At 57.7% G+C, this 115343-nt stretch carries 82 protein-coding genes and 1 tRNA gene (2 of these 83 running past the window's edge); 41 read left to right on the top strand and 42 right to left on the bottom strand.

Annotated features, from left to right (window positions below):
- Positions 1 to 438: the 5' portion of a DUF6377 domain-containing protein gene (locus tag NQ559_RS08285; RefSeq protein WP_018696205.1), read on the bottom strand. 1227 nt of this gene lie to the left of the window's left edge; only the first 438 of its 1665 coding nucleotides appear in the window; it begins with the start codon at positions 436 to 438; its stop codon lies beyond the left edge, outside the window.
- 334 nt (positions 439 to 772) lie between these two features.
- On the opposite strand from NQ559_RS08285, the gene NQ559_RS08280 reads away from it, so the two are divergent.
- Positions 773 to 1585 (top strand): carbohydrate kinase family protein, encoded by an 813-nt coding sequence (locus tag NQ559_RS08280; protein WP_373873329.1) that lies wholly within the window; start codon positions 773 to 775, stop codon positions 1583 to 1585.
- Positions 1586 to 1626: 41 nt separating this feature from the next.
- Here NQ559_RS08280 and NQ559_RS08275 read toward each other — a convergent pair whose 3' ends face one another.
- From NQ559_RS08275 to NQ559_RS08260, 4 genes are all read right to left on the bottom strand, one after another.
- The gene (locus NQ559_RS08275; protein WP_026318428.1) at positions 1627 to 3822 is read right to left on the bottom strand and encodes a cytochrome c biogenesis protein CcsA; all 2196 of its coding nucleotides are present in this window, start codon (positions 3820 to 3822) and stop codon (positions 1627 to 1629) included.
- Positions 3823 to 3908: 86 nt separating this feature from the next.
- Entirely contained in the window at positions 3909 to 5498 is a 1590-nt protein-coding gene (locus NQ559_RS08270; RefSeq protein ID WP_018696208.1) for a di-heme oxidoredictase family protein, read from the bottom strand.
- Positions 5499 to 5510: 12 nt separating this feature from the next.
- Positions 5511 to 6680 carry an imelysin family protein gene (locus NQ559_RS08265; protein WP_018696209.1) on the bottom strand — a complete coding sequence of 390 codons (1170 nt, stop codon included), beginning with the start codon at positions 6678 to 6680 and terminating at the stop codon, positions 5511 to 5513.
- Positions 6681 to 6698: 18 nt separating this feature from the next.
- Positions 6699 to 8162, bottom strand: a complete 1464-nt coding sequence (locus tag NQ559_RS08260; protein WP_026318429.1) for a hypothetical protein — start codon at positions 8160 to 8162, stop codon at positions 6699 to 6701.
- A gap of 309 nt (positions 8163 to 8471) precedes the next feature.
- Between NQ559_RS08260 and NQ559_RS08255 the strand changes: the two genes are divergently transcribed.
- The 3 genes from NQ559_RS08255 to NQ559_RS08245 are packed head-to-tail and all read left to right on the top strand — an operon-like array spanning position 8472 to position 13916.
- On the top strand, positions 8472 to 9551 hold the full coding sequence (locus tag NQ559_RS08255) for an efflux RND transporter periplasmic adaptor subunit (RefSeq protein WP_018696211.1): 1080 nt from the start codon (positions 8472 to 8474) through the stop codon (positions 9549 to 9551).
- A 12-nt stretch (positions 9552 to 9563) separates the two neighbouring features.
- On the top strand, positions 9564 to 12593 hold the full coding sequence (locus NQ559_RS08250; protein WP_018696212.1) for an efflux RND transporter permease subunit: 3030 nt from the start codon (positions 9564 to 9566) through the stop codon (positions 12591 to 12593).
- Between the two features lie 9 nt (positions 12594 to 12602).
- The gene (locus tag NQ559_RS08245; RefSeq protein ID WP_018696213.1) at positions 12603 to 13916 is read left to right on the top strand and encodes a TolC family protein; all 1314 of its coding nucleotides are present in this window, start codon (positions 12603 to 12605) and stop codon (positions 13914 to 13916) included.
- Positions 13917 to 14159: 243 nt separating this feature from the next.
- On the opposite strand, the gene NQ559_RS08240 is transcribed toward NQ559_RS08245, so the two are convergent.
- Positions 14160 to 16199 (bottom strand): DUF6259 domain-containing protein, encoded by a 2040-nt coding sequence (locus NQ559_RS08240; RefSeq protein WP_026318430.1) that lies wholly within the window; start codon positions 16197 to 16199, stop codon positions 14160 to 14162.
- Positions 16200 to 17211: 1012 nt separating this feature from the next.
- Here NQ559_RS08240 and NQ559_RS08235 point away from each other — a divergent pair.
- The 8 genes from NQ559_RS08235 (at position 17212) to NQ559_RS08200 (ending at position 31954) form a co-directional block, all read left to right on the top strand.
- Positions 17212 to 20190, top strand: a complete 2979-nt coding sequence (locus NQ559_RS08235; protein WP_052011091.1) for a SusC/RagA family TonB-linked outer membrane protein — start codon at positions 17212 to 17214, stop codon at positions 20188 to 20190.
- A gap of 13 nt (positions 20191 to 20203) precedes the next feature.
- Positions 20204 to 22141: a RagB/SusD family nutrient uptake outer membrane protein gene (locus NQ559_RS08230; RefSeq protein WP_018696216.1), complete on the top strand. Its 1938-nt coding sequence runs from the start codon at positions 20204 to 20206 to the stop codon at positions 22139 to 22141.
- A 15-nt stretch (positions 22142 to 22156) separates the two neighbouring features.
- The gene (locus tag NQ559_RS08225) at positions 22157 to 23566 is read left to right on the top strand and encodes a BT_3987 domain-containing protein (protein ID WP_162608911.1); all 1410 of its coding nucleotides are present in this window, start codon (positions 22157 to 22159) and stop codon (positions 23564 to 23566) included.
- 93 nt (positions 23567 to 23659) lie between these two features.
- Positions 23660 to 24859: a DUF4855 domain-containing protein gene (locus tag NQ559_RS08220; protein WP_018696218.1), complete on the top strand. Its 1200-nt coding sequence runs from the start codon at positions 23660 to 23662 to the stop codon at positions 24857 to 24859.
- Between the two features lie 67 nt (positions 24860 to 24926).
- Positions 24927 to 26135 (top strand): DUF4855 domain-containing protein, encoded by a 1209-nt coding sequence (locus tag NQ559_RS08215; RefSeq protein WP_154654033.1) that lies wholly within the window; start codon positions 24927 to 24929, stop codon positions 26133 to 26135.
- A 16-nt stretch (positions 26136 to 26151) separates the two neighbouring features.
- Complete coding sequence (locus NQ559_RS08210) at positions 26152 to 27645, top strand: DUF4855 domain-containing protein (RefSeq protein ID WP_018696220.1); 1494 nt, start codon at positions 26152 to 26154, stop codon at positions 27643 to 27645.
- 21 nt (positions 27646 to 27666) lie between these two features.
- Complete coding sequence (locus NQ559_RS08205; RefSeq protein WP_018696221.1) at positions 27667 to 30627, top strand: DUF4855 domain-containing protein; 2961 nt, start codon at positions 27667 to 27669, stop codon at positions 30625 to 30627.
- 85 nt (positions 30628 to 30712) lie between these two features.
- Positions 30713 to 31954 (top strand): hypothetical protein, encoded by a 1242-nt coding sequence (locus NQ559_RS08200; protein ID WP_026318432.1) that lies wholly within the window; start codon positions 30713 to 30715, stop codon positions 31952 to 31954.
- A gap of 109 nt (positions 31955 to 32063) precedes the next feature.
- Here NQ559_RS08200 and NQ559_RS08195 read toward each other — a convergent pair whose 3' ends face one another.
- From NQ559_RS08195 to NQ559_RS08140, 12 genes are all read right to left on the bottom strand, one after another.
- Positions 32064 to 32753 (bottom strand): GDSL-type esterase/lipase family protein, encoded by a 690-nt coding sequence (locus NQ559_RS08195; RefSeq protein ID WP_018696223.1) that lies wholly within the window; start codon positions 32751 to 32753, stop codon positions 32064 to 32066.
- A gap of 11 nt (positions 32754 to 32764) precedes the next feature.
- Positions 32765 to 33850 carry an SGNH/GDSL hydrolase family protein gene (locus NQ559_RS08190; RefSeq protein ID WP_018696224.1) on the bottom strand — a complete coding sequence of 362 codons (1086 nt, stop codon included), beginning with the start codon at positions 33848 to 33850 and terminating at the stop codon, positions 32765 to 32767.
- A gap of 9 nt (positions 33851 to 33859) precedes the next feature.
- Entirely contained in the window at positions 33860 to 34528 is a 669-nt protein-coding gene (locus NQ559_RS08185; RefSeq protein WP_018696225.1) for a GDSL-type esterase/lipase family protein, read from the bottom strand.
- Between the two features lie 6 nt (positions 34529 to 34534).
- Positions 34535 to 36340: an FAD-dependent oxidoreductase gene (locus NQ559_RS08180; RefSeq protein ID WP_018696226.1), complete on the bottom strand. Its 1806-nt coding sequence runs from the start codon at positions 36338 to 36340 to the stop codon at positions 34535 to 34537.
- A gap of 78 nt (positions 36341 to 36418) precedes the next feature.
- A complete protein-coding gene (locus NQ559_RS08175) occupies positions 36419 to 37585 on the bottom strand; it encodes a n-acyl-d-glucosamine 2-epimerase (protein WP_018696227.1) in 1167 nt (388 codons plus the stop codon).
- A 91-nt stretch (positions 37586 to 37676) separates the two neighbouring features.
- Positions 37677 to 39077, bottom strand: coding sequence for a sugar porter family MFS transporter (locus NQ559_RS08170; protein ID WP_018696228.1), 1401 nt, complete (start codon positions 39075 to 39077; stop codon positions 37677 to 37679).
- Positions 39078 to 39080: 3 nt separating this feature from the next.
- Positions 39081 to 40190 carry a DUF4434 domain-containing protein gene (locus NQ559_RS08165; protein WP_026318433.1) on the bottom strand — a complete coding sequence of 370 codons (1110 nt, stop codon included), beginning with the start codon at positions 40188 to 40190 and terminating at the stop codon, positions 39081 to 39083.
- A 218-nt stretch (positions 40191 to 40408) separates the two neighbouring features.
- Entirely contained in the window at positions 40409 to 41617 is a 1209-nt protein-coding gene (locus NQ559_RS08160) for an ROK family protein (protein ID WP_018696230.1), read from the bottom strand.
- Between the two features lie 269 nt (positions 41618 to 41886).
- Positions 41887 to 43602 (bottom strand): ATP-binding protein, encoded by a 1716-nt coding sequence (locus tag NQ559_RS08155; protein ID WP_018696231.1) that lies wholly within the window; start codon positions 43600 to 43602, stop codon positions 41887 to 41889.
- 76 nt (positions 43603 to 43678) lie between these two features.
- On the bottom strand, positions 43679 to 45019 hold the full coding sequence (locus NQ559_RS08150; protein ID WP_018696232.1) for a sigma-54-dependent transcriptional regulator: 1341 nt from the start codon (positions 45017 to 45019) through the stop codon (positions 43679 to 43681).
- A 117-nt stretch (positions 45020 to 45136) separates the two neighbouring features.
- On the bottom strand, positions 45137 to 47191 hold the full coding sequence (locus NQ559_RS08145; RefSeq protein ID WP_018696233.1) for an LruC domain-containing protein: 2055 nt from the start codon (positions 47189 to 47191) through the stop codon (positions 45137 to 45139).
- Between the two features lie 268 nt (positions 47192 to 47459).
- Entirely contained in the window at positions 47460 to 48326 is an 867-nt protein-coding gene (locus NQ559_RS08140; protein WP_018696234.1) for a helix-turn-helix domain-containing protein, read from the bottom strand.
- 216 nt (positions 48327 to 48542) lie between these two features.
- On the opposite strand from NQ559_RS08140, the gene NQ559_RS08135 reads away from it, so the two are divergent.
- Genes NQ559_RS08135 through NQ559_RS08120 form a run of 4 tightly spaced genes read left to right on the top strand, consistent with a single transcriptional unit; the run spans position 48543 to position 51350 of the window.
- Positions 48543 to 49217 (top strand): FadR/GntR family transcriptional regulator, encoded by a 675-nt coding sequence (locus tag NQ559_RS08135; RefSeq protein ID WP_018696235.1) that lies wholly within the window; start codon positions 48543 to 48545, stop codon positions 49215 to 49217.
- Between the two features lie 9 nt (positions 49218 to 49226).
- Positions 49227 to 50459, top strand: coding sequence for an MFS transporter (locus NQ559_RS08130; protein ID WP_018696236.1), 1233 nt, complete (start codon positions 49227 to 49229; stop codon positions 50457 to 50459).
- An 11-nt stretch (positions 50460 to 50470) separates the two neighbouring features.
- Positions 50471 to 50824 (top strand): antibiotic biosynthesis monooxygenase family protein, encoded by a 354-nt coding sequence (locus NQ559_RS08125; protein WP_026318435.1) that lies wholly within the window; start codon positions 50471 to 50473, stop codon positions 50822 to 50824.
- Positions 50825 to 50828: 4 nt separating this feature from the next.
- Positions 50829 to 51350, top strand: a complete 522-nt coding sequence (locus NQ559_RS08120; protein ID WP_018696238.1) for a methylated-DNA--[protein]-cysteine S-methyltransferase — start codon at positions 50829 to 50831, stop codon at positions 51348 to 51350.
- Between the two features lie 270 nt (positions 51351 to 51620).
- Here NQ559_RS08120 and NQ559_RS08115 read toward each other — a convergent pair whose 3' ends face one another.
- Complete coding sequence (locus tag NQ559_RS08115) at positions 51621 to 52586, bottom strand: hypothetical protein (RefSeq protein ID WP_018696239.1); 966 nt, start codon at positions 52584 to 52586, stop codon at positions 51621 to 51623.
- A gap of 726 nt (positions 52587 to 53312) precedes the next feature.
- On the opposite strand from NQ559_RS08115, the gene NQ559_RS08110 reads away from it, so the two are divergent.
- Complete coding sequence (locus NQ559_RS08110; protein WP_018696240.1) at positions 53313 to 54197, top strand: HEPN domain-containing protein; 885 nt, start codon at positions 53313 to 53315, stop codon at positions 54195 to 54197.
- Between the two features lie 94 nt (positions 54198 to 54291).
- Here NQ559_RS08110 and NQ559_RS08105 read toward each other — a convergent pair whose 3' ends face one another.
- Complete coding sequence (locus tag NQ559_RS08105; RefSeq protein ID WP_154654034.1) at positions 54292 to 56130, bottom strand: NACHT domain-containing protein; 1839 nt, start codon at positions 56128 to 56130, stop codon at positions 54292 to 54294.
- Between the two features lie 943 nt (positions 56131 to 57073).
- Here NQ559_RS08105 and NQ559_RS08100 point away from each other — a divergent pair.
- The 3 genes from NQ559_RS08100 (at position 57074) to NQ559_RS08090 (ending at position 58412) form a co-directional block, all read left to right on the top strand.
- On the top strand, positions 57074 to 57241 hold the full coding sequence (locus NQ559_RS08100; RefSeq protein ID WP_083923863.1) for a helix-turn-helix domain-containing protein: 168 nt from the start codon (positions 57074 to 57076) through the stop codon (positions 57239 to 57241).
- A 1-nt stretch (position 57242) separates the two neighbouring features.
- The gene (locus tag NQ559_RS08095; protein WP_018696242.1) at positions 57243 to 57548 is read left to right on the top strand and encodes a helix-turn-helix domain-containing protein; all 306 of its coding nucleotides are present in this window, start codon (positions 57243 to 57245) and stop codon (positions 57546 to 57548) included.
- A 150-nt stretch (positions 57549 to 57698) separates the two neighbouring features.
- Positions 57699 to 58412 (top strand): hypothetical protein, encoded by a 714-nt coding sequence (locus tag NQ559_RS08090; RefSeq protein ID WP_018696243.1) that lies wholly within the window; start codon positions 57699 to 57701, stop codon positions 58410 to 58412.
- On the opposite strand, the gene NQ559_RS08085 is transcribed toward NQ559_RS08090, so the two are convergent.
- The 4 genes from NQ559_RS08085 to NQ559_RS08070 all read right to left on the bottom strand — a co-directional run bounded on the left by NQ559_RS08085 (position 58409) and on the right by NQ559_RS08070 (position 62789).
- On the bottom strand, positions 58409 to 59623 hold the full coding sequence (locus NQ559_RS08085; RefSeq protein ID WP_018696244.1) for a site-specific integrase: 1215 nt from the start codon (positions 59621 to 59623) through the stop codon (positions 58409 to 58411). The two genes, NQ559_RS08090 and NQ559_RS08085, sit on opposite strands and share 4 nt — an antisense overlap.
- A 251-nt stretch (positions 59624 to 59874) precedes the next feature.
- Positions 59875 to 59947, bottom strand: a tRNA-Gly gene (locus tag NQ559_RS08080).
- Positions 59948 to 60171: 224 nt separating this feature from the next.
- Positions 60172 to 61443 carry an aminotransferase class I/II-fold pyridoxal phosphate-dependent enzyme gene (locus NQ559_RS08075; protein ID WP_026318436.1) on the bottom strand — a complete coding sequence of 424 codons (1272 nt, stop codon included), beginning with the start codon at positions 61441 to 61443 and terminating at the stop codon, positions 60172 to 60174.
- A gap of 182 nt (positions 61444 to 61625) precedes the next feature.
- The gene (locus NQ559_RS08070; RefSeq protein ID WP_018696246.1) at positions 61626 to 62789 is read right to left on the bottom strand and encodes a dicarboxylate/amino acid:cation symporter; all 1164 of its coding nucleotides are present in this window, start codon (positions 62787 to 62789) and stop codon (positions 61626 to 61628) included.
- Between the two features lie 131 nt (positions 62790 to 62920).
- Between NQ559_RS08070 and NQ559_RS08065 the strand changes: the two genes are divergently transcribed.
- The 3 genes from NQ559_RS08065 to NQ559_RS08055 are packed head-to-tail and all read left to right on the top strand — an operon-like array spanning position 62921 to position 65240.
- The gene (locus NQ559_RS08065) at positions 62921 to 63694 is read left to right on the top strand and encodes a radical SAM protein (RefSeq protein ID WP_018696247.1); all 774 of its coding nucleotides are present in this window, start codon (positions 62921 to 62923) and stop codon (positions 63692 to 63694) included.
- A gap of 13 nt (positions 63695 to 63707) precedes the next feature.
- On the top strand, positions 63708 to 64475 hold the full coding sequence (locus tag NQ559_RS08060) for an immunoglobulin-like domain-containing protein (protein WP_018696248.1): 768 nt from the start codon (positions 63708 to 63710) through the stop codon (positions 64473 to 64475).
- Between the two features lie 9 nt (positions 64476 to 64484).
- A complete protein-coding gene (locus NQ559_RS08055; protein ID WP_026318437.1) occupies positions 64485 to 65240 on the top strand; it encodes a YaaA family protein in 756 nt (251 codons plus the stop codon).
- Positions 65241 to 65281: 41 nt separating this feature from the next.
- Here the strand turns inward: NQ559_RS08055 and NQ559_RS08050 are convergent, their stop codons facing one another.
- The gene (locus NQ559_RS08050; RefSeq protein WP_244061905.1) at positions 65282 to 65806 is read right to left on the bottom strand and encodes a lipocalin family protein; all 525 of its coding nucleotides are present in this window, start codon (positions 65804 to 65806) and stop codon (positions 65282 to 65284) included.
- A 75-nt stretch (positions 65807 to 65881) separates the two neighbouring features.
- A complete protein-coding gene (gene dxs / locus NQ559_RS08045) occupies positions 65882 to 67762 on the bottom strand; it encodes a 1-deoxy-D-xylulose-5-phosphate synthase (RefSeq protein ID WP_026318438.1) in 1881 nt (626 codons plus the stop codon).
- 290 nt (positions 67763 to 68052) lie between these two features.
- On the opposite strand from dxs, the gene pyrH reads away from it, so the two are divergent.
- The 4 genes from pyrH (at position 68053) to NQ559_RS08025 (ending at position 70624) form a co-directional block, all read left to right on the top strand.
- Positions 68053 to 68760, top strand: a complete 708-nt coding sequence (pyrH, locus tag NQ559_RS08040; protein ID WP_018696252.1) for a UMP kinase — start codon at positions 68053 to 68055, stop codon at positions 68758 to 68760.
- A gap of 4 nt (positions 68761 to 68764) precedes the next feature.
- Complete coding sequence (locus NQ559_RS08035) at positions 68765 to 69331, top strand: peroxiredoxin family protein (protein ID WP_018696253.1); 567 nt, start codon at positions 68765 to 68767, stop codon at positions 69329 to 69331.
- Position 69332: 1 nt separating this feature from the next.
- Positions 69333 to 69890, top strand: a complete 558-nt coding sequence (gene frr / locus NQ559_RS08030) for a ribosome recycling factor (RefSeq protein WP_018696254.1) — start codon at positions 69333 to 69335, stop codon at positions 69888 to 69890.
- An 86-nt stretch (positions 69891 to 69976) separates the two neighbouring features.
- Entirely contained in the window at positions 69977 to 70624 is a 648-nt protein-coding gene (locus NQ559_RS08025) for a DUF3575 domain-containing protein (RefSeq protein ID WP_018696255.1), read from the top strand.
- Positions 70625 to 70974: 350 nt separating this feature from the next.
- Here the strand turns inward: NQ559_RS08025 and pckA are convergent, their stop codons facing one another.
- Positions 70975 to 72582, bottom strand: coding sequence for a phosphoenolpyruvate carboxykinase (ATP) (gene pckA, locus NQ559_RS08020; protein ID WP_018696256.1), 1608 nt, complete (start codon positions 72580 to 72582; stop codon positions 70975 to 70977).
- 559 nt (positions 72583 to 73141) lie between these two features.
- Between pckA and NQ559_RS08015 the strand changes: the two genes are divergently transcribed.
- The 6 genes from NQ559_RS08015 to NQ559_RS07990 all read left to right on the top strand — a co-directional run bounded on the left by NQ559_RS08015 (position 73142) and on the right by NQ559_RS07990 (position 84124).
- Positions 73142 to 73696, top strand: coding sequence for a hypothetical protein (locus tag NQ559_RS08015; RefSeq protein WP_018696257.1), 555 nt, complete (start codon positions 73142 to 73144; stop codon positions 73694 to 73696).
- 3 nt (positions 73697 to 73699) lie between these two features.
- Positions 73700 to 74812 carry a radical SAM family heme chaperone HemW gene (hemW, locus tag NQ559_RS08010; protein WP_018696258.1) on the top strand — a complete coding sequence of 371 codons (1113 nt, stop codon included), beginning with the start codon at positions 73700 to 73702 and terminating at the stop codon, positions 74810 to 74812.
- A 154-nt stretch (positions 74813 to 74966) separates the two neighbouring features.
- The gene (gene glgP, locus NQ559_RS08005; RefSeq protein ID WP_018696259.1) at positions 74967 to 79217 is read left to right on the top strand and encodes an alpha-glucan family phosphorylase; all 4251 of its coding nucleotides are present in this window, start codon (positions 74967 to 74969) and stop codon (positions 79215 to 79217) included.
- A gap of 109 nt (positions 79218 to 79326) precedes the next feature.
- Positions 79327 to 81450, top strand: a complete 2124-nt coding sequence (locus tag NQ559_RS08000) for a glycogen debranching enzyme N-terminal domain-containing protein (protein ID WP_051087694.1) — start codon at positions 79327 to 79329, stop codon at positions 81448 to 81450.
- Between the two features lie 133 nt (positions 81451 to 81583).
- A complete protein-coding gene (locus tag NQ559_RS07995) occupies positions 81584 to 82897 on the top strand; it encodes a glycosyltransferase family 4 protein (RefSeq protein ID WP_022333955.1) in 1314 nt (437 codons plus the stop codon).
- A 12-nt stretch (positions 82898 to 82909) separates the two neighbouring features.
- Positions 82910 to 84124, top strand: coding sequence for a glycoside hydrolase family 57 protein (locus NQ559_RS07990; protein ID WP_018696262.1), 1215 nt, complete (start codon positions 82910 to 82912; stop codon positions 84122 to 84124).
- A gap of 510 nt (positions 84125 to 84634) precedes the next feature.
- Here the strand turns inward: NQ559_RS07990 and NQ559_RS07985 are convergent.
- The 5 genes from NQ559_RS07985 to NQ559_RS07965 form a co-directional block, all read right to left on the bottom strand.
- Positions 84635 to 87712 carry a hypothetical protein gene (locus NQ559_RS07985; RefSeq protein ID WP_018696263.1) on the bottom strand — a complete coding sequence of 1026 codons (3078 nt, stop codon included), beginning with the start codon at positions 87710 to 87712 and terminating at the stop codon, positions 84635 to 84637.
- 90 nt (positions 87713 to 87802) lie between these two features.
- Positions 87803 to 89257, bottom strand: a complete 1455-nt coding sequence (locus NQ559_RS07980; protein WP_018696264.1) for a site-specific integrase — start codon at positions 89255 to 89257, stop codon at positions 87803 to 87805.
- 182 nt (positions 89258 to 89439) lie between these two features.
- A complete protein-coding gene (locus tag NQ559_RS07975) occupies positions 89440 to 90363 on the bottom strand; it encodes a helix-turn-helix domain-containing protein (RefSeq protein WP_018696265.1) in 924 nt (307 codons plus the stop codon).
- Between the two features lie 107 nt (positions 90364 to 90470).
- The gene (locus NQ559_RS07970; RefSeq protein ID WP_018696266.1) at positions 90471 to 91343 is read right to left on the bottom strand and encodes a diacylglycerol/lipid kinase family protein; all 873 of its coding nucleotides are present in this window, start codon (positions 91341 to 91343) and stop codon (positions 90471 to 90473) included.
- Between the two features lie 7 nt (positions 91344 to 91350).
- Complete coding sequence (locus NQ559_RS07965; protein WP_018696267.1) at positions 91351 to 92361, bottom strand: FAD:protein FMN transferase; 1011 nt, start codon at positions 92359 to 92361, stop codon at positions 91351 to 91353.
- A gap of 192 nt (positions 92362 to 92553) precedes the next feature.
- Here NQ559_RS07965 and rpsO point away from each other — a divergent pair, with 192 nt between their 5' ends.
- From rpsO to deoC, 4 genes are all read left to right on the top strand, one after another.
- Positions 92554 to 92826: a 30S ribosomal protein S15 gene (gene rpsO / locus NQ559_RS07960; RefSeq protein WP_018696268.1), complete on the top strand. Its 273-nt coding sequence runs from the start codon at positions 92554 to 92556 to the stop codon at positions 92824 to 92826.
- A 95-nt stretch (positions 92827 to 92921) separates the two neighbouring features.
- On the top strand, positions 92922 to 95156 hold the full coding sequence (gene pnp, locus NQ559_RS07955; RefSeq protein ID WP_018696269.1) for a polyribonucleotide nucleotidyltransferase: 2235 nt from the start codon (positions 92922 to 92924) through the stop codon (positions 95154 to 95156).
- A gap of 213 nt (positions 95157 to 95369) precedes the next feature.
- Entirely contained in the window at positions 95370 to 97091 is a 1722-nt protein-coding gene (locus tag NQ559_RS07950; protein ID WP_018696270.1) for a hypothetical protein, read from the top strand.
- A 142-nt stretch (positions 97092 to 97233) separates the two neighbouring features.
- Entirely contained in the window at positions 97234 to 98112 is an 879-nt protein-coding gene (deoC, locus tag NQ559_RS07945) for a deoxyribose-phosphate aldolase (RefSeq protein WP_018696271.1), read from the top strand.
- A gap of 688 nt (positions 98113 to 98800) precedes the next feature.
- Here the strand turns inward: deoC and NQ559_RS07940 are convergent.
- From NQ559_RS07940 to NQ559_RS07930, 3 genes are read right to left on the bottom strand one after another with little or no spacing between them, the layout of a single operon-like run.
- Positions 98801 to 99025 carry a hypothetical protein gene (locus tag NQ559_RS07940; protein ID WP_018696272.1) on the bottom strand — a complete coding sequence of 75 codons (225 nt, stop codon included), beginning with the start codon at positions 99023 to 99025 and terminating at the stop codon, positions 98801 to 98803.
- Positions 99018 to 100655: a S41 family peptidase gene (locus NQ559_RS07935; protein WP_018696273.1), complete on the bottom strand. Its 1638-nt coding sequence runs from the start codon at positions 100653 to 100655 to the stop codon at positions 99018 to 99020. The genes NQ559_RS07940 and NQ559_RS07935 overlap by 8 nt, the downstream gene beginning before the upstream one ends.
- A gap of 30 nt (positions 100656 to 100685) precedes the next feature.
- Positions 100686 to 101864, bottom strand: a complete 1179-nt coding sequence (locus NQ559_RS07930; RefSeq protein WP_018696274.1) for a DUF3078 domain-containing protein — start codon at positions 101862 to 101864, stop codon at positions 100686 to 100688.
- Between the two features lie 95 nt (positions 101865 to 101959).
- On the opposite strand from NQ559_RS07930, the gene nfo reads away from it, so the two are divergent.
- Positions 101960 to 102805 (top strand): deoxyribonuclease IV, encoded by an 846-nt coding sequence (gene nfo / locus NQ559_RS07925; RefSeq protein WP_026318439.1) that lies wholly within the window; start codon positions 101960 to 101962, stop codon positions 102803 to 102805.
- A 191-nt stretch (positions 102806 to 102996) separates the two neighbouring features.
- On the opposite strand, the gene NQ559_RS07920 is transcribed toward nfo, so the two are convergent.
- The 5 genes from NQ559_RS07920 to relB all read right to left on the bottom strand — a co-directional run bounded on the left by NQ559_RS07920 (position 102997) and on the right by relB (position 106638).
- Positions 102997 to 104199 (bottom strand): aspartate aminotransferase family protein, encoded by a 1203-nt coding sequence (locus NQ559_RS07920; RefSeq protein WP_018696276.1) that lies wholly within the window; start codon positions 104197 to 104199, stop codon positions 102997 to 102999.
- Positions 104196 to 104885 carry a TrmH family RNA methyltransferase gene (locus NQ559_RS07915; RefSeq protein ID WP_018696277.1) on the bottom strand — a complete coding sequence of 230 codons (690 nt, stop codon included), beginning with the start codon at positions 104883 to 104885 and terminating at the stop codon, positions 104196 to 104198. Before NQ559_RS07915 ends, NQ559_RS07920 begins: the two co-directional genes overlap by 4 nt.
- The gene (gene rsgA / locus NQ559_RS07910; RefSeq protein WP_018696278.1) at positions 104866 to 105786 is read right to left on the bottom strand and encodes a ribosome small subunit-dependent GTPase A; all 921 of its coding nucleotides are present in this window, start codon (positions 105784 to 105786) and stop codon (positions 104866 to 104868) included. The genes NQ559_RS07915 and rsgA overlap by 20 nt, the downstream gene beginning before the upstream one ends.
- Positions 105787 to 105789: 3 nt before the next feature.
- A complete protein-coding gene (locus tag NQ559_RS07905; protein ID WP_018696279.1) occupies positions 105790 to 106302 on the bottom strand; it encodes a CvpA family protein in 513 nt (170 codons plus the stop codon).
- Positions 106303 to 106419: 117 nt separating this feature from the next.
- The gene (gene relB / locus NQ559_RS07900) at positions 106420 to 106638 is read right to left on the bottom strand and encodes a type II toxin-antitoxin system RelB family anti-toxin (protein ID WP_022332585.1); all 219 of its coding nucleotides are present in this window, start codon (positions 106636 to 106638) and stop codon (positions 106420 to 106422) included.
- A gap of 291 nt (positions 106639 to 106929) precedes the next feature.
- Here relB and NQ559_RS07895 point away from each other — a divergent pair, with 291 nt between their 5' ends.
- Positions 106930 to 110643 (top strand): coiled-coil domain-containing protein, encoded by a 3714-nt coding sequence (locus tag NQ559_RS07895; RefSeq protein ID WP_026318440.1) that lies wholly within the window; start codon positions 106930 to 106932, stop codon positions 110641 to 110643.
- A gap of 506 nt (positions 110644 to 111149) precedes the next feature.
- Complete coding sequence (locus NQ559_RS07890; RefSeq protein ID WP_026318441.1) at positions 111150 to 113180, top strand: glycoside hydrolase family 2 protein; 2031 nt, start codon at positions 111150 to 111152, stop codon at positions 113178 to 113180.
- On the opposite strand, the gene NQ559_RS07885 is transcribed toward NQ559_RS07890, so the two are convergent.
- Both NQ559_RS07885 and ispG read right to left on the bottom strand, forming a co-directional pair.
- Positions 113104 to 113706, bottom strand: coding sequence for a WbqC family protein (locus tag NQ559_RS07885; RefSeq protein WP_018696283.1), 603 nt, complete (start codon positions 113704 to 113706; stop codon positions 113104 to 113106). The two genes, NQ559_RS07890 and NQ559_RS07885, sit on opposite strands and share 77 nt — an antisense overlap.
- Entirely contained in the window at positions 113703 to 115184 is a 1482-nt protein-coding gene (ispG, locus tag NQ559_RS07880) for a (E)-4-hydroxy-3-methylbut-2-enyl-diphosphate synthase (protein WP_026318442.1), read from the bottom strand. Before ispG ends, NQ559_RS07885 begins: the two co-directional genes overlap by 4 nt.
- 101 nt (positions 115185 to 115285) lie before the next feature.
- Between ispG and NQ559_RS07875 the strand changes: the two genes are divergently transcribed.
- A protein-coding gene (locus NQ559_RS07875; protein WP_018696285.1) for a radical SAM-associated putative lipoprotein crosses the window boundary here: on the top strand, positions 115286 to 115343 show its start. It continues 392 nt past the right edge of the window; 58 of the gene's 450 nt are visible here — the first part of the coding sequence; it begins with the start codon at positions 115286 to 115288; its stop codon lies beyond the right edge, outside the window.

Below are 115343 nucleotides of genomic sequence, written 5' to 3'. Positions count from 1 at the left end.
ACCGGCAGTGTCTATCCTGCGGAAAAGTTCTTCGGCAAGCCCCAGCTGCCCGCGGCCCAGCCAGACGTCGATGTCGGCAAGCAGGGCGATGCGGCGGATATCCCCCGACCCGGCAGAGGCGGCCAGCCGGTAAAGGCGGTCGACGTAATAAGCCGCCGAATCGAGCTGGTAGGTCACGTAATTCTGCGACACGGCGAACAGGCGCCACGCCCGGTCGCCGGCGTTGCGGGCACGCGCCACCTCCCGGCGCAGGCTGTCGTTCTGCGCCTGCCGCCACTGCTGGTAACGATCCTTGCGGGAAAGTTCCGCATCCAGCCGTTCCAGCGCCGCTTCGGTCTGAAGCGAGTATTTCGGGTGCCGCGTACATCCTGCGAGGAAAATGCACGCCAGAAGCACCCACAGGAAGCCGGATCGGGCGGGAAGGGTTCGCAGCATCATGGTTTCGGGTTTTGTGTCAGACAAAAATAAGACAAAAGCCGTTCAATACAAACTTTCCGGGTATAATTCGTCCGCCCCGCCATGGGTAAGCGCCCCGGCACGACAGGCCCGATGCCACGAAAATTACGGCCAAATGCCTCGCCCCATGCAGAAAAACACCGCACAAGCGGAAAAATATCGAGCAAAACCGTTAACTTCGCAGCAAACGCAAACGACCATGAATACCGAAGCAAACCGAAAGACAGAGTGGGTCGTCGGAATCGGCGAAGCACTCTGGGACATACTGCCCGAAGGGCGGAAGATCGGCGGCGCCCCCGCGAACTTCGCCTACCACATGTCGCAGTTCGGGCTGCGCAGCTGCGCGGTCAGCGCCGTCGGCGACGACGAGGCGGGACGCGAACTCCGCAACCAGCTCCGCGAAAAAGGGGTGGGACATATGCTGGAAACGGTGCCGTTCCCGACCGGGACGGTCGAAGTCACGCTCGACGGGGCGGGCATCCCCAGCTACGAGATCCGGCAGGGCGTAGCCTGGGACAACATCCCGTTCACCCCGCAGATCGAGGAGCTCGCCCGGCACACCCGTGCAGCCTGCTTCGGGTCGCTGGCACAGCGCAGCCCCGTATCGCACCGCACGATCGGGCGTTTCCTGGAAACGATGCCCGACGGCGAGGGACAATACAAGGTCTTCGACATCAACCTGCGGCAGCACTTCTACACGCAGCAGGTGGTCGAAGAGTCGCTGCGAAAGTGCAACATCCTGAAGATAAACGACGAGGAGCTGGCCGTGGTCGGCAGCATGTTCGGCATGGAGGGGATGCAGCCCGGGGAGCAGTGCCGCACGCTGCTCGACAGGTACGGGTTGCGGATCGTAATCCTCACCTGCGGTGCCGCCGGGAGTTCGGTATTCGCCCCCGACACCCGGTCATATATCCCCACGCCGCGGGTCGAAGTGGCCGACACGGTCGGCGCAGGGGACTCGTTCACGGCATCGTTCCTGGCCGCCCTGCTCTCGGGGCTCGGCATCGGGGAAGCACACAGGCTGGCCGTGGATGTCGCGGCCCACGTCTGCTCGCAGCACGGCGCCATGCCCCGTCTGCCGGAACGGTTTACCGCTCGGCTGCGCAATGACGGCCCCGCCATACGATAGGGACGCACGGAAGGGGCATCCCGCCCCGGGCCGCCGCTCCCCTATCCGGCATAACTGTGCATGCCGCCCAACAGGAAATTGACCCCGAAATAGGTGACCAGCACCGAGAGGAACGCCGCGATGCAGAACCAATGGAAGAACAACGGCCGGCGGAACCACGGCAGGGATCCGGCATGCAGGGGCAGCGCATAAACCAGCAACGTGACGAGCGCCCACACCTCCTTGGGATCCCAGCCCCAGTAGCGTCCCCACGACACATTGGCCCAGACGGCACCGACGAAGATACCGGCGGCGAGGCAGAAGACGGCCGGATAGAGCATCAGCCAGCTGACGGCCTGCAACTGCGCGGCCACCCCGCGGGCGCGGCGGTGCAGGACGACCCCTGCCACGCCGCCGAACATGACGAACGCCAGCAACGCATAGGCCACCATGACCAGCATCACATGGATGCAGAGCAGCGGCGAGTCGAGAACCGGCATCAGCTGCGTGATCTGAGGGTTCGACTCCCCCATCATCGAAACCATCAGCGACAGCCCGGCGACCAGGTAACCGAAAGGCAGCAGGAACAGGAAGCGGCGGGCGAAGAGCAGCGTGAGCAGCAGCGTACACCATGCCATGAAGCGCATCGTTTCATAGCCGTTCGAAACAGGCCAGTGGCCGCTGACATAGCCCCGCAGCGCCAGCATCAGCGTAAGATACAGTCCTCCGGCGGCAACGCCCGCAAGGAGCCAGCCCCGGGTTTTCGCCCCGAAAGCCCGCCCGCGCACCATCCGGCGGCAGGCTTCGAGGAATCCTCCGATCCCGATCAGGATGAATGCCGCGGCGAGCGGCAGCGACCAATCGAGCCTGTTATAGAGTTTTTCGGCACGGAAACGCAGCCCGGAAGGCATATGCGCCCCGCCCTCCTTCTGCTGGTAGTTGCGGATCTTGCGCAACACCCCTGCGACCCCCGCCCAATCCCGTTTTACGACCAGTTCGCTGACGTAGTTCATCGCCCGGCCGATAAAGAGCGCCTGCCCGTAAGGCAGCTCCCGCGGCAGGTCGTCGACCTGCGACGCCCAGCGCAGCAGGCTGTCCGAAGGGTCGGTATAGGGAAAAATCCGCAGCATACTGCCCGTGCAGACCATCCCGATGATGTTGAATTTCTCATCGGCCTCGCCCGCCGGACGCCCGGCAGCCCCTTCGAGCCGGTATTCGTTGACCCGGTTGCGGAAATCCGACAGCCGCGCATAACGCCCGCCGACCTCCAGCAGGCGGCGTGCCCCGGCACTCCTGATGCGGATCATCGGTTCGCGTTTCCAGTCGTCGTAATAGAACAGCCAGCCGGAAAGCACCTGCTCGGGCGTAAGTCCCCGGTAGCGGCTCTTCCCGCAGAGTTTCACCGTAAAATCCTTAGCCAGGGTCTGCAACGGACAGATACGGTCGTTGTAGTAGACATACAGGTCGCCCAATTCCGCGGCGACCTCGCGCGGAAGCGTCTGCGGCAAGGTGTCAGCCGCCCGGGCACCCTGTACGGCCGCCGTACAGAGGACAAGGCACAGCGCCGCCTTGCGGAGCGCAGGGCTGCGCAACAACCGCCTGACCCCCCCGCGCCTGTCGCACAGGAACGCCAGCATGGAAACGAGCAGCAGCCCGTACCCGGCATAGGTGATGCCGATGCCCCACGGATCATACGAAACGGAGAGGGTCGTACCCCGTCCGTCCTCGTCATAGGCGGACTGGTAAAACCGGTAATTCCGGAAAACCAGGATGCGGTTCATGCCGACTTCACCGTGCAGCGACCCGTCGTCGGCCGTCAGGGTGAGAAGGCTGACGAAATCCATCGGCGCACGGGTGCCGGCATAATACTCGATGCGGAAATCGTCCAGCCGGGCCCGGAAGGGCAGTATTTGCTCCGAACCGTCACGGCCGGCGAATGCGGTCGCCCCGGGATCGCCCGTGCGCAGGTGCAACGTCCCCTGCCGGCCGAAGAGCCATGTCACGGAAGCCCCCGCGAGGATGACCGCGAAAGAGAGGTGCAGCAACAGGACGGCGGGCCTGCGCCACAATTTCCGGCGGAACAGGCAGGCCAGCGCCACGAGGGTGAGGGCACCCCAAAGCGCGGCGAACCAGCCCGCGCCGTAGATATGCGCAGCGACGAAATCCGTACCGTATATCTTTTCAAGTACCGTGGCCGTAACGAGCACCGCCATCACGGCTCCGAGCAGCCCGAAGGCAAGGCGTTTCAACAGTTTCATCCGTTCGTTCGTGTGTGAATGCATCGTCCGGACACGGCAAAGGCCGATGCACGGGGCACCGGCGCTTTGCACATATCCGGGAAGGGTTAGATGGATTCGATGAATTCGACCACCGCGTCGCGGTCGTCCTTGCTCAGCGTGCGGAACTTCTCGACCGACCAGCGGGCGTCGCTCTGCGCCGCGCCATGCCACATGATAGCCTCGATGACCGTCCGCGCACGGCAATCGTGCAGGCGGTCGCTGGCGCCCGTGCACTTCTCGCTCAGGCCACGGCCCCAGAGCGGCGTCGTACGGCACCAGCCCGTGCGGATGTCGTTCACCATGAAGAGCCGGTGCTGCACCATGTCGGAGTAGGGCCAGATCTTCTGGTTAGGATAACGCGGCAGGCGGCTGTCGCCGTCGGCAAAGAAACCGTTGGGGTCGGTAAAGACATCGTCGCCCGTCGTCCAGGTCGGACGGTGGCAGGTGGCACAGCCGATCTCGGTGAAGAGCGCCTTGCCGCGTTTGACGTCCGCATCGTCGAGGTTACGCGCCGCCGGTACGGCCAGACCGCGGTGCCAGACCATGAAGTCGACATAGTCCTCATCGCTCATCTCGACAGGCAGTTCCTTGTTCATCAGATAGTCGTAAATATCCTGCGCAACGTCGCCCGTCTTGTTCCACGCCGGGAAAAGCGTGTAGAAATCCCGCTGCACATCGGCGTCCTTCGACGCTACTTCGGCATAAGCAGCGGTCATGTAGTGGTAGCGGCGGTCGGAGCGGGTCACGTTGGTGATGTTCCAGATGGCATTGGCACCCGCCGCATCCTGCAACGGGCCGCGGCTCAGGGCATAGGTATAGCGCAGCGGATGGGTGGTCGTCCCGTAGGTCTTGACCCACTCGCCGTTCTTGAAGATCGCGGGATTGAGCGGCACGCCGTTCTGCTCCTGGCGAACGTACTCGGCTTTCAGGTCGCTGTCCGAAATGGCATCCAGCAAACCCGTACCGTAGATGCCGATGGTCGATTCGAGGCGCACGCGCACCTTGGCATAGGGCACCTCGCCCTTGGCGCCGATCAGCGGTACGTAATAGGCGTCCTCGGGGATCGTCACTTCGGGATAGATCAGGCTGTAAGACTCGCCGTCGGGAAACTTATTGCCCCACTCGTCGGTATACTCCTGCCAGCCGATCATGATCTTCGATTCGTCGATCGGGGCTTTGAACGGCGCCACGGCCCGCGTTTGCGGCATACCGGTGAGCGATGTCAGGTAATTGTCGTCCTCGTCGGTGATGACCAGCAGATAGCCGTTGCCGATCTGGTTGGTGTTGAACGCGCCTTCGATACGCTTGCCGTGGCCGTAGCCCGGGTGGCAGTGCAGACACGAGGTGCGGATATAGAGCGGCCCGAGGCCGTAGCGCACACCCGACGAGTTGGCCGTGAAGGGTTTTTCGAACAGCGCCTCGCCGTTCAGGAAACGCTGCGTCATCGCGGCGTCGTCATCGACGACCGGCGTAGGCTGCTCGTAGGCCACCGACGTGGTGTTGAAAGCCGTGCCGAGCTTGCCGCCGGCGTAATACTCCTCGGGAACGGGGTCGGGATTCGGATCGGGGGCGGGATCCGTCCCCTTGTCATCAGCGCACGCGGCAGCCATCAGGGCTGCCGACATGCACAGGCTGTAAATCAAGTGCTTTTTCATTGCTGAAAATGGTTATTTTTCGACCGACAGTGCCGTCAGCGCCTTCGTAAGCGCGTTCACAAGGTCGTTATTGCAATAGGTGGCGGCATCCTTCCATGCCTGTGCCGTACGGTTGTCGACGAACGGGGCCGGGCAGGCCTGGATCTTTTCGATCGCCGTGGAAATCGCATTGCGAACCTCCGTATCGAGGACGGGGTCGACCACCTCGATCCAGTCGCTCACCGAAGCGTCGCCGGAGGTCATACCCTGATAGGTGTTCCGGATGCTGATGATGTTGTCGATGAAATCGGTCTTCGAATTCTGGCTGTAAGGCGACTCGATGTAATTGATATCCTCGGAGCTGGTTCCGTTGGCCGGACGGCCGATCTTCTGCGAGCCGACCTCCGTGGCGATGTCGATGCAGCCCTGGATGATCTCCTCGGCGGCATCCTTATAGTTGCGGTACTTGCTGCCGCCCTTCCCCGAATTGCGCATCGAAGCGCCGTAGTCGAAGGTCGGCTCCAGTTCGGCATCGCCCAGGATCGTCTGCTTCTCTTCGGTGACATTGTCCAGCCCCGCCCACGAAGCTTCGAGACGTACGCACATGTTGCACAGATCGTTGGCCACACCGACCAGGTATACCAGCTGGGGACGGGTGTATTTGCCGAGGGCGCGGGGGCCCGCATTCTCGAAAAGCATGTATTCCAACGCATGGAACCCGAGTAGGCCGTAACCCAGATTGGCGCTGACATAATCGGGATTCCTCTCGATCTCGGCCATCATACTGTTGTTGTTCAGCAGGTTCTGAAGCGCCGTGCCGTCCAGCGGCCAGGAGTCGATATGCGGGTCGATGTCGTAATCGGCCGCAGCGCCGTAAAGGTAGGCCTCGCTGAGCTCCCAGTGCTTGCGCGTGGTGATCCAGTCGTTGCAGGCGGCCTGCACCAGCGGGGTCGTAAGGGTTCCCGCGTCGAAAGCCTCCAGCATGGCCTCGCAATCCTCCTGCAAGGCGATGCTCCCGTCGGCCAGGGCCTTATAGGTCGGAATCACGTTATTGTCGACGAAATCTACGGCAGCATCCTTGAGCGCCTCTTCACGCTCGTCGGCAAACGTGTAATCGCCGTCGCTGTCGCTGCACGATGCGGCCCCGAGCGCCAGGACGAGTGCCGCGGCTGCATAAACGGAATTTTTGAACAGATTTTTCATATTCTCATTATGATTTGGTTAACGTCTGAAAAAGCCGGAATAGGCGATCCCCAGCGAAAGGGAGGGCTCGTTGTTGAAACGCCCCGTGCGGGTCTCCCCGGTAGCGGAGTCGGTGTAGTCGTACGACCGGAGCAGGCCGATGCCGTACTCGGCCTTGATGACAATGTTCTTGATCGGGTAATAGTTGAACCCGACGGCTACCCGCTGGCGGCCGCACCAGTCCTGGCGGATCACCGACTTGGCGGTATCGAACATCGAATCGTAGAACTCATAGCGGCCGAAGACGTAGAAGCGGTGTCCCCTCTCCTTGAGCTTGCGTATCTGCGAGAAGATGTCGTAACCGGCTTCCACCCCCGTGGCGATGGCGTCCGAACCCACATATTGCTTGGGCGAGGGCGATGCGTTGGGCATATCGCGGTTGAACTGGGAAATCTTGTCCGAATTGGTCAGGTGCCCGTAGTCGAAGTTACCGCGAACGATCCAGTTATGGGCATCGTAGAGGAAATCGAAGGCGCCGATCATCACCGTACCCTTCACGTCCTTGTATCTGTCCGCACCGGTACGGTTGGCACTCAGGGTATTGCTGAAACTGTTGCCCGCATAGCCGCTCAGGCTCAGGCGCAAGCCCGGGACGGAGTAGTTGTCGATGCGGAACGCCCCGGCATAGGCATTGGCGATCTTGAATTCGTAGGGGCTTCCGGCACCGCCGCTGACCCAACCGTTGTCGCCGAACCGGTCGGAATCCAGTCCCGGCAGGAACATCACCTCGTAACGCCAGTCACCGGCACGTCCCCAGAGGCTGATGCCCGTTTCGTGCCATGTGCAGGGCAGGATCGTATTCTCGCCCTCGGGACGGTAGACCCCGAAGAACTCGGTGGGCATGTGGTGCTGGTTAGTCCCGCCGACGGGCACGATCATATGCCCCAGGCGCAGGTTGAAGGCCGGGCTGAAGCTTTTCTGGAGCCAGAACTGTTCGAGGGCGACCTCGCCGCCGCGTTCGATCTCCGACTCATACTCGCCGCCCTCCTCGAATTCGGTTTCGAAGGCGCTCTCCGTGCCGCCGTGCTCGAATTCGATCTCGGTGCCCATCGACCAGCCGCGCCCGAAATCGTAGCCCAGGTAGATGACCACGTGCGGGAGGTCGAAGCGGCCGTGGCTTTTGTCATTCTTGTACTTGTCAGGGCTGATATAACGCAGGTAGTTGTCGCTGAAGAAATTGCGCGTCATGACGGCCTCGCCGTACCCGCCTACGGTCAGCCGTGAGGGTTTGTCGGCCTCTTTGCTGACGGCGGTCTTCACTTCGGAAGAGAGCTCGGCCCGGATCTCCGACAGGAGTTCGGCTTTCAGCTGTGCCTTCAGCTCGGCATTGGCAGCCGAATCGGCCGCGGCCGCAGGTTCGGGGGCGTTCACGGCTTCCTGCGCATGCAGGGTAACACCCGCCAGTAATAAAATAGGGGTAAACAGTAAAATTCCAAGACGCATAGGCTCTCCGTTTATTTTGTTTGCGGTGGCAAAGTTAAGGTGCCCGCCGAGCCCGGGCAATTCCCTGTTTTAGGTAATTTTCGGGACAGAATAATAACATGTAGGTATTGCTCCCGACGGTAGGGGAATGCGGCGGGTGCCGGTCGTTTCGCCGGCGTTTTTTGCCGTTTCGCCGGAAACGGGCATACACGAACCCGCAACCGGCCCCGTTTTTACCACGAACGGGTGCAATTATACCTTCCGGCAGCGGAGGCTTAGCGGGTTTTTTCGTATCTTTGCATATCCCTCATTAAAGACAACCTCTCCGGTATGAAAAAAAAGAAATGGATCATCACGTCCGTCATCCTCGTAGTATTCTGTACAGGGCTGGTCGTTTACAACCACTACCGCGGCAGTTCGTCAGCCGCCGACGCCGACCCGTCGGAAATCAGCATACCCCGGAAAAGCAGCGTACTGAACGTCAACGGGCTCGTCGTGCGGCCGCAAACCCTCACGGACGGAATCACCTCGGTGGGCAGCCTGCTCCCCGACGAGGAGGTAGACCTCTCGTTCGAGACCTCGGGCAAGATCGTCTCGATCAACTTCCAGGAAGGCTCGACCGTCCGCAAGGGCGAATTGCTGGCCAAAGTCAACGACAAACCGCTGCTGGCACAGCTGTCGCGCTACGAAGCGCAGCTCAAACTGGCCGAAGACCGTGTTTACCGCCAGAGCGCCCTGCTCGAAAAGGACGCCGTCAGCCAGGAAGCCTACGAACAGGCCCGCACCGAACTGGCGATGCTCAACGCCGACATCGACATCGTGCGTTCAAACATCGCGCTCACGGAGCTGCACGCCCCGTTCGACGGCGTGATCGGCCTGCGCAACGTCAGCGAAGGCGCCTATGCCTCGCCGAGCGTCGTGGTGGCCAAGCTGACCAAAATCAAGCCGCTGAAGATCGACCTTTCCGTCCCGGAGCGCTACGCCAGCCAGATAAAACCCGGGACGCGCCTCACGTTCACGGTCGAGGGGTACAACGAGACGTTCCACGCCGAGGTATATGCCACCGAGTCGAAGATCGACCCGAATACTCACTATTTCTCGGTGCGTGCGCACTACCCCAATACGCGGGGCAGGCTGCTGCCCGGACGCTTCGTAAGCGTAAAGATCCGAATGCACGACATTCCCGACGCCATCGCCATCCCGACGCAGGCCGTCGTCCCCGAGATGGGCGTGGACAAGGTATTCCTCTACAAGGGCGGCAAAGCCCACGCCGTAGCCATAAAAACCGGGCTGAGGACGGAATCGCGGATACAGGTCGTCGAGGGGTTGGCCCCGGGCGACACGCTGATCGTCTCCGGCACGCTCCAGCTGCGTGAAGGGCTCCCCGTAAAACTCGACACCGTCGAATAAAACCGCCGCCGCATGAATATTTCCGAACTGAGCATCCGGCGGCCGGTAATGGCATCGGTGCTGACGATCATCATCCTGCTATTCGGTTTCATCGGGTACAGCTACCTCGGCGTACGCGAATACCCGAGTGTCGACAACCCCATCATCTCGGTGACGTGCTCCTATCCGGGAGCCAATGCCGATGTGATCGAGAACCAGATCACCGAGCCGCTCGAACAGAACATAAACGGCATCCCGGGCATCCGCTCGATGTCGAGCGTCAGCAGCCAGGGACAGAGCCGCATCACGGTCGAATTCGAACTCTCGGTAGACCTGGAAACCGCGGCCAACGACGTGCGCGACAAAGTGTCGCGCGCCCAGCGCTACCTGCCCCGCGACTGCGACCCTCCGACGGTCACCAAAGCCGATGCCGACGCCACGCCGATCCTGATGGTAACCATCCAGAGCGACAAACGTTCGCTGCTGGAACTGAGCGAGATCGCCGACCTGACGGTCAAGGAGCAGCTGCAGACGATCAACAACGTCAGCGGCGTGCAGATATGGGGTGAGAAACGCTACTCGATGCGCCTGTGGCTCGACCCGGCCAAGATGGCCGGATACGGCATTACGCCCGTGGACATCAAGAACGCCCTCGACCGCGAAAACGTAGAGCTTCCCTCGGGCAGCATCGAAGGCAACACCACCGAGCTGACGATCCGCACGATGGGGCTGATGCACACCACGCAGGAGTTCAACGACCTGGTCGTACGCGAAGCCTCCAACCGCATCATCCGCCTGAGCGACGTGGGACGCGCCGAACTGGGCCCCCAGGATACGCGCAGCTACATGAAGATGAACGGCATCCCGATGGTGGGCGTCGTGGTGATCCCCCAGCCGGGAGCCAACCACATCGACATCGCCGATGCGGTTTACCAGCGCATGGAGACGATGAAGAAAGACCTGCCGGACGACGTGGTGACCTCCTACGGGTTCGACAACACGCGCTTCATCCGCGCCTCGATCGACGAGGTGCGACAGACCGTCTACGAGGCCTTCATCCTGGTCATCATCATCATCTTCCTCTTCCTGCGCAACTGGCGCGTGACGCTCATCCCGTGCATCGTGATCCCGGTCTCGCTCATCGGCACGTTCTTCCTGATGTACGTCGCCGGGTTCTCGATCAACGTGCTGTCGATGCTGGCCGTGGTGCTCTCGGTCGGGCTGGTGGTCGACGATGCCATCGTGATGACCGAGAACATCTACATCCGCATCGAACGCGGCATGACGCCCAAGGAGGCCGGCATCGAAGGCGCCAAGGAGATCTTCTTCGCCGTCATCTCGACGTCGGTCACGCTGATCGCCGTGTTCTTCCCGATCGTCTTCATGGAAGGCATGACCGGCCGCCTGTTCCGCGAATTCAGCATGGTGATCTCGGGCGCGGTGGTCATCTCGACCTTCGCTGCGCTGACCATCACCCCGATGCTGGCGACCAAACTGTTGGTGCGGCAGGAGCGCAAAAGCTGGTTTTACAGCAAGACCGAACCCTTCTTCGTGGGAATGAACAACTTTTACCAGCGCACGCTGGCCGGGTTCCTGCGGCGGCGCTGGCTGGCATTGCCGCTCATTGCCCTGATGATCGGACTGATCGGCTGGCTGTGGCGGGCCATCCCGGCGGAAATGGCGCCGCTCGAAGACCGCTCGCAGATTTCGATCAACACCCGCGGGTCGGAAGGCGCCACCTACGAATACCTGCGCGACTACACCGAGGATATCAACCGCCTGGTCGATTCGCTCGTACCCGAGGCCCAGTCGGTCACGGCGCGCGTATCGAGCGGCTCGGGTAACGTCCGGATCGCCCTGACCGACATCTCGACCCGCAAACGCTCGCAGATGGAGATCGCCGAGGAGCTTTCGGCGGCCGTACGTACCAAGACCAAGGCCCGCGCCTTCGTGCAGCAGCAGAGCACCTTCGGCGGCCGCCGCGGCAACATGCCCGTGCAGTACGTCCTGCAGGCCACCGGCATCGAACGGTTGCAGGAGGTGCTGCCCGAATTCATGCGCAAGGTCTACGAAAGCCCCGTGTTCCAGATGGCCGACGTCGACCTGAAATTCAGCAAGCCCGAGGCGCGCATCATCATCAACCGCGACAAGTCGAACCTGCTGGGCGTCTCGACGCGCGACATCGCCCAGACGCTCCAGTACGGGCTCAGCGGCCAGCGTATGGGCTACTTCTACATGAACGGCAAGCAATACGAGATACTGGCCGAAATCAACCGCCAGCAACGCAACAAGCCCGCCGACCTGCGGTCGATCTACGTACGCAGCGACAAGGGCGAGATGATCCAGCTGGACAACCTGATCGCACTGGAAGAGAACGTCGCCCCGCCGCAATTGTACCACTACAACCGGTTCCTCTCGGCGACCGTATCGGCCGGGCTGGCGAAGGGCAAGACCATCGGGCAGGGGCTCGACGAGATGGATCGCATCGCCGCCGAAACGCTCGGCGACGATTTCCGCACGGCGCTGGCCGGCGACTCGAAGGAGTTCCGTGAAAGTTCGTCGAGCCTGATGTTCGCCTTCCTGCTGGCCATCCTGCTGATCTACCTGATCCTCGCGGCGCAATTCGAGAGCTTCAAAGACCCGTTGGTCATCATGCTCACCGTGCCGCTGGCCATTGCGGGGGCACTGGTATTCATGGCCGCCAACGGGCAGACGATGAACATCTTCAGCCAGATCGGCATCATCATGCTCATCGGCCTGGTGGCCAAGAACGGCATCCTCATCGTGGAGTTCGCCAACCAGAAGCAGGAAGCGGGAATCGACAAACTGCACGCCATCGAGGAAGCCTCGCTGCAACGCCTGCGCCCGATCCTGATGACGAGCGCCTCGACCATACTCGGCCTGCTGCCGCTGACCGTCGCCACGGGCGAAGGTGCCAACGGACGTATCGCCATGGGTATCGCCGTAGTGGGCGGTATGGTGGTATCCACCCTGCTGACGCTCTACATCGTCCCGGCAATATACAGCTACGTATCGACAGACCGGAGTAAGAAACAGAAATAAGGAAGCCCAATGAAACGAGTGATTTTATCGGCCCTGGCCGCGGGGATTTTCGCAACGGCGGCGGCACAGGAGGAGCTGACCCTCCGCAAGTGCCTGGAAATAGGGTTGGAAAACAACTACGACATACGCATCGTGCGCAATGAGGAGCGCATCAGCGACAACAATGCCACGGCGGCAAATGCCGGCATGGTGCCGACGATCGACTTCGAGGCGGGTTATTCGGGGGCGCTGGACAACGAGCGCACCACACCGCGCGAAGGGGACGCATGGTCGGACAACGGCATCTACGACCAGACGTTCAACGCCGGGATCAACCTCAACTGGACGATTTTCGACGGATTCCGCATCCGTACCAACTACAAAAAGCTCAAAGAGATGCAGGAGATGGGCACTGTCCGCACCCGCATCACGATCGAGGACTTCGTAGCCAGCCTGACGGCCGAATACTACAATTACGTCCAGCAAACGCTGCGCCTGCAGAATTTCCGCTATGCCGTGGCGCTTTCGCGCGAGCGGCTGCGCATCACCGAAGCGCGGGTCAGCGTCGGCAATTTCTCGCGCCTCGACCTGTTGCAGGCACGCGTGGACTTCAATGCCGACAGTTCGAAATATATGTCCCAGCAGGAGCTGGTTTCGGCTTCGCGCATCCGCATCAACGAACTGCTGGCCAACAAGGACGTCAACGAAATGCTCTGTATCCGCGACTCGGTGATCGAGGTCAACGGCGAGCTCAAATGGGAGGAGCTGCTGGCACAGACGCTCGACACGAATGCCTCTCTGCTGCTGGCAGGGCATGACAATGTGCTGGCCGAACTCGACCTGAAGACCGTGCAGGCGCGCAACTACCCCTATCTGAACCTGACGACGGGATACGGCTACACCTACAACCGTTTCGGGAACGGGACGACCCAGTCGCGCGGGACGCTGGGACTGAACGCCGGGGTGAAACTCGGCATCACGATCTTCGACGGCAACCGCCGCCGGGAGCAGCGCAACGCCCGCATCGACGTGGAAAATGCGCAGCTCACGCGCGAAAGGCTCGAGCAGTCGCTGCGTGCCAACCTGTCGAACTTCTGGCAGGCCTACCGCAATAACCTCGAGGTGATCCAATTGGAAAAAGAGAACCTGATCGCCGCCAAGGAGAACTACGAGATCGCCATGGAGCGTTACCTGCTGGGCGACTTGCCGGGCATCGAGATGCGCGAAGCGCAGAAGAGCCTGCTCGATGCCGAAGAGCGCATCCTCACGGCGAAATACAATACGAAGGTTTGCGAAATATCGTTGCAGCAGATCAGCGGCAACGTCATGACTTACATGGAATAAACCCGCGGTTCATTATTTCTCGCCTTGGGGCATCGGAGAACGGGCGGAGAGGAAATCGCAGAACGGCTGCCTGTAATTCCCGCAGACAGGGATATACTCCTTGCGAAGACGATGCGGTTGCGGCCGATCACGCGGATTCCGGCGGGCAAGCCCCCCTCGCAAAACAAGGGTGCCCGGCGTGCGTTACGCCGGGCACCCTCTCCTACCCAACCTGTCCGGGCCCTGCCCGGACATCGTTACCCGTTACAAATCGATACGCTTGCAGGACGCACCCGCCACATCGAAGGGCTTATCCACGCCGGGTAACGAAACCTTATGTTTTTTTTCATCCATATTGACAACGATATAGACCTTGCGGCCGTCCGGCTTCCGCCACTCGGCGGCCAGCACCGACGCGTCATCGCCGAACCCGGGGATCTTCACGATGGGGTTGTCGCCCGCCGGGGTGAGCTCGCGGATGAAGAGGCCGCCGTACACGACATCGTGCAGGCTGCGGCGGAAATCCATGAGCGTCTTCATGAAACGCGCCTCGCTGACGGCCTGTTCCGACATCAGCGGGATGGGGTCGACCCACCCGATCTGCGAACCCCACAACAACGCCTTCGCCAGTTCGTAACGGAAATCGCCCAGCGACATCTTATCCGCCTCGCTCGGCGTATAGGTGAAGGCGCTGGTGACGGCACGGTCGGAATAGACCATCGGGAACACCGGCCGGATGATGCAGTTGTCCTCCTCATGGGGCGTATTGACGACCAGCAGCATGTCGAACAGGTCGATATAGCACTCGGCATTCTCCTCGCTGGTCAGGATCCTGTCCTCGAGCAGGTGGTGCGCACGGATCTCGCCGATAAGCCTGCGATAGCCGTCGTACCAGAAATCGCCGCCCCCGACCGGATGGCCGTGCGCCTCGTTCCAACAGGGTTCGGGCGCCGCCGCAGCGATCTGGTCGATATAGATTCCGTTCACCCCGATCGCGTGTTGCAGGCTGTCCACCAGTCCGATGATCTTCCGGTGCCAGATATCCGTCGAGGGGCAGGTCACCGTATTGAGGACTTTCGACGTGGGGTAAATCTCGGTATAGAGCGAACCGTCGGGTTTACGGCACGACGCGTCGTAACCGCGGTCGCGCTTATAGCTGTCGGCCGCCGGATCCCAGAGCCGGCCGTTGATATAAGGCGTCACACGCGCCCCCAGAAGCTGGGCGTCACGCACCATCCCTGCGAAACGCTCCTGTGCGGGCAGGTAATCGGGATAGTGGGTATCGTAGGGGTAATGATGCCAGAAATACCAGTGCACACCCAGCCCTTGCCCGAAATACCGGGCAGCACGCCGGACGGCATCGTACGTCTGGTCGGTCACATGCTTGGCACGCACCCACGCGTCGGCATCGTAACACCACTGCGGGATATTGCGCGAGGCGAGCGGCTTGCTGCCCCATTCGGTCGTGAAGGTAAACGGACGGTACCACCTGACAACGGCATCTTCCCAACCCTTCGGCGTGAAACCCGTGACCGAGACCCACGGCAGGCGGAACGTCCCGTCCGCGATCCATCCGGCCGAGGCGGGGATGGCATCGCAGAACGCAACCGTCGTCGGCGTACACTGCGCCGAATAGGTCTTTCCGCAACCGCGGCGGTCTTCCGTCCCGTAATAGAACGCACCCTCGGCATTGTGTACCACGAGGAACTGCATGGCGGAGGCATGCGACGGGTAACGGGCTTCGAACGTGGCGATGTCGAGCGGCTTCTCGACGCCCCAGCCTTCGGTGGTGATGATCCTGCCGTCTTCGGGGCGTTCGATCACGACATTGGGGAATTTCAGATCCGTGACCAGCCACCCGGCGGGCAGGTCGGCCTCTATGTTCCATTGCAGCAGCTCGCCGCCGTCGGGAAGCGTCACGTACATCCGCACGGGATATTTCACCGGCGAGTAGTCCAACGTCAGCTCCCACGTGAACACCAAAGTTTTGGCCCGGGCGTCATCGCGGACTTGCACCCCGCGGTAAACGGCATGTTCGGGTTTCAACTCCGGGTTTTCTCCCTGGGAACCTTTGTATATCAGGATCCACGGCGTTTCGTTCTTGCCTGCCCCGACGACCTGTTTCCCGTTGAGCACCAGTTTCTCGATGTCGAAGCTTCCGCTCCCGCTGAAAACGGCCTCGACCGCACCGTTCGACAGGGTGTAGTCTTCGCCGGTACGGCTTGCGGCCGTTTTATCCTGTGCGAATATTTGCGTGTGTAGCAGGAGGCCCGCCACCAGCATACAACAATTTTTAATCATCATTTATTCCGGGTATTTTATTGAATTTTCAACTCAGCGCAGTTCCATGCGGTGCGGCCGGCGTAGCCGGATGCGGGCATAAACGGCAAATATAATATACATAGGTATACCCTGTTAGCCGGTAAGCCCGAAAGTTTACAGGGCAAAAATAAGCAAAAATATTTTACTTACAAACCCAAAAACAGTAAAAAACTTTTCGAATCATTGAAGCGGCAAAAATCAGGGGAGGCAACTATTTCCCGGCAGGAATGATTCGAGAAGAGATGAAACATAAAAATATAAGATATTGTATTACACAATTTTAACAGCCAAGACCGTCTTAATCCGTTAGCCCAAAGCCAAGTAGCTGATAAAAAGGACATTACTTTTTCACAAATATTTCACAGCCCTAAAAACACCAACAATATATTGAAAATCAACATATTATACACACAAACCCAAGGACATGCAAATCGTACCGCACCCCTTTAAAGTAAAAAAACTTATCAAAAATAGTAATGATAATAATTTTATTGTTATATTTGTTACCGGATAATGAATACTTTTAACTGAATTTCACAGAAAAAAAAGTACCACACAGGCCGTATGTTGTCGTATATCAAGTTCTTTCGGCATTGACGGCCATATCGGCAGACGAATTATACAACCGACTAATTATTCACCATACCTAAAAACTAAAACGTGCCTATGGTAAAACAGACGAGACCCGAACTATTGACTTCCTGAAAAACACTAATCCAAAGTGCTTCTAGCCAAGCAAGGATCAATCCAACACGTACGGGCCCGCGGCGCCCGACCGACGCCCGAACCGTACAAATCTACATTAAGTAATTATAAATGAGGAAATATGACAATGACTATACAAAAGCTCTTTTGTAAAATAATGCTCCGGTCATTCGTGTTGATACTGGGGCTTATATCGGTTACGGAATTGAGCGCAAATCCCGAATTTGTGTATTCCGCAAGCAGCCTGGAATCGTCTGTTACCGCCCCGCAAGGGGGGGGGAACGTCAAGATGACCGGACGCGTCCTGGACGAGACCAAGGCGGGTGTACCGGGAGCCACCGTGATCGTCAAGGGCAGTACCCGCGGTGTCATCACGGGTAATGACGGTACCTTCTCGATCGACGTAAAGCCGACCGATGTAATCGAGATTTCGTACCTGGGTTATGAAACCCAGAGCATTCCCGTCGGAACGAAGACCAACATCGTGACCGAGCTGGTGCGCAAGGTTTCCGAACTGGAGGCAGTAACCGTAGTCGCATACGGTAAACAGCGCAAGGAGAGTATCATCGGCGCCATCAACACCATCGACGCCGGCGAACTGGAAGTGGCAAGCGGCTCGCTCTCCTCGAACCTCGCCGGCAAACTGGCGGGTATCGTCGTGATGCAGCGTACGGGCGAACCCGGATCGAGCGCCGAGTTCTGGATCCGCGGACAGAGTACGTTCGGTGCCAAAACCACCCCGCTGGTGCTCGTCGACGGTATCGAGCGCGACATGGACTTTGTCGACGCGGACGACATCGCCACGTTCTCCATCCTGAAGGACGCAACGGCGACCGCCCTCTACGGTGTGCGCGGTGCGAACGGCATCATCCTGATCACCACCAAACGAGGCACCGAAATGACGGCGCCCCAGATCCGCGTCAAGGCCGAATTCGGCATTACGCAGCCTGTCCAGCTGCCCGAGCTGGCGAACGCTTCGCAGTGGATCGACTACTACAACGAACTCTACCGCGACAGCGGCAGCACCGAGATGCCGATTTCGGACTACGCCCGCCAGATGTACCTGAGCGGCCGCGACCCCGACCTCTATCCGAACGTCGACTGGGTCAACACCATCTTCAAGGACTTGGCCATGACCGGCCGCGTACACGCGAGCGTCACGGGCGGCTCCCCGAAAATCCGTTACTACGTTTCGGCATCCTACTACACGGAAGGCGGTATGTTCAATGTCGCTGACAACGACCGTTACAATGCCCAGATGAACTTCAACAAGTACAGCTTCCGCTCGAACATCGACATCGACATTACCAAGTCGACGCAGCTGGGCCTTTCGCTCTCCACGCAGTATACGACCAAAAACGCTCCCTGCACGACCACGAACGACCTGTACGCCTACACGATGTACGTTACCCCCGTGGCTACGCCGACCGTATTTTCGAACGGCATGCTGGCAATCCCGCAGGAGTCGGGCTCGGTCAACCCCTACAACATGCTGAACAACACCGGATACCGGCGCTACAACACCATGGTGGCGCAGTCCCTGCTGTCGCTGACGCAGGATTTCTCGGACATCATCACCCCCGGCCTGAAAGCCAATGTAAAATTCGCATGGGATGCACAGAACGCAACCCTCCTGGAGCGCGCAATGTCCCCCGTGACCTACTATGCCACCGGGCGCGACGAAAACGGCGAACTGATGCTGACCGCTGCCAACCCCAACGGCAGCAACTACATGCGCCTCGCGACATCGGACTCGTCGGGTACGACGGCCATCAATTTCGAGGGCTCGCTTATCTATGAGCGCCTCTTCGCGGAAGACCACCGCGTAAGCGGCATGTTCCTCTACTCGGTACGCAGCAAATCCAAAAACAGGCCCGTCAATTACATCGACGCCTACCCGACTAAGAACATGGGTATCGCCGGGCGTTTCACCTACGCCTTCCGCGACAAGTATTTCGCCGAGTTCAACTTCGGTTACAACGGTTCAGAGAACTTCGCCCCCGGCAAGCGCTACGGCTTCTTCCCCTCGTACGCCGTAGGATACATGATCAGCAACGAAAAATTCTGGGAGCCGCTGCGCGACAAGGTCAACATCCTGAAAATCCGCGCCTCGTACGGTAAGATCGGTAACGACGAGATCGGCGGCAGCCGCCGTTTCGCCTACAATACGACCATGAACACCAATGCCGGCGGGTTCACTTTCGGCGACCTGGGACAGACCAACCTGCCCGGCTATTCGACCGGCGAGTACGGCAACCCGGACGTTGCCTGGGAAGAGGCGACGAAGGCCGACGTCGGTATCGAGCTGGGGCTGTTCAACAAGATCAAGATCCAGGCGGACTACTTCTATGAGAAACGCGAAGGCATCTTCATCCAGCGCGAATCCACCCCGTCGGTGGTCGGCACGAAAACGGCGCAGTGGGTCAACCTCGGCCGCATGAAGAACCAGGGTTTCGACATGTCGCTCGAATTCGACCACAGCTTCAACAAGGATTTCAGCATATCGGCACGCGGTAACTTCACCTACAACCGCAACAAGAAACTCTACGACGACAAACCCGACCAGATCTGGAAATACCAGAACCTCGCCGGCTTTGCCAACAACCAGCAGTTCGGCCTGATCGCCGAAGGCCTGTTCGAGTCGGAAGAGGACATCGCCAACTGGCCCAAGCAGGATTTCGGCACCGTGCGCCCGGGTGACATCAAGTACCGCGACGTCAACGGCGACGGCGTGGTCAACACCTTCGACAAGGTGGCCATCGGCTATACGCTCGTACCGGAGATCAACTACGGTTTCGGCGCCAGCGTCAAATGGAAAGGCATCGACGTATCGGTATTCTTCTCGGGCGTGGGCCACGTGACCCGCATCATCCAGGGCCAGAACCTCTTCGGCGCTTCGTCGACGATCCTCCGCATGGGACAGATCTTCGAAGATGTGGCAAAGAACCGCTGGACGCTCGACAACCAGAATCCCAACGCCCCCTACCCCCGCCTGTCGCTCAACAAGGTGGACAACAACCAGCAACTTTCGACCTACTGGCAGCGCGACATGAGCTTCATGCGTCTGAAAGATGCGGAGATCGGCTATACGCTCCCCGAAAGCATGACCAAGAAATGGGGCCTGTCCAAGATCAGGTTCTATATCCAGGGAAAGAACCTGGTTACATTCAGCGATTTCAAACTCTGGGATCCCGAGGTAAATGCAAATTACGGTAATGTATACCCCCTCATACGTACCTTTGCAATCGGTGCAAATGTCAACTTCTAAAAAAGGATAAGCAATGAAAAAAATACGAATATTCGCAACCGCCCTGTTACTGGCCTTTACGCTGTCCTCCTGCGAGTCGTTCTTCGACGTGGAACTGGACGACCAGGCCAAGATCGAGGATATTTTCCGGCAGAAAACGGAAGTCCAGAAATACCTGAGCCACCTTTACTCCTACATTCCCCAGGAGGAAGAGGTCGTAGGCATGCACGGCTGGACGGTAGGACGTGCGGACGAGTCGTTGTTCTCGTGGTACCAGTGGGTCTACTACACCCAGTTCAGAACCGGCAACTACAGCAGCGCCACGACCAACTTCAATTACTGGCCGGATTACTACATCGGCATCAACCAGTGCTCCATCTTCCTGAAATATATCGACCTCGACAAGGAAGACACCCCGGCGACCCTCGCATACATGAAGGCCGAAGCCCGTTTCCTGCGCGCCTACTACTATTTCCTGCTGTTCCGCCAATACGGCCCGGTATTCATCTGGGGCGACCAGATCGCCGACGAGACGATCGACGGCAAGACCGTAGACCGCCACACCGTACAGCAGAACATCGACTTCATGGTCGGGGAGCTCGACGCGATCAAGAACGACCTGCCGGTACGCACCGACGACATCGGTATCGACGGCAAGCAGTGGGCCGGCCGTGTTACGCGCGGTGCAGCCCTGGCATTGAAATCGCGCATACTGCTTTATGCCGCATCGCCGTTATATAACGGGTGCGACCTTTACAAAGGCCAGATGCAGAACATACGCGGTGAATTCCTCTTCCCGCAGAGCAAGGATGAAACCAAATGGGAAGCAGCCGCACAGGCAGCCTGGGATGTCATCGAACTGGCAGAAACGGGCTTATACGATCTCTATAAGGACACGGAACAGACCGACGAATTCACGCGTTACATGTCCTCTTATCAGGGCGTAAGGCTGAAGCCCTGGAACAAGGAGACCATCTGGGGATGGTGGAGCCGCTCGGGCAGTTATTCGTGGCTGGGCGGCACGGGCGGTCTGCTGGCATGCGCCATGCCGGGCATGACGGGTGCTTCGGGCGCCGTTTACCAGGGTTACGGCGGTATCCAGCCTTCGCTGAAGCTGGTCGACAGCTATCCGATGTACACGACCGGACGCTATCCCGTGACAGGCTACCAGGGTGAGAACGACATGTCGAAACCCATCGTCGATCCGCAATCGGGTTATCAGGCGACCGGATTCACCGATGGGTACAAGCAGCCCGGTATCGACTGGGGCGACGGCATCAAGGCCCATAACAGCTGTATCAACCGTGATCCCCGTTATTATGCCTGCCTGGTGCCCAACGGCTTCTGGTGGCCCAACAAGACGGAGAACATCAAGTTCACCTGCTACAACAATGACGCCTGCACCAATAAGTGGAATGCAGGTGAAGGCGGCGGTATCACCCGCGTAGGTTATGTATGGCGCCGTCTTTACGAAACCAACAAATCGTTGCGCGAGGCTACCGACTATACCACGATGAAAACGGTTTACCCGGCGTTCCGCCTGGCGGAGATCTACCTCAACTATGCCGAGGCCTGCAACGAAAAGCCCCAGCGCGACGAAGCCGCAGCGCTCGAATACCTGAACAAGGTGCGCGAACGGGTGGGCCTGAATAAGATCCAGGAGGCCTATCCCGAGATCCGCGGCAACCAGGAGCTGCTCCGCTGGTGCATCCAGAAGGAGCGCATGGTAGAGTTCGGACTGGAAGCGATGCGCCACTACGACGCCTGCCGCTGGATGATCGCCAAGAAGGAATACCCGAGCGAGAACTGGACGCTGCACGTAAGCGCCACCACGTACGAAGAGTCTTACGAACGCGTGTCCAACGACTACGTCGGTTCGCCCGCCGTTTTCCGCGACAAGGATTACCTCCATCCTATCAATGCGACACAGATGGCCGAAATGACCAACATGACCCAGAATTACGGACATTAATAAATGCTCGAACCTATGAAAATAAATATGTGGAAACTGTTGCTTGCAGGACTGTTTGCTTCGGCCGCCCTGGCCGGCTGCGAGGACAATCGCAACAACTTCATGGTAGACGATACGATTTCATTTGTCAATGAGGAGCAATATGCCGGCGTATCGGTTTATAATGGAAAATATGAATTGGCAATATTGAAGAACGGCAAGGGACAACAGAGTGCCAAAGCGCTCCTCAGTGTTTCGGAAACTGCCCTGGCCGAATACAACACGGCCAACGGCACCAACTATGCGGTGCTGCCGGCGAATTGCTACAAACTCTCTTCTTCGACGGTCGGCTTTTCGGACGGCGACACCCGTAAATTCGTCGAGGTTACGTGGGACGACGCAGCCATCTTCGCCCTGGGCGAGGGTACGGAGTATGCGATTCCGCTCGAACTCACCGTCGCCAACGACGCGCTGGCCGTCGATGCAAACCGCAATGTGAAGATCATCAATCCCAAACGCGCCTCGATCGGCATGGAGAGGGAGCTGGCGGCATCGTTCCATCCCACCGCTACGCACGAGGTGATCTCGTTCGACGGCAACATCGTGCTCGACAATGCCATCTCGACAATGGATCTGACGGTGAACTACACGATCGACAACAGCCTCGTGGACGCCTACAACCAGGCCAACGGGACGAACTACCTGGCTGCGCCCGACGGGTTCGCCACGCTTGACGCCACCAGCTCGCAGATCGCTGCGGGCGAGACTGCGGCCAAGTTCTCGGGCAAGATCAATTCCGACAAGCTCTTTACGGGCAGCAACCTCGATATCGTGGGCGACCTGCTCGTGCCGGTACGCATCACCTCCACGTCGCTGGACGGGATCACCGTCACGACCGAGGTCATGTATGTCCCCTTCACGATGGACAAGGAAGTCAAGGGCCCGTGGACTGTCCTGGAAGGCAACGGCATCGGTTATGCCTACGACCCGCTGCCCCCTGCATGGAGCGTGGCCATCTACACGGCCGAACGGTTGTTCGACGGCTCGTTCTCCGATGAGTGGATTCCTTTCTGGAATACCCCCAATACGTTCCCGATGGTATTCGTCGCAGACATGGGACAGCGACAGGTATTTACCAAATTCCGTATCAGCGACAGCTACAACTACCAGGGGAATGCGCTGAACTATCAGATCTATACCGCCGAAGAGTACTCCGGCGCCGGCACCCAATGGAACCTCGTGGCAAGCGGCAAGCGTGCCTATGAATGGGTGAACTGCGGTACCGACAAGACCGACCCGCGGTTGATCTACGATTACCCTGTCCAGAAGACAATTGCAGGCCGCTACCTGAAATTCGTGATCGTCAATGTCGAGCGTCTCGATGCGACGGGCGACTATATGAACGGGCGCTGCAAGCTGGGCGACGTACAGGGTCTGGGATTCTAACGATAGATGTCGAATAATTAATCCCGTTGTGAGTTCACTCCCTTTCACAACGGGATTAATTTTAATTTTACGAATTACGACTTACCGACTACGATGCTCAAATTCCTGAAAAATATCATTCCGTTCGCAACGGCCGCAGGATCCTTGCTTCTCGCGGGCAGTTGTTCCCGAACCATGTACCCGCAGGGGCAGCACCGCAGAAACCTGCAGCCCCCCACGGATGCCGTGTTATGTTACGGCGGCAGCCACCACCGCACCCCTTTCCTGTGGGACAAGGAACGGCTGGCGCCCTATGTCACCTATGTCGATAAAGAGGGCGGGGAGCACTGGCTCTTCGACGGGTTCATCTTCCTGGAATTCCAGGACACGAACCGTCCCGACGCAGAACTCTACGCCTTCGAGACGGGGCATCTGCGCGACAAGGGCGAATCGGCCGGCAAGGCGCAATGGCAGGAGCTGATCGACTATTATTTCACGGACGGCAACGGGGTCGAGGCCCTCGAAGAGGCCGTGAAGGAGGCCGCCGCGCGGTTGGGCAAAGCCCCGCAGAAGCGCAAGGTCATCATGGTACTTCCCGACCCGGTGATTCACCGGCACTATATCGACACGACGTCGAGTACGACCTATTGGGGAGCATTGGACGGGCGGCAACTGGATTTCAACAGGAATGAAGACCGCATAGCCGCCTGCAAATGGTATATCGACCGGGTACGGGAGCGGTTCGCCCGGGGCAGCTACGAACATATCGAGCTGGCGGGATTCTACTGGCTGCGCGAGATCGTCACCCGGCCGGTGGACACACAGTACAGCTACCACCTGACCCGCTCGGACATCATGCTTCCGCATATCGCCGATTACCTCCACAAGCTGGATTATACGTTCAACTGGATACCCTATTACGGCTCGCGCGGGTACGACGTATGGCAGCAGTTCGGGTTCGACCAGGTCTACCTGCAACCCAACTATTACTGGAAGCCGCAGAACGACATGGATGAGGTTTGCAGACAGATCGACAGCCTGGGCATCGGCATGGAAATAGAGTTCGAGCCCACGCTGCTCAACGCACGCGAAGGCAGCGGAACATTCCGCAAGCGGCTGCGCGACTACATCGACTACGCCAAACGACGCAACATCTACGGCAAACGGCCGTTCGCATATTACCACGGCACCAACGGGTTCTACGACCTCCACGCTTCGGACGACGAGGCCGACCGGGAGTTGTTCGACGAACTTTGCCAGTTCATCATAAACAATCCGTTACGGGCACAACGACCGACAACGGACAGGAAATAACCCATAAACGGATATATTGACCCCGGACGGAAGAGACTGCTCCGGGGTCGGATAAAAACGACAAGACATGACTCGCAGACTTTTTACAGTAGCAATTGCAGTGGTAACAGCCTTGGTTTTCACCCTCCCGAGCGGCACCGCAGGCCCGAAGGACAAGCTGTACCCGTGGGAGAAGAAACACAAGAGTCCGGCGACCACGACCGATGCCGTATTATGCTACGGTGCCAGCCATCACCGCAACCCCTTCCTGTGGGACAAGGGGCGCTTCGCCCCCTATGTCACCTACGTCGACCCCGACGGGAAGGAACAATGGCTATTCGACGGCTTCATCTTCCTGGAATCGCAGGATGTCGACCGCCCCGACAGCGGCGCCTACTCGTTTATGACGGGCGTGCTGCGCGACACGGGCGTATCGGCCGGCAAGGAGCAGTGGCAGGAGCTGATCGACTACTATTTCACAAAGGGCAACTGTGTCGACGCCCTGGAACAGGCCGTCAAGGAGGCCACCGCACGGTTGGGCAAAGCGCCCTGCAAACGCCGCGTGATCATGATGATCCCCGATCCGATCATCCACCGACACTACATCGACACGACCACCACGACGACCTACTGGGGAGAACTCGGCGGGCGCCGGTTGGATTTCAACAGCAACGAAGACCGCGTAGCGGCCTGCAGGTGGTACATCGACCAGGTGCGGGCGCGGTTCGCCCAGGGCGATTACAAATACATCGACTTGGCCGGGTTCTACTGGATCCGCGAGATCGCCGCCCAGCCGCACGACACGGAGTACAGCTACCATCTGACCCGTTCGGACATCCTGCTCCCCGAGATCGCGGACTACCTCCACCGGCTCAACTACACGTTCAGCTGGATTCCGTTCTACGACGCCCGCGGCCATGACGACTGGCGCAAATTCGGCTTCGACCAGGTCTACATGCAGCCCAACCACTACTGGAAGCCGGAAAACGACCTGGATTCCGCCTGCATGAAGATCAACCGTGCCGGGACGAGCATCGAGTTCGAATTCGAGGCTTCGATCCTCAGCGCGGATCCGCACAGCGACATATACCGAGCACGGATGCGTAAATACATGGAATATGCAAAGAAACACGGCATCTACGGCACCCGCCCGCTGGCCTATTACCAGGGGAGCAACGCCCTCTACGACCTCTCGGTTTCCACGGACGAAACGGACAGGGAGTTCTTCCACGAATTCTGCCGTTTCGTCGTAAACAACCCGGTACGGACGCAACACACCGGGAAGGGAAACAAATAAAAAAACCTGACATCCCATGAGGAATTACCGAATTATTTTCACGCTTCTCTGCTGCCTGCCCTTCATCGGTTGCGGGGACGGGGACGACGAACCCTCCCGGGGCCCGAAACCGACCCTGAGCATGACGATCGCATCGTCGGGCGCCAACTCCGTGACGCTGAACATGAGGCATACGAATGCCTCGTCCGTCAAAATCATACACAAGGCCACGGGGGTCATTACGTCCGAAACGGCTCAGAGCGTCGCCCAGAACGGCACGCAATACACCGGGACGACGGTCGAGATCGACGGCCTGGCGGCGCAGACGACCTACACGGTCTTCGCCGTAGCCTGCAACGACTCGGGCGAATACAGCCAGATGCAGCATGTCCGGTTCACTACCGACGCCCCCGGCCCGCAGATGTACCCGTGGGAGCAAAGCCGCAGCGGGATACTCTCCTACACGGACATGGTGCTGTGCTACGGCGGCAGCCACCACCGCACCCCGTACCGCTGGGACAAGGAGCGTTTCGCCCCGAGCGTGAGCTACGTGGACGAACAGGGCAAGGAACATTGGCTGTTCGACAGTTTCCTGTTCATCGAATTCCAGGACAGCAGCCGTCCCGACGGCGGTTATTACGCCTACATGGTGGGGCTGATGAAGGACTACGGATTCTCGGCCGGCAAGACGCAATGGAAAGAGCTGATCGACTATTGGTTCGCCGGCGGCAGCGGCATGGATGCCCTCGAAGGAGCCGTGAAGGACGCTTCGGCACGCCTGGGCGCACCCCCGTCCAAACGCAAGGTCATCATGGTACTTCCCGATCCGATTATCTACAAGGTTTACGACGGCAAGGGCAATGGCAAGGGCGACCCCGGCTCCACGGTTTACTGGGGCGAGCTGAACGGCCGCAAAATGGACTTTTCGACGGCCGAAGACCGCATCGCGGCCTACAAGTGGTATGTCGACGAGGTACGCAGGCGTTTCGACCTGGGCAACTACCAGTTTATCGACCTGGCGGGGTTCTACATCATCTCCGAGGAACTCGTCACGCCGGGCGACGGCTGGAACCACGAACTGAAAAAATCGGACGAGATCATCCCTCCGCTTGCGGAATACCTGCATGCGATCAACCAATCCCTGAACTGGATCCCGTACAACCGCGCCGCAGGGTATAAGAAATGGCAGCAGCTGGGCGTAGACTACGCCTATATGCAGCCCAACTATTTCTGGGAGGGACAGAAACCGCTGTCGCAGTTCTTCTCCGACGTCAAGGCCAACGGCCTGGGCATGGAATTCGAGTTCGACGAGGCGCTCCTCGAGGGCAAGGCCGACTGCGACACCTACAAGAAGCGTTTCCGCGAATACATGTCCGGAGCCAGGCTGAACAATGTCTACGGCACAAAGCCGCTGAGCTACTACCACGGCACCAACGCCTTATACGACCTGTCGAAATCGACGGCAGCCAAAGACAGGGAGTTCTACCACGAATTCTGCCGCTTCGTACTCGACAACCCGATGCGCAAATAACGATTAACGATCCGTAAACAGATGAAAAAACTCAAGACCTTCGCATTTTGCACCCTCTTAGCGGCATTGGCCGCAAACCATACGCCCGCCACAGCGGCGAACGGCCCCACGGGCGACGCGGCCCCGGCAACCCGCGATTCCGAACCGAAAATGTACGCCTGGGAACAGGAACGCGACGCGATACCGTCCTATACCGACCTGGTGTTGTGCTACGGCGGCAGCCACCACCGCACCCCGTACCGCTGGGACAAGGAGCGTTTCACCCCGTTCGTGACCTATGTGGACGAGAGCGGCAGGGAGCACTGGCTCTTCGACGGGTTTCTCTGCCTCGAATTCCAGGACAGCAGCCGCCCCGACGGCGGTAAATACGCCTACATGGTAGGCGTGCTGCGGGGACAGGGCGTTTCGGCCGGCAAACAGCAGTGGAAGGAGCTGATCGACTACTGGTTCGACGGCGACAACGGCGTGAACGCCCTCGAAGCGGCCGTAAAGGAGGCTTCACAGCGGCTGGGCACACCCCCGGCCAAGCGCAAGGTAGTCATGGTAATGCCCGACCCGATCATCTACCGGAAGTACGACGACACGAACGAGTCGACGACCTACTGGGGTTCGCTCGGCGGGCGGCAGATGGATTTCGCCAAGGGCGCCGACCGCGTTGCGGCCTGCAAATGGTATATCGACCAGGTGCGCAGGCGCTTCGACGAAGAAAATTACCAGTATGTCGAACTGGCGGGGTTCTACCCCATCTCCGAAGAGATCGTGACGCCGGGCGACGGCTACTGCCACGAACTGAAAAAGTCGGAAGAGGTCATCCCCCAGGTTGCGGAATACCTGCATGCGATCAACCAGAGTTTCTGCTGGATACCCTACAACCGTGCCGCAGGCTACACCAAATGGAAGGAGATGGGCATCGACTACGCCTATATGCAGCCCAACCACTATTGGGACGACAAGGGCGTAAGGCCGCTGTCTCGCTATTTCTCCGACATCAAGGCCTACGACCTGGCGATGGAATTCGAATTCGACGAGAACATCCTCGAGGGGGAGCAGAACTCCGAGGTTTACAAAAAAAGATTCCGCGAGTATATGGAAGGTGCAAAAAAACACGGCGTATACGGACGTAAGCCGCTGAGCTATTACCACGGCACCAATCGTTTTTACGACTTGTGGGCGTCGACGGCGGCAAAGGACAAGGAACTGTTCCATGAATTCTGCCGGTTCGTGATCGACAACCCGCTGCGGCAAAGAACGGCCGCGTCCGGCAAACCCGCCGCCGAGCAGGGATACCGGACGACCGAAATTCAGGATCTGGCCCTGATCTACCAGGGCGGCAGCCACCGGCTGGACTGGACGGTCGATGAATTCCGGCCCTATGTCGTACACCGGTTTGCCGACGGCTCGAAAGACTGGCTCTTCGACGGCTTCCTGTTCCTCGAGTTCAAGGACGGCTCGGGACGCAACTACACCGTGGGCTACGAGAAACTCAACGCCCGCAGGACAGAATGGGAGTGGCTGCTGGATCGGATTTTCGAGCAGGGCAAGTCGCTTTCGGCACTCGACCGGTGCATCGGACAGGAGATAAAAGAGCTCGGAAAGCCCGCCTTCAGGCATCAAATCGTACTGGGGCTTCCCGAAGCGATCCGCGGCCAGAAGGACTGGGGCGAGATTGACGGCCGGGAGATGGATTTCTCGAAAGAGGAGGATCAGATCGCCGCGACCAAATGGTACATCGGGGAGCTGGTCGAACGTTTCAAGGCCGCCAAATACAAGCACCTGGAACTCTCGGGCTTCTACTGGGTCGCTGAGGACACCCACCACTGCGCGGAGCTCACCATTCCGCTGAGCGAATACATCCACTCCGAAGGCAAGCTTTTCTACTGGATTCCCTACTGGCAGGCCAAAGGCCATGAGGAGTGGAAACGCCTGGGCTTCGACGTGGCCTACCAGCAGCCCAACCACTTCTTCAACCACTCGATCCCCGACAGCCGCCTCGACGAGGCCTGTGCCACGGCCCGCCGCCACGGGATGGCCATGGAGTTCGAATTCGACGAGAAGGCCACGGCGGCGATCCCCAACTCGTCGCACGACCGGATGGCGGCCTATATCAACCACTTCGAAAAGAACGACGTCTTCAACTCTTCGGCCGTTGCCTACTACTGCGGGAACCGCGGCGTACTGACCCTCAACGAGTCGGACAACCCGAAAGACAAGGCCCTGATGGATCGCCTGGCCCGGATCATCCAGGCACGCCGCTACCTGAAATACGGCATCCCGATGAAGAACAAGACCCGCGTGGTCGCACACCGGGGCTTCTGGCACACCGACGGCTCGGCACAGAATTCGATCGCCTCGCTCCTCAAGGCCGACCAGCTGGGCGTGTACGGCGTGGAATTTGACGTATGGATGGCCTCGGACGGCGTTCCGGTGCTCAACCACGACGGCTGGCACGACGGATACGAGGTACAGAGCACCCCTTCGACCGTGCTGACGACGCTCAAGCTCGAAAACGGGGAGCCGATGCCCACGCTGGCGCAATACCTCGAGGCCGCTAAGGATACGAAGGTACACCTCGTTCTGGAACTCAAGCCCCACGCCACCCCCGAGGCGGAAACCGCAGCGGCCGAGGCCGTGGTGAAGATGGTCGGCCGGTACGGGCTTTCGAAACGCGTGACCTACATCTCGTTCTCACTCCACATAATGAAAGAGCTGGCACGGCTGGCCCCCGCAAAGACGCAGCTGATGTACCTGGGAGGCGGCACGTTGCCCAAAGACCTGAAGGCGATGGGGCTGACGGGCTGCGATTTCAACTACGGCGTATACCTGAACAACCCGACGTGGCTCAACGACATCAAGGCGTTGAAGATGGCCTCGAACGTCTGGACGGTAAACAACCCGGCCGACATGATATGGGCCATCGAAAACCGGGTCGACTTCATCACCACAGACCGTCCCGACCTCTTCCTGAAGCTCACCCGCAAGTAAGCGGGCCGGGCATCGGATACCCCGGTATACAGGCGATGCACCCGGGACGCGCCCGGATGCATCGCTTCCCTATAAAAACGCAACGATGAAACATTTGAGAATCTTGACCTGCCTGCTGTTGCTGGGCAGCATGGCGCCCACAACGGCGCTCTGTACCGGCAAGGATGCCTCCAAGCGCGGCAAGGAAAAAGGATGCGACCGCCCCTATTCCGAAGCGATGTATGTCAAACGCCAGGGCGGCGACCTCTATATTTCGGCCAAGCTGGACGAACGGACGGATATCACCTATTGGTTCAGGCGGTGCATGTTCAACGAGCTCTACACGTTCTACCGCGTAGGCATCACGCGCAACAGGACGGCGCTTCCCACCACGCAGCCCGAGGCCGAACCCGCCGTCCTGCTCAACTCGACGTACAGCGACAACATCGGGCCTTTCGCCATCCCCGGATGCGGGTGGTGCGGGGGCAACCACAAATACAGGGAACGCACGGCGCGCACGGCACGCAGCGAGGGTTACACCCTGCTAGCCGACGGCAACCGCATCGAGGGCGACACGACACTATGGGCAAATCGGGTGACGGTCGAGGCCGAAAACGTAATCCTCGACCCGACACGCCCCTACCGGAACACCGCGGGCGGCGACGAACTGCGCGACTCCCTGTGCCGGGAATCGGTGACATACACTGTCCGCCGCAACAACATCGAGGTCGCGGCCTCGCACCGGTTCTGCAACGCCACGCCCGTGGCCATCGCCATCTATTACGGGATGCAGTCGATGTTCGAAGGCGAGACGCACGTACTCACCCCGGGCGGGGCCTACACGGACTGGACGGAAGTGGCGAAGGCATCGACGTTCACCAAACAGGAGCACCCCCTTTTCCGGCGCTACGTCGAAAAGAACAGACAGGGGTACCAATCGACCTGGCTGCTGCCCGACGGGCTGGGAGACCACGCGCTGCTGGACGGGCAGGACGACATCTTCATCTATGCGCCCTACGGCAAGAGCTACCATAAGCTCATCGGGAACAAACGGATCAAGAACGGTGACAAGACCTGTTGGCGGGGTGTCTACACCTGGTTCGAGACGCCCATCGCCGACGATGCCGACCTGTTGTGCTACGAAGGCAGCGCCGGGGGACATACGGCCGTTTTCATCGACTGCAAGCGGGCTTGCAAGAGGACGCTGGCACTGCCCGGATACCTCGACCTGCGGCATTTCGGAACGGCCGAACAGAACGGCGGCATCCGCATTTCGGCCGCCGGACGGAATAAACTGAAGATAAAGGCCGACGCACCGGGCAGCTGTGTATTGCTGCTCCGGGAATAAGGTCACGGGGGCAAAATAACGGAAGGCCGCTGCGATCTGCCTGCAAGAATAAGAGGGCCGGGGAAATAAGCATTCCCCGGTCCTCTTATAATTCTGCCCCTGCCTGCTATTAACGCCGCCGATACCGTTTCGGATTCTTCAGCACCGCGTCGACGACGGGCGGCAGAATCTTCTTCATCACGTCGTACCCCGCGGCCGTGGGATGGACTTCGTCGTAGGTATAGGCCGCTACCATGCCTCCGTCCGGTTCGGACATCGCCGCGTGGTAATCCACATAGGGGACATTCTCCCTGCGGGCGTACTCGCGGATCATGGCGTTCAGCTCGATGATCCGGGGCGCGGGTTCAAGCTCCTTGCGCCAGCCGAATTCACGCGCGGGCAACAACGAGCACAGCACGGGGGCGATGCCGTTGGCACGTGCCAGCTCGACCATCGACACGAGGTTGCCCAGGATATGCGGCAGCGATATGTAACCGGTATTTTGCGCTATGTCGTTCGTCCCGCCGCAGATGACGACCACCTGCGGGTGCAAGTCCAGCACGTCGGCCCGGAAGCGTACGAGCATCTGCGAGGTGGTCTGCCCGCTGATGCCGCGGCTCACATAACCGCGGGCGGCGAAAAAGTCGGGATGCGTCTTGATCCACAGTTCGGTGATCGAGTTGCCCATGAGGACGACCTTCGGATTGCGCACCTGGCCGTTGGCCTGCTCGAAGCGGCCGAAGTTCGCCCAGTCCTGGGTTTGCGCAGCGGCGCAGAGCAAACCCGCAAGGGCAAGGACGGTAAAAAACAGTTTTTTCATCGTTTCAGCAGCTATTGAATGACCTCCATCGGCATCTCCCACCCCATGATCGTCGAGATGTAGGGGATGACCGCAGCGGCGAACTTCCGGTGTCCGCGGTGGTTGGGATGGTACCCGGCCCCCAGGTCGCCGTCCTGGTTGGTGATGCCCGTAAAATGCATGACGCAATGCAGGTCGCCGTCCTCCAGGCCGGCCATGACGGACTGCATATAGGGATAGAACGCCTCCGCACCGTCGGGGATGACGTAAAGGATCGGCACGGAGCCGTAATGTTCGCGCAGGGCGCCGTAAAGCTCACGGAAAGCCTTGCCGAAGGCGGCCTCGGAGGGTGTAATGCCCGTGCTGCAATCGTTCGTGCCCAGTTTTATCACCACGATATCGGGCTTGTAGCCCCGGAAATCCCACCGCGGCGAGTCGGTCATGTCGAACGTCCGCAGGATGCGCTGGCGCATGGTGACGTCCGACGTCTGCTTCACGTCGCCCCAGTTACGGACAACGCCCTGCCCCGAATGGGCCGTGAGCACGTAATCGGCATCGAAACAGCGCGCCACGATGCAGCCCCATGCCAGGTCGCAGTTCTCGGTCTCGGGGGTGAAAGGCTCCGAGGCGGTTTTCCCCTCGGTACCGTAGCCGCACGTGTGCGAGTCGCCGATGAACTCGATCAGCCGCGACGGGGCGGGCGGCAGGTCGAGCAGGGCACCGTCGGCCTCGATGCCGTAGAGCGTCGTGCGCCCCTGCTCGGCTTCGGTGCGTTTCTGCACCGTCACGGTATGCGGCCCCGGCGCAAGCCCTTCGGCGAGGGGCACGCACGACGAGGCTCCCTCGACGGTCGCCTTACCGTACAGGCGCCCGTCGACGAATACGTTGTAGTAGTTACGCCCGGTATCCGCCGCACGCATCGCACAGCGACTGCCGTCGAAACGGAACGTGAAATGACAACCGCTCCAGTCGAACGACAGGCTGCCGTCGCCATTTTCGGCGGCGCGGCCGGTAAAGCGGATTTTGTCCGAACAGGCTTCATAGAAGCGCATGTCGCCGCCGGCCATGCAGGCCCCCGACGCCGCGCACAATGCCAGCGCGAAAAACAGACGTTTCATCCGGGCAGCTTATTTGACGTAGGGCCTGATTTTCTCGATCCACACGGCATAACCCGCCGCCTTGAGGTGGATGCCGTCGAACGTGTACTCTTCGGGCAGTTCCCCGTTGCGCTGCATAGCGCTCCAGATGTCGATGAAGGTCAGCCCGCGGCGTTCGGCCATCGCACGCAGCAGTGCGTTGAACTCGGCGAAACGGGCATTCTTGCCTTTCATAAAAGTTTCGTTATGCGCCTCGTTGAGCGGCAGCAGGCTCTGGATATAGACCTTCGTGCGGGGTGTCTCCCGGGCAATGATGTCCAGCAGGCGTTCGTACTGCTGCAAGAGTTTCTCGTTCGAAATCTTCGAGAAAAGCAGGTCGTTGGCACCACCCATGATGAAGATGGCCTTCGGTCGTCCGTCGACGATCGGCTGCACGCGGTTGATCATGCCCGATATGCAGTCGCCGCCGATGCCGCGGTTGAGCACGCGTTTCCCCTGGAAATACTCCGCCCAGAAACCTCGTTCGGTAAGGCTGTTGCCCAGCATCACGATATTTTGCCCGGTGACCGGCACCAGTTCCTCGACATTGCGCTTGGAGAAATAATAGTCGTTGTTGAAGGTCAGCGTATCGCGCTGCGCCTGTGCGGCTGCGGTCGTCGCGACGGCAGAGGCCAGCAGCAGGAGGATGAGTTTCTTCATGGTTCGTTATTTTATCAAGTTTCCTTCGAAATCAATGTCGCGGTCGAACGGATGCAGCGCTTCGTCCGTCATCCGCGCCGCTTCACGCCGCGTCAGGGGCTCCGTACCGTCGGCAGCGACGGCAGCGCCGGCCTTGCGGAGCATGGCGGCAGCCGACGCCGCCGTAAGCGGCGCGGGGTCGTCGGACACTTCGACCTGCGGCGCATAGTCGTGCAGGCCGCGGCTGAACTCACCGACGGAGATCCCGCGCTCGGGATAGAACCACGTGCGGTTCGCCCACTGGAACGGCTCGCCCGTCATACGCAGGATGCCCGTCGCTGCGATGCGCTGCAACATCGCGAAGTCGGGGTCGTCGGGTTTCACGTCGTACAACGGCGCGATATACGCATTCTGCGCCAGCAGGGCGGCCTGCAACCTGCGCACCGGGACTTCGCGGGGCGTACACCCTTCCCGGGCGGCGATGGCCGCCAACGTCCCTGCCGCCTGTCCCGTGAGCAAGACTACCGGCTGCAGGCGCGTCGAACCGTTGATAAGGTTCGAAACCGATATGGCCTTGTCCGAAACCACCAGGTTGTCCGTCCCGGCAGGGATCATCACCCCCATCGGCACCGAAAACGACGGCACGGGCGGGAAGGGTATCTTCCCGATCTGAGGACGGCAATCGTGGTGGTGGTCGACGGGATAGTCGCCGACCGAAATGCCGGTACGGTAAAGTGCCGACGGGCGGCCGTAACGATCCGCCACGTCATCGAGCGTCAAGCGGATCACCCCGTCCAGGCGCCGCCCCTCGCGGTGGTAAGGCAGGTATGCCAATCCGTCTGCGGTGCCGAACTCGTCATCGGCGATCCCCAGGTGGCTGAAACCCAGTTCGTGCTGGATATAGTAGATGAACCGCAGGGTCTTCTCGCGGGCGGGGCGCAGCGCGGCGTCACGCCGGGCATAGGGCACCTCGACGATATTCATGTAGACGTCGTTGCCGTTGACCGGCCAGTTGAGCATGTATTTGCCATTGGGCAGGCGGCCGTAGTTGAGCATCACCTCCGCCGGGATCGGCTGCCCCGCAGCGGTCTGGCAGGCCGCAGCGAACTCCGCAGGATCGTACCCTTCGGGGCGGGGGATGGTCTTGTCGGCACCCTTGCCGTAATCCTTGAGGATGGCGACGAAAGTCAGGTCTTGCACGATGTCGTTCGCCTCGGCAGGCGCCAGCGCCTCGCCCGTATCGGCACGGGCGTCCATGCCGATGCGGTAGGGCGTACCGCTCATGGGCAGCGCATCGCCCAGGTCGGTGGCATCGACCGTAATACGAGCCGAGACCTCGAGCCTGTCGCCCCCGCTACGCGAGAAACGGGCGCCCGTCACGCAGTTGCCGCGCTTGTATACCTTATCGAGCACATACCCGTGCAGGACTTCGAGCCGCGGCTCGGCCGCAGCCATCGCCCTGAAGATGCTGTCCGCCACATGGGGCTCGAAGAGCGTGTTGCTCACCCAGCCCGTGGCAAGCGCTTCGGCCCCGCCGTAATGGGCGCGCAGAGCCTCGCGAAATTCGTTCCACAGCCCCGAGGGCAGGTGGTGGTTACCGTCGGCAGCCGGGACGCCCTGCGCCGAGAACATCCCCCCGAGCATGGGCGTGGGTTCGACGACCAGCGTGGCCGCCCCCTGACGCGCCGCGGCGATGGCCGCCGAAGTGCCCGAGGTCGTGCCGCCGATAACCAGCACGTCGACCGTGCGGCGTATCGTTTTGGCTTGTGCGGGACGTACGTGCCCGATTGCGAGGGACAATACCGCCGAAAGTAAGAATCCTATACGTGTCATGCTTGTTTCGTTTCTTTTAAATATCACGGCACCGTTTGAGGCCGGCAAATCGTTTATCAGGCATCGGGAACGAGCCGCCTATTTGCATTGTTCGAGGATCTGCCATATCTGGTAAAGTCCGCGCGGAACATGGAAACAGCCCTTCCACTTGCCGCCCTTGAGCGGGAGGAGTACCTCCCCGCGGCGGTTGAGGTAACCGAACCATTCGGGATATTTCGGATCTTTGAAGTGCGTCCACATGTAATCGTGCAGTTTCTGGAACCACGCGAGGCACTCCTTGTTGCCCGTCAACTGGTAAGCCTTGATCATCGTGATCGCGGATTCGATATGCACCCACCACAGTTTCTGATCCCATTCGAGCTGCTGCTGCGGACGCCCGAGACGATCCATGAAATAGAATATGCCGCCGTATTGCTTGTCCCAGCCGTATTCGATGGTCGAAAGCGCGATCTTCACGGCTTTGTCGATCAGTTCGGGACGACCGAGCCGCTTACCCAAGTCCATGATGAACCACATCGCCTCGAGCGAATGCCCCGGGTTGACCGAGCGTCCCTCGAAGGAGTCGACCAGCGAATTGTCTTCCGCCGAGACATTCTCGACGATAAGCCCGAGGTCTTTCTGGTAAAAGACCTCCATCACCTCGTGCAGGCATGTTTCGATCGTTTGGTCGATGAGTTGCTTGTCGATGAGCTGCTCGATTTCGAGCGACAAGTTGCACAGGATCATCGGCAGCGCGAAATCCTTGATCGGACGCGTCCCCGGATGTGCCTTGCACCACTTGCCCTTGGGGTTCGAACGCTTCTCGAGCACCCGGTCGAAAGTTTTTTTGGCGATGGCGGCATACCCGGTGTCGCCCGAGGCGATGGCCAGCTGCGCGAAGGCCATCGTGGCGAACGTATACGAGAAAATGTTGTAAGGGTCGACCAGCGGCCGGCCGTTGCGCGTGAGCGAGAAATACCAGTTGTAATTGCCGTCATGGCCGTATTTCTTCAGGAACTCCGCCCCCTGCAAAGCACACTCAAGCCACTCGGGGCGTTTCGCCACCTTGTTATAGAGCATCGAGAAAAGCCACACCTCGCGGCCTTGCAGCCAGATGAACTTGTCGGTGTCGTAGACGCTGCCGTCGCGTTCGAGGCAGGTGAAATACCCCCCGTATTGTTTATCCTGGGAGTGTTCGAGCCAAAACGGCAGGACGCTGTCCAGCAGCTCCGACTTATACTCGCCGGCCAGTTTCTGAAAATCCATAGTGTCGGTTGTTAAATTGATGTCCCGGAGGTGATCCAGACGACGGAGGTCTCCGGTCTGAATGCGCACAGCACCGGATTCATTATTCGTGTTATTCATTTTTTTGCCAGTATTTCTCTATTTCTTCAAGCGAGCGCCCCGTGGTTTCGGGAACGGCACGCCAGATAATCAACATATAGGGGACGCACATCGCCGCGAAGAGGAAGAACGTGCCGGCGGGCGTAAGGTTTTCGAGCATCCACGGCGTCAGCTGCCCGATGAGGTAGGTGCCCACCCACAGCGCAAGCCCGGCGATCGACATCGCCAGCCCGCGCACCCGGGTGGGGTACATCTCCGAGAGCAGCACCCACACCACGGCGCAGATAGAAACGGCGCAGCAGAAAATATAGGCCAGGAAGAACACCAGCAGGAATACGCTGGGCAATCCCAGCGCCGCGCCGCACATAAAATAGAACCCGATGCAGAGCAGCGAAACGATCATGCCCGACACACCCCAGTAGACCAGTTGTTTGCGTCCCACGCGGTCGATGATGACAAGCGCCAGCACCGAGGTCAGCATGTTGACCACACCCACGAGCACCTGCGAGAAGAGCGAATCGCCGCTCGACAGCCCTGCATTTTCGAAGATCGTCGGGCCGTAGTACAGCACGGCGTTCACGCCCATGAACTGCCCCAGGATGGCGATGAAAACGCCTATGACGACCGCCTTGCGGATACCCGGCTCGAACAGCACGCGCCATTCGGACTTCGACGAGGCGGAAGCCGTGCCGTGTACGGCAGCGATCTCCTCGTCGGCGGCTTCCGACGAACGGTAGATGCGCTGCAACACGGCATGCGCCCGCACGTCGCGGCCGCGCAGCACGAGCCAGCGGGGGCTTTCGGGAATGAAGAATATAACGGTGAAGAAGAGCAGCGCAGGCAGCGTTTCGGCACCGAACATGCCGCGCCACAACTCCGTAACCCATATCTTCTGCATCCACGGGGAGGCGTAGGCGGCCGTTTCGGCCGATTTGAGTATCTGGAAGTTCACGAGGTAGGCCGCCAGGAACCCGACCGTGATGGCCAGCTGGTAAAGCGACACGAGTGTCCCGCGCCAGCGCGCCACGGCGACCTCGGAAATATACATCGGCGAAACGATCGACACCACGCCGATGCCCACACCGCCCACGATGCGATAAACGACCAGTTGGATGAAGTCGGCACTGACGGCACAGCCGACGGCCGAAACGGTGAACAGCACGGCCGACAGCAACATCGTCAGCTTGCGCCCGAAACGGTCGCTCAGCACTCCGGCCACGGCCACGCCGCCGATCGAACCGACGAGCGCACACCCGACGAACCATCCCTGCTGCATGGCGTCCAGCGAGAACTGCGAGGCCACACCGGATATCGTACCCGAAATGACCGCCGTGTCGTACCCGAACAAAATCCCGCCTATGGCGGCTACCAGTGACAGGAATGCCACATATCCCGTATTCGTCTGTGATTTCATCGGCTAACGGATGTTAAAGTATTCCTTGTAACGGTCGAAGAGATGTCCCGCCTGCAGGTATGCCGACTGGGGGCTCATGAAATGCGAAAATTCGAACGTGATGGCCTTGTCGTAGCCCGCACGCATGGCGGCTTCGAGCTTCATGCGCAGCTTGTCGAACTTGATGGGCAGGAATTTGATGGGCATGTCGCGGTCGAACGACTCGGCGTTGGTCCAGCATTGCATGCCGTACTTGTCGGCCAAGCGTTTGTTGACCGCGAAGAACGCGTCCAGCTCGTCGTAGTCGATATGCCCGTCCTGAAACGCACAGGCATCCACCACATCGTGAATCCCGTCGAATATCTCGTCCCATTCGCGTTCGTGCTGCTCGACGGAAACAGCCTGCTCCTTGGTCAGTTTGCTCCCGCTGGCCATCACGGCCTTCTTGCCGTCGATCCACGGCGAGATGAAGGTGGGCAGCCCGCCCGAAACCTCCTTGCACTGTTTGCCCAGGGCATGGAACGTCCCGATGGCACCCTTGGTGGCACGGCTGATCTCGCCACTCAGGTACCAGCCGCCGAAACTCTCGTATTTGCGGCCGTACATGTTCCACACCTCGTCGATTACATATTTGTTATGTTCGACCTCATGCGACATGTCGCCCGTGTCCCAGTATTCGCCCGAGTCGTAAAGCCCGAAGTAGAACTTCATGCCGTACTTGCCGGCCAGGCGCAGGAACAGGTCGAGCAGGTCGACCGACGGCATGTAACACCCTTTTTTGAGCAGGTAGGGCGAAGGGTAGGTGATGAACTTGCGGTAGCCCGAGCGAATCCCGATCACCGTGTCGATGCCGATCGACTTCATATGGCGAAAATCGGCGTCCCACTCCTTCTCGCCCCAGTTCTGGTGCGGGATGTCGTGCGAAATTTCGTCGAGGAACGTACCCGTGATGCGCAACCCTTCCCCCTTTGGGACGATCAGCCCGCCGTGCCCCGGAGCGGATGCGGCCAGGGCATCGTCCATCCCTTCTGCACCCAACTCCGAAGCTGCCTTGACCAGTCCGGGGACGGCGACAGCCGAAGCCGCCGTCACAACTACTTTCTTAAGAAAATTCCTTCGACTCGAAGTTTTCATATCAGACGGGATTTTATAGTTTGCATAAAATAAAGTAAATTTTATCGTTTTTCTATGCAAATATAATAAATAAATTTACAATGAGGTAATATTATAGTCTTTTTTATTCTAATCGACTAAAAAAAACATTTGCGACAGGTAATATCGGGCAATAACGGGTATAAAAAAAAGTCCGTAAGGCTACGGACTTCTCTTTATAGCTAATTTTTGGTTCCGGACTACATCAGCCCCAGCATCTTGCTACGGCTCAGCATACAGGCGCCCACGGCCCCGGCTTTTTCACCCAACTTACTGAGTTTTATGGTAGTATCCTTATTCACGAGTTGCAGCGAATATTTATTGATGGCACTCTTAAGCGGCAACATGATATAATCCTTGGCCACGGCCAGCGTCCCGCCCAGCACGATGAGGTCGGGATTGAAGAGGTTGATGAGCCCGGCCATAGCCTTGCCGAGCGTATGCCCGACGGTTTCCATGACTTCGATGGCAAGCACGTCCTCCTGCCCCAGCGCTTCGAGAATATCCTCCAACAGGATCTGCTCGCCGCGATTGTACTTGTCGGAAAGCATCGAAACACGCTTCTGCGCCAGCTTCTCCATGAATATACGGTGTACGGCCGAGCCCGAGGCACCGGTTTCGAGGCAGCCGCGCTTGCCGCACCGGCAGATCACCTCGTTGTCGAGCAGCGGGAAATGCCCGAACTCGCCCGAGAATCCCGACCGGCCATAGAACAGTTTGCGGTCAATGACCAGCCCGACGCCCAAACCCCAGCTGGCATTGACGAATATCATCGTATCCTCGTTGTTACCCACGCCACACATGTACTCCCCGTAGGTCATCGCCCGGGTATCGTTCTCGACATAGACCTTGCAGCCCAGGCGTTTCTCCAGCAGCATCGTGAGCGGCTCCTCCTCGACAAAGAAATAGCTGTAACTGTACCCCGTCTTGGAATTGACCCGCCCCGAGAGGTTGAAGCCGACCGAAAAAATCTTGGCACGGTCGATCTTGCTCTTGGCGATGAACCCGTTGACCACGTCGCACAACCGGTCGAGCGCCTGCACCGAATTTTCCATGACGAACGGCACGCAATCGCGCATGTCGACGACCTGCCCCTTGAAATTGATGATCGCCAGGGTGATGATGTCCTTCTTGATGTCGACACCGACGAAATAACCTGCATAAGGGTTCAATCCGTAGATGTTGGGCCGGCGCCCTCCGGCAGTGCCCTGTTTCCCGAAATCGTGCACGAAGCCCTCTTCGATCAGTTCGCTGACCAGTTTGGTGATCGTCGGCACCGACAGGTTCATTTCATGGCTCAGATCCGTGATACTGAAATCCCCTCCCATGATGTAGTGTCCGATCAACTGCAGTTTCAGCAGAGCGGTTTTGTTGCCTTCCTCGGCTTGTCCCAAAAAAGAATCGACCATAATTCGAAATGATTATTTGGTGCTGTACTCCTGCAAAGATAATAATTTTTACTTTAAACAAGCGTTTTTCTACGGTATTTAGCCGTCTGAAATAGGCAAAATAAATAAATACGGAGAAAGCCGGGGAAAATGCGAATTTTATTTCTTTTCGACAGCCGCCTGCCGCCGCCAGACCGGACATTTCCGTCCGGATAAACAAAAACGCTGGAAGCCGCAGGTACGACGCCTGCGGCTTCCAGCACTGCGGGGGGGGGCATTCCGGCAGGATGCTATGCCGGCAAGAGGATCGAAAAGCGGCTTCCCCTGCCGATCCCGCTTTCGACCGAGATCGTGCCGCCGTGCGCCTCGACGAACTCCTTGGAGATGGCCAGCCCCAACCCGCTGCCCTGCACCTTCGTACCCGGCACGCGGAAATATCGCTCGAAAATGCTCTTATGGTAACGCGGGTCAATGCCCCGGCCGAAATCCTGGACGAAGATCTCGACCGCCTTTTCATGCTGCACGGCCCCGACGATGATGCGCGAATTCTCGGGGGAATGGTGGATGGCGTTGGAGAGGAGGTTGGTAATGACCCATGCGATCTTTTCGTTGTCGACGAACAGTTTCGAAATCTTCTCAGGGTATTCCACCTCGACGAAGCAGCGGAAACGCTCGGCCAACACCTGCGTCGCCTTGACGGCATAGTCGATCAGTTCGACAGGCTTCACGACCTTGGGCATGAGCCTGAGTTTACCGGACTCGACCTGCGTCATGTTGAGCAATTCGCCCGTGATATTGAGCAGGCGGTCGCTGCTCTCGCGGATGCTGCCCACGAGCTGCTTCTGTTCTTCGTTGAGCTGCCCGAGACGGTTGTCGCCGAGCAGTTGCAGGCTCATCAGGATCGACGAGATGGGGGTTTTCATCTCGTGCGAAACCGTCGAGATGAAATTGGTCTTGGCAGAGTCCAGCTCCTTGTATTTGGTGATGTTGTTCAGGACGATCAGGTTGCCGACGAACTGTTGCTCCCGGCTGCCGACCGGCATGATGTAGAGCGGCGTATCCTCCATCTGGAAATAGCTCTCCTTGTTGTCGGCATAGATCTTCAGCGGCTCCTGCCCGGCGTTCTTCTTCTCGCCGTAAAGCTCGCGCAGCAGGCGCCGGAGCAGGTCGTTGGCAAGCGCCACCTCGGCGGCATCGCGCCCGATGACGGTCTCAGGCAGGTTGAGCACCGACAGCGCCTCGCGGTTCATGAAGAGGATGGTCTTCCGGGGATCGAGTCCGATGATCGGTTCGTGGAGCGAATTGACGATCGCCTCGATCCGCGTCTTGGCCGTCATCAGGTCGTCGAGCGAACTGCGGCGGTATTCGTCGAGCTTGGCCGCCATGTTGTTGAACGACTCGGCAACGGATTCGAACTCGCGGTTGCCCGTGAAGTCGAGCCGCTTCCCGTAATTATGGCTGGCAATCTCCTTGATCCCCTTCTTCAGCTCGTCGATCGGGCGCAGCACCATCCGCGGGAACCACACCAGCACGGCGCCCGCGACAAGGGCGCACAGGGCGGCCACGACGATCAGCCACCACATGACATAGTCGGCACGCTCCTCGACCTGCGAGCTCTTGGCCCGGATAGCCGCCATGTTCACCTCCATAATGCGGTAGAGGTCGGCACGCACGGTCTGTATCTCGGCCTCGGTGACGGGGTCGCTCAGGCTGGCGACATGCTGCTGCAAGGCCGCCGTAAGCTCCTTTTCGCTGACTTCGGTGATGTTCTGCTGCTGGAGCGCCAGGCTCTGGCGCAGGGCGTGCCGCGAGACGGAATCCTGGCCGATGTCGTTCAGCGACCGGAGCATGTCCCCGGCGTATTGCAGCGAATTATAGTTGTCGGCCAGGATGGTGCCCGTAGCGCGCGAAAGCTGGCGGACGTAGCTGACCGACTGGATGCCGAGCAACAGGATCATGGCGAACAGCACGCCGATGCCCAGGGTAAGCCTCCCTTGTATCTTCATAGTCATGACATAATAAAAAGGTCGATGTTCATACGCGACAGGCGGCCGTCTCAGAATGATACGCCTGGCGCCGGCGTCAGGGCTTCATGCCGTAACTTTCCAGCTTGCGGTAAAGCGTGGCGATGCCGATGCCCAGCAGGCGGGCGGCCTCGGCCTTGTTGCCTTTGGTGTATTCGAGTACCCTGAGGATGTGGTGCCGTTCGAGGGCGTCGAGCGCCATCGAGTCAGGTACGGAGCCGTCGCACGACGCGGCATGGAATTCGGGGGAGAGGCAGCCGACGGTAAGGGCATTGCCTTCGGCCATGATCAGGCTGCGCTCCACGACGTTGCGCAGTTCGCGGACGTTGCCGTGCCAGGCATGGCGTTCCAGTGCGGCGATGTACCCTTTGTCGATCGTGTCGATCCGACGCCCCATCCTGTCGGCGAATTGCGCCGCAAAGAACCGGGCATATTCGGCGATATCGCCCGGCCGCTCGCGCAGCGACGGCAGGTGGATGCGAAAAACAGAAAGACGAAAGAAGAGGTCTTCGCGGAAATTCCCGGAGGCGATCTCCTTTTCGAGGTCGCGGTTCGTGGCGGCAATGATCCGCAGGTCGACCTTGGTCGGGCGGGTTTCGCCGATTTTGATGAACTCGCCGCATTCGAGCACGCGCAGCAGCTTGGCCTGCAGCTCGACGGGCATCTCGCCGATCTCGTCGAGGAAAAGCGTCCCCTTGTCGGCCTCCTCGAACAATCCCTTCTTATCTTTGGTGGCACCCGTGAAGCTGCCGGCACGATGGCCGAAAAGCTCGCTTTCGAGCAGTTCCTTGGAGAAAGACGAACAGTTGACGGCGACGAACGCTCCCTTCGCGCGCGGGCTGGCATGGTGGATGGCCTGCGCAAAGACCTCCTTGCCGGTTCCGGTTTCACCCGTGAGCAGCACCGAGGTGTCCGTGACGGCGACCTTGCGCGCCAGCGCGACCGCACTGCGGAGGGCTTCCGACGAACCGATGATGCGGTCGAACGAATGCTCTTCGGAAAGTTTGTCCTCGAGACGAGCCAGCCGGCGCTGCATCTGCGCCTTCTCGGTGGCACGGCTCAGCAGCGGCAATATCTTGTTGTTGTCGTCGCCCTTGGTTATGTAATCGAACGCCCCGTTTTTGATGGCCTGCACGCCGTCGGGGATATTGCCGTAGGCCGTCAGCAGGATGACCTCGGCCGAAGGCATGGCCTGCTTGATCCGGCCGACCATCTCGACACCGTTGCCGTCGGGCAGTTTGACATCGCACAGCACGACATCGGGTTCGCAGCGGCGGAGCATCCTGAGCCCCTCGGCGCAATCGGCGGCCTCGGCCACCTCGTAACCTTCCAGCCCGATGATGCGTGCCAGCAGTTTGCGCAACTGTTCCTCGTCGTCGATAATAAGAATCTTTGCCATTCGGTTCTCCAATTTTCGGCAAAGGTAAAACAATAATTTCACATATCGTTCCGACAGCCCCGATACAAACAAAGCCCCCGCGATGCAGGGGCTCCGTCCGAACCGGCAATACCGGTTCTATTTCACGGACTTCTTATACCACTCCTTGTGTTTTTCGCCACGGCTCTTCACCCAGTCGGCGAAATCGGGATAGAAGACGTCGATCTTTACCATCTCGTCCGGGATCCGGAAATCGGTAACGGGCAGGTCGATGGCGAAAGGATACAACTCGGAGGTCGCATAATAATACGGCCCGATGGGGTTCCCCGCCTTGTCGAGCGAGCTCTTGTCATCGTTGCGGCCGAAAGGATAGGGGTCGGCCAGCGACGTGGGAGCATAGTTCGTCAGGTGTATTTCCTTGCGGACGGCCCCGGGAACAAAGCCTTTGTCGCCCACACAGATGAACGGGTTGTAGAGCGACTTGCGGGTCACCTTGTCCATCGACAGCCTCCCGTCCAGTTCGATCTCGACGGTGACGGGCCCCCGGGCCACGGCCTGCTCGATGTCGTCGAAGAGTATGACCACGGCCTTATCCTGGTTCTTTTCGAGGCCGGCCGCCGAAGATCCGTTTTCGACCTTCACGCCCTTGACGGCGGTTACGGGAATGTCGAGCTGGTAGCCGAAGGCGCTCCGGAGCTTACCGCCGCTGTGCAACGGCGTGAAAACATCCCTGATCGCCACGATCCGGTTGTCCTTGTCGGTCGTGAAAGTCGTGCTGTACCCGACCACCACGTCGTTCATGTCGTAATCGCCCTGGCTCGGCCACAGATCCTCGAATGCCAGCGTGCCGACCACAGGGTCGCCCGTCACGTCGGGATATTTCTCGTCATCGGGGTCGGTCGTCGGGCGCTCGGGATCATAAATTGCATCGGCAGGATCGGCATCGACGTAGAAGAGCACGTCCTTGTAGTCGTTGTCGCCGCCATCCTCGAAGCCGAGCACGGTCTTGCCGCTCACCTTGTCGTAGAGGCTGACCATATAGCGACCGTTTCCCGCATTGAACTCATTGTTCGAATAGCGTGCCGGGTGTTTCGAACTGGTGATGTCGAGTTTCCCGGTATAGGGATAGTTCTTGGTCGAAATTTCATACGCATCGGGCAGCATGAACCAGCCGACGGTCGTACCGGCGGGGAAAATGTCGGCGGCCTTGCCTCCCTTGAAATAGGTCAGCCGCAGCTGTTCGCCGAAAAACAGGGGCGCCGTCCAATCGTCGCTGCCCGAGCCCCAATCGTCCGGATCGTCGAAATTGGTCGTAAAGGAGGTACAGTTGGGGAAGGCCACGTACTTGGGCAGCGCATCGAACTCGGCTTGCGTCCGGGGAGGGTTCTGCGTATCATAATAATAATAACCGATGGCATTGCGCCATCCGGCCAGTTCTGCGGCGAACACCAGCGTCAGATGGGCATCCTTCGCAATATTGAGATTGACCACCTCCGTAGGCATGGCGTATTTCGAATTGTCGACGCCCGGCATCAGCACGTTCTGGATGCGGTTCATCAGCCCCGCAGGTGTCTGCGCATATTCGGGGTCGATATTCAGGTTGGGTTTCTGGCCGAACAGCGTACCGAGGATATAGAGCGGTTTCCCTTCCCAAGTCCAGTCGCCGAGCTGCTGCACATTATATGGATTGGCCGCATCGGCGCGGGTTGTCACGGTTCGGTCGGCAACCACGGCGCCGGAAACTTTCCCGGCCGCCTTTTCATAGAGCTGCCGCACGTCGAACGAAATACCGCCGGCAGTCACGTCGACCCCGATACAGGCCGGAAACCCGTAGGATTCGCTATACACGTACACCTTGCTTACGGCAGTCGGGAGGTTGACCACCCCCGAGTATTTACTGTCGTTATCGGTATAGGCCCTGAGCAGGGCTTTTACGCCGGGCTTCAGGGTAAGCACGCCGTCCCCAGCATCCACGGGGTTCTCCGCATAAATTTCGAACAGCGCCTTGCTGCCCCTGCGGGCGTAGTCCAGGTTCAGAGGGACATCCCGCGTCGTGGCGTAATCGTATTTATTTCCGCCCTGGGCCGTGCCATCCGGGCCGGGAACTTCATCCGGCCGTTCGATACAGCCTGTCGGTAACATGGTGCATACTGCGAGGGCATACAGCAGGCACAGGTTTCGTAAATTTTTCATATGAGAAAAAAATTTGGTTAATCACATCCCTTTCCGACAGCCATCCGCACCTACCACTCCGCCCCACGAAAGTAAAGTTCCGCAGAAGCCCGCATTTCTGTCTTGGCAAATGTAAAAAGAAACCTTATTTCACCCAAATTTGGTCGATAATCGCATGTTATTGGGGAAATACACGCAAATTGCACAACAAATACGACTATATTACAAAACATTTCAGCCCTCGCATCCAACAAAAAAAAGAAGCCGGGCTTCCGGCCCGGCCTATCGTTCAGAAATGAATATTCTTCCGGTATTGAGACGGGGACATGCCCGTGTACCTGCGGAAAAAGCGGCTCAGCGTCGACTGGTCGGGGAAATTGACACGCGCCACGATCGTCTTCAAGTCCATCGCCGACTCACGAAGCAGCGCCTTGATTTCGAAGATCGTATAGTAAACGATCCAGTCCCGTGCCGACTGCCCGCTGATCTCGTTCATCAGGTTGGTCAGGTACTTCGGAGTGATCCCGAGCCTCTCGGCGAAATACGCCACGTCCTTGTTGGGAGAATGTTCCTCGACGATCGTCTGCATGAAACGGAACGCCAGTTCCTCCTTGTGGGTATAGGCTGTCTTTTCGGCCTGCGGATCATTGAGATAGATGGCGTAGATGTCCCAATAGAACACCCGCAAAAGCTGCATCACCGACTCGCGGCGGCAGATGGCGGGGGCATTTTCGGCGCGGTAGGCCAGCAAGTCGCAGAAATTCAGGAACCGCCCGACATACTCTTCGCGCGGCTCCGAGGCGACATGCGTGCGCATGTAAAAAAAGAAACCGGGCCTGGGTCTCCACAGGGAGCTGAGGGTGTCGGTAAACATATCGTGCGATATGCGGAAAAACCTGATCCCGAAATCGTCGCTTACCTCCTTGATGGAAGCCAACTGCCAGGGAAACAGAGCAAGCACCATTCCGCGCACGATCCGGAAACGGTGGCCGAAAACCTGTACCGTAGCCGTACCCGACAGGCAGATGCCTCCGACCCCCTTCATAAGGTATACCGGACAACCGGATACCGGCAATTCGTCAAGCTCTGTATAGATACCGAACTCCCCCGGCTCAAGCGGCCTGAAAAGTCTCGTATCGTCTTCATCTATATTCATTATTACAAAATTAGATATTTGTCCGTTCTGAAAACACCCCGTTCTTCACCAATAACATGCAAAAATTGCCGCACATAAAAAATCGCCACTTGCACCCGCTTTTCTCAGCTATCGGCCGGTGCAAAAATTGCCGGGCCTTCTTCCGCACGCAAAATACCCCGAAAAATTTTGTCGGCTCGAAATAAATGCCTACTTTCGCATAAAACATCAGATGATATGATGAAACCCGGTTCGAACATGCAACTCAGCAAGAAATCGCTGGCCGAAGAGCTGGCCGGGCGGTTGCAGGATCAATTCATGTCGGGGAAATTCGAGGTGGGCGAAAAACTGCCGCCCGAACCGGAATTGATGCAGATTTTCGGGGTCGGCCGCTCAACCGTACGCGAAGCGGTCAGAATCCTGTCCAACATGGGTTTCCTGAAGGTACGGCAGGGTGCCGGGACATTTGTCGAACGCCTCACGCCGCCGGACGAACCGATGGAGCGGCGCCTCGGACGCGCCGACCTGCACGACCTGGACGAGGTGCGGAAAATACTGGAAGCCGCGATTGCAGAAAAAGCCGCCGAACGGCGAACGGCACACGACGCCGCAGTCCTCGAAAAGCACCTCGCGGAACGGGGAGCGACCGCGGCTTCCGGGGCATTGCAGGCCTGTATCGAAGCCGACGTCAACTTCCACATCGCCCTGGCCGAGGCCACGCACAACGAAATCCTGTGCGAGCTGTATCGCTCGACGGCCGCCCATCTGAAAAAGAGGTTCAGCAATATATACAGGGACACGGAGTGCCTGCTCGCCTCCCAGCCCACGCACGGGCAGTTACTCGGATACATCCTCGCCGGGGACGTGCGGAACGCCCGGGAGGCGATCACGCGGATACTCGAAGAACCATAGCCCGTAGCAATGGAGACGCTTACAAAACCCACGGACACACGCCTGCGGCGCTTCACGGAGACCGGAACGGTCTACCCGATACTGTTCATGATCAGCATCACCCACCTGCTGAACGACATGATGCAGTCGGTGATCCCGGCCGTCTACCCGCTCCTGAAGGAGAAATTCGGCTTCACGTTCGCCCAGATCGGAATCATCACGCTGGTTTTCCAGATGACCTCGTCGCTGCTGCAGCCCTTCATCGGACTCTATGCAGACCGCCATCCGCGCCCCTACTCGCTCGCCGCAGGGATGTGTTTCACGCTGGTCGGGCTGCTCATCCTCTCCGTCGCCCCGGGCTTCGTACCCATCCTGCTGGCGGTGGGGCTGATCGGCTGCGGCTCTTCGGTCTTCCACCCCGAATCCTCCCGGGTGGCGCAACTCGCCTCGGGAGGCCGGAAAGGACTGGCACAGTCGATATTCCAGGTCGGCGGCAACGCCGGGGGCGCCATGGGGCCGCTGCTGGCCGCGCTGGTCGTCATTCCCTTCGGGCAGGCCTCGATCGGCTGGTTCGCTTTGGCCGCGATCCTCGCCATCCTCATCCTCACGAGAATCGGGAACTGGTATAAACTTCGCCTCACCGTCACCGCAAACCGCCCCGCAGCAGCCGCAGCGGCCCCGGCACACCACCTGGGAAAACGCAAAATCCGCCTCGCCCTGGGCATCCTGGGCGTGCTGGTATTCTCGAAATACTTTTACATCGCCAGCATGACCAACTACTTCACATTCTTCCTGATGGATAAATTCGGGATCTCGGTGCAGGGGTCGCAGTACTGCCTCTTCGCATTCCTCGGGGCATCGGCTGTCGGCACGGTCGCCGGCGGTCCGCTGGGCGACCGTTTCGGGCGTAAATACGTGATCTGGGGCTCCATCCTCGGAGCAGCGCCCTTCACCCTGCTGCTGCCCTATGCGAACCTGGTCTGCACGATCGCGCTCGCCGTCATCATCGGACTCGTCATCTCCTCGGCATTCTCCGCCATCCTGGTCTACGCCACCGACCTGATGCCCGGCAAGGTCGGAATGATCGCCGGGATCTTTTTCGGGCTGATGTTCGGCCTCGGCGGCCTCGGCTCGGCCTTTTTCGGCTGGCTGGCCGACAAGACCAGCATCGAATTCATCTTCCGGATCAGCACCCTGCTGCCCCTGTTGGGGATAATCACGGGATTCCTGCCGAATATCGAAGGCAGAACGACAAACACATAACCGATGAAACCATGCCAAATGTAATCGTATTGTTCGAAGTAACCCTGAAAACCGACCGCATGGAGGATTACCTGCAGACAGCGGCGACTCTGAAGGAGGAACTGGCCCGGACGGATGGATTTATCGGCTCGGAACGTTTCGCGAGCCTTGCGAACGGCAACAAACTGCTCAGCAAATCCGAATGGCGGGACGAGCAGTGCGTCGCGAAATGGCGGAACTCGCTCCGGCACCGCCTCGCCCAAAAGCACGGACGGTCGGAAGATTTCGCCGACTACAAGATAACCGTAGTGACACCCTTGCGCTGTTACACGATAGCTTCGAGAGAAGAAGCCCCGGAAGATTCCAACCTTTACTTTAATCTATAACACCATGCAGTACATTTGTAAATACCAATCGCCCTTCGGCGGGATAACGATCTCCGCCGACGGCAACAGCCTGACCGGGCTCTGGTTCGACGGGCAAAAATACTTTGCCGCCACACTGCCGGCAGCACACGAAGAGAAACAGCTCCCCGTATTCGACCAGACAAGGAAGTGGCTGGACAGTTACTTCAGCGGGGAAAACCCGGGATTTACACCCCCGTTACACCCCGAAGGGTCGTCCTTTCGGCAGGCCGTATGGGAAATATTGCTGCAAATACCGTATGGGGAAACAATTACCTACAAGGATATTGCGAAAGAAATCGCACGGCAGCAGGGAAAGCAAACCATGTCGGCGCAGGCCATAGGCGGTGCCGTAGGGCACAATCCGATCAGCATTATCATCCCCTGCCATAGGGTCGTGGGCAGCGACGGCAGCCTGACGGGATACGCCGGCGGCATTCCTAAAAAGGTCGGGCTCCTCACCCTCGAACAGGCGAACATGTCCGGGCTGTTCATCCCGAAAAGGTAACTCCCCGGGCGGGCGCAAAAGACCCGCCGACGGGCATAAAAGAAAAATCCTCACAACTCGCTGATTGGCTTGTCGCAAGGATTTAATCGCCTGTTTTGGAGCGGAAAACGAAAACCGAACCTTCGGTTTCTTTCCGTTATGTATCAGTATGTTATGGCGTTCTTTGGTTTTTTAGGTCACCGATAAGTAGCTCACCTTTTGCGCTTCGTTGCATTTCTATGCGTCAATGCAAAGATAAACAATCTTTTAGACAAAAACAAATCTTTTATTCTATCTATTTTGGCGGAGTATTTTATCGTACCCGTCGAAATCCATCAGGTCGAACGATTCCATCCGCTCCCCCGCTTCCCGCCGTGCGGCTATGATCTCCAACAGTTGCCGGAATTGCCGGAACCGCCTTATCGCATCGGCCCCCGACGGGGTTTCCCGACCTCCCGCCCACATATCATGCCTTACGACATAAGCGTATGCGAACACTTTGAGCGAAAGATGATCGAGGCGCGGCGTTTCCCGCAGGCGGAATATCGCGTCCATATCGTCCGGGGTCGTCAGGTAATGATACCACCCCGGCGGCGGCTCGGACTGCCATTTACGCATAAAGACCGTCGGCAGATGGTCTGCCCGGATCACGAAATTATTGCGCCGCAGGTAGGCGATGCTTTGCCGAATCTCCTGCCAGGGATCGTAATAAGGGCCTCCGTATATTCGGTACTGCTTGCGGTCGGCCGGATAATGCAGGCTCGCATAGCCGGGATGGAGCAGTTCGTATTGCACGGGCAGGGGTACGGCCATATCCGTCAGCAGTTCGCGCAGCAGTCCGACCATTTGCGCCCCGGCACGGTGTTCGTGGAAAACGAGCAGGTCGCAGCGTTCGATGAACAGCCGGAACAACTCCGGCGGCCAAAAACGTTCCGCGCAGCGTTCCATCACTTCCCGACGATCCGCCGCGTCGATAATCCGGTTGCATTCGGCGGCTTTGTCGTGCGAAACGTTTTGCAGGTATTCCCGCCATTGCCGGGCCGTCAGCACGAGGGCGACCTCCAGCCCCGGATGCTCCGGTCTTTGGTTCAAAAGATAGGCGGCAACCGACAGCTCGCCTTTTCCCGTCAGGGCGATCAGTACCCGGACGCGGGACATGGATTTCAGATAGTACGCGGCGAGCTGTCCGAAATACTGCGCCGTGCGGAGGCCATCGCCGAAGCCGCCCAAAATGCCGAGGGTAAAGGCTGGTTCCATAGTTTGTGATTGTCGGATTAAAAAGCGGATGCGGAGCCGAAACAATTAAGTGACGCAACTTTACACATTGAAGAATTCGTTTCGGTTGCCCGCACCCGCCGGTGAAAAAAAGGACGGCCGGGATTACATATTTCGAAACCGTGGTTAAAACGATTCCTGCCAGATTCAGGAGCCAAAGCCGTCCCTATGGGAACAACCCCGGTAACATCACGGCAATGCCCGCCGACCGATGGCCGCAGGAACATAAACTATTCGCCTCATAATAGATTTGCCGTGACATAATACCAGGGTTGAGATTGTGTGATTGCGCCCCGGATGGAAATAAAAAAGGGGCACGGTGTCAGCCCCATACGCAGGTCGTGGAAAACCTAAAGTTGGTAGCTGTCCTGCGCCCCTGTCGTGTCCCGCCAAAAAAATAAGCGGGACATAACAAGGACTGACAACCATTATACCAACTTTCAAACCCTCCCGAAAGAGGTTTCCACGTTTGCGTATGGTATAAAGAGTTGTTTACCCTTTATATTGTTATGTCCATCGGCTATGCCGAATCGAGATAATTCCTTGAAGTTTGCATAGTAGTTGCTTTTCAGTTTGTTCCCGGACGGCCTCTGCCGCCCCTATACAACGAAACTGCTTCAAGAAATCGTGAAACAAATATACGAACAATTTCGAATCTAATATCAACGAGCCGTGTGTTTTTGGAAAAATCTTGCTAATTTTGTGGGTATGAAGAACTCCATCGACTTTCTGCCCGAACGCAAACAGCGGGATTTACGCGAATTGGCCGCATTGATCCGCGACGAGGTGAAAGATGCCGTTATGATTATCCTATACGGGAGTTATGCGGCGAATACCTATGTCGAACGCGACGAACGGCGCGACTACGGCGTGCGGACAATCTATATGAGCGACTACGATCTGCTGGTCGTTACCAAGCGTCGGCTGGGAGAAAGGGAAAGCACGGTAGAGGCCCGTGTTAGGGAGCGTTTTGCAGCCGGGAAGAACGACGAGAACCTGCCCCGACCCCAGATTATCAACGAAAGTATCTCCAAGCTGAACGATGCCCTGACGATGGGACGTTATTTCTACGTCGAGATCGTCGCAAAGGGAATCATGCTCTACGATTCCGGCGAATGTCAGTTAGCCACGCCCGGAGAGTTGGATTATGCCGAAATTAAGAAGATGGCGGAGGAATACTATACAAGTAAATATACTCGCGCTACATATTTCTTTGATGACGCTATTACTAACATCCACAAAAACAGATTTGTCCAAGCATCTTTTTATCTTCACCAAGCTACCGAGTATTTTCTAAAAGCTATCCCGTTGGTTTATATTCTTTACGGGTATAAAGAACATGATCTTGAATTTCTGATCGGGAAATGCAAGCCCTATACACTGGAATTGGCAAAAGTATTCCCCTGCGACACGGACGAAGAAAAACGCCTGTTCGACCTGTTGCGCCACGCCTATCTGGAAGCCCGCTACAACGACAAATTCTTTGTAACGAAAGCCGACATCGACGCTCTCGTCCCCAAGATCGAACTATTGCGCGACATCGTGGAAAAGGTCTGCGAAGAGCGGCTTAACTATTACAACCTGTTGAACTGAAAAAATTTAAACTTATTGATTCTCCTTTCAATTTAATTCAAAGAAGAATATGTCCCATTTAGGTTGTATAGTTCAGTCTTTATAAAAACTAAACCTACTTTTTTATAAAATCAAAATAATCTATGCCATCGGCATTTGATTGTGCATATATAAAAGATTCTCTACAATATAAATCTTGTGGAAGTCCGCGCAAATCGACTTTACGTTCTAATTGAAGAATATTTCCTCCATTATCACTTGTAATTGTATTAATAACCCGATATTTATCTAAAAACAACCGCAAGGTATTATGTTTCAATATTTTATCTATAAAAGATTCAAATTGACTAGTCAAATTATCTGACATAAATAATTGTAATTGCAGTTTGTCTTTAATATTCGATTTTAGATAGAATGAATATAGTTTGAGAGCAGCAATCATTACGTCATGATTTTGGTTAAAGTCAGGCTTTTCTAATAATAACCTATTCAAAAAGATAACAATGAATTTATAAGAAACATTTTCATCACTGATTTTCTTCAATAATTCAACAAAATATGCACTTGGGTTTGATGATATTACAATTGCTATAGCTATTTCATTGGGAATCTTATTAATATATCTTATATCTAATAAGGTTGGAAGTTTTACAATATATTCAGCCGTTAGGTACTCTTGCAATGATTTATGAGCAAATTCGTATGATTCATATCCAGCTTGTACTAGTAGTCCTGTGTGTGATTCTAATTCTGCGACAACTTGTTTTACTTCATTTTTAACCAAATCATAGTCCAGATAAATTTTATTATATATTGATTCAATTTGTCTTTTAGTGAATAGACTTGCTTGTAGTGAAATCGTTAAATTATATGCAATGTTGCATAAAAACTCAAATTTTCTATCAATTTCAAAATTTGCATATTTCGAAGCTCTTTTAATCTGTCTTTGCTCATCCCATTCTTCCAATAACAAATTAACGATTTTTTTGTATACCGTTTTAGGCTTTTCGGGTATTTTCCCTACTCTTTCATAAATGGCGCAAAGGTGAGCAATCGTCAATGGCCTTATTGCTGTATCATAAAAGGGCGAATTATTTATCGCAGCGATAAATTTATCTGCAGCGTCTGGGTTACCCAACCATCTGTTTGCTAATATACGGATTTGATAATTATTCAATGAACAAATTTCGTAAGGAACTAATTTCTCAACGGAATAAGCGAAATCAGCAGTTCGTGATGTGACTATTAATTTAGAATTTTCCAAATAATGTGAAAGCTTTTCTATTTCCCTAAATACAATAGATTTCCTATTGTCAAAAGCAATTTCATCAAATCCATCAAGAATAATTATTGCAGATAAACTATCAAGACATTGCAAGATTAGCCTTTCATATTGAACTTCAATTTGGTCTTCATTCAATTTTGTTTCAGTCGCATCAAGTCTAATCCCTAGAATCTCATTTAATACCCCAAATACAAAATTATTTTCCTTCCTATGTATCGTATTAAACTCCCTCAATTTAATAACAATTGGAAGTTTGTAATTTTTTAAATTATCTCCATTATAAAATAATTGATTACAAACATATTTCATTGATGTTGTTTTTCCAGATCCGGGTTGTCCAAGTAATAGAATATGGTCTTCTTCATTGTTGATAATATGATTAAATGGCTTTATTTCAATTTTTTCATCTTCGAACATTCTAACACGCCGAGGGTAAATATACAAGTCTAAATCCACGTATACATTATCCGTAACTTTAGACTTTTTAGTATCTAAAAAAGTTATCTCTTCAGCCCAATTTTTCACACTTTGAAGATGAGCCGTGATTGATGTTTCAATATCTTGTTTCGTAGAAGTTAATTTTAAATTTACTTCTCGAACAACTTTGGGAATAGATTCAATGAATTTATCTATCGCTTTTGAAATAAAACCATCCACTATAATAGACATACCAAAAAATATAATTAATTATTTAATAACAAATATAATAATAATCTTTATTTTTTGAGTTAATTCCATATTTTTCCATAGTTTAATATTCTCGACAACAGGTATTTTATCGGATTATCTTATTTTTATTTGTTGTAATCCTTTTTTTTGCTGTTTTACCTGCGGCCGCTCTTCTTGATGCGGCTTTGCTTCGTGTTTCATCTCTTTTGGCGGTTGCACGGATAATACGCACTCGGTCAGCATATCTTTCTGTCCGGGCTTTGATTCCACCCCGAACCGGGAACGGTAAACCGTTCCGTCCTGCTTTCGGAATGTCTTGATCTTACCTTACTCAACCACAATCCTAATTTCAGCCCCGCAGGGCGAGCACCTTTGTCGGACAAACGGCAGTTTGTCGGACAAAGGTACAGCTCGCTACCGTCTCCGCGACGGTAAAAACGCAATCGCAGAACAACTTGCGAAGCCCCATTATGCCAAAGGTCTGCGGACAACATCCCGCACTGCAATGATACGACGGATTTCAAGGCTTTACAAGCTGCGTGAACGGCCTGAAGCGGTCTGGAGCGGCCAGCCATCCGGTTCGCACCAAAGGGGTATTATCTTCGGCCCGTGAGTGATTTCAGCGTTAGAAATCCTTCAGTGAAAGAATGATTTCAGCGGCTGCTATCATTCAGCGACAGGGTGATTTCAGTGTGAGGATGATTTCAGCCTATGACTGATTTCAGCATGAGGTTGAAATCAATCGCTGAAATCAATCAGCGTGAGGTTGATTTCAGACATAGACAGATTTCACTCGTTAATGTTTCATTAAACCTAAAATGCTATGGGAATTTTATGTATTGATGAGCGCGTATGAAGAGCGCTTACGGAACGGCTGAAAACATTGGCCGCTCAATCGCAACGTACCGCGACGCGGTACAACCCGCCGTCGCCAGACGGCTGACTGGACGGCGCGGAAGTTTGTCAGCGATTACGGATTTCCAAGCGCACGCTCCAAAGTTACCGCGACAGGCGGGTACTGCCCTATTCGAATGTCGGTGGTAAGTTCTTCTACCGGGAAACCGACGTAACCGGGTTTCTGCGGGCGCGGACAATCAGAAAAGGGGTGTAACATGGAATCGGACTATTTAACGATGGAGAGCGAGGAAGTCCGGGAGTTGCTTGCTATGATCGACCGGGCCGAAGAAACCCTGCAACTGGCCGATAAGAACTATCGTCCTCCGGTCGGGTCGGAGAACAACCTGACGGGCAGCGAGGTTTGCGATCTGCTGCACATCTCACCCCGAACCTTGCAAACGCTCCGCGACACGCGGCAGATACCGTTTGTCGCAATAAGCGAGCGCAACATCCTCTATCCCGAATCGGCGATCCGGGAAATGCTGACAAAGAATTACAGACCCACCTATAACCCGCAGTAGGTAGGAGTGTGTAAACGTAAAGGCGGGGCGTGTTAGGGATCATTCCGAATCCCGTGCGCCCCGCCTTTCTTGTTATCCCTTTTTATATTGCTATTTATTGCATTGGTCAGAATATTATTAACTTTGTTTTGATTAATAATTCCTAAGGATATGAAGAAAATCAAAAAGCGGTCTCAATACCTTTCAACTATCCGGCTCGATTTGACCTTGTATGCAAGCGTTAGTTTTATATTTGTAGTGGTTTATGAAATTTGGCTAATCCACATACCTGCGATTTTTCCCTCTGCCGATAGTATTGGCAGAATATTTAACATGTTGCTTTCCGGTTACTTACTTGCTTATCTAATTTATCTGGTAGATCACCATGCAGAAGAGATGAGAGCTTTTCGCAAGATATATCCTATTGTTGGGCAACATATTGTCGATATTATCAATACCGGAAAAGGAATAATTCATAATATGGCAAATGTACAAAATATCAATGAAATTGCCGATTATCCTGATGAGAAAACCGTATTCCAAATTTTCGACAATCTAAAGCTCGGTGATAGGACTGCCCCTATGGTAGACAGCAAAAATCTAAAGAAGCTTACTTGGATAGAATACATTTCGTATGTAAATTTATATAATGGGCAAAATATTATGGCTATCTTTTTTTTCGAGAAGTATATAGATGCAGAATTAATGGCAATCTTATCCAAGATACGCGGTTGCTTTTTTATGTCCATTTTTGATAATCCAATAATTGATCGGATGAAAAATGACGGCGGTAATTTTGCATTTATGTATGAGGAGTATTTGGATTTGATTCATCAACTTGACGATTATTATAAGAAGCACATCGCTTTATTTTCTAAAATCTAATTTAACAGACTTCCGAATTTCTGCATCTCCCGGCCTATCAGCCTTTCGGAGAATTTGGCATAGTGGCGTGTCATATTTGTATTGGTATGGCCGAGGATTTTTGCAAGTACATCTATCGGCATCCCATACTCCACAGCAAGGCAGGCGAACGTATGCCGGGCGCAATGCGTCGTCAGTGTTTTGTCGATATTGCAGACTACCGCAATCTCTTTCAGATAAGCGTTCATCTTCGTATTGCTCGGTATCGGCAACATCTTACCCTGCTCCCTGCATTTCTCGTCATGTTCATATTTGCGCAAAAGCATAATCGTATAGGGCAATAGTGGGATGCGGCTCATGACGGCGGTTTTTTCCCGTGGTTTATGAATCCACAATGCCCCGTCCATGTCCGCGCTGATATGCTCCGGGCGCAGGTGGTCAGCATCGGTAAAGGCAAGTCCCGTCAGGCAGCAGAACGCGAACACATCCCGAATCCGGCTTAAACGCTCATTCGGCATCGGTTTGTTTATCAAAACATCCAATTCCGCCTTTGTCAGGTGGTCTTTCGACTTGTTGTGTTCGGGTTTCAGTTTGTAGTACTGAAACGGATTCTTTTCGATCCACTCGTTGCGGATAGCGTACAGCATAAAGTTTTTCAGGCAGCAGAGCAGGTTTATCGCTCCGTTGGTCTTGCAGTTATGGGCCGTCTGGATAAAGGTGTTCAGTCCGTCGAGGTACTCGTAATTAACCATATCCAGCGGAATATCTTCCTTTTTGTATTGCGCCTGCATATACTCTTTCAGGTAGCGAAGCAGGCGGTGATACTTGTTCGCCGTGAGTTGGGTGATACGTGTTCCGACCTCTTTCTGCCGTTTGTCGCAATACTTCGAAAACTCCGCGAGGAACATCCGCGCATTACCCGAAGGGTTTTCAAGCCGGTGTTTGATGGCAAAACACGTCGGCTCTTTGCCCTCCTTGATTAACTGGTCATAGGCCGCGAGGACATTGACCCGGTAGCTGGCGACGATGCTGTTGATCTGTTGGTCTATCTCGTCCTTATAGAGTGACCGTTCAAGCCGTTGATTCCAACGCTCCGGCTCGATTTGGCATCGCGTGTAAATCTCCGTAGCCGTGCCGCAGGTCTTGATGCGCACATAGATCGGGGCTTTGCCCTTTTTCGTTACTTTGGTTTTCTTGCAGAAGAAAACCACGCTGAAAGTCTTTCTTTCCATACTGCTGTAAATGGTTTGTGAGTAATACGTTTACAGCATAGAATTGTTGCGGAGCAAAAAGCTGATAATTAATGCAATAACTTACAGCAGTGACCTATTTCGGGCCCGAGCGATACAGGTCACCGATAAGGTCGTAAAAACCTGCATTCCGTTGCTTTTTTCGGCTTCAACCTAAAAACGAAAAAACCTTACATATCATTGATACATAAGGTTTTTGCTCTTTATCTCTGCCTCTTTCTCAAGGCTTCCAGAGCGGAAAACGAGACTCGAACTCGCGACCCCAACCTTGGCAAGGTTGTGCTCTACCAACTGAGCTATTTCCGCAATATGTTTCTCCGTCTGCAAAAGAGGCTTTCAACCTCCCTTTCCGGCATCCGAAACTTGCATTTCGGGATTGCAAATATAAACTGAAAAATTTATTCTGCAAAATTTTCCGGCGAATTTTGTCACAAAACGATGTCCCCGGCCTTCGGAAAAGCCGGGGACATCATATGGGAAACCCTTATTTCCGGGCGGCGGAATAAACCGTCCTGCCGGGAACCGGGGAATTAACGAACCAGGAATCCTTCGTCGGCACGTACCGGGATGGGCAGCTGGGCGTAAATGCCGTCCTGGAGTTTGCTGCGTACGGCCTTGAACGCCTCGATAGTGACATTCACGTCCTCGAGGGTGTGGACTGCGGTCGGGATGATGCGCAGGATGATCTCGCCTTTCGGAATTACGGGGTAAACGACCATCGAACAGAAGATGCCGTGGTTCTCACGCAAGTCGACGACCAGATTCGTAGCCTCGGGGATGCCGCCCTTCAGGAAAACGGGCGTCACGGGCGAATTGGTCACACCGATCTCGAAGCCGTTCTCTTTGAGGCTGCTTTGCAACACGCGCACGATCTCCCAAAGCTTCTGCTGGTATTCGGGGTGGTTGCGGATCAACTCCAGGCGTTTGAGCGCACCGATAACCATCGGCATCGGGAGCGACTTGGCATAAAGCTGCGAACGCATGTTGTAACGCAGCAGGTTGATCAGCCAGCGGGGGCCGCAGACGAATGCACCGATACCGGCCATCGACTTGGCAAAGGTGTTGAACAGCACGTCTACGCCGTCCACAACGCCGAAATGCGATGCCGTACCGCGGCCGCCCTCACCCATCGTACCGAAGCCGTGGGCATCGTCGACCAGCAGGCGGAACTGGAAATCCTTTTTCAGGGCCACGATCTCGTCGAGCTTGCCCAGGTCGCCCTTCATGCCGAAGACACCCTCGGTGATTACGAGTACGCCGCCGTTCTGCTCTTCGGCCAGGTCGGTGGCATGCTGCAATTGCAGGCGCAGCGACTCCATGTCGTTGTGTCCGTATACGAAACGCTTGCCCTTGTGCAGGCGCAGGCCGTCGATGATGCAGGCGTGTGCCTCGGCATCGTAGACCACCACGTCGCGCGGCGTCAGCAGGCAGTCGATGATCGAAATCATACCCTGGTAACCGAAGTTCAGCAGAAAGGCATCCTCCTTGCCGACGAACTCGGCCAGTTCGCGCTCGAGACGCTCGTGGTAGACGGTCTGGCCGCTCATCATGCGGGCGCCCATCGGGGCCGCCATGCCGAACTGCGCGGCACCCTCGGCGTCGGCCTTGCGGACTTCGGGGTGGTTGGCCAGCCCGAGGTAGTTGTTCAGACTCCAGTTGAGCATCTTCTTGCCCCGGAAAGTCATGTGGGGGCCGATATCGCCTTCCAGTTTGGGGAAAGCGTAATAACCGTGGGCGTACGACATGTACTGACCGATGGGGCCACCTGCATTTTTCTCAAGGCGTGCAAAAATATCAACCATAAAATATTGTAATTTAATGTTTAAGTTTCCGTTTCGGACGCGCAAAAGTACAAAAAAACCTTTTAGCCATCAAAATTAGCCGTTTTTTATTCGGCACGGGTACGCATTTATACTTATTTCCGGATATTAGATAAGGAAAAAGGCCGCTTTCGGCGGCCCGGGGAAGAACTTTGTTCGGTTTTTCATTTTTCCGATCGGCGGTCTATCGCATCGACGATCACCGCGACGGCACCGTCGCCCGTCACGTTGGTCGCCGTGCCGAAGCTGTCCATGGCGATGTAGGTGGCGATCATCAGCCCCGCGAGCGTCTCGTCGAACCCGAGCATCGATTCGAGCAATCCCAGCGCCGCCATGATCGCGCCGCCCGGCACCCCCGGTGCGGCAATCATCGTCACGCCCAGCAGCAGGATGAACCCCGCGAAAGTCCCCGCCGGAATATCCAGCCCGGCCAGCATCGAAACGGCCAATGCGCAGGCCACGATCTTCATCATCGACCCCGAAAGGTGGATCGTGGCACAGAGCGGTACGACGAACGACGCCAGCTGGGGGCGCACGCCGAGCCGGAGGGTCTGCGCCAGGGTCACGGGGATGGTGGCGGCCGACGATTGCGTGCCGAGCGCCGTAACATAGGCTGTGAGCATCGTACGGAGCATCTGCAGCGGGTTTTTGCGGGCAACGAGCCCGGCAACGGAGAACTGTGCGAGCAGCAGCACGACGGTCATGAAGAAGATCACCACGATCAGCTTCACGAAGACGCCCAGCACCCCGGCCACCTGCCCGGACTGGGTCATCGAAAGGAAGATTCCGAAGATATAGAAGGGCAGCAGCGGGATGATGACGCCCGCGATCACGCGGTCGATGATCGACTTGAAATCGTCCATCACCCCTTTGAGTTTCACGCTGTGCGTATAGGCCATCCCCAGCCCGAGTACGAAGGCCAGTACCAGCGCCGACATGACACCGAACAGGGGTGGCATCCCGACCGTGAAATAGGGTGCGGGGGCCGTTGCGGCCGCGTCGGGCAGCACGGCTGCGGCGCCTTCGAGCAATGCGGGGAACAGCGCCCGCCCCGTGAGGTAGGTGCCGAAGCCCGAGAAAAGGGTGAAGGCATAGGCCAGCGCCGCCGTGAGGGCCAGCAGGCGCCCGGCGTTGCGTCCCAGGTCGGCGATGCCCGGCGCCACCAGCCCGAGGATGAGCAACGGGATGACGAACGAAAGGAACTGGCCGAAAATATCATTGAACGTAAGGGCGATACGCGTCGCCCATACAGGGAAGAAAAAGCCGCAGCCGACCCCGAGGCCGATGGCCAGCACGACGCGCGGCAGCAATCCGAACCTGAATTTCATAAGGAATGGTTTTTGTAAAGGTAGAAAAATATTTCCGTTTTAGCTATCTTCGGCTTTGCCTCAGACAGGCGGCGCCCCGGCAAAATGCAAGTAAACTTGCTTTTGCCCCCGGCATATACTATCTTTGTGGTATGACTTCATTATTCCATGACATCATCTTCGGCCCGGTACATTCGCGGCGGCTGGGACTCTCGCTGGGGGTCAACCTCCTGCCCACCGAGTCGAAACTCTGCTCGTTCGACTGCATCTACTGCGAATGCGGCTGGAATGCCGAGCATCCCGGCGCGCGGCGCTTCAACACCCGCGAAGACGTCCGCACACAGCTCGCAGCGACGCTGCGGCGCATGGTGGCCGACGGCACCCCGCCCGACGTCATCACCTTCGCCGGCAACGGCGAGCCGACGATGCACCCCGAATTCGAAGCCGTGATCGGCGACACGATCGCCCTGCGCGACGAGCTGTGCCCCTCGGCCAGGGTTTCCGTGCTTTCGAACGCCACGCAGCTCCACCGCGAGGGCGTGCGCCGTGCCCTTCGCAGCGTGGACAACAACATCCTAAAGCTCGATTCGGCCTTCGACGCCACGGCACGCCTGATAAACAATCCCCAGAGCCCGGCCTATTCCGTACGCAGGGTCGTCGATCAGATGAAAGGCTTCGACGGGCACCTGACCGTGCAGACGATGTTCCTGCGCGGGGAGTTCGACGGACAGCGGGTCGACAACACCACCGAAGAGGAGGTCGCGGCATGGCTGCGCCTGATCGGCGAAATCGGCCCGCGGCAGGTCATGGTCTACTCGCTCGACCGCGACACCCCGTGCCGGACGCTCGAAAAAGTGCCGCGCGAGGAGTTGCAGGCCATCGCCGCCCGCGTCGAGGCACTCGGCATCCCCTGCTCCGTAGCATAAACCGCACCGCACCATGAAACGCCTCCTGCTGTTCCTGTTGCTTGCGGCCGGCTGTACGGCCGCCGCACAGAAGCGCCCCGCAACGGACGGACTGTCCGCTTTGCAGGACAGCATCTGGCAGTGGGCGGCAGACAACAAGGCGGCCGATCCGGTCGCAAACGCCATCTACGCATCGGCGGTCAACGAACCGGACGGTGTCATAGACGTACACATGATCCGTGCCGACACGGCGATGAAAGCCCGCTTCCGCCGCTGCGTGCACGACAGCCCCCTGATCCGGCTCCACGGGTTCGACCCCGACACGACACCCTATCCGCCCGCACCCGAAGGGGCTGCTCCGCCGGATGGGCTCACGATGGATGCCGAATACGCATTTTATCCCGCCGGCACCGAACATATCCGGCTCATGATCCGCCACAAAGGCGATTCGACGGTATACTTCGGGAGCGACTACACCGTCTGCCGCTTCCAGCACGGACGGTGGGAAACGCTGCCCGTCGTCAATGCGTGGAACTCACTGCTGGTCGGCATCGGGCCAAACAACCCATCCCGCACCGAAGTACCGCATCCGGCACCGGCCGCCGAATACACCTACGGGTTCACAGCCCGGCTCGCACCCCGTGTCTACCCGGCCCGGTATGCGCGTTACCGTATCTGCAAGCAGGTGTACAAGACCTGCCCATACCGTCCATACCTGCTCACGGCCGAGTTCACGGTGACGCCGTTCGTCCCGTTCACCCGCTTTGCGGAGCCGGCAGAGGGGCAGGACATCCAATTTTGATCCACAGCCATGCAAATACTCCTTTCCTGCGCCAAAACGATGGCCGAAAACAATCCGGCCGAAATCCCCCGAACGACCCTGCCGCGTTACGCCCGCGAGGCCGCGGAGCTGGCCCTGCAGCTGGCGACGCTCAGCACCGAAGAGCTGGAACGCATGCTGCGCACCAACCGGCAGATCGCCGCGACCAACCGCCGGCGTTACCGGCAGTTCCACGGCGAAGAGGCCCTCCCCGCGCTGCTGGCCTACACGGGCGTCGTATTCAGGCATATCGCCCCGGAGCGATTCACCCCCGGGGATTTCGAATACGCACAGCAGCACCTCAACATCACGTCGTTCCTCTACGGGCTGCTCCGGCCGCTGGACGCAATCCGCCGCTACCGGCTGGAAGGGGACGCCGTATTGCCGGGGCACGACGACCAAACGATGTTCGGGTACTGGCAGGGACGGCTGACGGAGGCCTTCCTCGAAAAAATCCATGCCGACGACGGCATCCTGGTCAACCTCGCCAGCAGCGAGATGAAGCGCCTGTTCGACTGGAAACGCATCCGCCGCGAAGCGCGTATCATCACGCCCGAATTCCGCATCCGCGAGGGCGACCGTCTGAAAACCATCGTGGTCTACACGAAAATGTGCCGCGGGGAGATGACGCGCCACCTTATCAGAAACCGGATTACGGATCCGGAAATGCTCAAAGAATTCGAATGGGAAGGGTTCCGGTTCGACGCCGCGCTCAGCCGGGGCGACGACTGGACGTTCACGGTGTAACACGGCCGCAGGGAACGGAGGAGCACCCCTTCGGCGGAGTGTCATTGCCCCTGGTCGACGAACAGAAGCCTGTCCGTCCGGTAACCGCGTCGTTCGGCCAGCCGCAGGATGCGGTTGAGCGTATGCGCGGGGAGTGTCGGCGTGCGTGACAGTACCCAGAGGTATTTTGCCGAACCGCCGCCGACCAATGCCCAATCGTAATCGCCGCCCAGCTCCATGACGTTGTAATCCGAATAAAAAACCCAGAAAAAAGAGACCCGCAAACGCCCCGGCACCTGTCCCGCACAGGCTTTGCCCCGCGCACGTTTACAACGGCCCGAACGGTAATCCGTTCCGCTGTTGAACACCCCGATGCGACCGTCGGGCCTCAGTTCGTAGCGCGCCTGCACTCCGGCCAGCCCCCGTTCGAACGGATGGTCGTAGCGGGCGATCTCATACCAGGTGCCCATGTAGCGCGCCAGGTCGAACGACGGCACCGGAGTGCGGTCGGTACGGTCGGCGGCACGGCCGTATACCACGCCGATGACAAGCAGCACAGCGGCCAATAATACGATCGCGATTTTCACTCCCCAAACGGTTTTTAGGGAGCACGTAACAGATTTTATGCCGCAGCACGGCAAACAGGAGCGGAAACGGCAGTTTTATTCCCCCGCAGCGAGCAGCGCCCGCAGAATACCCTCCTCGTCGTAACCGCAGAGGGCGTAGAGCTGAGCCGGGGTTCCGTGCTCGACCCACTCGTCGCCGATGCCCAGCGAGTGCACGGCCACCTCGCAGCCGCGGGCATTGAAAAATGCCGTGACGGCCTCGCCGACGCCCCCGCGCAGGGAACCGTCCTCGACCGTGACCACATGGCGGAACTTGGCACCGACCTCGGCCAGCAGGGCTTCGTCGAGCGGTTTGGCGAATCGCAGGTCGTAATGCGCCACGCTCACACCCTTCGCCGCGGCGCGTTCCGCGGCACGGGCGGCAGCGTTGCCGACCGTCCCGACCGTCACCAGCGCCACGTCCGTACCTTCGCGGAGCCTCCGGCCCCGGCCGACGGGCAGCGCTTCGAAGGGAACGCCCCGCCACAGACGTCCCGCACCGTTGCCGCGCGGGTAGCGGATCATGAAGGGATGGCCGTATTGCAGGCCGGTATACATCATGTTGCGGAGTTCCAGTTCATCCATCGGCGCAGCGATCGTAAGTCCCGGCACGGCACCGAATGCAGCCATGTCGAAGACCCCGTGGTGGGTCACGCCGTCCTCGCCCACGATGCCGCCCCGGTCGAGGCACATCACCACGGGCAGATCCTGAATCGCGACGTCGTGGATCACATTGTCGTAAGCCCGCTGCATGAAAGACGAATAGATGTTGCAGAAAGGCACCATGCCCGCAGCGGCCATCCCCGCCGAGAAGGTCACGGCATGGCCCTCGGCGATACCCACGTCGAAGCAACGCGACGGCATGGCGTGCATGAGCATGTTCATCGAACAACCCGACGGCATGGCAGGCGTGACGCCCACGACCCGCGGGTCGAGCCCGGCCAGTTCGACGAGCGTCTCGCCGAAGACATCCTGGTAACGCGCCGCGGCGCCTGGCGAGGCGATCCGCTCGCCCGTATCGGGATTGAAACGTCCGGGGGCATGCCACGTGGACTGGTCGTGCTCGGCAGGCAGGTAGCCCTTGCCCTTCACGGTCATGACATGCAGCAACTTGGGCCCTTCGATGTCGCGCAATGCCCGAAGCGTGCGCACCAACTCCTTGAGGTTGTGGCCGTCGACGGGGCCGAAATAACGGAAATTGAAGCTCTCGAAGAGGTTGCTCTTGTTCAGCACCCCCTGTTTCACGGCGTTACCCGCCTTTTGGCAGAGGCGCAGCAGGCGCGGCGTATGCGAAAGGATGCCCCACAACCGCTGCTTGAAACGGTTGTAATGCACCGACGTGGAGATTTTGAGCAGGTAGTTCTTCAATGCGCCGGTGGCCTGGTCGATGGCCATGTTGTTGTCATTGAGGATCACCAGGATATTGGTGCGTTTGCTGGCCCCAGCGTTGTTGAGCCCTTCGAACGCGAGGCCGCCGGTCATCGAACCGTCGCCGATGACGGCCACGACCTGGAGCCTCTCGCCCCGCATTTCGGCAGCCTTGGCCATGCCGAACGCCGCCGAAATCGACACTGAGGCATGCCCGCCCCCGAAAGCGTCGTAGGGGCTCTCCGACATGCGCGGGAAACCGCTGATACCGCCCAGCAGGCGTTTGGTCTTGAACGCCTCGCGGCGCCCGGTGATAATCTTGTGGGCATAGGTCTGGTGCCCTACGTCCCAGACGATCTTGTCCGCGGGCGTATCGAAAACGTAGTGGAGTGCGGCGGCGAGTTCCACGCAGCCGAGGCTCGACGCCAGGTGCCCGGGATTTACCGAGCACTCGTCGATGATATAGCTGCGCAGCTCGTCGCAGTAGGTGCGCAGTTCCTCCGCCGAGAGTTGCTTGAGGTCGCGGGGGGAATTTATTTTTCGGAGTAATTTGTATTCATCCAACGTCATGGCAGCACAAAGATAGCGCAAGGAGAGCGACAAACCAAACTTGTTTGAGTTTGTCCGAACCGCAGCCTATCTGAAACGAGGTTAAAGATAGCACAAGCCGAGCAAAATGCCAAATTTATTCGGACATTGCCAAAGCGAAGCCTGTGTTCCGTAAAACAGCTCAGACCGGACATGGCGCCGGTTTTTTTCCGGCATAGCCGCCATACCGCCTATTTTCTGTAAAGATAGTCATTCTTGCGTTTTTTTCAATAAAAATTTTTATCTTCGCGTTACGGTAAACCCATCGTACAATGAAATACAAGCGAATACTACTGAAACTGAGCGGCGAATCGCTGCAAGGTTCGCAGAAATACGGGCTCTCCCCCGAAGTACTCCAGTCCTACGCCGAACAGATCAGGGCGGCAGCGGCCACAGGCGTCCAGATCGGCATCGTCATCGGCGGCGGCAACATTTTCCGCGGCCTCACGGGCGCAAAGAAAGGCTTCGACCGCGTGAAAGGCGACCAGATGGGCATGCTCGCCACGATCATCAACTCGCTGGCCCTGCAATCGGCCCTGGAGGACAACGGCGTGAAAGCCAAAGTCCTGACCTCGATCCGCATGGAGCCCATCGGCGAATACTACTCCAAGGCGCGTGCCATCGAATACCTCGAGGCGGGGTATGTGGTCATCATCGGCGGAGGCACGTCGAACCCCTATTTCACGACCGACTCGGCTTCGGCGCTGCGCGGCATTGAAATCGAGGCGGACGTGATGCTGAAGGGCACCCGCGTGGACGGCGTATACACGGCCGACCCCGAAAAAGACCCTGCAGCCGTCAAATTCGACGAAATAAGCTTCGAAGAGGTGCTCGACCGCCGGCTGAAAGTCATGGATCTCACGGCATTCACGCTCTGCCGCGAGAACGGACTGCAGATCATTGTCTTCGACATGGACACGCCGGGCAACCTCGGCAAGGTGCTTGCCGGGGAGAGGATCGGGACACTTGTAAAAAAATAAGATTATGGCCACAAAAAAGAGCAACAAGCAGCTATGGATCATGCTGGCGCTGATCGCAGTGATCATCGCCGCAATCCTGTTACTGCCCTCGTGCGGCAGCCGCGGCGGCAAAGCCGAGGCGGATACCGAATCGACCACGCTGGTCAAGGCGGGCGACAAAGCCCCCGACTTCACCGTGGAGATGTTCGACGGCACAAAAACCTCCCTCGCAGAACTCAAAGGCAAAGTCGTGTTACTGAACTTTTGGGCCACCTGGTGCCCGCCCTGCCGGCAGGAACTGACCCGCGTGCAGAAGGACATCATCGACCGTTTCGCCGGCCGCAACTTCGTATTCCTGCCCATATCGCGCGGCGAAAAGCGGGAAGACGTGGCGGCGTTCCGCGAAAAGACGGGCTATACGTTCCCGATGGGCCTCGACCCCTCGCAGGCCATTTACGACCGTTATGCCTCGAATTACATCCCGCGGAATTTCCTGATCGGCGCCGATGGTAAAGTCGTGCTGGCAACGGTAGGCTACGACGCCGAAGAGTTCGACGAAATGATCAAAACCATCGAAAAAATACTCGAATAATATGGATACCAAGACGATTCTCAACGATGCCTCCGGACGTATGCAGAAGGCCATCGACCACCTCGAAGAGGAACTTTTGAACGTGCGCGCGGGAAAAGCGTCGCCCAATGCCCTGAACGGCGTAATGGTCGATTATTTCGGCTCGCAGGTGCCCGTATCGGGCGCCGCCAGCGTCACCGTACCCGACGCCAAGACGATCCTGATCCAGCCGTGGGACAAGAACATGCTGCGTGCGATCGAAAAGGCCATCATCGACTCGAACATCGGGCTGACGCCTTCGAACAACGGCGAGCAGATCCGCCTGTCGATCCCGCCCCTGACCGAGGAGCGCCGCAAGGAGTTGGTGAAACAAATCCGCAACGAGGCCGAAACCGCCCGCATCAGCCTGCGCAATGCCCGCCGCGACGCGGTCGAGGCATTCAAGAAAGCCCAAAAAGAAGGTATGCCCGAGGATGAGTCGAAGGACGGCGAAGCACAGGCCCAGAAATTGCTGGAGAAATTCACCAAGACCCTCGACGAGGCGCTCCAGAAAAAGGAGAAGGAGATCATGACGGTATAAATCCGTCCAGCACATAGTTAAAATCCGGCCAGCACAGTATGTTGGCCGGATTTTTTCATATCTTTGTCCGTTGTAACGATCCGCCTATGAAAAACATCCGCTTCGGGCTCTGCATCCCGGCATGCCTGTTCGCACTGTTCTGCTCGCAGCAGGCATCCCCGCAGGGATATGTCAAGCTCAATGTCCCCTATGCTCTGGTGGGCGTGGTGAATCCCGCCGTGGAGTTCGCCATCTCGCCCAAATCGACCTTGCAGACCGACATCGTCATCTCGCCATGGAAGTCGATCAACGAAAAGCACATGCTCTTCGCCATCTTCATGGGCGAATACCGCCGCTATTTCAAGGAGCATAACCGGGGCTGGTACCTGGGGGCAAACATCGGCATGATGGCCTTCGACATGTCGAAACCTTACATCGAAGGGTGGAAACTGAAATTCGAAGACCGTTACTGCAAAGGATACGGCATGATGATCGGCCTCTGCGTGGGTTATGAATACCAGTTCGGGAAACGCTGGCTGCTCGACGCTTTCCTGGGTTGGGCATGGATGGACAGCCATTACAACGGGTACAGTTTCGACGGCCAGGTCGACATGTACCCCCACCGCCCCGTACAACCCGAACACCCCGACCCGTTCAACGGCTCTTCGGAGTGGTATCCCAACAAGATCGGCGTCTCGATCGGGTATCGCATCTTCACGCCCCGCAACAAACAGCGGACAGCGGACGTGCGCTAAACAGCAGTTGCAGACTGCGGCAGGCAGCCATGCACGGAAAGTCCGCAACTCCGGAACCAAAGGGAGCAGTACTCCCGGAATGCGGGCAACCGGAAACAGCGGCCGGCCCGGGAACCTAAACCCGGGGTAAATTGCAGCGGGCCCTTCCGAGGCACACCCGCCACAACCCCGCCCCGGTCAGGCGGCAACCCGGAATCGCGGCAGGCAGCAACCCGCCCCGCGGGAAACAGCACCCGAGCCCTTCCGAGGATACGGAAGCCCCCTCCCATCGCAGCATACGCAATGCCGCAAAATAAAGAACCCCGCACCTTCCGGCGCGGGGTTCTACCATTCAAAACTTTATTCAGAGATTATTTCACTTTCGGGCCTGCGGCTACGAGCTTCTTACCCTCTTCGTTACCCGTGAACTTCACGAAATTCTTCACGAAGCGGTTAGCGAGGTCTTCGGCCTTGACGTCCCAATCCTTGGCGTTCTTGTAGGTATCGCGCGGGTCGAGGATCTTGGGATCTACGCCCGGCAGCTCCGTCGGGATCGTGAAGTCGAAGATAGGCAGCGTCTTGGTCGGAGCCTTGTCGATCGAACCGTCGAGGATGGCGTCGATAATACCGCGCGTATCCTTGATCGAGATACGTTTGCCGGTACCGTTCCAGCCCGTGTTCACCAGGTATGCCTTGGCACCGGCCTTCTTCATCTTCTTCACCAGTTCCTCACCGTACTTGGTGGGGTGCAGCGAAAGGAATGCCGCGCCGAAGCAAGCCGAGAAAGTCGGGGTCGGCTCGGTGATACCGCGCTCGGTACCCGCCAGCTTGGCGGTGAAGCCCGACAGGAAATAGTATTTGGTCTGCTCGGCATTGAGGATCGAAACCGGGGGCAGCACGCCGAATGCGTCGGCCGAAAGGAAGATCACCTTCTTGGCAGCCGGGGCTTTCGATACGGGTTTCACGATATTCTCGATGTGGAAGATCGGGTACGAAACGCGGGTGTTCTCGGTTACCGACTTGTCGGCATAGTCGATCTTGCCCTTCTTGTCCACCGTCACGTTCTCCAGCAGCGCGTTGCGGCGGATGGCGTTCCAGATGTCGGGCTCGTTCTCCTGCGAAAGGTTGATGACCTTGGCATAGCAGCCGCCCTCGAAGTTGAATACGCCGTCATCGTCCCAGCCGTGCTCGTCGTCGCCGATCAGCTGACGCTTCGGGTCGGTCGAAAGCGTGGTCTTGCCGGTGCCCGACAGGCCGAAGAAGATAGCGGTCTCGCCCTTGGCATTGGTGTTGGCCGAGCAGTGCATCGAAGCCATGCCCTTGAGCGGAAGCAGGTAGTTCATGTAGGAGAACATACCCTTCTTCATCTCGCCGCCGTACCAGGTGTTGAGGATAACCTGCATTTTCTCGGTGAGATTGAAAACGACGGCCGTCTCCGAGTTCAGGCCGAGTTTCTTATAGTTCTTGACCTTGGCCTTCGAAGCGTTGAGCACCACGAAATCGGGCTCGCCGTATTTCTCCAGTTCGGCGTCGGTCGGACGGATGAACATGTTCTTTACGAAATGGGCCTGCCATGCGACCTCCATGATGAAACGGATCTTGAGGCGCGAATTCTCGTTGGCGCCGCAGAAAGTGTCCACGACATAGAGTTTCTTGCCCGACAGCTCCTGGGTAGCGAGTTTCTTCAGCTCCTTCCAGGCAGCCTTCGTAACAGGCTTGTTGTCGTTCTTATATTCATCGGAAGTCCACCAGATCGTATCCTTGGTGGTCTCGTCCATTACGAAGAACTTGTCCTTGGGCGAACGGCCGGTATAAACGCCGGTCATCACGTTCACGGCACCGGTCTCGGTCAGCTGGCCTTTTTCGAAACCGCGGAGCCCCTTCTTGGTCTCCTCGCGGAAAAGTTCGTCGTACGACGGATTGTACACGATCTCGGTCACACCCGTGATCCCATACTTTTTCAAATCCATTTTGTCCATAATAATTGTTATTTTAATAAAACATCAAATCCTTGATTAACCTAACGTCGAAAATCCGCAAGACCGGACTTTAACCGCACAAAGGTAGAAAAACTTTTACACTTGTGAAAAAACTAACAGTGAAAAAAGCAAAAAATATCCATTATTTTTCCCGATGCCTGTATATGATTCATTTATAAGCAGCTATCGTGTCCCCCAAAGCCGCAGGAAAACCCGGCTCCATATCCTGCTGCAAACATACGGCCGCAATCCGCACCGGGGCTCCGCAGGATGGAATTCGAGGCGGACGCACAGGCCGCACTTCGGTCGAAATGCCCATCGACGGCGCACGGCACTCCCGCCCGACGGAACGCCGCCCGGACAAAAACAATGACGGGAGGGGCGCTTCCGGAGCAACCGCATCGAAATCAGGAAACCGGAGGTATTTTCCGTAAATCCGATCCGGCAGCCGGGCCCGACGCACGGGCACCGAAAAAACCGGGGCGGAAAGGGACGACATCCGGGAATTTTTCCTATCTTTGATTAATCAGCCCTTATACAAAACATCGTTATCATTATAATGCGCCCGATAAAAATACGCCACGACAGGATCTGCCTGAAACCGTTTTCGATCGAATGGGTAAACTACCATTGTTTCTCCATCCTGTTAATTATTTCCGGGATATTCTTCTCCTGTTATTTTATCCGCAACCTCATTCAGGGATTTCGGGATCGGTATTGGCTGGCCGCGCTCCTGCTGTTCGGCGCGGGCGTTGCCCTCCATGTGTTACAACGCAGGAAACTGAAGTTCAAGAGTATCCCGCTCTCCGGGCAACCCGACGGACTGAAAGATCAGATCCGGAAACTGCTGTCCGACGAGGGATGGAGGATCGAATACGACAATCAGCGTTATTTGCAGGCCGCAAACCGAAAGGGCATCCCCTATCTGGACTGCGACTTGCTGATCTTGAGCTGGAGAAACGATGAAATCCGGTGGGCCCTGGTCTACGATCCGTGGTATAACATCGCAGGGGGAATATTTACGTTCAACAGATACGGACGGAAAACCGTAAAGGCGATAAAGGCGCTCGCCGCCGAACCGGCGGAAACTCCTGCTCCCCGAAAACTCGGATAGGCCATGGCCGGACTCTATTTCCACATACCGTTCTGCAAACGCATCTGCGCCTACTGCGACTTCTACAAGAGCGCCCGGCTGGAGCAGATGGACGGCGTGACAGCCGCCATGCACCGCGAACTGGACGAACGGCAGGATTACCTGCGCGGCGAAGCGGTCACGACCCGCTATTTCGGCGGCGGCACGCCTTCGCTCTACGCACCCGCCGCGCTGAAAGGACTGCTGGATCATGCCGCGCTGCTGTTCGACTGCTCCGGCACCACGGAAACCACCCTCGAGGCCAACCCCGACGACCTGACGGAAAATTACCTCGACGGGCTGCGCGAAGCGGGCATAGACCGGCTGTCGATCGGCATCCAGTCGTTCGACGACAGGTGCCTGAAGCTGATGAACCGCCGCCATACGGCGGCGCAAGCCATCGGTGCGGTGCGGGCGGCACAACGCGCCGGGTTCAGGAACATCACCGCCGACCTGATCTTCGGCATTCCCGGCTTCGGCGGGGATTCGTTGAAAAGATCGCTCGACGGAGTGCTGTCGCTCGGCGTACAGCACATTTCGGCATACCATTTGACCATCGAACCCGATACGGCCTTCGGCCGCCGTGCGGCACGGGGCGAGTTTCGCGCCGTGGACGAAGAGGTCAGCGAGGAGGAGTTCCTCACGGTGCACGATACGCTTACGGCCGCCGGATTCGAGCATTACGAGGTTTCGAACTATGCCCTGCCGGGATTTCGAGCCCGTCACAACGCCTCCTACTGGCATGGGACGAAATACCTCGGCATCGGGCCCGCAGCCCACTCGTTCGACGGCGAAGAAAGGCACTGGAACGCCAGTTCAGTGGAAAAATACATAGCAGGCGCTCCAGCCGGGAAGGAAGTGCTGACCCGACGCGACCGGTTCAACGAATATGTCATGACGGCGCTCCGGACGGCCGAGGGGATCGATCTGGAAGAGGCCGCGGCACGTTTCGGAGCAAAACGGCTGGCGCGGATGCAGGAAGAGGCAGCACCGTTCCTCCGTTCGGGTACGCTCCGCATAGCCCGGGGGCGGATGGCCCTCCCGCCGGAAAAATTCCTGATTTCGGATGCCGTGATCGGGGCACTTTTCGAAACATAACACGACATGCAACGATGTGAAACAGAAATGTTAAGTTATTATTAAATATTTTTACTAATTAATCGAACAAGGTTGTTTTATATAAATATAAGTATTACCTTTGCAGCGGTTTTCAACCGATTCATCGAGTAAATTACAAACAAGCACGACAGATATGAGTAATGCAAAACTGACTCCCGACTACCTTTTCGAGGTGAGCTGGGAGGTCTGCAACAAGGTCGGCGGCATCCATACCGTCATCTCGACCAAAGCACAGACCGCAACCCGGAAATTCGCCGACCGCTATATCCTCATCGGGCCCGACCTCCAGCACGAGGGGGCGAACCCCGAATTCGAGGAAGACCCCAACATGCTGAAAGCATGGCGCCAGAGCGTATACAGCGACGGGCTCCGGATCCGCGTGGGGCACTGGAAGATCAAGGGCGAGCCGACGGTGATCCTGGTGGACTTCACTTCGCTGATCCCCCGCAAGGACGAAATACTCAAGAAACTCTGGGAGACGTACCACGTGGATTCGCTCTCGGGACAGTGGGATTACATCGAACCCGTGCTCTTCGGCTATGCCGCGGGCATGGTCATCGCCTCGTATGTCGACAATTTCTGCAATGCGACGGACAAGATCGCCGCGCATTTCCACGAGTGGATGACTGCCGCAGGGGGACTCCACCTGCGCAAACACGCCCCCTATGTGGCCACGCTCTTCACGACGCACGCCACGGTCATGGGGCGCTGCATCGCCGGTAACGGCCTGCCGCTCTACAACGACCTGGCCAAGTTCAATGCCGACGAACTGGCACGGCGGTTCAACGTAGTGGCCAAACACTCGATCGAGAAGATGGCCGCCACGTACCACGACGCCTTCCTCACGGTCAGCGACATCACGGCCAACGAATGCAAATACCTGCTGGGACGCGAACCGGACGGCATCACGCCCAACGGGTTCGAAAACGACTTTGTATGGACGGGCGAGGAGTACGACGCCAAGCGTGCCGAAGCCCGCACGGCAATGATCTCGGTGGCCGAGGCCTGCCTCGGGCACAAGTTCCGGAAGGAACCGCTGATCGTCGGCACCAGCGGCCGCTACGAATTCCGCAACAAGGGCCTCGACGTATTCATCGAATCGCTCAAGAAATTGGCCGCTTCCGACCGCCTCAAACGCGAGGTTCTGGCCTACATCACCGTTCCGGCCGGCAACCGCGGCCCGCGCGCGGACTTGCAGGCGCATCTGGCCGACCCGGCCAGCCCGATCGACGGCGGACAATACAAGTATTCGACCCACTACCTCGAATACCAGAACAGCGACCCGATCGTGAACGCCCTGAACGGCAGCATCCTCACGACCGACGATTCGAAGGTGAAGGTGATCTTCGTGCCGACCTACCTGAACAAGGCCGACGGCATCTTCAACAAGGATTACTACGAACTGCTCGTCGGTATGGACATCACGGTCTTCCCTTCCTACTACGAACCGTGGGGCTATACGCCGCTCGAATCGGTGGCATTCTCGGTGCCGACCATCACGACGACCCTCGCAGGGTTCGGGCTGTGGGTCGACAAGCATCGCGAGCACCTGGGCGTGGAGGTCATCCGCCGCGACGACTACAACGACAAGGAGGTCGAGGAGAAGATCGCCGACTCGCTGCTGCGCTTCAGCGCGCTGGACGAGAAGCATGTTTCCGAGATGCGCGTTTCGGCCTACGAGATATCTGAAACAGCGCTTTGGGAGCACCTTTTCGCCGCCTACGAACAGGCCTATTCCGAGGCTGTCGAAAGTTCGGTGATCCGCACCAACCGTGCGGTGCTCGACGAAGGCAACGCCCGCAACGAGCAGATCAACTTCGTGCGCCAGCAGCTCTTCGCCGAGAAACCCAACTGGAACCGCATGATGGTCGACAAGACCCTGCCCAAGCGCCTGCATGCCCTGGAAGAGCTTTCGCGCAACCTCTGGTGGTGCTGGAACCCCGGGCCCCGCGACCTGTTCGAAGGCATCGACCCGGCACTCTGGGCCGAATGCGAGCGCAACCCGATCGCTTTCCTCGACAAACTGAGCGTGGAACGCATGAAGGGGCTCGAACGCGACGAGGCTTTCCTCGGGCAGCTCGACGCCGTATATGCGCAGTTCCGCGACTATATGAACGAAAAGCCCGACCCGAAGATCCCCACGATTTCGTACTTTTCAATGGAATACGGCCTGCACTCGTCGCTCAAGATCTACTCGGGCGGCCTGGGCATACTCGCGGGCGACTACCTCAAGGAGGCCTCGGACAAGAACGTCCCGATGGCAGCCGTGGGCCTGCTTTACCGGTACGGTTACTTCACGCAGCGTCTTTCGGCACAGGGGGCGCAGGAGGCGACCTACGAGGCACAGAATTTCTATAAACTCCCGATCTCGCCCGTGCGCGACGAGGCCGGCAACTGGCTGACCATCACCATCGCCTTCCCGGGGCGTACGCTTTCGGCGCGCGTCTGGAAATGCCAGGTCGGCCGCACGGATCTCTACCTGCTCGACACGGATTTCGAGGCCAACCTCGAGGAAGACCGCCAGATCACCCACTACCTCTACGGCGGCGACTGGGAGAACCGCCTCAAGCAGGAAATCCTGCTCGGTATCGGCGGTATCCGCGCACTGCGCGCATTGGGCATCAAGCACGATGTGTTCCATTGCAACGAAGGACATGCCGCGTTCATCGGCATCGAGCGCATCCGCGACCTGGTGAACCACAAGAAGCTCTCCTTCTCGGAGGCGCTGGAGGTGATCCGCTCCTCGTCGCTCTTCACGACGCATACCCCCGTGCCCGCCGGGCACGACGCCTTCCCCGAGTCGATGATCCGCCAGTACATGTCGCACTACCCCGACGTGCTGGGCATCACCTGGGAGCAGTACATCAACCTGGGCAAGACCAACCCCAACGACCCCAATGAAAAGTTCTCGATGTCGGTGCTGGCCTGCAACCTCTCGCAGGAGGTCAACGGCGTGTCGTGGCTCCACGGCGAGGTGTCGAAGGAGATCCTGGGCAACATGTGGCCGGGTTACTTCAAGAACGAACTCCACATCGGCTATGTCACAAACGGCGTGCATTTCCCGACCTGGATCGCGACCAGCCTGCGCCGCCTCTACGCCCGCTATTTCGCCGACGGATTCGAGGGGCACGCCTACGACATCCCGGCATGGCAGAAAGTCCACAACATCCCCGACGGGGAACTGTGGGCCGAGCGCATGCACCTCAAGAACAAGCTCATCAAGCACATCCGCAAGCGTTACAGCGACCCCAGCCAGGTGCGGCTCGACTCGCCGCGCCAGATGCTGCAGGTCATAGAGGGCATCAAGCCCGACGTGCTGACCATCGGTTTCGCACGCCGCTTCGCAACCTATAAGCGCGCCTACCTGCTCTTCACGAACCTCGACCGGCTCTCGGCCATCGTGAACAACAAGGAGCGCCCCGTGCAGTTCATCTTCGCCGGCAAGGCCCACCCCAACGACAAGCCGGGGCAAGACCTCATCAAACGTATCGTCGAAGTGGCCGCCATGCCGCAGTTCGTGGGCAAGATCCTCTTCCTGCAGAATTACGACATGGAGCTGGCACGCCGCATGGTGCAGGGCGTCGACGTATGGCTCAACACCCCGACCCGTCCGCTCGAAGCTTCGGGTACGTCGGGCGAGAAGTGCGTCATGAACGGCGTGCTGCAATTCTCGGTGCTCGACGGATGGTGGGTCGAAGGCTACAAGGAGGGCGCCGGATGGATGCTGCCCATGGAGCGCACCTTCGCCGACCAGCACTATCAGGACGAGCTCGACGCCGAAATGATCTACAACACCATCGAGGAGCAGATCGTCCCGAAATACTACGACCGCGACAAGGACGGCGTACCCCACGCATGGGTGGAGTCGGTCAAGAAATGCGTCGCCGACATCGCATCGAATTTCACGACCAACCGCATGCTCAACGACTACGAGGAGCGGTTCTACAACAAGCTCGCGGCACGCAAGCACCGGATCGTCGAAGGCGGCTACAAGCTGGCCCGCGAGATCGCGGCATGGAAACGCAAGGTCTCGTCGGTATGGGATCAGATCCGTGTGATCGACGTACAGCGTGTGAAAATCGACAACAAGGCGATCTTCGTAGGCGAAAAGTACCATTTCGAAGTGACCGTGGACATCGTCAGCCTGCGTCCCGAGGACATCGGCGTGGAGATGGTCATCGCACAGCAGATCGTCGGCGGGCAGAATGCCAACGTGATGCGCACGATCGGGCTCAAGCACACCAAGACCGAAGGCAGCCGCGTTACCTACGCACTGGATTATACGCCCGACGAAGCCGGCACGTTCGACGTGGCGCTGCGTATTTTCCCGGAGAACCCGCACCTGCCCCATCGCATGGATTTTGCATTGGTAAAATGGGCTTAGCGAATTTGGGCCTAATAATGTAAAAAAGATATGAATTTTCGGAAATGCGATTGTCTTTTCATGAAAATTCAGCTATCTTTATAGAACGAACCGTATTTTTTTGAAGGACATGTCAGCACTTACTTTCGACAAAAGCGAATTGGGCAACCTGGAGTATTCGCTCCAGCGCGAAATGCTCTCCACAGACCGTATCGGCGGATATATGAGCACGACTATCGTCTGCTGCAACACCCGCCGCTACCACGGCCTGATGGTAGCGCCCATCGACGACAGCGACAGGACGTATGTCCTGCTCTCGTCGCTCGACGAAACCATCGTCCAGCACGACCAGACATTCAACCTGGCCCTGCACCGCTTCAAGGGGGTATACGAGCCGCGCGGACACAAGTATATCACCGATTTCAAATATACGCCGACCCCCACGATCACCTACCGCGTGGGCGGCGTGATCCTGCGGAAGGAGATGCTGTGGATACACAAGCGCACGCAGCTGATGATCCGCTATACGCTCGTCGATGCGCATTCGGAAACGTACCTGCGGCTGCGGCCCTTCCTTGCCTTTCGCGACAAACATGCGCTGACGCATGCCAACATGGATGCCGACGGGCACTCCTACCCGGCGGTCAACGGCGTGAAATGCCGCCTCTACGGGTCGTTCCCGTGGCTATACCTGCAAACCAGCAAGCCCGGCGCGGAGTTCGTGCCCGCACCCGACTGGTACTACGGATTCGAATACCAGCAGGATCTGGCGCGCGGTTACGACGGTTACGAAGACCTGCTCACGACGGGCTATTTCGAAACGGAACTCAAGAAGGGCGAAAGCATCATCTTCTCGGCTTCGCTCGACGAAATGGGTTCGGTCAAGACCATCGAAGAGGTATTCGCCGCATCCATCGCCCGGCGCACGCACAAGATCGACTTCATCAGCTGCCTGGAGCATTCGGCGCGGCAATTCGTCATCCGGCGTCCCGGCGACCGCACCGAAGTGGTGTCGGGCTACCCGTGGCACGGGGTTTCAGGGCGCCAGACCTTCGTATCGCTCCCGGGCATCACGCTCGAACAGGGGCATAAGGAGGACTGTATCGACGCCCTCGACACGCTGGTGCGCGAAATGCGCGACGGCATGTTCACGGGCAACGCCTCGGCGGCCGTCGCGGCAGATGCCCCGCTGTGGTTCTTCTGGACGCTCCAGCAACTCGAACGGGAAGTGGGCGGCAAGCAGATATGGAAAGCCTACGGCCCGGCCATGAAAGATATTCTGGAGAGCTACCGCCGGGGAGTCGGCGGCCGCGTCGCGCTGCATGACAACGGACTGGTGTGGGCCGCTGCGGACGACATCCCGATGACGTGGATGAATGCCGTGATCGACGGCCGCCCCGTCACCCCGCGCAACGGCTACCAGGTGGAGGTAAACGCCTTGTGGTACAACGCCGTATGTTATGCGCTCGAACTGGCCGGCAAACACGCAGACAAAGCCTTCGTCAAGGCCTGGGAGTCGCTCCCGGCACGCACGCAGACGTCGTTCGTCGAACTGTTCCGCCTGCCGGAAGGTTATCTGGCCGATTTCGTAGGGACGGACGGGCCCGACAAATCGACGCGCCCCAACATGATCGTCGCCTGCGGGCTGAATTACAAGATGCTCGACGAGGAGTTGCAGCTGGAGGTGATCCGCACCGTGCGCCAGCACCTGCTCACCCCCAAGGGGCTGCGGACACTCTCGCCCCGCAACCTGCTCTACAAAGGTTCGCTGGAGGGAGGATCGCCCGCAGAACGCGATTTCGCGGGCAAGAACGGTTCGGCATGGCCGTGGCTGCTGCAATTCTACGTCAAGGCATGTTTCGATATCGACAGGGACGTATTCCTGCCGCAGGCCCGGGAGATACTCGCCAATTTCGACGAGGACATCCAGAGCTACGGCATCGGGTCGATTTGCGAGCTCTACGATGCCGACCCGCCCTATGCATCGCGCGGGGCTATCTCGCAGGCGTGGAGCGTCGGGGCCGTGCTCAATATCCACAGCATGATCCGCGAGCGCACGCAGGAGGAGGCCCGGGAAAGCAAAACCGCGAAGGCGGCGAAAAGCACCGCCAGGAAAACCGCGGCAAAGACGGCCGTCGCAAAAGAGGCCGCAGAAAAGAAACCCGCAGCGAAAAAGAGTGCGGAGAAGAAACCGACAGGAAAAAAGCCGGCTGCGACAAAGGCCGCGACAAAAAAGATAAAGGCTGGGAAATAACAAGTTGTGAGGGGAGGAAAATCCTGCCAAGGCGGGATTCCGGGGCGTCCGGACTTGCAACCGCGGCTTGTGGCCGTGAGCCGGGGCGTTCCTGTGAGAGGATAGGTAAAAATTGCAAAACAAGGATATAGTTATGAGAGTTTTAATGTTCGGTTGGGAGTTCCCGCCCCACATCGCGGGTGGTTTGGGAACGGCATGTTACGGGATGACCCGCGGGCTGGCACGCAACGATGTCGACGTAACATTCGTAGTACCCCACGCCTACGGCGACGAGGATCAGCGTTTCACGCACGTCCTGAATGCCAGTGACGTGGAGGCGCTTTACGGATCCACGGGAAGCGGCGCGGACGACATTCTCGAGAAGATGTCGTTCATCCACATCGACTCGAACATGGTACCTTATATCTCCCCCGAAGAGTATGAACAGTACCAGGAGCGCTACGTCAAATCCGGACAGAAAGTCTGGTCGACGACCGATGCCTGGAAACAACGCTATACCTTCTCGGGCAAGTACGGCGCCAACCTTATGGAGGAGGTCGCCCGCTATGCCGTGGTCGCAGCACAGGTGGCCAAAGACCTCGAAGGGCAGTTCGACGTGATCCACGCCCACGACTGGCTCACCTACTACGCCGGTATCGCCGCCAAGCGCGTATCGGGCAAGCCGCTGGTCGTGCATATGCACGCCACGGAATACGACCGCAGCGGCGAGAACGTCAACACGCAGGTCTACGCCATCGAACGTGCAGGCATGCATGCCGCAGACCGGGTGATCGCCGTTTCGAACCTCACGCGCAACATCGTCATCAACCGCTACGGCGTCCCGGCCGACAAGGTCGTGACGGTACACAATGCCGTGCGGTTCGCCGCAGGCCAGTGCAAAATGCCCGAACGGGGCGTGGACGACAAGATCGTCACGTTCCTGGGGCGTATCACCTACCAGAAAGGGCCCGACTATTTCGTCGAAGCCGCGGCCAAGGTGCTGAAGAAAGTCCCCAACGTACGTTTCGTGATGGCCGGCTCGGGCGACATGATGAACCATGTCATCCGCCGCGTGGCGCGGCTGGGTATCGCCGACAGGTTCCACTTCACCGGATTCCTGCGCGGCGAGGACGTACACAAGATGTTCCAGTTGTCGGATGTCTACGTCATGCCGTCGGTCTCGGAGCCGTTCGGCATATCGCCCCTCGAGGCAATGCGTTCGAACGTCCCGGTGATCATCTCCAAACAGAGCGGCGTGGCCGAAGTACTCGACTATGCCGTGAAGGTCGACTATTGGGATGTCGACGCCCTGGCCGATGCCATCTACGGGCTGATCCAGTACCCGGCGCTGGCGGGAATGTTCGCCTCGAAAGGCCTGGAAGAGGTCACGAACCTGAAATGGAACGATGCCGCAGCCAAAATCAAAACCGTATACGAAGCGGTGATCGAAGAGAATAAAAAACAATAAAATAGCTACCCTATGAAAACCGTCTGCTTATATTTTCAGGTACACCAGCCCTGGCGACTGAAGAAGTACCGCTTCTTCAACATGGGCAAGGACCACAACTATCTGGACGACCTGCTGAACCGCTCCATCATGCAGAAAGTCGCCCGGCAGTGCTACCTGCCGATGAATGCCCTGCTGCTGAAGCTCATCCGGGAAAACAAGGGTAAGTTCCGCTGCTCGTTCTCGATCACGGGCATCGCCATCGAACAGTTCCGCACCTATGCGCCCGAAGTCCTCGAATCGTTCAAGGAACTGGCCGCCACGGGTTGCGTGGAGTTCCTCGCCGAGACTTACTCCCACTCGCTGGCCTCGCTGGCTTCGAAGGAGGATTTCACCGAACAGGTAAAGCTCCACACGGCGCTCATAAAAAAGGAATTCGGGGTGAAACCGACCGCCTTCCGCAATACGGAGCTGATCTACTCCGACGACATCGGCGCCGCCGTGGCCGAAATGGGCTTTCGTACGATGCTGGCTGAAGGCGCCAAACACGTGCTGGGCTGGAAATCGCCCAACTATGTATACGCCAACGCCGTCAACCAGAAGCTGCGCCTGCTGCTGCGCAACTACAAACTCTCGGACGACATCGCCTTCCGCTTCTCGAACCGCAGTTGGAACGAATGGCCGCTGACGGCGGACAAATATGTGAAATGGCTCGCTTCGGACGATACTCCGGGCGAGGTCATCAACCTCTTCATGGACTATGAAACTTTCGGCGAACACCAGACCGCCGACACGGGAATCTTCGAGTTCATGCGCGCGCTGCCGAAGGCAATCCTCGCCAAGAAAAACGGTCTGGAGTTCGCGACCGTCACCGAAGCCGCCAAGAAACACCAGCCCGTAGCAGTACTCCACTGTCCGCACGTGATGTCGTGGGCCGACGAGGAGCGCGACGTGACGGCATGGCTCGGCAACGAGTTGCAGAACGAAGCGTTCTCGAAGCTCTACGCCCAGAAGGAGAAGATCGCGGCACTGAAAAGCCCCGACTTCGACTATGTGTGGAGTTTCATGCAGACCTCCGACCATTTCTACTACATGGCTACCAAATGGCTCTCGGACGGTGACGTACACTCCTATTTCAACCCCTACGATTCGGCCTACGACGCTTTCATCAACTACATGAACGTCCTCTCGGATTTCATCATCGAACTGGACAAGGCTGTGGCGGCAAAGGCCGCAAAGGCGAAATAACGGGCGAAAGAAAAATTTACGACACACTAACCGAATAGCAAAGCAGCCGGGATCCGCAGATCCCGGCTGCTTTTCGTCCATCATCCCCGACCGGCCAACAGCCCGAAATAGACAGGAATATCCGCCGCTGCCCGATGCAACGACGGATATTTCATAAATACCAGGGCACTCCGCGCCCGCAGCCCTGCGATCGCCCGAAAGCCGCAATCCGCGCGAGAACCGCGAACCACACGAGAAACGGGAGCCGCACAAAAGCCTCAATCCCCGAAAAAAACGGGCTCCAGGGTAACGAACCCACAATGCGGATCGAGAGAACGCAGGGAAACTTCCGGGCATAAAAAAAGCGGCAGACCGCGCCTCTTCGGTCTGCCGCAGGCAGGAGTTTTACTTGAAAGTGGGAGTTGTTGTTACCAAAAAAATTTGGGATGTGCGACCCCTGCCTTAGGGAGTATTTCCCGGGTTCCCGGCGCTGCTGCGAGGCAGCGCCGGATTCCGCGGAAAGGATCAGAATTAGTTAGCAGGCTCTTCAGGGTGCAGCTCGATCGTCACGTTGGCGGTCATCGTGCCCCACTTGTGGCTAACGGTAACCGGGATGAAGAGCTTCACGGTCTTCTCGACCTTCACGCCGTTGATGTTCTTGAAGACGAGCTTCGAACCAACCTTGGTGATGCAGTTCACACCGAAACGGTCTTCAGCCTTGATCGTGGCGGTCTGTGCCGTGATCGTCCCGTCCACTACGTAGTTGCCGCTGGCATCTTTCTTCAGGTTGGTCTTGGCATTGGCCAGATCCCATGCGGGGGCATTCACTGCATAGTAAGCATAGAGGTCGGAAGCATATTTCTCCTTCTCGTCCGTACCGGTCGTCACCTCAGCCACGATGTAGTCCTTGAAGTCGGTCATGGTGAAGGCCTTCGAGCAGTCAACCTCGGAACCGCTGATGATCTGGTCTACGAAATAGGCGTCGGTCAGCTCGGTGTTGATCTTCAGAGGCTCGACGAAATATACGTTGAAGTCCGTCAGCTCGATGTGGTTAAAGGGGTTGATCGCAGCCCATACCTTGAGCGTTGCCTGCTGCTTCAGTATCCCGATACCGGCTTCGTTGTTGAGCACCTGTACGGTGATGTCGGCAGCGGCGGCGGTATTGACGGCACCCGGGTTCGTGGTTGCGGGAGCATACCAGTTGTCACCCATACCGTTGTAGTTGAGCTTGACGGCATCCATAACACCCTTCTTCAGCGTATAACCCGTCACGTCGGTTTCACCGGCAGGTTCGGCACCCGTCAGTGCGGGAGCGTAACCCGTAGCAGGCTGCTTCTTGGCGAACTGGATATCCCATTTGCCGCAGGGCAGCAGGTTCGTGACGGGCTTGCTGTCGGCGAACAGACGGTCGAGTTCATAGCGGTATGCGCAGGTCGCATATGCACCGGGCGTATTGTACTGGATCGGGTAAACATAAGCCAGCGTGTAATCGGAGTGCCAGAACGAAGAGTCGTAACCGTAGATCGAAGGCAGGGTCGGCTTCTTGATGTTCACAACGAACGAGAAGGTCAGTTTGCCCTGGTATACGTTCTGTGCAGGGATCGTCACATTGACAACCTTCTTCACTTCCTTGCCAGCAATCAGGTCGGCGATCACGTTGCCGATCTGCTCGGGCGTCAGCGTCCAGGTGAAGGCGGCAGCGGACTCGGCAGCAGTAGCGTCGAAGTTGTAAAGCAGCTCGACACCGTCAGCAGCGGCCTGGGCCACGGTACCTACGGTATGATCGGTAGCAGCGATTTCGGGAGCAGCATAGGTTGCGATGAACTCAGCCTGCGACAGACCGTTCTCACCGAGTTTGCCAAGTACCTTGGTAACCATCTCTTCCCAAGTGAACGAACCCTTGAAGGCATCGCAAGTCAACGTGTAGTCGAACGTCTTGAGAACCTTCAGGTCAACCGGAGCGATCTTCTCCTTCAGCCACTGTACCTTGAAGTAACGAACGTCAACGACGGCGTTCTTGTTGTTCACGTCAACCAGCTCGACACGTACGATCGGCGTCTTGTCGATAGCAGCCTGGTTGTTAGTCGTGCCGTCGGGCAGTTTCGAGGTCAGCGTCCACGCGCCGTCCGTATTGGCTACGCTGGCGAATTTCTGCTGGTCGGTATCGTTGTCACCTACCTTGTAAGGCTTGGTCGGCAGTACGAAGCGGAACTCGAGGCCGGCAGCCTTGAGCGCTTCCTTGGTGATCTCTTTGGCTTCATCATCGTCGATATAGCAACCGGTAACCATCGACAGCAGGTCGATCGGCTTGTTGTATGCTTCGGTGAACGAAGGATCGGCAGCCTGTGCAGCCTCATAATCAGCCGAGAAGTGATAGTGATCCGCTGCTTCATCGCACTCGAATTCACCGTCCTCGCTCTTGTCCGAGTTCAGGTCGATCAGGGCGGCGATTTTCGGCTCGATAGCCGTTTCGGTCAGCGCAACATAGTCCGAATATACGGCAGTGCCTACTTCGCCTTCACCGAGGTATTTGTCTGCGAGGGGCACTTTCAGGGCAGCCGTGTAGATGTGTTTTGCATCCAGCGTAAGAGCGGTACCTGCTGTCTTCTTCACGTCTACGGTCAGCACACCGCCTGCGATATCCCACGAAGCGACGTTCAGCAGTTGCTCGCTGACAGCAGCGCGCGTGCGAACTTCAGCCTTCTCGAACACGAAACTGGGATCCTTGATATCCTCTTTCGTAACGACCGAGGGGCTTACGTTGTAGCGTACCGAAGTAGCCGAAGCAGCAGTCGTCGAGGTCGTCGAACCTTGTGTCACGGTCTCGGCCGACGCGCTCGAGGTTACTTTCCATGCCTCGTAAGACAGCGATTTCAGCTCGATGGTTTCGATGCCGTTGACATACAGGTCGGGGATCAGCAGCACGCTGGTCAGACGACCGGAGATCATAGCCTGCAGGTCTGCGACAGCATCGCTGACAGCCTCGGCAATGGCCTTGTTGATGAAACCGTCCTCTTTCGTAATGGCATCCTCGAGGTATTGCTTGATCTTGGTGTCGTAGTCGTTGATCGCCTGGGTCAACTTGGTCTCATTGACGAGGTTGGCCGAAGCGACGGCAGCATTGAACGACGTCTGGAATGCATCCTTGCAAGCGTCGCCGGCAGCCGCGATAGCTGCGTCCTTTGCTGCGTTGATGGCATCCTGAATAGCCTTCTCCGTCGTGAATTTACCAAGATTGTTCGTAACAGCCGCTACGGCGTCACCCACATATTTGGTAGTTGCATACGAAGAGAGCGTCGTGTTCAGATAGCTCTTAGTTACATAATTGTCCGCAAGGTCTTTTTCGATGGCGTCGATGTCCTTCTGGAGCTGCCCCTGCGCCTTCTCCAAAGCCTCGATATCCTTGGCATTGGCATCAGCGTCGCTCTTGAGATCGTCGATCCGTTTTCCGAGAGCTTCATCGGCACTCTTCAGGTTGTCGACGGCCGTCTGCAACGAACCGAGCTGCGACTCCAGTGTTGCAATTTTACCGGTGGTCAACTCGTCGAGGCGGTTGTTAAGTTGGTCGATGTCGTCGTCGTAGTCCTTACAACCGACACCGGCTAACATTGTTCCCGTGAGGAACAGTGCGGATAATTATTTTGACCTTGTTTATCAGTCTGTTAATGGCAATAAGAAGTAGCCGGTTGACTGGACGGTTTACAATCCGCCGGTATTCGTTTCGAGCGGTTCTGTTCGGGGGATTTGCCAGATGCGTTTGTTGGCGCTGATAATCTTGTCGGTGTCGAACTCCTTGAGGTAGGTCTCGATCTCCGCGGGGTTGCGTCCCATGTTCTGAGCGATCAGGGGCAGGGGAACGTCGGCATGGTAGAGCCTGGACGCATAGGTATGGCGTGCCGCATAGAAGGTGACTTTCCGCGTGAGGCCGATGCGTTTGGCAACCCGTTGCAGGCTTTGGTTTATCACGTTGTTCGCATAGGTGATCCGCTCGAACTGGTGCACAGGGTCTTCGTCGAAGTAGATCGGAAAGACGAAATCGTTGCCCCGCGCCTTTCCCGGCCCTAAGAACGGCACCATGTAGGGCCATGCCACCGACCGTTCGACCAGCACCCGTGTCGGGTGTTGCGTCTTGGCACGGACGAGGTTGATTTCGTAGAACGTGGCTGTGGCCTTGTGCACCTCGGCATATCGCAGGCCGTATGTCGTACGATCCCGGTCGTATTTCTCCTTGTCAGGAATTTCGATGCAGACCATATCCTTCCACTTCAGCCGGGCGAGGTCGACCAGGGCAAGCCCCTGGAAGATATAGGAGCAGATAAACAGCGCGAGCGAAAACTGTTCGGCATCGATCGCGGCCTGCCTGACGGTGCCGTCCGGCCCATACACACGGTTGCGCCAGTAGCGTCGCTGCATCGTTTTTACATCGGGCTTTCGGTTCGTCTTATAATAATAGGTGTCGAGGTAGTAACGTACGATCGCCTCCAGTTCCCCGGTTTCCAGCGCCCGCTTGGCCGTCCTGACATCGAGCCTCCGGCTGAGGCGGAACCCGTGGAACGGACTTACGGCCAGTTGGCCGCTTTGGCAGGCGTAATTCATCAGCGCCTTGAATGCGCTGAAGAAGCGTTTTATGCTCGTGTCGGCGTAGCGCGTATGGAGGTGCTGTTCGAAATCCTGCAGCCAGGCCTTGTCCACGTCGAACAGCTCGACCGTCCGGTTCTGGGAATACCGTCCGATAATATGCCGCAGCGTCTGGTAGCCGGCCGCCGTATTGTGTTTCTGCATGGAGTCCCTGAAATAGGCGATGCGTTCTTCGAACAGGTCGTCCAGCGTTTTGCGCGACGGCGGTTTCCGCCCCGAAGCCTCGAGCAGGCTCTGCACCGAATAGGCCATGCCCTGCCGTTCGTAATCCAGCACCTTGTTTTTCAGGCACATCAGTTCCGATTCGATAAGGGCGTTCATATTCATCGAAAGGGGATGGCGTCCGCGTACTTCCTGTTTCGCCGTATTCCAGAGTTTTGCGGGGCAGGAGAGCCCCGTACTCTTGTATTTACGTTTGCCGTTGTAACAGACCCGGATCATGACGGGGTGTTCGCCGTTGGCAAGGGTCTTGGAGGTGTAAAGGAGCGCGGTAATGGTAGCTTTTGCAATTTTCATCTTTTTTCCGGTTTACGCTATGGTTTACAAATTAAGGGGCGGAAAAAGCCCCGTTGCCCCGGCAACATATGTCCTATGCGATTGATATGCAATAATAAATCCGGCCTTATTCCCCGTCGGGAAAAGGCACAAGAAAAATCCCTCTCCGGGAGAGGGATTCATCCTGTGGCCGCGCATGCCGATCAGCCTTTGCGCTTGTAGCGCGAGGGGCTTGTGCCGGTATGCTGCTTGAAGTATTTGCCGAAGAACGACTGGGTCGAGAAATTGAGGTGGTAAGCGATTTCCTGGATACTCATTCCCGAGTATTTCAGCAACGCTTTGGCCTCGAGGATCACCGACTCGTCGATCCAGCGCGCAGCAGTTTTCCCGCTGACTTCCTTGACGACCGATGAAAGGTATTTAGGCGTGATATTCAACTGTTTGGCATAGAAACTCACGTTGCGTTCCCGCTTGTTGTACTGTTGTAAAAGGGACATGAATTCGTCGAAAAGTACTTCGCAGCGCCCCTGTTTGATTCCGCCGGGCTGCTCGCGCTGGTTAATCTCGGTGATGATGTAGAACGCCGTGGTAAAGAGCGTGCGGATGATCTCGTGGCGGTAACGCTCCTTGTCGCTGCGCAGCATGGTTTTGATCAGTTGGAACAACTGGCGTATCTCATCCACGTCCTGCGGCGCGACTTCCAGCACGGGGGCTTTCCCGAAGCGCATGTAGACCGGCAGCGAGGTAGAAAGGTCGATCTGGATTTCGTTGACGAACGATTTGGAGAAGGCGAGGAAATAGGCTGCGGCGTTCGCCGAACATTTCACCGTGCGGATGATGCTGTCGGGATTGAAAAAGACGATCGTATTGGGTTTGACACTGTAATTCTGCATGTCGATCGACACGGTCGCCTCGCCTGTCATCATGATGATGGCCGAAAAACCGTCGATCGAAGCCGGGTACTCGGCCGTCGTATTGTTCTGCGCAGAAAGCGTCGTGATTACCAGGTCGTCGGAGAGGTAGAACACATCGTTCATCTCCTTTTTGATGCGGGAGATCGAAACCTTACGCAAGTTCTCCCTTCCGTTCTCCTTTATCGCCCTTGCCGTTTTGATATTATCCGCCATATCGTCGTGGTATTTCGGACAAATGTAACATTTTTCATACGGAAATGCAACATTTTACGCGAAAAACAAAGAAAACGCAATATCCGCGGCCGGATTCAGCACCGCCTTTATTTCCCCTCTTCGCGGGGGCACATCACGCGCAGGCCGCCGGCGATACACTCGATATGCAGCGGGAATTCGGCACCCTTCTGGCCGTCGACGTCCGTAGGTTCGTTGAGTGTCGAGACGATATCCAGAGCCCGGGCCCGCAAGTGGCGGACTATCTTGGGGTTTCCGCCCAACAGGTAGCGTCCCATGGCCAGCGTCGAACGCAGGAAATTCTTCTTTTCGAGCATCAGGCAGTCGAACAGGCCGTCCTTGATCGACGACCGGCGCGCAAGGCGGAATCCTCCGGCGGTCTCGCCGTTGAACACCAGTACCATGAGCGAATTGAAATCGAATGCCTGGCCGTCGGCCACGATCTGGAGCGGCACGGCGTGCATCGCCCGGAACTCCTTGACCCCCTCGATGATATAGGCCAGCTTGCCGATCTTGTGCTTGCGTTCGTCGGGCGTACGCTGCGAGGTGGTGGTAAAGATGCCGAAGCTGAAAATGTTGACGAAATAGAGTCCGTTCACACAGCCGCAGTCCACCCGGTCGATGGCACCCGAGGCGATCTGCTTTGCAGCTTCGAGCGGTTTGTGCGACATGCCGAGCGCCCCTGCGAAATCGTTGGCCGTACCTGCGGGGATTACCCCCAGCGGAATATCCAGCCCCTTGTTTCTCATGGCGTTGACCACATAGTTGACCGTGCCGTCGCCGCCGGCCACGACCATCAGGTCGATCTGCTCGTTGCCGTCGAACGGGTTGGCCTCGAAATCGATCGGTTGCGGAACGATCTCGTAGCCGTAAGCCCGGAATACGGTGCAGATGCTCGCGGTACAGTGGCCGATCTTGCACTTGCCTGATTGGGTGTTGTAGAGGAAAACTGCGCTTTTCATAAGTCGGTTATTGCATGATTACCGCCTCCATGGCAGGCGAAACATACTCTTCATAGGCGTCCGCACCGTCGGCGAGGATGAAATAGACCTTCATCTGGGGCATGGACTTCGCTGCGGCCAGCGCATCGTCTGCTCCCATCGCCAGGAACATGGTTCCCAGGGCGTCGGCCTCGGCGCAGGTCGGGGCCACGACCGTCACCGACAGCAGGCGCGAAACGGCGCTGCGTCCCGTGCGGGGGTCGATCGTGTGGGCGATCTTGTTGCCCTTGGCGTCGAGGTAGAAACGGCGGTAGTTGCCCGAGGTGGCCAGGCCGCCTTCGGTCATCCCGATACGCCGCTGGAGGTATTCGCCGTTCGACATGTTGCCGTCGAACGGGGTCTCGATGCCGATGCGCCACGGATCGCCCTGCCGGTTGACACCCTTGCAGCGGACTTCACCGCCGATGTCGACGATGTAGTTCCGGGCACCGAACGACTCGACGAGCTGCGCGAGCAGGTCGACGATGTATCCTTTGGCTATCGAATTGAAATCCAGCTGCACCCGGGGATCGTCCTTTATCAGGCGGCCGTTTTCGATGCGCACCTTTCCACGTCCCACGAACGCCAGGATCGAATCGATGTTCGGGTTCTCCTGCGCCTCTTTTCCGGCGAACCCCCACGCCTCGACGAGCGGTTTGACGGTCACGTCGTAGCGGCCGTCGCTCAGCGAGCTGATGCTGTCGGCCAGGCGGAGGTTGAAGGCGATATGGCGGTCGACGCTGTCGGTTTCGTTGCGGTTCAGACGGCTCAGCAGCGATGCCGGGTCGAAGATCGACATCGAGGCTTTGGCCTCACGGTCGAGCGCCATGACGGCGGCGTAGAGTTCCTGCGGCGAGGTGCCCTGCACGTCGGCCACCACGTGCAGCGTCGTGCCGAGCATCGTCCCGTCGACGGTCGTATAGGAAACCTTGCCGCCGCAGCCCCACAGGAAGGCCGCGCACATCGTCGCGAGGAGTGCGAAAATAAGCGTCTTTACCATAACGTAGACTTGTTTAGCCGCAAAAATAGTATTTTCCGGAGTTTTAGGCGATAAATCCGTGTAAAAAAGGTAAATAATTTTTCATTTACCATGCTTAATTGTCAATTATTTCGTAACTTTGCCGGACGCTCTGGCGTTATCCACGGTAAGGGGGATGCGTCGTAGAGTGGAATTTAAATAAACTTTCAAAAAATGGCTTATTTAACAGCTGAGAAAAAGCAGGAGCTTTTCGGCCAGTACGGCAAGTCTAACACCGACACGGGTTCGCCCGAGAGCCAGATCGCGTTGTTTTCGTACCGTATCAGCCACCTTACAGAACACCTCAAGAGCAACAAACACGACTTCGGAACCCAGCGCGCACTGCTGCGCCTGGTCGGTAAGCGCCGCGCGTTGCTGGAGTATCTGAAAGAGGTCGACATCGAGCGCTACCGCGCCATCGTCAAGACGCTCAACCTCCGCCGATAATCCGCGAGGGAGAAATGAGGGCAATTCCCAACGAGGGGTTGCCTTCATTTTCGTAAAGGACAACGATTCGAAAAACATTATAGGTTTAGATTTTTATGGAAGAAAAGAAGCTGTACAACGCAGTCCGCAAGATCATCACGCTGGCCGACGGACGCCAGATCGAGATCGAAACGGGCAAACTGGCCAAGCAGGCCGACGGCTCCGTGGTAGTCAAGATGGGAGATACGATGCTCCTGGGTACCGTGGTGGCCGCCAAGGACGCAAAACCCGACACCGATTTCATGCCCCTCCAGGTGGAGTACAAAGAGAAGTACGCCGCCTGCGGACGCTACCCCGGAGGCTTCATGAAGCGCGAAGGCAAGGCCAACGACAGCGAAGTGCTCGTCGCGCGCCTGATCGACCGAGCCCTCCGCCCCCTGTTCCCCGCAGATTACCACGCCGAGGTTTACGTAACGGTGAACCTCATCTCGGCGGATAAGGATATCCAGCCTGACGCCCTGGCGGGCCTGGCGGCTTCGGCCGCCCTCGCCGTTTCGGACATCCCCTTCGGCGGCCCCATTTCGGAGGTTCGCGTGGCACGCATCGACGGCAACTACGTCATCAACCCCAACTATTCGGAGATGGGCAAGGTCGACCTCGACATCATGGTCGGCGGTACGATCGACAACATCCTGATGGTCGAAGGCGAGATGAAGGAGGTTTCCGAGGAGGTGATGCTCGGGGCCATCAAGTTCGCACACGAGGAGATCAAGAAGCACTGCGCCGTACAGATCGAACTCGCGAAAGAACTGGGCAAGGACGTGAAACGCACCTACTGCCATGAGGTCAACGACGAGCAGCTGCGCCAGACGATCGTCGAGGAGCTCTACGACAAGGCGTACGCCATCGCCACGAGCGGCACGATGAAGCACGAGCGCGAAGAAAAGTTCAACGCCCTCGAGGCCGAGTTCGCAGCGCGTTACAGCGAGGAGGAACTGGCGGAGAAAGCCCCGCTGATCCACAAGTATTTCCACGACGAGGTGCAGAAGAAGGCCATGCGCAACATGATCCTCAATGAGGGCAAGCGCCTCGACGGCCGCAAGACCGACGAGATCCGCCCGATCTGGTGCGAGGTGGGTTACCTGCCCGCAGCCCACGGTTCGGCGATCTTCACGCGCGGTGAAACGCAGTCGCTGACCAGCGTTACGCTCGGTACGAAACTCGACGAAAAAGTCAAGGACGAAGTGCTGGTACAGGGTACCGAGCAGTTCGTGCTGCACTATAATTTCCCGCCCTTCTCGACGGGCGAGGCCAAGGCCGCACGCGGTCTGAGCCGCCGCGAGATCGGCCACGGCCATCTGGCATGGCGCGCCCTGAAACCGATGGTTCCGCTGGGCGAAGAGAACCCCTACGCCGTACGTATCGTATCGGACATCCTGGAGTCGAACGGTTCGTCGTCGATGGCTACTGTCTGCGCCGGCACGCTGGCCCTGATGGACGCCGGTGTGAAACTCAAAAAACCCGTCTCGGGTATCGCCATGGGGCTGATTTCCGATTCGCAGAGCGGCAAGTGGGCCGTACTGTCGGACATCCTGGGCGACGAAGACCACCTGGGCGACATGGACTTCAAGGTGACGGGTACCAAGGACGGCATCACCGCCACGCAGATGGACATCAAGGTCGACGGCCTCTCGTACGAGGTGCTGGCCGCAGCGCTGGAGCAGGCCCGCAAGGGACGCCTGCACATCCTCGGCAAGATCACCGAATGCATTGCCGAACCGCGCGAGGACTACAAGCCTTTCGTACCGCGCATCGTACAGATCACCATTCCGCAGGATATGATCGGTGCCGTGATCGGCCCCGGCGGCAAGGTCATCCAGGACATCCAGAAGACCACGGGTACGACCATCACGATCACCGAGGTCGACAATAAGGGTATCGTGGACATCTTCGGCCAGGACAAGACCGCCCTCGACGGCGCGCTGAACCGCATCAAGGCCATCGTTGCGATCCCGGAGATCGGCGAGACGTACCACGGCAAGATCCGTTCGATCGTCACCTTCGGTGCGTTCGTCGAGATCATGCCCGGCAAGGACGCCCTGCTCCACATCTCGGAAATCGACTACAAGCGCTTCGAGACCATGGAGGAGACCGGCCTGAAAGAGGGCGACGAGATCGACGTGAAGCTGATCGGAATGGATCCGAAGACCAACAAGCTCAAATTGTCGCGCAAGGTGCTGCTGCCCAAGCCCGAGGGCTATGTGGAGCGGGAACGCCGCCCGCGTGGCGACCGTCCCGAGCGCGGCGAACGCCACGAACGCCACGGACGCCCTGAACGCAAAGAAGAGTAAAACGACTGTTAATGTGATATTTTCGGGCGGAAAAGTACTGAAATTCCGCCTGAAATATTGCACAATTACCAAGAGTTTTCTATATTTGCGTTGTTCTGGCTGGGGAGTTGGAAGATGCAATACCGCGCATTCCGTACGAACCGGGCCGAAAGACAGATAAAAAGGCAAACATTTAAAATAAACACATTAAATTAACCGATTATGAAAAATCTAATGAAATTGAGCGTTGTGCTCGTAGCTGCCGCACTGGTATTCTCGAGCTGTAATTGCTTCAAGAAGATGGCCAAGAACCGGGATGACATCAACCTGACGGTTACCCCCGAGATTCTGACGCTGAACAACGGTATCGTTGCCGCTGACATCAATGTTACGTTCCCGGTTAAGTATTTCAACGCGAAAGCCGTTATCAAAGTAACTCCCGTGATCGTATTCGACGGTGGCGAGGTTGCCGGTGCCGCCAAATATCTCCAGGGTTCGAAAGTCGACGAGAACTACACGGTCATCGACAAGAAGAACGGAGGCAATTTCACGCAGCACGTAGAGTTCCCCTACGACCCCCGTATGGACAAGTGCGCCCTGCAGCTCCGCGCCGAGATCAAATGCCCGGGCGGCAAGTGCAAGGAATTCACGCTCGTGAACCTGAACACCGGCGCCATCCCGACCAAGGAGCAGGCTGCCGTGCTGGCCGGTAACGACGAGGCTGCCAAGGCCGCTCTGGCCAAGGAATTCGGCCTGACCGTAGCTTATGGTCTCAATACGCTCCAGAAGGATCTGAAATACTCCGACCTGATGGCCCCGATGGCCAACAACTACAAGAAGGTGACCACCGTCGTCGACAAGACCGATCTGCTCTATGCGATCAACTCGTCGGTCGTAACCAAGAAGAACGAGAAGAAAGCCAACCTCGACGCGTTCAAGGCTGACGTAGACGCCAAACTGCAGAACGACCGTGCCACGCAGAACATCGCCGTGAAAGGTTATGCTTCGCCCGATGGCCCCGTGAAATTCAACGACAAACTGTCGAAGTCGCGCAGCGAGTCCGGTAAGAAAGTCGTTGCCAAGCTGCTGAAGGATTCGGGCCTGGACATCGACGCTGCCGCCTACGGTGAGGACTGGGACGGTTTCAAGGAACTGGTCGAGAAGTCGAACATCAAGGACAAGAACCTCATTCTCCAGGTGCTGAGCCTCTACAACTCGCCCGCAGAGCGTGAGAGCGAAATCAAGAACATGTCTTCGGTATTCAACGAACTGAAAGAGGAGGTTCTTCCCGAACTGCGTCGCTCGCAGATCGTGAACAGCACCGACATCCAGGGCAAGACCGACGCCGAGATCATGGCTGCGTTCCGCAACGGCCAGGAGCTTACCGTAGAGGAGTACCTCTATGCTGCCGAGACGCTGGCCAACGGTGCCGAGGAGCAGGTTGCCATCCTGACCGCCGCTTCGAAGAAATACAACGACGCCCGCGTTTACAACAACCTGGGTATCGCACAGGCCAAGGCAGGCGACAAGGCTGCTGCGCTCAAATCGTTCGAGAAGGCTGCCAAGATGGATTCGTCGAGCGAAATCACCAAGAACCTCATCCTGGGCAACCTGGCCAACGGCAACACCGCCGAGGCTAAGAAGTATGCCAAGGCTGCCGATGCACAGGCCAAGGCCGCTATCGCTGCTGCCGAGGGCGACTACAAGGCTGCTGCCCAGAACCTCGACGGTTACAACGAGGCCGTGGCTCAGGTGATGAGCAACAACCTTTCTGCCGCCAAGCAGGCCATCTCCAAGGACAACTCGGCCGACGCCGACTACCTGCGTGCCGTTATCGCAGCCAAGGAGGGTGATCTGAAGACCGCAGAGGCTCAGCTGAAGAGCGCTGTTTCGAAGAACCCGAAACTGGCTCAGAAGGCTGCCAACGACATCAACCTGAAGGCGCTGAACAAATAATCGCCGTCAACCGATAAAAAGAGCCTGAACCCGGCGGTTCAGGCTCTTTTTTTGCAGGATAGCCGGTATGACGGGAAAAATTTACGGACGGGAACCGCGCGTATGAATATTTTTTCCTAATTTTGTAAAAACAGCGATTATTATGGAATACGCCAACCATCTGAACGAATATGCTCCCGCGTGGAGCGCAGCCCAGGTAGACCAGGAGGTCGCCCGCATCCGCGAAGCCGCGAAACGCAACCACAATACCGAGGTATACAAGTTGTGCTACTCGGCTATCGACCTCACGACCCTGTCGTGCAACGACTCGGTGACTTCGGTCACGGAGTTTGCCCGCAAAGCCGCCGAGTTCTACCAGAAGTATCCCCATATTCCCAATGTCGCTTCGATCTGTATCTATCCGGCATTCGTCGAGACCGTGGGGCTGGCCGTCGATGGCACTCCGATGCGCATTACGAGTGTGGGCGGCGGGTTCCCTGCAGCCCAGACCTTCCTCGAAGTGAAGGCCCTCGAAGTGGCGATGGCCGTGGAGAACGGCGCCGATGAAATCGACATCGTGCTCAATGTGGGGCGTATGCTTACGGGCGAATACGACGAGGCGGCGAACGAGGTAGAGGTGATCCGTTCCGAGATGGACGGCGACATCGTACTGAAAGTCATCATCGAGTCCGGGGCGTTGAAAACCCCCGACCTGATCCGCAAGGCATCGTTGCTGTCGATGTTCGCAGGTGCCGATTTCGTGAAGACCTCGACGGGCAAGATCGACGTCGCAGCGACTCCCGAAGCAGCGGTCGTCATGTGCCAGGCCATCCGCGATTACTATGAGAAGACCGGCCGCAAGGTCGGATTCAAGGCTGCCGGCGGAGTCCGCACGGCCGAAGACGGCGCACTTTACTATACCATCGTCGAGGAGATCCTCGGTAAGGAGTGGCTTACGACCGACCTGTTCCGTATCGGCGCATCGTCCGCCGCAAACAATATCCTTTCGGCGATCGAGGGCAGGGAGATCAAATATTTCTGATCTTCGGCAGTTCCCGGAGGAGGTATGCAGCAGCCCGCAACGGGCTGCTGTTTTTTTTGACGAATGAATGAGCGATACGACAGGGGAAAGATCGTGCTATACACTTTCGACTGCACGGGATGAGGTTGTTCGAACCGACAGAAACGGAGGATCCATTTTCCGCGAGTCGCCGAGGATACTGCCCCCCCCCTCTGTCGCCACGGTTGCTTTCTCGGAAACATCATGCGGTCGAATTCTTCCGCCTACGGCTTGCCGACATCTGCGAGGCATTCCCGATGGCCAGAACCGCCCCACCCCGAGGAACAATATCCCGGTCGCCGGTGCAGCCGGGATTATTCATGCAAACGGAGGATGTACTTTGGCTGCCCGCGGCCGGGATATGTGCAGAACTCGCAGTCGCGGCCGAAAGGGACGGACTACCTAATAAATGCGGGAAATCGCCCGATACTGCATGTGCGTGCCGGGAAAGATACGGGATGCGGCAGTCCGGACTTTGTGACGGATTTCAGGAATACGACAGGCAGCAGCCCCCGCGGGGGCTGCTGCCTGTTATGATCCCGATCCGATGTGATTTCGATCCGTTTCCCCCGGGAAAATATCTTCCTCGGAGATATTATCCGGAGCCGGGATCGGTGGTTTCCGGGCAGGTCTCCGGACGGGTATTTCCCGTATGCTTCCCGGACAGGTATTACCGAATCGAATCGACCACCTCGACGGTTACCGAATCCGTCACCTCGATTTCACCCGCCACGGGTGCCGCCGGCTGGCCGGTAACGACAGGTTCCGGGAAGGTCTGGTTTTCGATCTCGTCGCGCAGCAACATCGACTGGAAATTGTCGCGCCGGATGGCCGCAATGACGACGATGACGATCACCGCCACGGCCACGATAATACCGATGAGTTTTTTAATCATTTTTCTGTGTATCGTTTAATATCCCGATGGCACGCACCACCACGTTGTCGACGGGATAGATGTTGGCGTAGAAGCCGTTGTCCTCCAGCGCCGTGTTGCGGCCGATATAAGCCCTCAGCTGGGCCTCGATCAGCTTGCGCGAGCGGGCGATGTCCCGGTAATCGGGCGCGACGCCTTTGCGTGCCGCATAGCGGATGAAATCCTCCACGAGGCCCTTGTCGCTGTCCAGCAACGCCTGGAGTTCGGGGATCGTCCTGACCCGGTTCAACGCTTCGCGGTGACGGTCTGCATATTCAATCGTGTAGCGGTAGAGGATGTTGCGCCCCGCCACCTCGACAAAATATTTCGTTACGTCGGTCGTATCGGCCGGCACGAAGACATCGGGCATGATACCCCCGCCGCCGTAGACCACCTTCCCGCCCGGAGTCACCCGTTTGAGCGAATCCGCGAAGTGGATGCTGTCGGCCGAGAAGAACTCGTTGTTCTTATACCGGTTCCAGATGTCCTCTTCGTAACTTTCGTCGTCGCCGATCGTATAGGGTTTCTGGATCGAACGGCCCGTAGGCGTGTAGTAACGCGCCGTGGTGAGCCGCAATGCCGATCCGTCGCTGTACGGGATCTGACGCTGGACGAGTCCCTTGCCGAACGAACGGCGACCAACAATCGTACCACGGTCGTTATCCTGTAATGCCCCGGCGAGGATTTCGCTCGACGACGCGCTTCCCTCGTCGATCAGCACCACAACATCCATGTCCTGTGCGGCGCCCGTGCCGTCGGCGTATTCGCGGAGTTGTTTATGCTGGCGGTCTTCCGTGTAGACGATCAGCTGGTCTTTGTGCAGGAATTCGTTGGCGACCATGATGGCCTGGTCGAGATAGCCGCCCGAGTTGCCCCTCAGGTCGAAGATGAGTTTGGTGGCGCCCTGCGCACGCAACGTATCCAGCGATGCCTGCATCTCGTCGAAGGTCGTCCGTGCGAACTGTCCCAGCTTGATGTAACCGATGCCGTCGGCAATGCAGAACGCCGATTCTACGCTTTTGATCGGAATCTTGTCGCGAACGACGTCGACGCCCACCAGGTCGGTGATACCCTGGCGTCCCAGCCCGAGGTGTACGGTCGTGCCGCGCGGGCCGCGCAGTTTCTTCACCACGTCGCGCTGCGGGAGTTTCTGCCCCGCGACGAGCGTGTCATTGATCTCGATGATGCGGTCGCCGGCCTTGATGCCGGCCTTGTCGCTCGGGCCCTGCGGGATGACGTTCAGCACGATCACCGTGTCGGTCGCCATGTTGAAGACCACACCGATGCCGTCGAATTCGCCTTCGAGCGGTTCGTTGATTTCCTGCATCTCCGATGCCGGAATATAGACCGAGTGGGGATCGAGTTCCTTGACCAGCAGCGGGATGACGTGCTCGGCAAGCGAATCCATGGCTACCGAATCGACATACTGGTTCTCGATGAGCGAAAGCGTATAGGTGAGTTTGTTGGTGGGCAGCGCCATCTGGCGGAGCATCCCTTTGATCTCTGAAGTGGTGCTGTTGCGGCCCATGTACTGCCCCAGCAGCAGCCCCAACACAACACCCGCTGCCAGCAGCAGCGGGAAGAGGACGGTGTATTTCGAGTTCTTATACATTTGCGTGTCATACGCCGGCCGGCGGCCGGACTATTTTTGCGGTTTTTCCTTGTTCTTGAACGTATACGTCAGGCCGACGCTCAGCAGCGTGCGGGTCTGCACGTCGAGGTTCTGCGCCCGGTTGTAGTAGAGCTGGAAACTTAACGACGTGGAGAGGTATTTTGTTGCCTTGATGTCGATCGTATTTTCCCAGCGCACGATCGGGTGGATCGGCAGGCGGGGCTTGGTCTTGATGTCGCTGCCTTTCTCCACCCAGTCGTCATATGCAATCCGGTATTCGGAATAGTCGCTGATCTTGTTTTTCTGGCCGATGTCGGTGATCCAGCCGTAGAAGGAATAGAGCGTCGTGCGGTAGCGCAGGAACCCTGTCTTGCCGAACGTGCGGTCGAAATCGATCTGGATCGACGAACCGCCTTCGTATTTGGACGTCTTGTCGGGGTCTTCAATACCGTAGTTGAATCCGTTCGTTTTGCGGATCAGGTCGTTTTCGGCAAAGGTGGCATTCAGGGCGATCGGCGAGATGTTGACCACGATCGGGAATTTGGCCTTGGGGCTTTTATAGGTGATACCGAGCGAGATATCGAGGTAAGCCGGGGTCATGAACTTGCTCTTGAGGTGCTCCTCCTTTTGTTCCGTACGCGATTTATAACCGTTGACGAACTGGCTGCGGAAATTCAGGATCGAACCGTACGACCAGTTGTCGGACATCTTGAACGACGGGGCGACGGAAATCACGAATTCGTCCTGGTTCTTGAACCAGATGCCTTCGCTGTCGGTGTATTCGTTGCCTTCGTCATCTTTCTGCGTCGTTTCGACCTTCATGCGGTTGTAGCCGAGCTTGGCATTGAACTTGGTTTCGAGCGTGAAGAGGTTTTTCGTGAAGAGGTGGCGCAGCCCGAAAACCGCCGTCAGGGCAATGGAGTTGTCACCGCCCGAGACCGAGATCCACGGGTCGTTATATGACATGAGTGAACCCTGTATGCCGCCGCTGAATTCGAGGTAGTTGCGCTCCTTGCGGATTGCGGCGCGTTCGGCCTTGTAGCGGGCCAGGCTGAAATAGTCCACATCGACGGAGGTGGATTTCAGTTTGTCCTCGAAGGTCACCTTGTCCTCTTTGGCATCGACTTCGTCGATGGATATTTGTGCGAGCGCGGGACTGCCGGCCAAAAGGGCGGGAACAAGTCCGAAAAGCAGGTAAAAATATTTCATAGTGAAGCGATTATAATTACAAATTCAACATGCAAATTTATGAAATTATTTACAAAATCCTTAACTTTGTCTTAAGTTAATACAGAGACAATCATATGAAATATATCGGAGCACACGTAAGTGCTGCGGGAGGTGTGGAAAACGCGCCCGCCAATGCACACGGGATCGGGGCCACGGGCTTCGCCCTTTTCACGAAGAACCAGCGCCAGTGGGTGGCCGCGCCGCTTACCGCAGCGCAGATCGACGCCTTCCGCAAAGCCTGCGACAAGTACGGGTATACACCCGCGCAGATACTGCCCCACGACTCGTACCTGATCAACCTCGGGCATCCCGAACGGGAGGCTCTGGAGAAGTCGCGCGCAGCCTTCCTCGACGAGATGCAGCGCTGCGAAGCGCTGGGGCTCGACCGGCTGAACTTCCACCCCGGCAGCCACCTGCAAAAGATTTCGCCCGAACGGTCGCTCGACCTGATCGCCGAGTCGATCAACATCGCACTGGACAAGACCCGCGGCGTGACGGCCGTGATCGAAAACACGGCCGGACAGGGTTCGAACCTCGGGTTCGCCTTCGAACATCTGGCCTACCTGATCGAGCGGGTCGAAGACAAATCGCGCGTGGGGGTCTGCATCGACACCTGCCATGCCTTTGCCGCCGGATACGACCTGCGGACGGCGGAGGCCTGCGACAAAACCTTTGCGGAGCTGGAACGCGTGGTCGGATTCGGGTACCTGAAGGGGATGCACCTGAACGACGCCATGAAGATTCTCGGCAGCCATGTCGACCGCCACACGCCGCTGGGCGAGGGGATGATCGGCATGGAGTGTTTCCGCTACATCATGCAGGACGCGCGTTTCGACGGCATCCCGCTGATCCTCGAAACCCCCGACGAGCAGCGCTGGCCGGAGGAGATCGCCCTGCTCAAGTCATTGGCCGAAGGATAAGAGGCCGCTGCCTCGGCAGACTCCGGCAGCCGGGGCAGGCACGGCGCTGCGGAAAATTACAGCCGGCATGCGCCGCCGTCGGAAAATAGTTGCCGCATAAGTGCTGACAGCGGGTGATCGCGGCCGGGAGATTCCGGCGTAACACGAAAAAAAGAGGGTTTCCGACCCTCTTTTTCGTTTGCGCGCCCGGCCTATCCCAATTCGTCGAGGCATTTGAGGATCAGCGCCGCGCTTTGGCGAATCTCCTCCTCCGAAATCGTCAGTGGCGGGGAGATGCGGAACGCCGTGTCGCAGAACAGGAACCAGTCGCTCAGGATCCCCGCCTGCTTGAACAGTTCCATGATGCGGTAGAGTTTCTGCGGCTCGCCCAACTCGACCGCCAGCAACAGTCCGCTGCGGCGGATTTCCCGCACCGCGGGATGGTTGCCCAGCAGTTGAGCGTAGAGTGCGCCCTTCGCCTCGACCCCTTCGACGACCTTGTTGTCGAGCAGGTAATTCAGCGCGGCGAGCCCGGCTGCACAGCATACCGGATGTCCGCCGAAGGTGGTTATGTGCCCCAGCACGGGATTCTCCTGCAGGGTCTGCATGATCTTGGGCCGCGCCGCGAACGCACCCAGCGGCATGCCGCCCCCGAATGCCTTGGCCAGACACACGATGTCGGGTGCAACGCCGTATTTGAGCATGGCGAACAGCGCTCCCGTGCGCCCCATGCCGGTCTGTATCTCATCGAATACGAGCAGCGCCCCGACTTCGTCGCAACGGCGCCGCAGCGCCTCCAGATAGCCCGGGACAGGCGGGCGGACGCCCGCTTCGCCCTGCACGGGTTCTGCAAGGACGCATGCCGTGCGGCGCGTGATGCGCTCCAACTCCCCGAAATCGTTGAATTCGATTGCCTGCACGTCGGGCAGCAGGGGCCGGAAAGCTCCTTTCCACTCCTCGCCTTCAGGGGCCCCCATCATGCTCATCGACCCGTGGGTCGACCCGTGGTAGGCACGACGCATGGAGACCAGCTCCGTGCGTCCGGTATAGCGTTTGGCCAGCTTGAGCGCCCCTTCGACCGCTTCGGCGCCCGAATTGACGAAATAGAGACTCGACAACCCGCCCGGAAGCAGCGACGCCACCTTTGCGGCATACTCCACCTGTGGCGTTTCGACCAGTTCGCCGTAGACCATGACGTGCATGTAACGCGCGGCCTGTTCCTGTACGGCCTTCACGACGGCAGGATTGCAGTGCCCGACGTTGCTCACCGATACTCCGGCGACCAGGTCGTAATAGCGTTTTCCTTCGGGCGTATAGAAGAACGACCCTTCGGCGCGCGCCACCTCGACCAGCATCGGGGACGGCGAGGTCTGGCCGACATGGGCCAGGAATTGTTTTCTGAGGATGGTATTCATGGTCGGTTTCCGAATTTTCGGGCGAGGATTCCCCCGGCATCCTTCACGCTGGACATCATCCAGCGGTAGAGCACTTCGGCCTGCCGCGCCTCGTCCATGCGCCAGTCGCCGACCGTGAGCCGTACCCGCTCCGAGAGCATGTAGATCAGGATTGCGGCCGATGCCGAAACGTTCAGGCTTTCGACCATGCCGCACATCGGGATGCGCAGGAATTCGTCCGCCCCTGCGATGACTTCGTCGGATATTCCGGCGTGCTCGGTGCCGAAGACCAGTGCGAACGGCCCGCGCGTGACGTCGAAAGTCTCGGGCGTCACATCCTCGCGGTGGGGTGTTGTCGCCACGATGCGGTACCCGTCCCGGCGCAGTGCGGCGAGCGCCTCGGCGGTAGAGCGATGGCGCTGCACGTCGACCCATTGGTCGGTGCCGCGGGCGATATCGGGATTGGGGTCGAATCTGCAGAGTGTCTCGACGGTGTGCATCTCCTGTATGCCGAAGGCTTCGCAATGGCGGATCAGCGCCGCTGCATTCTGCCCGTGGTACATGTTTTCGGCCATAACGGTCATGTAACGTGTACGCATGGCGACCGTGCGGCGAAGTACCTCATTGCGTTCGGGGGTCATGAATTCCGCAAGGCAGGCCGTACGCGCGCCATACCAGGCGGTGTCCCTATTTGCGGTATTTTTCATCTTCATCGAGGATTTTCAGGTAACTCTCGTAGCGGGCATAGGCGATTTTCCCCTCCCTGACCGCTTCGACCACGGCGCACCCCGGCTCGTGAGTGTGGGTGCAGTTGTAGAAGCGGCACTCAGGGGCGACGCGCATCATCTCCGGAAAATAGTGCCACAGCTCGGCATCGTCGATGTCGATCAGCCCGAACCCCTTGATGCCGGGCGTGTCGATCACCGCCCCGCCCCCGGCCAGCGGGTACATCGTCGAGAAGGTCGTGGTATGACGCCCTTTATGGTGGCTGTCGGAGATCTCCCCTGTACGGATGTCGAGCGACGGGTCGATGGCATGTATGAGCGTCGATTTTCCAACGCCCGAGTTCCCCGACAACAGCGTCACGCGGCCTTCGAGCAGTTCGCAGACCGCTTCGACGCCGACACCTTCCGTGGCCGAAACCTCCAGCACGCGGTATCCGGCACCTTCGTATACGGCGCGGAATTCCGCCATGGCTGACGGATCCTGCAGGTCGGCTTTCGAAAGTGCGATCGTTACGGGCACCTTGTAGGCCTCGCAGGTCACCAGGAAGCGGTCTACGAACTCCGTGGCCGTTTCCGGGGCCCGCAATGTCGCCAGCAGCAATGCCTGGTCGATGTTTGCGGCGATGATATGGGACTCCTTCGAAAGGTTCGAAGCCCGACGGATCACATAGTTGCGGCGGGGACAGATGTCGCAGATGACGTAGTCGCCCCCGTCGTCGGACTCGCAGGTGACCTGGTCGCCCACCACCACCGGGTTGGTCGACCGGATGCCTTTCAGACGCAGGCGCCCGCGGATGCGGCAGCGGACGGCCTCCCCGTCGTGCAGCACCTCGTACCAACTCCCTGTGGCGCGTATCACCACGCCTGTGAACCGTTTTCCCATCGGCTATTCTTCGTCCTGCTCCCGTGCTTGTTGCGGCACCTGTTCGCCGACCCATTCCAGGAACGGGAAAATACGCTCGGAGAGGCGCATGACGGGTTTGTAACTTTTTGATTTCTCGATCGTACGGGCCCCGATCAGGGTGTAGTCCTCGTTCAGCGTGTCGAACGCCGAAAACAGGACGCTCAGCAGCAGCATGTATTTCAAAACGGATACGGCGATGCCCAGTACGATATCGGCTATCCCGAACCCGGCAAAGTGGCACAATTTGCGTACCAGCCGTCCGGCGATGGCCACCAGCAGGACGACCGCCAGGAGCACCACGACGAAACCTCCGGCAGCTGAAATCGTCTCGTCAAGCTTGAGCCAGGCGCCGACTTCGGCACCATAACGTGAAGCAACCCAGATGCCTGCGATGATTCCGGCCAACGAACATACCTGCATGACAAATCCTTGGCGCCAACCGTTCCAGACGGCTAACACCAGCATGAGGCAGACGATCAAATCGATAGTGTTCACAAATAGCTGTACCTTATTTTGTTTCGGTCGTAAATATACGATAAATTACCGAAAATGCCCAAAAAAAGAACCCTTCGGACGATAAGGCCGGGATATATAAATATAGGTATATCCCTTTTAGCGAATTACATCGCGCAGGCTCACACTCAGCGCATTACAAATGATACACATCGTTTTGACCGTAAGGTTCGTACGTCCCGCTTCGATACGGCTCAAATTGGATCTTTCCATGTCGCAACGGTATGCAAGTTCCTGTACCGTCAGACGTCGCTCCTTCCTCAACTCTCTGATCCTGGAAGAGATATAGGATATCTCCTCCTCGTAAACAACTCCCATTTCAAAAATTTGGATAAAAATTTTGTTGTGCAAATTTTTATATATATATTTGCACCATGCGTATCATATATGATACCAGCAACTATGGTGTCATAACTGGAAAATTTAATGCGTCAACTAATTATAAAGAATGCGTCACTTAATACAAATAACGTGTTTGATGGTCTGAAAAGTCTATGAAATACTACAAAAAAGGCAGACTCCGCGAATGAGAAATAGCAAGCGTCACTCTATTGATAAAACTAAATGCGTCAACACTAAAAAACAATTCCATTTCAATTCTTCATTACTATGAAAAAAAACTTATTCAGAAAATTTCTTGCACTGTTCCTCACGGGAACAATGTTAGCCGGTGTCGGTTGTAAGGACTACGACGACGACATCGACAAAGTGAACGATCGCCTCGACCAGTTGGAAACGGGAAAACTCGCTACTTTAGAGCAGCAGATTGCCGCCATCAACTCGTCGATCGCTTCGCTTGAAACCGCCTATAAAGCAGCTGACGCAGAATTAAAAACCGCCCTGGAGAAACAGGCTTCGGATCTGACGGCAGCGAAGAGTGCGCTCGAATCGTCGATCGCTGCGCTGAAGAGCACCCACGAAGCAGACATCGCAAAACTCACCGGCGACCTGAACGCCCTGGGTTCGAAAGTCGAAGGTTACAACACCGACCTCAAAGCCGAAATCAAGAAGGTCGCCGACGATCTGGCAGCCAACTACTACACCAAGACGGTCATCGACCAGAAACTGGCCGCACTGGATGCCAAGTTCGCTGGCGAGATCGCCGCGCTGGACACTAAGATCACGGCCTGCAACGAAGCGATCGACGCCATCAAGGGCCAGATCGAAACGATGAAGACCCAGATCGCCGGCAAGGTGGACCAGTCGGAATACGATGCTTTCACGCAGGCAACCAACCAGTCGCTTCAGGCCAACGCCCAGGCTATCTCGGTATTGCAGGCTCTCTGCGCCGGGTTCCCCGAGGGCCAGACGATCAAGGGTTACATCGACGCTGCCAAGGCAGACGTTGTAGCTATGCTCGACAACTACCTGCTGAAGAGCACCTACGAGGCGTTCCTCACGGCCTACGGCGAGTTCAAGACCAGCATCGAAGGCCGTGCAGACGCCGCCGAAGCCGAGATCGACACGCTCAACGCATGGATGGAGGAGATGACCAAGGACGGCGGTACGCTGGCCCTGCTCGAGCAGCGCCTGCAGAGCGCCATCGACGCCAAAACGACACTCGCAGAGGTGAAAGCCACCTACAACGCGAACTGTGATGAATTCCTCGCCGGCGTGAACGGCATCATCACCTCGGCGCTGGCCGAAGACGGCATCATCGGCACGGAGCTGAAATCGAAACTCGACGCCCTCAAACAGAACCTCCAGGATCAGATCGACGCCCACGAAGCGCGTATCGGAGCACTCGAAGGCCAGGTAGGCGAACTCGCCGACCGTATCCAGTCGCTGGAACTCGTTCCCTCGTGCTTATGGGACGAGATGGCGGAGAACATGATCCAGTTGGGCAACGATTATATCTTGCCCGACAACGGCGAGCCTATCGACGTGAACACCAACCCCAAAAAGTGGATCACCTTCCAGGTTGCCCCCGCCAAACTCGCCGGCGGCATCGTCACGGGTTATGCCAACGGTACGGTATCGCTTGATTTCTGCGAGGAAGAGATAAACCCGTCCAATACGCGCGCCCAGTACACCAACATCGAAAAGGTAGAGTTGGTAAGCGCGGCCAAAGGCCAGTTCCGCATGCTGATCAACACGGACTACTACAAGCAGCAGCTCGAAGAGGAAAAAGTGCTCGCCATCGCCCTGAAAATCGTACAGACCAGCGCCAGCGAAGGTATGCAGGGTATCGAGTTCATTTCGAAATACTACGCAGTCGTACCCGACGGCGAAAACCTCACCGACCAATTCATCGTCGCCAAACCCGAAGGCGAAGGCTACCAGCCGCTGAGCGCCCTGGAGTACAACACGGTAAAATATTCGAAGTTCTACAACGACAAGACCCCCCTCAAGATGATGGGCGAATATGTAGTCGTGTTCGAAGACTTCGACGGTACGCTGATCCCGGTAGCCGACGCTGCCAAGAAGTACGACTGGGACATTCTGCCGAAATTCATGAAGGACGGCGACGAGGTTGCCGCCAACGTATCGCGTGCGGCTGCAGTTTCCACGAATGGTATCACCGCGAGCGACTTCACCTTCTCGCCGGCTTTGGCACAATCCTACAACGTAGCGGGCAACCGCGTGACGAAGGAGACTGTTACGGTTAAAACGCCCAATACCCGCAATATCGGCGGTACGGTTACCGACAGGGGCGACATGACCATGACTGTAAACAACAAGATCGTAACCCTCGATCAGTACGTTGCCGTTATCACTTACACCCGCGAAATGCTGGGCGACTATGCCGTGGCTCCGACTTCGTTCGATTGGCAGTATACTAAGTGGGATACGAACGCTGCCGGCGACTTCTCGAACGTCGTATACACGACCAGCGAAGGCCGCTTCGCGGCTACCGGCGGCGCTCCCGCACTCACCGCAGAGCAGTTCAACGACATCGCAGGCTATCTGGAAAACCCGATCGAATGGGTCGTAGAGGAAGCCTCGGGCCTGGATGCAGGTATCAAGGTATCCGCAGTACGCTCCTCGCTCCCGCACGACGATCCCGACTCGCAGTGGATCCAGTTCCAGGTTTCGGGTTACTCCTACAGCGAAGGCGTCCGGACGATCAAGGTAAGCAAGACGATCGACATTCTGGCGGGCGACCAGATCAAGGTTACGGCCGAGATCACCGTAAACGGCCCGACGGCACAGACGCTCGATATTTCGAAGACGCTGAAGCCCATCCTGACGGAACAGAATGTCTACACATATGACCAGATCTCAGGGAATGCTGGGGATAAAGGCGTTTACAGCTCTGCTGACCTACGCAGGTATTTCGGTAATACTCGTTCCAATGTATGGAAATTCGTTAGCAAGGCAGCCGCTGAGACTTTCACCTCGACGCTGACCCCCAATGCAGGCAGGACAGACCGGACTATTCAATTCTTCAACGGTATAGCCGCTTCCAACCCGCATTTCGGTGTAACGCTGAGCAACATGGACTTCTCGACGGGTGCTATCGGCTTCTCGATGAATGCGAACCAGACGATCGAGGTTCCCTACGGGCCCAAGATCAAGGTGGCCGGCAACTTCACGGTAACCAAGCCCACGGTCAAGCTCCAGGAAGGCGCACGCCTGCTGAACGGCGTGGTAACGCTCGAAGGCGTACTCGATTTCTCGACAGGACGTCTCACCTACCGGAACAGTACCTTCAAGTACAATAACGTAGACCTGACGCTGGCCCTCTATGCACAGCCAGCCGATGTGGGTGCAACGGTTACGTATGCCGTGAACATCCCGCAGAGCATGGTGGCAGGCCAGTGCCCGGCCATCGCGGCGGACGGCAAGACGCTGAACTGGAACAGCGCCTACCCGGCAGACGACATCACCATCACCACGACGCTGTACGATGCAAACGACAGCAAGGTCGAGGTTCGCAACTTCAAGGTAGCGGTCAAGAAACCGATCACCGCCGTTCCGACCGTAGCTGAGAATGTTTCGATCGAGGTTCCGGCCAACGTACGCAAGGAGATCAACCTCTACGACTATGCCCAGCTGTATGACTTCGAAAACAACGAATTGTTCTCGGCAACGGAAGGCGGCGTGGTAACGAACCAGTGGATCGGTGTCATGAACTGGGCTTCGATCAGCAATACCTACAACCTGAACGCTACGTGGTCGATCGCATCGGTCGCTTGCGAAGACGGCACTTCGGTACTGGATTACCGGTTCACCGACGGCTACAAGTTCATTGTGAACGACAACACGGCCCAGACCTTTGTGAAGACCTTCACCGTCAAGGCAAAGATCGCCGTAACGGGCAACTACGGATACAACGAAAGCTCGGTCTTCGAGTTCAAGCTGACCCCCGTAACCGAATAAGTTTAGCTTCCCTTTCCGCAATATCCGGCGCCGTCCTTCGGGACGGTGCCGGGGATGCGGGAAACCAGTTCCCCAAAGCAGGGGTCGCACATCCCAATAGTTTTTTGGTAACAACTCCCACTTTCAAGTAAAACTCCTGCCTGCGGCAGACCGAAGAGGCGCGGTCTGCCGCTTTTTTTTATGCCCGGAAGTTCCCCGGAACTCTTCCGGAACTCCTCTTTCCGGCATCGCCCGCGACACACCACACACGCCACACGGCTCTCGCCCAAGCCTGCTCCAGCCATGTGCCCGGCCATGCACCCGGCCCAGCCGGCCCGCGCAAGCATACAACCGCCCAGTGGCGCAATACACGGACACACGCCCCCGGCAGGCATTCGCCCCGCGCAACGCCGGACAGCCAACCGCGGATGCCCCCCCCGCACGGAAACGGCGCCCGCAACGGAAAATTTGATTTTGAGCCGGCGTTGTATTATCTTTGCAACAAGACACCAAAACCATCCGCGACAATGAAACGATACATAGCGACACTCATGCTCCTCGCCGCCTGCGCCTTCGCACAGGCCCGCGAGGTATTCCCCCTGAACGAGGGATGGCGTTTCTTCTTCAAGTCGGAGAACAGCAGCGACAATGCCCGGCATGTTACGCTGCCCCACACCTGGAATACCGACACGGGCGGCACCGGATATTTCCTCGAGACAACGGCAAACTACCAGAACAACATGTATATCCCGGCCGAATGGGCGGCCAAACGGTTATTCGTGAAATTCTACGGCGTGCAAAGCGTGGCCGACGTCTTCGTCAACGGCTATTATGTCGGCGGGCACAAAGGCGGAGGTACGGCTTTTGCGCTCGAAATCACCGACAAGATACGGTTCGGTTCCGACAATGCGCTGCTGGTCGTGGTCAGCAACAACTACTGCGACGACGTGCTTCCCACCTCGACGGACATGAACCTCTACGGGGGCATCTACCGCGAAGCCGAGCTGATCCTCACGGAAAAGACCGCCGTATCGCCCCTCTACCTCGGCTCGGACGGCATACTGGTGCGCCAGAACTCGGTCGGCGAAGATCGGGTCGAAGGCGAAGCGGAGATACACCTCGTCACCGGCGGGGAGAACAGCTGCGTCCTGACGCTCGACATCACGGCGCCCGACGGCAGCCGCGTATTTTCCAAACGGCAGAAGGCGCGCCTCGACGGGAAACCCGTCACGATTCCCTTCTCGGTCGACGCCCCCCGGTTGTGGAGCCCCGCCAGCCCGGCCCTCTACCGGGTATCGGTAAGTATCGGCGACGCGACCGTCACCGACAGCGTAGCCGTGCGTACAGGTTTCCGCAGCATCGCGGCGACCCCGGCGGGCGGCTTTGCGATCAACGGCATCCGCATCCCGATACACGGCGTAACGCTCTACCACGACAACGCCATCTCGGGCGGCGCACTCATCGCGCCCGACTATGACGCCGACCTCAGCCAGATCCGCACCCTCGGGGCGAACGCGCTGCGCTCGGCCGTGATGCCCCATGCGCAATACCTCTACGACCGTTGCGACGAACTGGGCATGCTGGCGTGGGTCGATGCGCCGTTCCACCGCTCCTCGTTCCTGGGCGACGTGGCCTATTACGCCACCCCGCAGTTCGAACAGAACGGCCTGCAACAGTTGCAGGAGATCATCGCCCAGAACTACAACCATCCCTCGGTGGTGATGTGGGGCATCTTTTCGCGGCTCTGGACACGCGGCAACGACGTGACCCCTTACCTGGCCAAGCTCAACGCGGCGGCACACGCCCTCGACCCCTCGCGTCCCACAGTGGCCTGCAGCGACCAGGACGGCAATATCAACTTCATCACCGACCTGATCGTCTGGCGGCAGGACGTAGGCTGGCGCAAAGGTACGACGGACGACGTGACCGTATGGCGCGACCAGCTGCAGAAAGGCTGGTCACACCTCCGCTCGGGAATCTGTTACGGGGGCAGCGGCTTCATCGGACACAAGAGCTATACGGCACAGGCGGCACCCCGCGCGAACTGGATGCCCGAAGAGCGTCAGACACGCTTCCACGAGCAGTACGCCAAGAACCTCCAGAACGACTCGCTCTTCTGGGGCACATGGATCAACAACATGTTCGATTACGGTTCGGTACGCCGGCCTTACGGGGTGAACGGTGCCGGACTCGTGACCATCGACCGCCGCGAGCGCAAGGATGCGTTCTACCTGTATAAGGCTCTGTGGAACAAGGAGGAACCGACACTGCACATTACAGACAAGCGGCGGACGCTGCGCGACGGCGAACGGCAGGCATTCCAAATCTACTCGTCGGCCGGGGCCCCCACGCTGCTCGCAGGAGCCGACACGCTGGCCGTGACGGAATACGCCGCCTGCCAGTACCGCACGGATTCGGTGTCGCTACAGGGCACGGTCGAAATCAAGGCCATCGCCGGGCCGCTGCGCGACAGCGTGACGCTCAGAGTCGGCAACGTCTTAAAACCGAAACGGCTTCAGGGCCCTCGGCGAACAGCAAATCCGCAACCGACAAATTAGGCTGGAAAGGCATACGGTCGGAGAAGACCTGCACATAGGGCTCGGCAATGAACGCCGAGCCCTCTTTGCGCCGTTTGGGGCGCAGGTCGGTGTCGCCTGCGGCGGCATCGACATACGTCTGGGAGAACTCGGGCATGGGTACGTTCAGCAGGGAGCAGAGCCGCCCGAGCAGTTCGGCATTGTAATCGGCCAGGAATCCGTATTCCCGGCGGTAGAAAGGTTCGAAATATTCAGCGTAGAAATCGAAATAGGGCGACCCTTTGTAGGAGGCGACCAACGCCCCCCAGTGCTGGTGCTGCCAGCGTTTCGAATAGTCGATCCGCACGTCGCGTACGGGCTGGCGGGGACGGTTGGCGTTGCGCACATGGACGGTCAACTCCATCACCCCGTCCGTAGCGAGGATACGGGCACGGTTGCGCTCCGAGCGCTTCACGAAATGCTCGCCCAGGTCGACGACGCACCCGCCGCGCAACAAGTGCGCGAAGTACTCGACCGAGGGCAGGTATGCGAGCGGCAGGATCGTCATGGTTCCACCCACTCGCCGTCGGCCTTGATCAGTTCCACGAGGCGGTCGAGCGCCTCCTGCTGCGGGATGTTGCGTGCCACGACCGTGCGCCCCTTGTAGAGCGTGATGCGGCCGGGTGCGGCACCCACGTACCCGTAGTCGGCATCGGCCATCTCGCCGGGGCCGTTGACGATGCACCCCATGACGCCGATCTTGAGGTTCGAGAGGTGCGACGTGCGCGATTTGATGTCGGCGAGGGTCTTTTCGATGTCGTAAAGCGTGCGGCCGCAACTCGGGCAGGCGATGTACTCGGTGTGCGAGAACCGCACACGCGCCGCCTGCAGGATCATCAGCTCGATTTCGCGCACCTGGTCTTCGGCAAATCCCGGCGCGTCGATCCAGATGCCGTCGGCCAGCCCGTCGAGCAGCAGCACCCCCAGGTCGGCGGCGGCCTTCACGGCCAGCACCTCGGGCGAGGTCTCCTCGTAACGGCGTTTCACGACGACCGGTTCGGGGGTATCGAGGTTCAGGATCGCGGCGCGCAGCTCGGCCGTGGGATTGCCCGACACGGCCTCGATTACGCGGAAGCCGTCGAGCGGTTCGCTGTGCACGACCGGCACCTGTATATTCGTACGGCGGCGGTACTCGGTCGGGGAGTAGCGCTCGGGATGCAGCACGGGAAATGTCCCGGGGCGCTCCGCGAAGTGCCTTACCAGCAGTTCCGCCACGGGAATTTCGTGCTCCGGGGCCTCGGTCAGCGATACGCGGATCGTGTCGCCGATGCCGTCGCAGAGCAGCGCCCCGATACCTACGGCGCTCTTGATACGCCCCTCGATGCCGCTGCCGGCCTCGGTGACGCCCAAGTGGATCGGATAGTGCATATCCTCGGCATCCATCGCCGCGACCAGCAGCCGGTACGCGGCGACCATGACGCGCGTGTTGCTCGACTTCATCGACACGACGACCTGGTCGAACCCGTGCGCCTTGCAGACACGCAGGAACTCCATGGCCGAGACGACCATGCCCTGCGGCGTATCGCCCCACTGGTCGAAGACACGTTTGGCGAGCGACCCGTGGTTGACGCCGATGCGCAGGGCGACGCCCCGCTCGCGGCAGCGGGCGATCAACTCCTCCAGCTCCCCGCGATCCGTGCGGTAATTGCCCGGGTTGATGCGCACCTTGTCGACATATTGCGCGGCAATGGCGGCCACCTCGGGCAGGAAGTGGATGTCGGCCACGACGGCCGTATCGAAGCCCTCGTCGCGCAGGCGGCGGACGATGCGGGCAAGGTTCTCGCCCTCGCGCCGCCCCTGTGCCGTAAGGCGCACGATCTTTCCCCCGGCGCGGTCGATCCGTTCGATCTGCGCCACGCTGGCTTCGGTATCGTTGGTGTCGGTGTTGGTCATCGACTGCACGGCGACCGGGTGCCCGCCGCCGATCACGACCCGCCCGATGCGCACCTCGCAACTCGGACGGCGACTGTATTCCGAAAGATTCATCTCTTCTGCGATTGTGATGCAAAGATAAAGATAATCCGCGATTTTGCGAATTCCGATTTATTCCCTATATTTCGGGTAGCAACCACAATCCCGCTCCTGCCATGAAAAAACGCATCAAAAAACGCCTGTCCTTCCTGTTGCTGACACTGCTCGGGTTCT

The organism is Alistipes onderdonkii (assembly GCF_025145285.1).
Lineage (GTDB): Bacteria > Bacteroidota > Bacteroidia > Bacteroidales > Rikenellaceae > Alistipes > Alistipes onderdonkii.
The sequence above is the reverse complement of the archived record's forward strand: the minus strand, read 5'-3'. Positions and strand labels throughout refer to the sequence as shown.

Bases quoted from the DNA above. Each gene is read 5' to 3' on its own strand.
- NQ559_RS08175 (WP_018696227.1), bottom strand. From the start codon at position 37,585: ATGGATTTTCAGAAACTGGCCGGCGAGTATAAGTCGGAGCTGCTGGAC.
- NQ559_RS08035 (WP_018696253.1), top strand. From the start codon at position 68,765: ATGGCCACAAAAAAGAGCAACAAGCAGCTATGGATCATGCTGGCGCTG.
- NQ559_RS08125 (WP_026318435.1), top strand. From the start codon at position 50,471: ATGCCAAATGTAATCGTATTGTTCGAAGTAACCCTGAAAACCGACCGC.
- NQ559_RS08280 (WP_373873329.1), top strand. From the start codon at position 773: ATGTCGCAGTTCGGGCTGCGCAGCTGCGCGGTCAGCGCCGTCGGCGAC.
- NQ559_RS08015 (WP_018696257.1), top strand. From the start codon at position 73,142: ATGCGCCCGATAAAAATACGCCACGACAGGATCTGCCTGAAACCGTTT.
- NQ559_RS08205 (WP_018696221.1), top strand. From the start codon at position 27,667: ATGAAAAAACTCAAGACCTTCGCATTTTGCACCCTCTTAGCGGCATTG.
- NQ559_RS08270 (WP_018696208.1), bottom strand. From the start codon at position 5,498: ATGAAAAAGCACTTGATTTACAGCCTGTGCATGTCGGCAGCCCTGATG.
- NQ559_RS08210 (WP_018696220.1), top strand. From the start codon at position 26,152: ATGAGGAATTACCGAATTATTTTCACGCTTCTCTGCTGCCTGCCCTTC.
- NQ559_RS08115 (WP_018696239.1), bottom strand. From the start codon at position 52,586: ATGGAACCAGCCTTTACCCTCGGCATTTTGGGCGGCTTCGGCGATGGC.
- NQ559_RS08250 (WP_018696212.1), top strand. From the start codon at position 9,564: ATGAATATTTCCGAACTGAGCATCCGGCGGCCGGTAATGGCATCGGTG.
- rpsO (WP_018696268.1), top strand. From the start codon at position 92,554: ATGGCTTATTTAACAGCTGAGAAAAAGCAGGAGCTTTTCGGCCAGTAC.
- NQ559_RS08060 (WP_018696248.1), top strand. From the start codon at position 63,708: ATGAAACGCCTCCTGCTGTTCCTGTTGCTTGCGGCCGGCTGTACGGCC.
- rsgA (WP_018696278.1), bottom strand. From the start codon at position 105,786: ATGGGAAAACGGTTCACAGGCGTGGTGATACGCGCCACAGGGAGTTGG.
- NQ559_RS08135 (WP_018696235.1), top strand. From the start codon at position 48,543: ATGATGAAACCCGGTTCGAACATGCAACTCAGCAAGAAATCGCTGGCC.
- NQ559_RS07920 (WP_018696276.1), bottom strand. From the start codon at position 104,199: ATGAATACCATCCTCAGAAAACAATTCCTGGCCCATGTCGGCCAGACC.
- NQ559_RS07895 (WP_026318440.1), top strand. From the start codon at position 106,930: ATGAAAAAAAACTTATTCAGAAAATTTCTTGCACTGTTCCTCACGGGA.
- NQ559_RS08000 (WP_051087694.1), top strand. From the start codon at position 79,327: ATGTCAGCACTTACTTTCGACAAAAGCGAATTGGGCAACCTGGAGTAT.
- NQ559_RS08140 (WP_018696234.1), bottom strand. From the start codon at position 48,326: ATGAATATAGATGAAGACGATACGAGACTTTTCAGGCCGCTTGAGCCG.
- NQ559_RS08070 (WP_018696246.1), bottom strand. From the start codon at position 62,789: ATGAAATTCAGGTTCGGATTGCTGCCGCGCGTCGTGCTGGCCATCGGC.
- pnp (WP_018696269.1), top strand. From the start codon at position 92,922: ATGGAAGAAAAGAAGCTGTACAACGCAGTCCGCAAGATCATCACGCTG.
- NQ559_RS08225 (WP_162608911.1), top strand. From the start codon at position 22,157: ATGAAAATAAATATGTGGAAACTGTTGCTTGCAGGACTGTTTGCTTCG.
- NQ559_RS07975 (WP_018696265.1), bottom strand. From the start codon at position 90,363: ATGGCGGATAATATCAAAACGGCAAGGGCGATAAAGGAGAACGGAAGG.
- NQ559_RS08215 (WP_154654033.1), top strand. From the start codon at position 24,927: ATGACTCGCAGACTTTTTACAGTAGCAATTGCAGTGGTAACAGCCTTG.
- relB (WP_022332585.1), bottom strand. From the start codon at position 106,638: ATGGGAGTTGTTTACGAGGAGGAGATATCCTATATCTCTTCCAGGATC.
- NQ559_RS08105 (WP_154654034.1), bottom strand. From the start codon at position 56,130: ATGTCTATTATAGTGGATGGTTTTATTTCAAAAGCGATAGATAAATTC.
- NQ559_RS07985 (WP_018696263.1), bottom strand. From the start codon at position 87,712: ATGTTAGCCGGTGTCGGTTGTAAGGACTACGACGACGACATCGACCAA.
- NQ559_RS07935 (WP_018696273.1), bottom strand. From the start codon at position 100,655: ATGTATAAGAACTCGAAATACACCGTCCTCTTCCCGCTGCTGCTGGCA.
- pckA (WP_018696256.1), bottom strand. From the start codon at position 72,582: ATGGACAAAATGGATTTGAAAAAGTATGGGATCACGGGTGTGACCGAG.
- NQ559_RS08255 (WP_018696211.1), top strand. From the start codon at position 8,472: ATGAAAAAAAAGAAATGGATCATCACGTCCGTCATCCTCGTAGTATTC.
- NQ559_RS08185 (WP_018696225.1), bottom strand. From the start codon at position 34,528: ATGAAGAAACTCATCCTCCTGCTGCTGGCCTCTGCCGTCGCGACGACC.
- NQ559_RS07915 (WP_018696277.1), bottom strand. From the start codon at position 104,885: ATGAAAAATACCGCAAATAGGGACACCGCCTGGTATGGCGCGCGTACG.
- NQ559_RS08260 (WP_026318429.1), bottom strand. From the start codon at position 8,162: ATGCGTCTTGGAATTTTACTGTTTACCCCTATTTTATTACTGGCGGGT.
- NQ559_RS08055 (WP_026318437.1), top strand. From the start codon at position 64,485: ATGCAAATACTCCTTTCCTGCGCCAAAACGATGGCCGAAAACAATCCG.
- NQ559_RS07995 (WP_022333955.1), top strand. From the start codon at position 81,584: ATGAGAGTTTTAATGTTCGGTTGGGAGTTCCCGCCCCACATCGCGGGT.
- NQ559_RS07940 (WP_018696272.1), bottom strand. From the start codon at position 99,025: ATGATTAAAAAACTCATCGGTATTATCGTGGCCGTGGCGGTGATCGTC.
- NQ559_RS08165 (WP_026318433.1), bottom strand. From the start codon at position 40,190: ATGAAAACTTCGAGTCGAAGGAATTTTCTTAAGAAAGTAGTTGTGACG.
- ispG (WP_026318442.1), bottom strand. From the start codon at position 115,184: ATGAATCTTTCGGAATACAGTCGCCGTCCGAGTTGCGAGGTGCGCATC.
- NQ559_RS08235 (WP_052011091.1), top strand. From the start codon at position 17,212: ATGACCGGACGCGTCCTGGACGAGACCAAGGCGGGTGTACCGGGAGCC.
- NQ559_RS07970 (WP_018696266.1), bottom strand. From the start codon at position 91,343: ATGAAAAGCGCAGTTTTCCTCTACAACACCCAATCAGGCAAGTGCAAG.
- pyrH (WP_018696252.1), top strand. From the start codon at position 68,053: ATGAAATACAAGCGAATACTACTGAAACTGAGCGGCGAATCGCTGCAA.
- NQ559_RS08095 (WP_018696242.1), top strand. From the start codon at position 57,243: ATGGAATCGGACTATTTAACGATGGAGAGCGAGGAAGTCCGGGAGTTG.
- NQ559_RS08240 (WP_026318430.1), bottom strand. From the start codon at position 16,199: ATGATGATTAAAAATTGTTGTATGCTGGTGGCGGGCCTCCTGCTACAC.
- NQ559_RS08195 (WP_018696223.1), bottom strand. From the start codon at position 32,753: ATGAAAAAACTGTTTTTTACCGTCCTTGCCCTTGCGGGTTTGCTCTGC.
- glgP (WP_018696259.1), top strand. From the start codon at position 74,967: ATGAGTAATGCAAAACTGACTCCCGACTACCTTTTCGAGGTGAGCTGG.
- NQ559_RS08065 (WP_018696247.1), top strand. From the start codon at position 62,921: ATGACTTCATTATTCCATGACATCATCTTCGGCCCGGTACATTCGCGG.
- NQ559_RS08220 (WP_018696218.1), top strand. From the start codon at position 23,660: ATGCTCAAATTCCTGAAAAATATCATTCCGTTCGCAACGGCCGCAGGA.
- NQ559_RS08180 (WP_018696226.1), bottom strand. From the start codon at position 36,340: ATGACACGTATAGGATTCTTACTTTCGGCGGTATTGTCCCTCGCAATC.
- NQ559_RS08120 (WP_018696238.1), top strand. From the start codon at position 50,829: ATGCAGTACATTTGTAAATACCAATCGCCCTTCGGCGGGATAACGATC.
- NQ559_RS08085 (WP_018696244.1), bottom strand. From the start codon at position 59,623: ATGGAAAGAAAGACTTTCAGCGTGGTTTTCTTCTGCAAGAAAACCAAA.
- NQ559_RS08145 (WP_018696233.1), bottom strand. From the start codon at position 47,191: ATGAAAAATTTACGAAACCTGTGCCTGCTGTATGCCCTCGCAGTATGC.
- NQ559_RS08170 (WP_018696228.1), bottom strand. From the start codon at position 39,077: ATGAAATCACAGACGAATACGGGATATGTGGCATTCCTGTCACTGGTA.
- NQ559_RS08265 (WP_018696209.1), bottom strand. From the start codon at position 6,680: ATGAAAAATCTGTTCAAAAATTCCGTTTATGCAGCCGCGGCACTCGTC.
- NQ559_RS07965 (WP_018696267.1), bottom strand. From the start codon at position 92,361: ATGGTAAAGACGCTTATTTTCGCACTCCTCGCGACGATGTGCGCGGCC.
- NQ559_RS07890 (WP_026318441.1), top strand. From the start codon at position 111,150: ATGAAACGATACATAGCGACACTCATGCTCCTCGCCGCCTGCGCCTTC.
- NQ559_RS07885 (WP_018696283.1), bottom strand. From the start codon at position 113,706: ATGACGATCCTGCCGCTCGCATACCTGCCCTCGGTCGAGTACTTCGCG.
- NQ559_RS08090 (WP_018696243.1), top strand. From the start codon at position 57,699: ATGAAGAAAATCAAAAAGCGGTCTCAATACCTTTCAACTATCCGGCTC.
- NQ559_RS08025 (WP_018696255.1), top strand. From the start codon at position 69,977: ATGAAAAACATCCGCTTCGGGCTCTGCATCCCGGCATGCCTGTTCGCA.
- NQ559_RS08200 (WP_026318432.1), top strand. From the start codon at position 30,713: ATGAAACATTTGAGAATCTTGACCTGCCTGCTGTTGCTGGGCAGCATG.
- deoC (WP_018696271.1), top strand. From the start codon at position 97,234: ATGGAATACGCCAACCATCTGAACGAATATGCTCCCGCGTGGAGCGCA.
- NQ559_RS08160 (WP_018696230.1), bottom strand. From the start codon at position 41,617: ATGGTCGATTCTTTTTTGGGACAAGCCGAGGAAGGCAACAAAACCGCT.
- NQ559_RS08190 (WP_018696224.1), bottom strand. From the start codon at position 33,850: ATGAAACGTCTGTTTTTCGCGCTGGCATTGTGCGCGGCGTCGGGGGCC.
- NQ559_RS08245 (WP_018696213.1), top strand. From the start codon at position 12,603: ATGAAACGAGTGATTTTATCGGCCCTGGCCGCGGGGATTTTCGCAACG.
- NQ559_RS07950 (WP_018696270.1), top strand. From the start codon at position 95,370: ATGAAATTGAGCGTTGTGCTCGTAGCTGCCGCACTGGTATTCTCGAGC.
- NQ559_RS08110 (WP_018696240.1), top strand. From the start codon at position 53,313: ATGAAGAACTCCATCGACTTTCTGCCCGAACGCAAACAGCGGGATTTA.
- NQ559_RS08130 (WP_018696236.1), top strand. From the start codon at position 49,227: ATGGAGACGCTTACAAAACCCACGGACACACGCCTGCGGCGCTTCACG.
- NQ559_RS07930 (WP_018696274.1), bottom strand. From the start codon at position 101,864: ATGAAATATTTTTACCTGCTTTTCGGACTTGTTCCCGCCCTTTTGGCC.
- frr (WP_018696254.1), top strand. From the start codon at position 69,333: ATGGATACCAAGACGATTCTCAACGATGCCTCCGGACGTATGCAGAAG.
- NQ559_RS08275 (WP_026318428.1), bottom strand. From the start codon at position 3,822: ATGAAACTGTTGAAACGCCTTGCCTTCGGGCTGCTCGGAGCCGTGATG.
- dxs (WP_026318438.1), bottom strand. From the start codon at position 67,762: ATGACGTTGGATGAATACAAATTACTCCGAAAAATAAATTCCCCCCGC.
- NQ559_RS08075 (WP_026318436.1), bottom strand. From the start codon at position 61,443: ATGGTTGATATTTTTGCACGCCTTGAGAAAAATGCAGGTGGCCCCATC.
- nfo (WP_026318439.1), top strand. From the start codon at position 101,960: ATGAAATATATCGGAGCACACGTAAGTGCTGCGGGAGGTGTGGAAAAC.
- hemW (WP_018696258.1), top strand. From the start codon at position 73,700: ATGGCCGGACTCTATTTCCACATACCGTTCTGCAAACGCATCTGCGCC.
- NQ559_RS07980 (WP_018696264.1), bottom strand. From the start codon at position 89,257: ATGAAAATTGCAAAAGCTACCATTACCGCGCTCCTTTACACCTCCAAG.
- NQ559_RS07990 (WP_018696262.1), top strand. From the start codon at position 82,910: ATGAAAACCGTCTGCTTATATTTTCAGGTACACCAGCCCTGGCGACTG.
- NQ559_RS08230 (WP_018696216.1), top strand. From the start codon at position 20,204: ATGAAAAAAATACGAATATTCGCAACCGCCCTGTTACTGGCCTTTACG.
- NQ559_RS08150 (WP_018696232.1), bottom strand. From the start codon at position 45,019: ATGGCAAAGATTCTTATTATCGACGACGAGGAACAGTTGCGCAAACTG.
- NQ559_RS08155 (WP_018696231.1), bottom strand. From the start codon at position 43,602: ATGAAGATACAAGGGAGGCTTACCCTGGGCATCGGCGTGCTGTTCGCC.